This window comes from Candidatus Avelusimicrobium sp. (assembly GCF_056976295.1).
The window spans coordinates 43,210-158,552 of the sequence record NZ_DBMCTG010000002.1; the positions used below are offsets into that span (position 1 = coordinate 43,210).

The 115,343-nt window shown below is 45.9% G+C and carries 102 protein-coding genes and 1 tRNA gene (1 of these 103 running past the window's edge); 36 read left to right on the plus strand and 67 right to left on the minus strand.

Annotation, left to right across the window (positions count from 1 at the left end):
• The first annotated feature begins 661 nt into the window (after positions 1 to 661).
• From ACZOTW_RS01290 to ACZOTW_RS01310, 5 genes are all read left to right on the plus strand, one after another.
• Positions 662 to 1,576, plus strand: coding sequence for a hypothetical protein (locus ACZOTW_RS01290; protein WP_428063939.1), 915 nt, complete (start codon positions 662 to 664; stop codon positions 1,574 to 1,576).
• A 145-nt stretch (positions 1,577 to 1,721) separates the two neighbouring features.
• Positions 1,722 to 2,921, plus strand: coding sequence for a RecB family exonuclease (locus ACZOTW_RS01295; protein WP_440254894.1), 1,200 nt, complete (start codon positions 1,722 to 1,724; stop codon positions 2,919 to 2,921).
• Positions 2,922 to 2,923: 2 nt separating this feature from the next.
• Positions 2,924 to 4,843, plus strand: a complete 1,920-nt coding sequence (locus ACZOTW_RS01300; RefSeq protein WP_483997276.1) for an LTA synthase family protein — start codon at positions 2,924 to 2,926, stop codon at positions 4,841 to 4,843.
• Entirely contained in the window at positions 4,840 to 6,288 is a 1,449-nt protein-coding gene (locus tag ACZOTW_RS01305) for an FGGY family carbohydrate kinase (RefSeq protein WP_483997277.1), read from the plus strand. Before ACZOTW_RS01300 ends, ACZOTW_RS01305 begins: the two co-directional genes overlap by 4 nt.
• A gap of 213 nt (positions 6,289 to 6,501) precedes the next feature.
• The gene (locus ACZOTW_RS01310) at positions 6,502 to 6,987 is read left to right on the plus strand and encodes a type IV pilin protein (RefSeq protein ID WP_483997278.1); all 486 of its coding nucleotides are present in this window, start codon (positions 6,502 to 6,504) and stop codon (positions 6,985 to 6,987) included.
• 65 nt (positions 6,988 to 7,052) lie between these two features.
• On the opposite strand, the gene ACZOTW_RS01315 is transcribed toward ACZOTW_RS01310, so the two are convergent.
• Positions 7,053 to 9,014 (minus strand): ankyrin repeat domain-containing protein, encoded by a 1,962-nt coding sequence (locus ACZOTW_RS01315; RefSeq protein ID WP_483997279.1) that lies wholly within the window; start codon positions 9,012 to 9,014, stop codon positions 7,053 to 7,055.
• A gap of 613 nt (positions 9,015 to 9,627) precedes the next feature.
• Positions 9,628 to 9,798, minus strand: coding sequence for a ferredoxin family protein (locus ACZOTW_RS01320; RefSeq protein WP_177746833.1), 171 nt, complete (start codon positions 9,796 to 9,798; stop codon positions 9,628 to 9,630).
• A gap of 152 nt (positions 9,799 to 9,950) precedes the next feature.
• On the opposite strand from ACZOTW_RS01320, the gene ACZOTW_RS01325 reads away from it, so the two are divergent.
• Positions 9,951 to 11,894, plus strand: coding sequence for a FeoB small GTPase domain-containing protein (locus ACZOTW_RS01325; RefSeq protein WP_428046631.1), 1,944 nt, complete (start codon positions 9,951 to 9,953; stop codon positions 11,892 to 11,894).
• 159 nt (positions 11,895 to 12,053) lie between these two features.
• Here ACZOTW_RS01325 and ACZOTW_RS01330 read toward each other — a convergent pair whose 3' ends face one another.
• Both ACZOTW_RS01330 and ACZOTW_RS01335 read right to left on the minus strand, forming a co-directional pair.
• Complete coding sequence (locus tag ACZOTW_RS01330; RefSeq protein ID WP_483997280.1) at positions 12,054 to 12,569, minus strand: pilin; 516 nt, start codon at positions 12,567 to 12,569, stop codon at positions 12,054 to 12,056.
• Between the two features lie 12 nt (positions 12,570 to 12,581).
• Entirely contained in the window at positions 12,582 to 13,055 is a 474-nt protein-coding gene (locus ACZOTW_RS01335) for an LEA type 2 family protein (protein ID WP_428040845.1), read from the minus strand.
• Between the two features lie 64 nt (positions 13,056 to 13,119).
• Between ACZOTW_RS01335 and pepT the strand changes: the two genes are divergently transcribed.
• On the plus strand, positions 13,120 to 14,355 hold the full coding sequence (pepT, locus tag ACZOTW_RS01340; RefSeq protein WP_483997281.1) for a peptidase T: 1,236 nt from the start codon (positions 13,120 to 13,122) through the stop codon (positions 14,353 to 14,355).
• A gap of 154 nt (positions 14,356 to 14,509) precedes the next feature.
• On the opposite strand, the gene ACZOTW_RS01345 is transcribed toward pepT, so the two are convergent.
• The 6 genes from ACZOTW_RS01345 to ACZOTW_RS01370 form a co-directional block, all read right to left on the minus strand.
• Positions 14,510 to 17,089 (minus strand): hypothetical protein, encoded by a 2,580-nt coding sequence (locus ACZOTW_RS01345; RefSeq protein ID WP_483997282.1) that lies wholly within the window; start codon positions 17,087 to 17,089, stop codon positions 14,510 to 14,512.
• A 90-nt stretch (positions 17,090 to 17,179) separates the two neighbouring features.
• Positions 17,180 to 18,736: a hypothetical protein gene (locus tag ACZOTW_RS01350; protein WP_483997283.1), complete on the minus strand. Its 1,557-nt coding sequence runs from the start codon at positions 18,734 to 18,736 to the stop codon at positions 17,180 to 17,182.
• 11 nt (positions 18,737 to 18,747) lie between these two features.
• The gene (locus tag ACZOTW_RS01355) at positions 18,748 to 19,317 is read right to left on the minus strand and encodes a cyclodeaminase/cyclohydrolase family protein (protein ID WP_177746845.1); all 570 of its coding nucleotides are present in this window, start codon (positions 19,315 to 19,317) and stop codon (positions 18,748 to 18,750) included.
• A 9-nt stretch (positions 19,318 to 19,326) separates the two neighbouring features.
• Positions 19,327 to 20,178 carry an HAD family hydrolase gene (locus tag ACZOTW_RS01360; RefSeq protein WP_483997284.1) on the minus strand — a complete coding sequence of 284 codons (852 nt, stop codon included), beginning with the start codon at positions 20,176 to 20,178 and terminating at the stop codon, positions 19,327 to 19,329.
• Positions 20,175 to 21,065 carry a DMT family transporter gene (locus ACZOTW_RS01365; protein ID WP_483997285.1) on the minus strand — a complete coding sequence of 297 codons (891 nt, stop codon included), beginning with the start codon at positions 21,063 to 21,065 and terminating at the stop codon, positions 20,175 to 20,177. The genes ACZOTW_RS01360 and ACZOTW_RS01365 overlap by 4 nt, the downstream gene beginning before the upstream one ends.
• A gap of 27 nt (positions 21,066 to 21,092) precedes the next feature.
• Positions 21,093 to 21,971: a DMT family transporter gene (locus ACZOTW_RS01370; RefSeq protein WP_483997286.1), complete on the minus strand. Its 879-nt coding sequence runs from the start codon at positions 21,969 to 21,971 to the stop codon at positions 21,093 to 21,095.
• 157 nt (positions 21,972 to 22,128) lie between these two features.
• On the opposite strand from ACZOTW_RS01370, the gene ACZOTW_RS01375 reads away from it, so the two are divergent.
• Positions 22,129 to 22,695 (plus strand): type IV pilin protein, encoded by a 567-nt coding sequence (locus ACZOTW_RS01375; protein WP_483997287.1) that lies wholly within the window; start codon positions 22,129 to 22,131, stop codon positions 22,693 to 22,695.
• 59 nt (positions 22,696 to 22,754) lie between these two features.
• On the opposite strand, the gene ACZOTW_RS01380 is transcribed toward ACZOTW_RS01375, so the two are convergent.
• A complete protein-coding gene (locus tag ACZOTW_RS01380) occupies positions 22,755 to 23,231 on the minus strand; it encodes a pilin (RefSeq protein WP_428038361.1) in 477 nt (158 codons plus the stop codon).
• 130 nt (positions 23,232 to 23,361) lie between these two features.
• Here ACZOTW_RS01380 and secG point away from each other — a divergent pair, with 130 nt between their 5' ends.
• Positions 23,362 to 23,658, plus strand: a complete 297-nt coding sequence (secG, locus tag ACZOTW_RS01385; protein WP_428037813.1) for a preprotein translocase subunit SecG — start codon at positions 23,362 to 23,364, stop codon at positions 23,656 to 23,658.
• 114 nt (positions 23,659 to 23,772) lie between these two features.
• A tRNA-Leu gene (locus tag ACZOTW_RS01390) sits at positions 23,773 to 23,854 on the plus strand.
• A 402-nt stretch (positions 23,855 to 24,256) separates the two neighbouring features.
• Here ACZOTW_RS01390 and ACZOTW_RS01395 read toward each other — a convergent pair.
• From ACZOTW_RS01395 to ACZOTW_RS01430, 8 genes are all read right to left on the minus strand, one after another.
• Entirely contained in the window at positions 24,257 to 25,456 is a 1,200-nt protein-coding gene (locus ACZOTW_RS01395; RefSeq protein WP_428040853.1) for a phosphoglycerate kinase, read from the minus strand.
• A gap of 94 nt (positions 25,457 to 25,550) precedes the next feature.
• Positions 25,551 to 26,276 (minus strand): Bax inhibitor-1/YccA family protein, encoded by a 726-nt coding sequence (locus ACZOTW_RS01400; RefSeq protein ID WP_428055932.1) that lies wholly within the window; start codon positions 26,274 to 26,276, stop codon positions 25,551 to 25,553.
• 118 nt (positions 26,277 to 26,394) lie between these two features.
• Complete coding sequence (locus ACZOTW_RS01405) at positions 26,395 to 27,273, minus strand: hypothetical protein (protein ID WP_483997288.1); 879 nt, start codon at positions 27,271 to 27,273, stop codon at positions 26,395 to 26,397.
• A 163-nt stretch (positions 27,274 to 27,436) separates the two neighbouring features.
• Entirely contained in the window at positions 27,437 to 28,150 is a 714-nt protein-coding gene (locus tag ACZOTW_RS01410; RefSeq protein WP_428040855.1) for a hypothetical protein, read from the minus strand.
• 187 nt (positions 28,151 to 28,337) lie between these two features.
• Positions 28,338 to 29,972 carry a chaperonin GroEL gene (gene groL, locus ACZOTW_RS01415; protein WP_177746862.1) on the minus strand — a complete coding sequence of 545 codons (1,635 nt, stop codon included), beginning with the start codon at positions 29,970 to 29,972 and terminating at the stop codon, positions 28,338 to 28,340.
• Positions 29,973 to 29,990: 18 nt separating this feature from the next.
• A complete protein-coding gene (locus tag ACZOTW_RS01420; protein WP_177746865.1) occupies positions 29,991 to 30,284 on the minus strand; it encodes a co-chaperone GroES in 294 nt (97 codons plus the stop codon).
• 162 nt (positions 30,285 to 30,446) lie between these two features.
• Positions 30,447 to 31,271 (minus strand): PP2C family protein-serine/threonine phosphatase, encoded by an 825-nt coding sequence (locus tag ACZOTW_RS01425; protein ID WP_483997289.1) that lies wholly within the window; start codon positions 31,269 to 31,271, stop codon positions 30,447 to 30,449.
• Positions 31,268 to 33,583: a serine/threonine protein kinase gene (locus ACZOTW_RS01430; RefSeq protein WP_483997290.1), complete on the minus strand. Its 2,316-nt coding sequence runs from the start codon at positions 33,581 to 33,583 to the stop codon at positions 31,268 to 31,270. The genes ACZOTW_RS01425 and ACZOTW_RS01430 overlap by 4 nt, the downstream gene beginning before the upstream one ends.
• Positions 33,584 to 33,725: 142 nt before the next feature.
• Here ACZOTW_RS01430 and ACZOTW_RS01435 point away from each other — a divergent pair, with 142 nt between their 5' ends.
• Positions 33,726 to 34,187: a transcriptional coactivator p15/PC4 family protein gene (locus ACZOTW_RS01435; RefSeq protein ID WP_483997291.1), complete on the plus strand. Its 462-nt coding sequence runs from the start codon at positions 33,726 to 33,728 to the stop codon at positions 34,185 to 34,187.
• Positions 34,188 to 34,240: 53 nt separating this feature from the next.
• Here the strand turns inward: ACZOTW_RS01435 and waaF are convergent, their stop codons facing one another.
• The 6 genes from waaF to ACZOTW_RS01465 all read right to left on the minus strand — a co-directional run bounded on the left by waaF (position 34,241) and on the right by ACZOTW_RS01465 (position 42,206).
• Positions 34,241 to 35,800, minus strand: a complete 1,560-nt coding sequence (gene waaF / locus ACZOTW_RS01440) for a lipopolysaccharide heptosyltransferase II (RefSeq protein WP_483997292.1) — start codon at positions 35,798 to 35,800, stop codon at positions 34,241 to 34,243.
• The gene (locus tag ACZOTW_RS01445; protein WP_428050414.1) at positions 35,787 to 37,061 is read right to left on the minus strand and encodes a 3-deoxy-D-manno-octulosonic acid transferase; all 1,275 of its coding nucleotides are present in this window, start codon (positions 37,059 to 37,061) and stop codon (positions 35,787 to 35,789) included. The genes waaF and ACZOTW_RS01445 overlap by 14 nt, the downstream gene beginning before the upstream one ends.
• A 93-nt stretch (positions 37,062 to 37,154) precedes the next feature.
• Complete coding sequence (locus tag ACZOTW_RS01450; protein ID WP_483997293.1) at positions 37,155 to 39,332, minus strand: AsmA family protein; 2,178 nt, start codon at positions 39,330 to 39,332, stop codon at positions 37,155 to 37,157.
• Positions 39,333 to 39,381: 49 nt separating this feature from the next.
• Positions 39,382 to 39,699, minus strand: coding sequence for a YkvA family protein (locus tag ACZOTW_RS01455; RefSeq protein ID WP_428039860.1), 318 nt, complete (start codon positions 39,697 to 39,699; stop codon positions 39,382 to 39,384).
• An 11-nt stretch (positions 39,700 to 39,710) separates the two neighbouring features.
• Entirely contained in the window at positions 39,711 to 41,480 is a 1,770-nt protein-coding gene (locus ACZOTW_RS01460; protein WP_483997294.1) for a Na/Pi cotransporter family protein, read from the minus strand.
• A 117-nt stretch (positions 41,481 to 41,597) separates the two neighbouring features.
• Entirely contained in the window at positions 41,598 to 42,206 is a 609-nt protein-coding gene (locus ACZOTW_RS01465; protein WP_483997295.1) for a hypothetical protein, read from the minus strand.
• A gap of 46 nt (positions 42,207 to 42,252) precedes the next feature.
• Between ACZOTW_RS01465 and ACZOTW_RS01470 the strand changes: the two genes are divergently transcribed.
• Both ACZOTW_RS01470 and ACZOTW_RS01475 read left to right on the plus strand, forming a co-directional pair.
• The gene (locus ACZOTW_RS01470) at positions 42,253 to 42,438 is read left to right on the plus strand and encodes a hypothetical protein (RefSeq protein ID WP_428037569.1); all 186 of its coding nucleotides are present in this window, start codon (positions 42,253 to 42,255) and stop codon (positions 42,436 to 42,438) included.
• On the plus strand, positions 42,439 to 42,765 hold the full coding sequence (locus ACZOTW_RS01475; RefSeq protein WP_177746886.1) for a hypothetical protein: 327 nt from the start codon (positions 42,439 to 42,441) through the stop codon (positions 42,763 to 42,765).
• 28 nt (positions 42,766 to 42,793) lie between these two features.
• On the opposite strand, the gene ACZOTW_RS01480 is transcribed toward ACZOTW_RS01475, so the two are convergent.
• Positions 42,794 to 43,981: a BaiN/RdsA family NAD(P)/FAD-dependent oxidoreductase gene (locus ACZOTW_RS01480; protein WP_483997296.1), complete on the minus strand. Its 1,188-nt coding sequence runs from the start codon at positions 43,979 to 43,981 to the stop codon at positions 42,794 to 42,796.
• A 98-nt stretch (positions 43,982 to 44,079) separates the two neighbouring features.
• On the opposite strand from ACZOTW_RS01480, the gene ACZOTW_RS01485 reads away from it, so the two are divergent.
• Positions 44,080 to 44,532 (plus strand): Fur family transcriptional regulator, encoded by a 453-nt coding sequence (locus ACZOTW_RS01485; protein ID WP_483997297.1) that lies wholly within the window; start codon positions 44,080 to 44,082, stop codon positions 44,530 to 44,532.
• 18 nt (positions 44,533 to 44,550) lie between these two features.
• Positions 44,551 to 45,090: a rubrerythrin gene (rbr, locus tag ACZOTW_RS01490; protein ID WP_177746892.1), complete on the plus strand. Its 540-nt coding sequence runs from the start codon at positions 44,551 to 44,553 to the stop codon at positions 45,088 to 45,090.
• Between the two features lie 70 nt (positions 45,091 to 45,160).
• Here the strand turns inward: rbr and ACZOTW_RS01495 are convergent, their stop codons facing one another.
• Both ACZOTW_RS01495 and ACZOTW_RS01500 read right to left on the minus strand, forming a co-directional pair.
• Complete coding sequence (locus ACZOTW_RS01495; protein WP_483997298.1) at positions 45,161 to 46,546, minus strand: MFS transporter; 1,386 nt, start codon at positions 46,544 to 46,546, stop codon at positions 45,161 to 45,163.
• A complete protein-coding gene (locus ACZOTW_RS01500) occupies positions 46,527 to 47,969 on the minus strand; it encodes an MFS transporter (RefSeq protein ID WP_483997299.1) in 1,443 nt (480 codons plus the stop codon). The genes ACZOTW_RS01495 and ACZOTW_RS01500 overlap by 20 nt, the downstream gene beginning before the upstream one ends.
• Positions 47,970 to 48,273: 304 nt before the next feature.
• Here ACZOTW_RS01500 and ACZOTW_RS01505 point away from each other — a divergent pair, with 304 nt between their 5' ends.
• The 5 genes from ACZOTW_RS01505 to ACZOTW_RS01525 all read left to right on the plus strand — a co-directional run bounded on the left by ACZOTW_RS01505 (position 48,274) and on the right by ACZOTW_RS01525 (position 57,401).
• A complete protein-coding gene (locus tag ACZOTW_RS01505) occupies positions 48,274 to 48,528 on the plus strand; it encodes a phosphopantetheine-binding protein (RefSeq protein WP_428039868.1) in 255 nt (84 codons plus the stop codon).
• A 53-nt stretch (positions 48,529 to 48,581) separates the two neighbouring features.
• A complete protein-coding gene (locus ACZOTW_RS01510; RefSeq protein WP_483997300.1) occupies positions 48,582 to 49,718 on the plus strand; it encodes an AMP-binding protein in 1,137 nt (378 codons plus the stop codon).
• 86 nt (positions 49,719 to 49,804) lie between these two features.
• Complete coding sequence (locus ACZOTW_RS01515) at positions 49,805 to 50,941, plus strand: hypothetical protein (protein ID WP_483997301.1); 1,137 nt, start codon at positions 49,805 to 49,807, stop codon at positions 50,939 to 50,941.
• 218 nt (positions 50,942 to 51,159) lie between these two features.
• Positions 51,160 to 55,749, plus strand: coding sequence for a hypothetical protein (locus ACZOTW_RS01520; protein WP_483997302.1), 4,590 nt, complete (start codon positions 51,160 to 51,162; stop codon positions 55,747 to 55,749).
• Between the two features lie 269 nt (positions 55,750 to 56,018).
• Positions 56,019 to 57,401, plus strand: coding sequence for an MFS transporter (locus ACZOTW_RS01525; protein ID WP_177746908.1), 1,383 nt, complete (start codon positions 56,019 to 56,021; stop codon positions 57,399 to 57,401).
• A gap of 297 nt (positions 57,402 to 57,698) precedes the next feature.
• On the opposite strand, the gene ACZOTW_RS01530 is transcribed toward ACZOTW_RS01525, so the two are convergent.
• Both ACZOTW_RS01530 and pyk read right to left on the minus strand, forming a co-directional pair.
• Complete coding sequence (locus ACZOTW_RS01530; RefSeq protein WP_483997303.1) at positions 57,699 to 58,655, minus strand: ChaN family lipoprotein; 957 nt, start codon at positions 58,653 to 58,655, stop codon at positions 57,699 to 57,701.
• A 90-nt stretch (positions 58,656 to 58,745) separates the two neighbouring features.
• Entirely contained in the window at positions 58,746 to 60,167 is a 1,422-nt protein-coding gene (pyk, locus tag ACZOTW_RS01535) for a pyruvate kinase (RefSeq protein WP_177746913.1), read from the minus strand.
• Positions 60,168 to 60,311: 144 nt separating this feature from the next.
• On the opposite strand from pyk, the gene ACZOTW_RS01540 reads away from it, so the two are divergent.
• Both ACZOTW_RS01540 and ACZOTW_RS01545 read left to right on the plus strand, forming a co-directional pair.
• Positions 60,312 to 60,767: an alanyl-tRNA editing protein gene (locus tag ACZOTW_RS01540; RefSeq protein ID WP_177746915.1), complete on the plus strand. Its 456-nt coding sequence runs from the start codon at positions 60,312 to 60,314 to the stop codon at positions 60,765 to 60,767.
• Positions 60,768 to 60,781: 14 nt separating this feature from the next.
• Complete coding sequence (locus ACZOTW_RS01545; protein ID WP_428039873.1) at positions 60,782 to 61,654, plus strand: hypothetical protein; 873 nt, start codon at positions 60,782 to 60,784, stop codon at positions 61,652 to 61,654.
• A 58-nt stretch (positions 61,655 to 61,712) separates the two neighbouring features.
• Here ACZOTW_RS01545 and ACZOTW_RS01550 read toward each other — a convergent pair whose 3' ends face one another.
• The 19 genes from ACZOTW_RS01550 to rfbF all read right to left on the minus strand — a co-directional run bounded on the left by ACZOTW_RS01550 (position 61,713) and on the right by rfbF (position 80,962).
• Positions 61,713 to 62,591, minus strand: a complete 879-nt coding sequence (locus tag ACZOTW_RS01550) for a hypothetical protein (RefSeq protein ID WP_428043002.1) — start codon at positions 62,589 to 62,591, stop codon at positions 61,713 to 61,715.
• A 928-nt stretch (positions 62,592 to 63,519) separates the two neighbouring features.
• On the minus strand, positions 63,520 to 64,530 hold the full coding sequence (gene gap, locus ACZOTW_RS01555) for a type I glyceraldehyde-3-phosphate dehydrogenase (RefSeq protein WP_440254945.1): 1,011 nt from the start codon (positions 64,528 to 64,530) through the stop codon (positions 63,520 to 63,522).
• Positions 64,531 to 64,612: 82 nt separating this feature from the next.
• Positions 64,613 to 65,962, minus strand: coding sequence for a S1 family serine peptidase (locus ACZOTW_RS01560; RefSeq protein WP_483997304.1), 1,350 nt, complete (start codon positions 65,960 to 65,962; stop codon positions 64,613 to 64,615).
• 47 nt (positions 65,963 to 66,009) lie between these two features.
• Complete coding sequence (locus tag ACZOTW_RS01565) at positions 66,010 to 67,257, minus strand: glycosyltransferase family 87 protein (RefSeq protein ID WP_483997305.1); 1,248 nt, start codon at positions 67,255 to 67,257, stop codon at positions 66,010 to 66,012.
• 16 nt (positions 67,258 to 67,273) lie between these two features.
• Positions 67,274 to 68,209, minus strand: a complete 936-nt coding sequence (locus ACZOTW_RS01570) for a glycosyltransferase family 2 protein (protein ID WP_483997306.1) — start codon at positions 68,207 to 68,209, stop codon at positions 67,274 to 67,276.
• The gene (locus ACZOTW_RS01575) at positions 68,188 to 69,147 is read right to left on the minus strand and encodes a glycosyltransferase family 2 protein (RefSeq protein ID WP_483997307.1); all 960 of its coding nucleotides are present in this window, start codon (positions 69,145 to 69,147) and stop codon (positions 68,188 to 68,190) included. The genes ACZOTW_RS01570 and ACZOTW_RS01575 overlap by 22 nt, the downstream gene beginning before the upstream one ends.
• Entirely contained in the window at positions 69,144 to 70,115 is a 972-nt protein-coding gene (locus tag ACZOTW_RS01580; protein WP_483997308.1) for a glycosyltransferase family 2 protein, read from the minus strand. Before ACZOTW_RS01580 ends, ACZOTW_RS01575 begins: the two co-directional genes overlap by 4 nt.
• A gap of 6 nt (positions 70,116 to 70,121) precedes the next feature.
• The gene (locus tag ACZOTW_RS01585; protein ID WP_177746933.1) at positions 70,122 to 71,021 is read right to left on the minus strand and encodes an NAD-dependent epimerase/dehydratase family protein; all 900 of its coding nucleotides are present in this window, start codon (positions 71,019 to 71,021) and stop codon (positions 70,122 to 70,124) included.
• On the minus strand, positions 70,990 to 71,514 hold the full coding sequence (gene rfbC, locus ACZOTW_RS01590) for a dTDP-4-dehydrorhamnose 3,5-epimerase (protein ID WP_428037257.1): 525 nt from the start codon (positions 71,512 to 71,514) through the stop codon (positions 70,990 to 70,992). The genes ACZOTW_RS01585 and rfbC overlap by 32 nt, the downstream gene beginning before the upstream one ends.
• 3 nt (positions 71,515 to 71,517) lie before the next feature.
• Positions 71,518 to 72,666 carry a glycosyltransferase family A protein gene (locus tag ACZOTW_RS01595; RefSeq protein ID WP_483997309.1) on the minus strand — a complete coding sequence of 383 codons (1,149 nt, stop codon included), beginning with the start codon at positions 72,664 to 72,666 and terminating at the stop codon, positions 71,518 to 71,520.
• 14 nt (positions 72,667 to 72,680) lie between these two features.
• A complete protein-coding gene (locus ACZOTW_RS01600; RefSeq protein ID WP_483997310.1) occupies positions 72,681 to 72,965 on the minus strand; it encodes an LbetaH domain-containing protein in 285 nt (94 codons plus the stop codon).
• Positions 72,956 to 73,312, minus strand: a complete 357-nt coding sequence (locus tag ACZOTW_RS01605) for an LbetaH domain-containing protein (protein ID WP_483997311.1) — start codon at positions 73,310 to 73,312, stop codon at positions 72,956 to 72,958. The genes ACZOTW_RS01600 and ACZOTW_RS01605 overlap by 10 nt, the downstream gene beginning before the upstream one ends.
• A 1-nt stretch (position 73,313) precedes the next feature.
• Entirely contained in the window at positions 73,314 to 74,261 is a 948-nt protein-coding gene (locus ACZOTW_RS01610; protein ID WP_483997312.1) for a glycosyltransferase family 2 protein, read from the minus strand.
• 12 nt (positions 74,262 to 74,273) lie between these two features.
• A complete protein-coding gene (locus ACZOTW_RS01615) occupies positions 74,274 to 76,046 on the minus strand; it encodes a thiamine pyrophosphate-binding protein (RefSeq protein ID WP_483997313.1) in 1,773 nt (590 codons plus the stop codon).
• Positions 76,047 to 76,059: 13 nt separating this feature from the next.
• On the minus strand, positions 76,060 to 76,875 hold the full coding sequence (locus ACZOTW_RS01620; protein ID WP_483997314.1) for an aldolase/citrate lyase family protein: 816 nt from the start codon (positions 76,873 to 76,875) through the stop codon (positions 76,060 to 76,062).
• 9 nt (positions 76,876 to 76,884) lie between these two features.
• Positions 76,885 to 77,772, minus strand: a complete 888-nt coding sequence (locus ACZOTW_RS01625) for an NAD-dependent epimerase/dehydratase family protein (protein WP_483997315.1) — start codon at positions 77,770 to 77,772, stop codon at positions 76,885 to 76,887.
• Between the two features lie 3 nt (positions 77,773 to 77,775).
• Entirely contained in the window at positions 77,776 to 79,128 is a 1,353-nt protein-coding gene (rfbH, locus tag ACZOTW_RS01630) for a lipopolysaccharide biosynthesis protein RfbH (RefSeq protein WP_483997316.1), read from the minus strand.
• A complete protein-coding gene (gene rfbG, locus ACZOTW_RS01635) occupies positions 79,113 to 80,180 on the minus strand; it encodes a CDP-glucose 4,6-dehydratase (RefSeq protein WP_483997317.1) in 1,068 nt (355 codons plus the stop codon). Before rfbG ends, rfbH begins: the two co-directional genes overlap by 16 nt.
• Before the next feature lie 2 nt (positions 80,181 to 80,182).
• Positions 80,183 to 80,962 (minus strand): glucose-1-phosphate cytidylyltransferase, encoded by a 780-nt coding sequence (gene rfbF / locus ACZOTW_RS01640; RefSeq protein ID WP_428044746.1) that lies wholly within the window; start codon positions 80,960 to 80,962, stop codon positions 80,183 to 80,185.
• Positions 80,963 to 81,353: 391 nt separating this feature from the next.
• Between rfbF and ACZOTW_RS01645 the strand changes: the two genes are divergently transcribed.
• On the plus strand, positions 81,354 to 85,376 hold the full coding sequence (locus ACZOTW_RS01645) for a hypothetical protein (protein ID WP_483997318.1): 4,023 nt from the start codon (positions 81,354 to 81,356) through the stop codon (positions 85,374 to 85,376).
• A gap of 84 nt (positions 85,377 to 85,460) precedes the next feature.
• On the opposite strand, the gene ACZOTW_RS01650 is transcribed toward ACZOTW_RS01645, so the two are convergent.
• From ACZOTW_RS01650 to ACZOTW_RS01665, 4 genes are all read right to left on the minus strand, one after another.
• Positions 85,461 to 86,405 (minus strand): glycosyltransferase, encoded by a 945-nt coding sequence (locus ACZOTW_RS01650; RefSeq protein ID WP_483997319.1) that lies wholly within the window; start codon positions 86,403 to 86,405, stop codon positions 85,461 to 85,463.
• Positions 86,402 to 86,833 (minus strand): GtrA family protein, encoded by a 432-nt coding sequence (locus ACZOTW_RS01655; protein ID WP_428049504.1) that lies wholly within the window; start codon positions 86,831 to 86,833, stop codon positions 86,402 to 86,404. The genes ACZOTW_RS01650 and ACZOTW_RS01655 overlap by 4 nt, the downstream gene beginning before the upstream one ends.
• Positions 86,830 to 87,258, minus strand: a complete 429-nt coding sequence (locus tag ACZOTW_RS01660) for a VanZ family protein (protein ID WP_428046589.1) — start codon at positions 87,256 to 87,258, stop codon at positions 86,830 to 86,832. Before ACZOTW_RS01660 ends, ACZOTW_RS01655 begins: the two co-directional genes overlap by 4 nt.
• Positions 87,259 to 87,467: 209 nt before the next feature.
• Entirely contained in the window at positions 87,468 to 88,388 is a 921-nt protein-coding gene (locus tag ACZOTW_RS01665) for a helix-turn-helix transcriptional regulator (RefSeq protein ID WP_428042004.1), read from the minus strand.
• A gap of 345 nt (positions 88,389 to 88,733) precedes the next feature.
• Between ACZOTW_RS01665 and ACZOTW_RS01670 the strand changes: the two genes are divergently transcribed.
• From ACZOTW_RS01670 to ACZOTW_RS01690, 5 genes are all read left to right on the plus strand, one after another.
• A complete protein-coding gene (locus tag ACZOTW_RS01670) occupies positions 88,734 to 88,967 on the plus strand; it encodes a beta propeller repeat protein (RefSeq protein WP_428038169.1) in 234 nt (77 codons plus the stop codon).
• A 41-nt stretch (positions 88,968 to 89,008) separates the two neighbouring features.
• The gene (locus ACZOTW_RS01675; protein WP_483997320.1) at positions 89,009 to 89,560 is read left to right on the plus strand and encodes a hypothetical protein; all 552 of its coding nucleotides are present in this window, start codon (positions 89,009 to 89,011) and stop codon (positions 89,558 to 89,560) included.
• Between the two features lie 14 nt (positions 89,561 to 89,574).
• On the plus strand, positions 89,575 to 90,186 hold the full coding sequence (locus tag ACZOTW_RS01680) for a hypothetical protein (protein ID WP_483997321.1): 612 nt from the start codon (positions 89,575 to 89,577) through the stop codon (positions 90,184 to 90,186).
• Positions 90,187 to 90,249: 63 nt separating this feature from the next.
• On the plus strand, positions 90,250 to 90,753 hold the full coding sequence (locus ACZOTW_RS01685) for a hypothetical protein (protein ID WP_483997322.1): 504 nt from the start codon (positions 90,250 to 90,252) through the stop codon (positions 90,751 to 90,753).
• Positions 90,750 to 91,469, plus strand: a complete 720-nt coding sequence (locus tag ACZOTW_RS01690; RefSeq protein ID WP_483997323.1) for a hypothetical protein — start codon at positions 90,750 to 90,752, stop codon at positions 91,467 to 91,469. The genes ACZOTW_RS01685 and ACZOTW_RS01690 overlap by 4 nt, the downstream gene beginning before the upstream one ends.
• A 208-nt stretch (positions 91,470 to 91,677) precedes the next feature.
• Here ACZOTW_RS01690 and ACZOTW_RS01695 read toward each other — a convergent pair whose 3' ends face one another.
• Positions 91,678 to 92,910: a DUF2130 domain-containing protein gene (locus ACZOTW_RS01695; protein WP_483997324.1), complete on the minus strand. Its 1,233-nt coding sequence runs from the start codon at positions 92,908 to 92,910 to the stop codon at positions 91,678 to 91,680.
• 121 nt (positions 92,911 to 93,031) lie between these two features.
• Between ACZOTW_RS01695 and ACZOTW_RS01700 the strand changes: the two genes are divergently transcribed.
• Both ACZOTW_RS01700 and ACZOTW_RS01705 read left to right on the plus strand, forming a co-directional pair.
• Entirely contained in the window at positions 93,032 to 93,613 is a 582-nt protein-coding gene (locus ACZOTW_RS01700) for an inorganic diphosphatase (protein ID WP_428038164.1), read from the plus strand.
• 60 nt (positions 93,614 to 93,673) lie between these two features.
• A complete protein-coding gene (locus tag ACZOTW_RS01705; protein ID WP_428049518.1) occupies positions 93,674 to 94,432 on the plus strand; it encodes a hypothetical protein in 759 nt (252 codons plus the stop codon).
• A 73-nt stretch (positions 94,433 to 94,505) separates the two neighbouring features.
• Here the strand turns inward: ACZOTW_RS01705 and jag are convergent, their stop codons facing one another.
• The 5 genes from jag to rpmH all read right to left on the minus strand — a co-directional run bounded on the left by jag (position 94,506) and on the right by rpmH (position 98,288).
• Positions 94,506 to 95,813 carry an RNA-binding cell elongation regulator Jag/EloR gene (gene jag / locus ACZOTW_RS01710; protein ID WP_483997325.1) on the minus strand — a complete coding sequence of 436 codons (1,308 nt, stop codon included), beginning with the start codon at positions 95,811 to 95,813 and terminating at the stop codon, positions 94,506 to 94,508.
• 11 nt (positions 95,814 to 95,824) lie between these two features.
• The gene (gene yidC / locus ACZOTW_RS01715; protein ID WP_428038162.1) at positions 95,825 to 97,432 is read right to left on the minus strand and encodes a membrane protein insertase YidC; all 1,608 of its coding nucleotides are present in this window, start codon (positions 97,430 to 97,432) and stop codon (positions 95,825 to 95,827) included.
• 79 nt (positions 97,433 to 97,511) lie between these two features.
• Positions 97,512 to 97,748, minus strand: a complete 237-nt coding sequence (gene yidD, locus ACZOTW_RS01720; protein WP_177747005.1) for a membrane protein insertion efficiency factor YidD — start codon at positions 97,746 to 97,748, stop codon at positions 97,512 to 97,514.
• Positions 97,749 to 97,764: 16 nt separating this feature from the next.
• Positions 97,765 to 98,142, minus strand: coding sequence for a ribonuclease P protein component (rnpA, locus tag ACZOTW_RS01725; RefSeq protein WP_177747008.1), 378 nt, complete (start codon positions 98,140 to 98,142; stop codon positions 97,765 to 97,767).
• Between the two features lie 5 nt (positions 98,143 to 98,147).
• Entirely contained in the window at positions 98,148 to 98,288 is a 141-nt protein-coding gene (gene rpmH / locus ACZOTW_RS01730; RefSeq protein ID WP_177747011.1) for a 50S ribosomal protein L34, read from the minus strand.
• A gap of 218 nt (positions 98,289 to 98,506) precedes the next feature.
• Here rpmH and recO point away from each other — a divergent pair, with 218 nt between their 5' ends.
• From recO to ACZOTW_RS01745, 3 genes are all read left to right on the plus strand, one after another.
• On the plus strand, positions 98,507 to 99,208 hold the full coding sequence (gene recO, locus ACZOTW_RS01735; RefSeq protein ID WP_483997326.1) for a DNA repair protein RecO: 702 nt from the start codon (positions 98,507 to 98,509) through the stop codon (positions 99,206 to 99,208).
• 54 nt (positions 99,209 to 99,262) lie between these two features.
• A complete protein-coding gene (locus tag ACZOTW_RS01740) occupies positions 99,263 to 99,985 on the plus strand; it encodes a hypothetical protein (protein WP_440254992.1) in 723 nt (240 codons plus the stop codon).
• A 161-nt stretch (positions 99,986 to 100,146) separates the two neighbouring features.
• Positions 100,147 to 100,740: a hypothetical protein gene (locus tag ACZOTW_RS01745; protein WP_483997327.1), complete on the plus strand. Its 594-nt coding sequence runs from the start codon at positions 100,147 to 100,149 to the stop codon at positions 100,738 to 100,740.
• 66 nt (positions 100,741 to 100,806) lie between these two features.
• Here ACZOTW_RS01745 and ACZOTW_RS01750 read toward each other — a convergent pair whose 3' ends face one another.
• Positions 100,807 to 101,466, minus strand: coding sequence for an HAD family hydrolase (locus ACZOTW_RS01750; RefSeq protein ID WP_483997328.1), 660 nt, complete (start codon positions 101,464 to 101,466; stop codon positions 100,807 to 100,809).
• Positions 101,467 to 101,543: 77 nt separating this feature from the next.
• Between ACZOTW_RS01750 and ACZOTW_RS01755 the strand changes: the two genes are divergently transcribed.
• Both ACZOTW_RS01755 and glyS read left to right on the plus strand, forming a co-directional pair.
• The gene (locus tag ACZOTW_RS01755; RefSeq protein ID WP_177747280.1) at positions 101,544 to 102,410 is read left to right on the plus strand and encodes a glycine--tRNA ligase subunit alpha; all 867 of its coding nucleotides are present in this window, start codon (positions 101,544 to 101,546) and stop codon (positions 102,408 to 102,410) included.
• Positions 102,407 to 104,485: a glycine--tRNA ligase subunit beta gene (glyS, locus tag ACZOTW_RS01760; RefSeq protein WP_483997329.1), complete on the plus strand. Its 2,079-nt coding sequence runs from the start codon at positions 102,407 to 102,409 to the stop codon at positions 104,483 to 104,485. The genes ACZOTW_RS01755 and glyS overlap by 4 nt, the downstream gene beginning before the upstream one ends.
• 68 nt (positions 104,486 to 104,553) lie before the next feature.
• Here the strand turns inward: glyS and ACZOTW_RS01765 are convergent, their stop codons facing one another.
• From ACZOTW_RS01765 to lipA, 3 genes are all read right to left on the minus strand, one after another.
• Positions 104,554 to 104,784: a hypothetical protein gene (locus tag ACZOTW_RS01765; RefSeq protein WP_428040938.1), complete on the minus strand. Its 231-nt coding sequence runs from the start codon at positions 104,782 to 104,784 to the stop codon at positions 104,554 to 104,556.
• Positions 104,785 to 105,061: 277 nt separating this feature from the next.
• The gene (locus tag ACZOTW_RS01770; RefSeq protein WP_428043023.1) at positions 105,062 to 105,418 is read right to left on the minus strand and encodes a hypothetical protein; all 357 of its coding nucleotides are present in this window, start codon (positions 105,416 to 105,418) and stop codon (positions 105,062 to 105,064) included.
• Positions 105,419 to 105,430: 12 nt separating this feature from the next.
• Positions 105,431 to 106,318: a lipoyl synthase gene (lipA, locus tag ACZOTW_RS01775; protein WP_428044977.1), complete on the minus strand. Its 888-nt coding sequence runs from the start codon at positions 106,316 to 106,318 to the stop codon at positions 105,431 to 105,433.
• Positions 106,319 to 106,402: 84 nt separating this feature from the next.
• Between lipA and ACZOTW_RS01780 the strand changes: the two genes are divergently transcribed.
• Complete coding sequence (locus ACZOTW_RS01780) at positions 106,403 to 108,493, plus strand: SpoIID/LytB domain-containing protein (RefSeq protein WP_483997330.1); 2,091 nt, start codon at positions 106,403 to 106,405, stop codon at positions 108,491 to 108,493.
• A gap of 62 nt (positions 108,494 to 108,555) precedes the next feature.
• On the opposite strand, the gene ACZOTW_RS01785 is transcribed toward ACZOTW_RS01780, so the two are convergent.
• From ACZOTW_RS01785 to ACZOTW_RS01800, 4 genes are all read right to left on the minus strand, one after another.
• Complete coding sequence (locus ACZOTW_RS01785; RefSeq protein ID WP_483997331.1) at positions 108,556 to 110,325, minus strand: hypothetical protein; 1,770 nt, start codon at positions 110,323 to 110,325, stop codon at positions 108,556 to 108,558.
• Between the two features lie 87 nt (positions 110,326 to 110,412).
• The gene (gene aspS, locus ACZOTW_RS01790) at positions 110,413 to 112,161 is read right to left on the minus strand and encodes an aspartate--tRNA ligase (RefSeq protein ID WP_483997332.1); all 1,749 of its coding nucleotides are present in this window, start codon (positions 112,159 to 112,161) and stop codon (positions 110,413 to 110,415) included.
• Positions 112,158 to 113,387, minus strand: a complete 1,230-nt coding sequence (gene hisS, locus ACZOTW_RS01795) for a histidine--tRNA ligase (protein ID WP_428038152.1) — start codon at positions 113,385 to 113,387, stop codon at positions 112,158 to 112,160. Before hisS ends, aspS begins: the two co-directional genes overlap by 4 nt.
• Positions 113,388 to 113,463: 76 nt before the next feature.
• A protein-coding gene (locus ACZOTW_RS01800) for a hypothetical protein (RefSeq protein ID WP_483997333.1) crosses the window boundary here: on the minus strand, positions 113,464 to 115,343 show its 3' portion. 76 nt of this gene lie beyond the right edge of the window; 1,880 of the gene's 1,956 nt are visible here — the last part of the coding sequence; the start codon falls outside the window, past its right edge — the gene reads right to left on this strand; its stop codon occupies positions 113,464 to 113,466.

Consider the following 115,343-nt stretch of genomic DNA (forward strand, 5'->3'; position numbering starts at 1 on the left):
GCCGCATAAACTGCTTTATGCGGCGGTAGGAATCGAAAGCCGGAGCCTTATACGAGTTTGAGGCCATAGGCCGAAAGGCGAGTATGGCGAGGCGGGGCCGCAAGCGCCGAGGGTCAACGAGGCGACTAGTGGCCGATGACCTTAAAGGTAAATATAGAACCCGCGGAAGCGGGTTTTTTATTTGCGCCCAAAGCCGCATAAACTGCTTTATGCGGCGGTAGGAATCGAAAGCCGGAGCCTTATACGAGTTTGAGGCCATAGGCCGAAAGGCGAGTATGGCGAGGCGGGGCCGCGAGCGCCGAGGGTCAACGAGGCGACTGGTGGCCGATGACAATAAAGGAAAATATAGAACCCGCGGAAGCGGGTTTTTTATTTGCCCCCAAAGCCGCATAAACTGCTTTATGCGGCGGTAGGAATCGTTTTATTAAAAAAATTCTCTATTGTCTCCTTCGGAAATGATACTATCTCTCTTTCAATATAGGCCCAAAGCCCTATAAGCGGTTAGGTCTTTTGGCCCTGTTTATTTTTGTATAAGAAGACTACATTATTAAAAATGATTTAGAATTTTGTTATAAAAAATAGTGGATTTTTTGGGTATAACTTTGTATATTGAAAGGGTACCCGAATTAAACTGATGACAACAAGAGAAGGAGTACTTAAAATGAAACAAGTCATATTAGCCCTGCTGTTACTGGGTTTGGCGGTCCCTGGTTCTGCCCAAGCCGGTAACGCTCCTGTCGTTGCAGCAAAACAAGTAAAAACTGTTACAAACGCGTTTAAAATCCGTGTTCCTACGGCGCCAAATGTGTCTAGCAAAGTGCTTAAACAGCAATATGCTTTGGTCAGCCGTTCTTTGGCGATTGCCCAACAAGTGCATAGCCAACAGGTGGCCCAAGTGCTGACGGATGCCTCTCTCGGCGCAAAAGATCGCTTGGCTGTTTTGGAAAAATTGGATGCCGAAACGGCTGAGTTGACGGCTAGCCTGAACGAACGCGCTATGAAGGCGCAAGCCCAATGGGGAGAACGCTTGCTGCAAGAACGCAATCCGAATTTCTTTCCTAAAAAAGATTCCGACATTCCGGGTATGCTCTCCGAATCGGCCAAGCCGACGGAATATCCCGACATGTCTCCGGCTTTCTTCCGCGAAGTGGTCGCCTTGGTGCCTGAATATGAAGAACTTCCCGAAGAGGTAAATATGCTTGCTGTGGCCTTGGGTAAAAAATTGGGCTTTATGGAGCAAACCATTACCCAGTTGAAAGAGGTCAAACTGGCTGCCAACAAAAAGATTGTAATGAGCGAAACCGAAATGGAAAAACGCTTCTACCGCAACCAAGTAAAAAAGGCTGACCGGGAACTGGCGAAACTTTCCAAACAGGCAGCCCAAGCCGCGGCGGATTTGGTGGATTTAATGAATCTTTATCCGTCTTTGTACAAAGATGCTTTGGCTTTGGTGGCTATCAAATTGGATACCTACCCGGTTAAAACGGACTTTGTAAAATACTTGCGTGGCAAAGTGCGCTTGCCTTCTACTATTAAGAAAGAAGACGCCCCTCGCCGCAAAATTGGTTTTAACTAACCAAACAGTTTTAAAAAGCCCCGCTTACGGCGGGGCTTTTTTGTGGGCTAGGTTTTCCCCTCTCTTTTTTTAACGATGCTTGTTTTTATCGGCGAGTTGCTCTGTAAAATGGTACAATAAACTAACTGTATTTTGGGAGTATTTTATGGCCAGAAATTTATCGTTTTCCTATTCTAAAATGGGTATGTATAAGGAATGCCCGCAGAAGTACAAATTCCGCTATGTCCATATGTTGCCCGAGCAACCCAAGTATTACTTTGCGTTTGGCTCTGCGTTGCACGAGGTAATGGAATACATTTACAACCCGGCAAACCCGGTTTTCCCCACTTTGGCGGAAGCATTGGTGTTTTTTGAGAACCATTGGAACAAAACAACCTATGAACAAAAAGGCTATGCGTCGCTTGAAAAGGAACTGGCCGGATATGCAGAGGGGAGGCGGATTATTGAGTCCTATTATGCCAAAAACGCGGCTACTTTTGCGCACCCGCTGTCCGTGGAAATGAAGAGTACACTGGATATTGACGGATTGAGCCTTATCAGTATTTTGGACCGTATGGACTATTTGGGCGACGGAAAAATCAAAATTTTGGACTATAAAACGGGCAAAACTGTCCAGCGTGAGCCGGACCAACTGTATATGTATCAAAAGGTTGCCGAAAACTCCCCCGCCATCCGCGCACTTGTTGAGCAAAAGGACCCGGGCGTAAAAGAAATCCGCGTGGCGCAACTGAGTTTTTACCATTTGCCCACCTTGCACGAAATGACGTTTGAACGGGCAGAGGATAAGGAAATTTTTGAATTTTGGCAGGGCGTTTTAAAGGTAGCAGACAACATCCGCGCGGGCAATTTTACCCCCACCCCCGGCGAAAACCAATGCCGCTGGTGCGATTACCGCAACATCTGCCCTGTTTTTACGGGTAAGGAATACACCGGCCCGACGGGGTTTGCAGTGCGCAAGGCGGCTCCCGCTATTGCCGAACAACCCAAAAGTGAGCAAGAAATTTTAAGCGAAAAAATTGACCGTTGCGGGGCGCTTTTGGACGAAGCGAAATCTTTGCAAAAAGAAATTATTTCGCTAATGCGCAAAAACAATTTTGAGCGCCATTTCGGCAAGCAGTACAAGGCTGAACTTTCCCGCGTGGAAAAGTTGGAGTTTACCGATAAAGAAAAAGTGGTGGAACTCTTGCGCACGCTAAAACTGTTAGCCAAGGTGCTGGTACCTACGCAAAGTACGGTGGCCGGGCTGTTAACGGACGCAGCCGTTCCGGCGGAAGCCAAAGCAAAGTTGCAGGCCTTTGCCAAAAAAGAAGAGGACATACAAATTAATTTAACCAAGGCGGAGTAGTTATGATACGGAAAACCGATTTTCGCTTAAAACTGTCTTTTTTAGCCGTGTTGGCGGCAGGGGTGCTGTTTACGGTGGCGCGCTTGGCCTTGTTGGTGCTCAATTGGGATTTTTTTAGCGTTTTGTCCGGGGCAGAAATTTTTTCCGCCTTTTTAAACGGCCTTCGCTTTGATTTCTCCGTGATAGCCCTGTTTATGGGGCCGGTACTGTTTTTGTTAAATTTACCTGTGCGCGGGCGCGGTTGGGTAAAATTTTGGACGGTCGTACTGTTTGCTGAACTTATTTTTGCGGCGGGTTTTTTGATTGGCGATTTAATTTATTTTCCCAAAGTAAACCGCCATATTGCCGAGGAAATTGTGCAAGTGGCTAACGATTGGGGCTATGTGTTAAAGTATATGCTTACGCAGGTTTGGCTGCCGCTTATTATCCTTTTGGGCGGCTTTGCGTGGGCGGTGCGCGCGTTTTGCTGTTATACGGATAAACACTTTCAGGCCAACCGCTATGGTAAAATCCGTACGGGAGAAATCCTTTTTTTGATTGTTTTATTCACTTTTTTAGGTATCCGCGGACATATCGGGCGCGGCAAATCTATTGGCGTGGCGGACGTATATAATTACGCATCTTCCCCCGCCGGAGCGGCGCTTACGCTAAACGGCGCATTTACGGCTTATCAGGTGGGCAGAAAGGGCGCAATGGAAATTTCCAACACGTTCCCGGCGGAAAAAGCGCTGGAACTAACGCAAAAACGCTTTGTAGCCGCAGACGAAACGGTGCCGGACGAAAATTATCCGCTTATGCGCCAAGCCCAGCCGGAAAAAAATCCCCTAGCCAAAGGTTACAACGTAATGATTGTTCTTTTGGAAGGCTGGCACCCGTATTATGTGGACGGTTTATCCGGACAAGACTTTGGCGCAACCCCGGTATTTGACGATATTTTAAAGAACGGCGTGAATTTTACCAATGCCTATGCGGCGGGGCTGCGCAGTATTTTTGGCTTTGCGGCAGTTTTTGCGGGTGTGCCTCTTGTACCGGGGCTGCCTATGTTTGGCTATGGGCTTGAACTGACGGCTTTTTCCCCTATGCCTAAGCACTTTGCCCGGGCAGGTTATTACACTTTTTTTGCGCAGACCTCGCACCGCGATTCTTACCGCCTGTGTGCATTGGCTTCCTACTTGGGAGTAAAAGACAGTTACGGGTGGGAAGATATCCCCGAACGGTTAAAATACAAGGACCGCGCTCCCTTTGGCTATGATTATGATGCCTTAATGTTTGCGGCTGATAAAATTAAAAACCGCCAAGAAAAAAATTTTATGGGTATGGTGTTTACGGGTATTACGCACGAGCCGTTTGCCTCCACCTTGCCGCAGTTTGACAAATATCCATACGATTCCTGGGAGCACGGCTTTTTAAATACGCTGTCGTTTGCCGATTGGTCTATTGGCGAGTTTTTAAAGCGCGCCAAGGAGGACGGTTGGTTTGATAATACCATTTTTGTATTCGTGGCAGACCATACCTCCGGCGGTCCGGCAGATGATTCGTTAAAAAACCGCTTCCGTATTCCGCTGGTTATTTATGCGCCGAAACTTTTTAAGGGGCAGGAAGCCAATCAAATCGTTTCGCAATTAGATTTAATTCCCACGCTCTACCATTTGACGGGCCTTACGCCCGCCTATACGGCCTTTGGGCGGGATATGTTTGATACTTCTTTTAAACGCGTGGCGCTGGTATCGGAGGGTGTAAATCTCGGGCTTATTACGCAAGACGGAGAAATGCGCCATAGCGGCGGGAAAATTTTATCCGCTACTCCCGGTATGGATACCGAAAAAGCGGAGGAAGTCCTGCTCTCCTTGGACAAGGCAGCCTATACGCTTTTGAAAGAAAACCGTTGGTATAAGCCGCAAGAAACAGGGGACGGAAGATGAGCGGGAAACTTTTTGTTGCGCTGGATTTGGGCACATCTTCTTGCCGGGCTTTGGCCTTTAACCAAAGAGGAGAAGTTATTGCGCGCAAAAGCCTGATTCTTGCGCCAAAACGCCCCCAAAACGGTCTTTCTTTTTATGACGGAAACGAACTTCTGCGCGCACAAAAAAATGTTTTAAATTCTCTTTTAACGCAAGTCGGCGCGCAAAATGTCCGCAGTATATCCGTATCCTGCCAACGCTCTACTGTTGTGTTGTGGCATAGGCAAACGGGCGAGCCGTTGGCCCCGGTGCTTACTTGGGAGGACGGCCGCGCGGCGGCGGAAGCGGAAAACGCACCCGTCAGCCAGGCGGAAGTTCACGTGATAACGGGTTTATATAAAACGCCGTATTTTTCCGCACCTAAAATTGCCTGGTGTCTTAAAAATTGCCCGCCGGTGAAACATGCGTTGGGCGAAAAAAATTTGCTTATCGGGCCAGTGGCCTCTTACTTTATTTGGCATTTAACGGGCGGTAAAACCTTTGCCGCAGACCCTACACTTGCCCAACGTATGCTGTTATGGGATATCCGCACGCAAACTTGGAGCGCGGACTTGTGCAAGGCTTTTGGGATTGAGCCTGAAACTTTGCCGGAAATCCGCCCGAGTGCGGCAGATTATGGAACGTATGAATTTGAACAGGTAAAAATTCCTCTTTGCGTGTGTGTCGGCGACCAACAGGCCGCCGCTTGGAACCGTTTAAAGGACGGGCAAACGCTTATCAATTATGGTACGGGCGCGTTCTTGCTGCATAATTCGGGATGCAAAAATATTTGCCTGCCGGGGTTATTAACTTCCCTTTCTGCTTCCTGCGAAATTCCAAAAAGCGATTATTTGTTGGAAGCCCCCGTCAATGCGGCGGGAAGCGCGTTCCAATGGTTGGGCGCGCAGGGGATTTCTTTTGACGCTAAAAAAATAGATAGTTTGTGCGCCCTTTCGCAAAATCCTGTATGGTTTTTGCCGGCCTTGGGCGGCTTGGGTGCGCCGTATTGGGATTTTTCTTTGTCGCCTGTGGTGGCGGGGTTATCCCCCCTTACGCAAAAGGCCGATTGGGTGGCCGGAACGGTGCGCGGTATAGCCTTTTTACTGGCGGATATTGTAGCCTACTTGCGGGCCAATAAGGTGCCTGTTAGCGGGCCGGTGGCGGTATCTGGCGGACTTACTCATTTAAATTATTTAATGCAGTTTCAGGCCGGTTTATTGCAGTTGCCGTTGGTGTTGCGTGGCGAAAGCGAAAGCACAGCCTTGGGTGCGGCGCATTTGGCGGCTGATTATTTACAGGAGTCCTTACAAGTCAGCACAAACGGGGAAACTGGTTCCTTTTTGCCGAACCTGTCTGTGGAAGATGCAAAAAACTTGCACCAAAAGTGGCAGGCCTTTTTAACTTGGTGCAAAGCGCAACCCAAATAATAGCCTTTACCTGCCGATTTTCCCCCCGCTTTTTAGCGGGGTTTTTGTTTTTATACTCTTTGTTGGCTGGGTATTTTAGAAGGGGCTTGACCCGTTTTTTTTTTTGATAAATTAGAGAGAGAACGCTTAATGTGTATCCGGATGTATCCGCCGTATAAAAATGCGTATAAAAGGCTATTTTGGCTAAATATAAAGGCCTTAAAAGGAGAAAAAATGAAAGGATTTACCCTTATAGAACTATTAGTGGTGGTGCTGATTATCGGTATTTTGGCGGCGGTGGCGCTGCCGCAGTACGAAAAGGCGGTATTAAAGAGCCGCTTAACGCAAAATATCATACGGGTAAAAGCCTTACATCAGGCCGCCCAAACCTACTATATGGCGAACGGTACCTACCCGCTAGACGTGCGTGATTTGGATATAGATATAACGGCGGGTGCCACCGCATTTAAAAAAACGAGTATTTCGGTTGACCCCAGTCATATAGGTGTATATTTTAAAGACGGCTCCACTTGTGCGGTTACCTCATCCGGAGCGGCGTGCAGCGATAAAGGAAATTTTTATTTAGTGCAATCGTATAAGGAACAAACTTTATGGGCCCGGTGCGATACTCCAACGGCCGTTGCGGTTTGCAAGTCTATGTCAAATGGAAAATCCCACCAAGGAACAACTGATAACCACACCTATTACGATATTTTGTAATTTGCCAAAGCAAAAAAAAGCCCCGGGTAAAAAAAACGGGGCTTTTTCTATATGTCTAAAACTTTTTACAGCACATCCGCCATATTTACTTCTTGCGGTTTGACCGTGGCGGCCTCCACCGTTGCCTTGGCAGCAGCCTTGGTTTTGGCGGCGGAATTTTTTACAGCCGTTTTTCGGGCGGCTGCTTTTCTGCGGCCTTGCGTAGCGCGGCGTTTGGCCGAGTTTCTGTTGGCGGTTGTTTTTGCCTTGGCCTGATTAACTGTTGCGCGTGCCTTGGCAGCATCGGCTTTGGCCTTGGCCTCGGCGGCGGAAGCGGTGTCTTGTGCTTTTTGCACAGCACTATCACCCTGCGCCTTTACCTCGTTGGCGGCCTCGGTTACTTGCGTGTCAGCAGCGGATAAGCGGCGGTTAATTTCTTCTTCCATAGCCGCTTCTTTTTGCGCTCTGGCTTCTTCTAACTGTTTTTGCAAGCGTTCTAATTCCGGGTCGTTTTGGTATTCTTGCTCTACTTGCGCGCGGACCTCAGCGGCTTTGGCTTCTTGGGCGGCCTTGGCTTGGGCCAATTCTTCCTCTTTTATCTGTTGAACGCGGGCTTCATCTTGCGCAAGTTGGTTTTCCAGTTCTTGTACTTCGGCTTGTTTCTGCGCCTGAATTTGCAGGGCTTGCTGAACCACCTCAGCCTTTTTAACCCCCAGTACATTGGACGTTAAAGAGTTCGGTAGATATTGCTCGGTAAGCGTGAAGGCATTGTCGCCGTTGTTATTGGCGGCGCTGACTTCGGCCCCTTGTTGGATAAGGAGCAGGGCCGCTTTGTCGTTTTTGGCCTTGATAGCCGCTAAAAGCGGGGTGTTGTTGTCTCGGTCGCGCGAATTGATGTCCGCACCCGCCTTTAACAGCGCCTGCGCGGGGGCCACGTCCGTAGCGTAAACGCTATAAACGATAGCGGTGCGGTCTTGAAAATCCTTTTCGTTGACGTTAATATTCTTTTGTTTGAGGAGTACGTTCAAGCACTCTTGCTGTTTTTTAGAAGAGGCACGCATTAATGCGGTTACACCGTTATTGTCCTTGGCGTTTACATCCGCGCCTAAGGAAAGTAAATTGCGCAAGGTGTCGGTTTGCCCTTGTTCTACGGCGTAAAAAATCGGCGTGCGACCGGAAAGGTCTGCAATATTTACATCAGCCTTACCCGAGCGAATGAGCAGGCGGACGGCATCGCTGTGGCCTTCGGCCGCGGCGGCGGACAGGGCGGAAAGGCCTGTGGCCGGGTTGCGGTAGTTTACCATAGCACCGTGCGCCAAGAGGACTTTAATATTATTAACAAGTCCCTTTTGCGCCGCGTAAATAAGTGGCGTATTGCCCGAGTTATCCGGCAGATTGACGGCCGTGTTATCAAGCGCGATTAAGTTGGAAATTAATTTGGAGTTATCTGTGCCCGAGGCATAAATGAGGGCGGTTTTGCCCAAATCGTCCTTGGCGGTTACGTCGGCACCGTGTTTAACCAAGTAGGCTACCACATCCGTATTGCCGGCGGCCGCGGCGGAAATAATCGGTGTTACCCCGTAACTGGACGCATCATTGACGACGGCTTTTCCGTCCTCTACCAGCATTTTGATAATTTCCATATTGCCTTTTTCGGCGGCAATCGTGAGCGGAGTGATACCCGCGTAGTTTTTTTCATTTACGTTTACGTTAGCATACATTAATGTACGCACGCGGTCCACATCACTGATTTTTACGGCACGCACCAAAGATGTATCATACACATATTTGGTCTTGGCGCGCGGGCGATTGCCTAACGTGTCGCCCTCGTATTTCTTTTGTTCGGCGCCAAACAAGGTTCCGCGGTAAATATCGCCGGGGATTTGCGTGGCTTGTTGGGCAATGGCATCTGTGGCAGAACGCGGAGCGCGTTCGCCCAACACTACGCCTTCATACCCTGTGTAGTAGTCGTCTTGGCTGTCGGCGTTTTGCGCCACAAGCGGACTGACGGCTAGTGTGAAGACAAAAATGAGTCCTAGTTTTTTCATATAAGTATTCTCCCTCCAATTATATTATAACCAATGCGGCGGGAAAAGTTTTAAATTTTTTGTGGTGGGGCTTTTTTGTAATCTGAAAGAATTATGTTTAAATAATTCTAAATTTTTGATATAGGGCTTGCATTTTTTTTAACTAGGTTGTATTATAGTTAGTATAAAGGCCGGTAAAGGCCGACGGATTTATCCCCCAGAACCCTTCGATTTACCCCCCGAACGGTTCTGAACAAAAGGGCCGGGCACATCCCCCGGCTCTTTATTTTTGGTTTTCTAAACAGAAAAACCAAGCAAAAATATCTTGTTCTTTTTCTTGCACAAGAAAAAGAGTGGCGGGGCAGTACCCATAAAAGGCCGTAACGGCGGGTATTTTTACAACTCGCCTTACAGGCTCAAACAAATAAAAATACTCCTCCGCCTTATACGCACTCCCCAACGGGCAAGACCCGCAGAACAACTACAAGCGAAAATTTCTTAATATAAAAACCCGCACTCGTAAAAGTGCGGGCTTTTAAAACACAAGTGGTCTATGCAACTAAATTACAGAGCGATTACGCTCACCGGGGTCCTGCGGACGGCGGGAGCAATGCTGCCCTGTTCGCGGTCGCTCTTACAGAGCGATTGCGCTCACCGGGCAGGTGCCGGCGCAAGAACCGCATTCAATGCATTTAGAAGCATCAATGCTTCTTTTGCCGTCCACTTCGCTAATAGCGGCTACGGGGCAAGAAGATTCGCAAGCACCGCAGTTAATGCAAACATCCGGGTTTACTTTATAAGCCATAAAATAAGTCTCCTATTAGGTTAAGTTTGTATATAAATTATACCAAAATTGTTTGGCGGCGGGTATGGGCTGCCCCCAGTCCGTCGGCGCGGTCCTCTTGTATTAATAGAATGGTTTTGGTAAAATATAAAAGTAAGGAAAAACTAACTTTTATGGAAAAAGAAACTTCCCGCACTTTACACTCTTTAAAACCGGGCAACACCGCGAAAATTAAAGATATTCAAACGGATGCTAAAATGGCCGAAAAATTGGCGGCTATGGGGCTTGTCCGTGGACAATTTATTACCCGCAAACCCGGGTCCAGCCCGGTGGTTGTCAGCGTTTCCGGTACCGAGGTGGCTCTCGGCCGCGAAACTGCTAAAAAAATTATCGTTACTGCCAAAAAGAATACTTTTCTTTTAGCCGGAAACCCCAACGTGGGCAAGAGTCTTATCTTCTCGCGTTTGACAGGCATTGGTATTATTTCCTCCAATTTCCCCGGTACGACGGTTGGCCTGAACTACGGGCAAACCGTATTTGACGGCGATTCTTATGATATTATTGATATCCCCGGTCTTTACCGTTTGGAAGAAGAATGGACTTTGGAAGGGAAAAAGCATAATTTGTTTAAGGAATTGGAGTACGACTTTATTGTATGCGTGGCGGATGCTTCGCACTTGGAGCGCAACCTGTATTTTCTGTTGGAAATTATGCAACTTAAAAAGCCCGTCATTTTGCTTTTAAATAAATACGACGAGGCGGTGCGCAAAGGGATTCAAATTAATGTAAAGGAATTGGAAAAGCAACTGGGTATCCCGGTTATTCCGACTGTCGCTACGACGGGTGAGGGCTTAAAAGAACTTTCCTATCAGGCGGCAAAAATTGCCTCGCACGAATCTGTTTTAAGCACTTTGAATATTCCCGCCGACCCGGAAGAAAAATGGCACGTTATCGGCCGTATCATACAAAAAGTGCAAACGGTTAAACACAAGCACGCTTCTTTTTGGGAGCATTTGCAGGGTTGGGCGACCACACCCGTAACGGGGCTGCCGATAGCCTTGTGTGTGTTGGTTGTATCGTTCTTTTTGGTCCGCTTTGTGGGAGAGCACCTCATCAATCTTCTAGACCCGCTGTATGAAAATTATTATGTTCCGTTCTTGGAGCATATTTTCGGCGGGATAAAAGACAATGCTTTGGGGATGCTGTTGCTTGGCGACGGCGGCGAAAACTATTTCGGCGTGCTGACCGACGGCTTGCATATTGCGCTGATAGACGTAATGTCCTATGTGTTGGCGTTTTATGCACTGTTGGGCTTTTTGGGCGATTTGGGCTATCTGCCGCGCCTGGCCGTACTTTTGGACTCCCTGCTCCACAAGGTAGGCTTGCACGGATACGGTTCGTTGCCTATTATGTTGGGCTTTGGGTGCAAGGTTCCTGCGGTAATGGGTATCCGCGTGTTGGAAACCCGCCGTGAGCGCATTATTGCCTTGGCGCTTATTTTGGTGCTGGCGCCGTGCATTTCCCAAACCGCGATGATTATTTCCATTTTGTCCCCCTACGGCTTAAAATATATGCTGATTGTATTTTTCGCCCTGTTTGTAAACGGTATTTTGGCGGGTACGATTTTAAACAAACTGATGAAAGGCGAAACGCCCGAATTGTTTATGGAAATTCCCTCTTGGCAGATTCCCCAATGGCGGCCTTTACTGCGCAAGTTGTGGATTCGTATGAAGGAATATTTGGGGGATGCCCTGCCGCTTATTTTGGTGGGCGTGCTGTTTGTAGATTTAATGCAACTTTCCGGGCTGACGAATTGGATAGCCCAGATTGCGCGTTACCCGGTGGAGCATATTTTGGGTCTGCCTGCGGACACGACGCCTTTGCTGATTTTGGGCTGCCTGCGTAAAGACGTGTCTATCGCTCTGTTACAGCCGTTTAACCTACCACCGGCTGAGTTGGTGGTGGCGTGCGTGTTTATGGCGATGTACTTGCCGTGCGTGGCGACATTCTTTGTAATGTTGCGCGAAAGCGGCTGGAAGGACACATTTAGAGTGATTACGCTGACGCTTTGTATGGCATTTTTATCGGCGTGGGTGTTACGGCTGATTTTGATGTAATAAAAATTGTCAGATAAGATATATGAGAAACCCCCGGCAAACATTTTTACCGGGGGTTAGCGTTTATAAGAAAGTTGTTTTTGATATAGTAGTCTTTTTTTGTCATCCCCGACTACGACATGCGGGAATGACGACAAAATAGTAGAGATAATGCCGTTTTTAATTAATAGGTTTACCTTCTCCTCCAAACATTTTGCACCATTTTTCACTTTCGTAACAAGCAATTCTTTTAGAGCCACCTGCGCAGTCTTCCATTTCAAGCAAATATTTTCTATCTACATTATTAAAATTAGCAGGTATCCCATCTACACGCGCCGCAATAGGTGTAAGCCCCGAACCACTGATGCATTTATCCCCCCAATTTAGGCTATTATTGTCATAACACCAATGTTTATTACAGCAAACTTCACTATCACTGTTTTGGTGGCAGGTAAAACCGTTTCCTAATTCTATTCCAAGTTCTTCATTTGTGTTACTGTTACAGTTTTCTCCATTTGCAAGAGCACAGAGTTGGGCTTGTTTGTGCATATAGTTTAATATTGTTATTGCTTCGGTGGCGCGCGATTTTTCTACTGCCTTTTCATATTGCGGTAGAGCGACGGCGGCTAAAATTCCGATAATCAGTACCACCACTAATAATTCTATCAACGTGAAGCCGGAATTTTTGTTTTGCATAAGGTTATTATCCTAGTCCGTAATATTGTAACTGCCGTAACGGCCGATATCCACAGGCACCGGAATTTCCGTTCCCAGCGGGCCGTCAAAATACATCGTGCCCGTTAAATGATAGTCCAGCGTACCGCTGCCCATGCTGATAAGCCCCAGTAACTTGCTGTTAAAGGCTGACATCGGCACTGTGATTTTGGCCTTGGCGTTCTTGGTGGCGCGCGGTTCAATACGCACGTCTTTTAGCGTAACATCGGCCATTTTATCGTCGTTGGCAGTTAATACGCCTTCAAAGCGTTTCACCGTGGCGGCTTCGGTTTTATTGGGGTTGGTAATGGCTACCACCACATCAAAGCCGAACGAAGTTAAATTGTAATCCGTCAGTTCCACACTTTTTAAGGCGAACTGGCAGTTGGCTACATTTTGCGCTTCCTTTACCGAGGCGCACGCGGCGAGCATACCCGCGCAAAAAATAAATAAAAAGAGTTTCTTCACTTAATCCTCCCAAATTACAAGATAATAAATTGTATAATAAATTAACCCTTTTATGGAGAATTTTATGAATCCTTTGCAACAAACTATTTATAACCGCTTTGCCCGTTATATTGCAGTGGAGACCACTAGCGACCCCACTAGCAACGTAACCCCAACCACATCTAGCCAGATTTCCTTTGCCCATAAATTGGCTGACGAAATGCGTAAAATCGGGTTTTCCGAGGTAGAGGTGGACGAATACGGCTTTGTAACCGGGCTTATCCCGGCTAATACCGATAAAAAGGCCCCCACGATTGGCCTTTTTGCCCATATGGATACGGTGTGCGATTATAACGGCGCCAACATCCGCCCCGTTATCCACGAAAATTATGACGGCGGTACACTGACCATCAATGCAGATAAAAAGATGTTTTTATCGCCCGAAACAGCCCCTAATTTGAAACTTTGCAAGGGTGATACTATCATTACCGCAGATGGCAATTCTTTGCTTGGCGGAGATGATAAAATGGGAATTGCTGTCATTATGTCCTTGGGTGAATATCTGTTGCAACATCCCGAAATTAAGCACGGCCCGGTAAAGGCCGCCTTTACCATTGATGAAGAAACCGGTACGGGCATTGCGTATTTTGATGTAAAGAAATTTGCGGCCGACTTTGCCTATACCATTGACGGGGCGACCTTGGGCGACATTGACTGCGGCAATTTTAATGCCGATACCGTAACCATTAACATTACAGGTAAGTCCTGCCACCCCGGTTCCGCCAAGGGCTTTATGGCAAACCCGGTGCGCATTGCGGCGGATATTATTTCTTCCTGGCCGGAAGATAAATTGCCCGAAACCACGGACGGTGAGGACGGATTTGTGCTGTTTAAAGACATTACCGGGGCCTTGGATACCGCTTGCGTGCAAGGTATCGTCCGCGAACACGATTTGGCTAAATTTGAGCAGTTTAAAAAAGACTTGTGCGCTCTTGTGGAAGAAAAAAGAAAAAAATATCCCGCGGCCAAAATTGAGATTGAATTTAAAGAACAATACCGCAATATGCGTGAAATTTTAAAGAAAAATCCGCAATCTATGGAGTTGTTGGAAAAAGCCTTAAAGGAAAATCAGGTTCCCTACCGCTTGACGCAGGCGCGCGGCGGGACTGACGGCTCCCAACTTTCCTTGCGCGGCTTGCCTACGCCTAATATTTTTGCGGGTTACGAAAATCCGCACGGTCCGTATGAGTGGGTGAGTATGAATTGGGCGGAAAAAGCCTTTCACATATTAGAAAGCGTGATTAAGGATGCGGCCAGATAACTTGTAGTGCTTTTGATTGTACAGCCCCGGGGATATTTTCCCGGGGTTTTTTTGGATGGAGAAAATCCCCCTTTTTAGTCTGCCGAAAACTATAAAAAGTACATAAAAAATACCCCCGCCTTAACAGCAGGGGTACTTTTCTTTTAAATGTTACTTATTTTGTGCCTTGGTACGGCTGGGTCGCCTGTTGTTGGGCGGGCATAGTACCTTGGTTGGCGGAATCTAACAGGTTTTTAGCGTCGGAAATTGTCGGGTCCAATGCTTGGCTTACCGCATTGTAATTAAAGCGGTAAGAGATTTTGAAACTCTGCGGATTCTCCGGCGGAACTTTTACCAAAATGGAATAATTGTCCGGGTCCACGGCCGTGGAAATATCCCAGGTAATTAAGTTTTTGGCAGCCGGGTGCTTGGCTTCAATAAACTGTTGTAACGTATAGCCGTTCATCAAGCGGTAGTTTTTTACCTCGTTTAATACCGTATCAAGCGGATTCGGGGCAGGTTGGGCAGCCGTTACAGGGGCGGGTTGTTGGGGCTGATTGCCCAACATTTCGTCCATTTCGGCGCTTTGCGTTACCGTTTGTTCCGGCTGGTGTTTATCAGCCAACAGGTTAAACTGCGCCGGGATTAAGTTCATAAACGCGAGCATTACATAAATAAGCGCAGCCAACAACAGAGTAACCAGGATACCCACGACGGCCTTTGTCATATTGCCGGAAGACTTTACATCAGCATTTTTTATGTCGTGCTGGGTGTTGATGTCGTCATCTAATCCTTCAAAATGCAATCGTTCCGTTTGGGCCGGTTCCGGTACCATCGGCACCGTTTTGATGTCCAGTTTCGCACCGCGTTTGGTTTTAATGGTGTTTTCCAAAATCACTTGGGAAACTGTAACGTCTTTCGGCGCGTCGGCGGCAGGTTCGGCTTCTTTTTCGGTCTGTTTGAGCGGGGCCACCATTTCCTGCAATTCGGTTTTGCCTTCACTGGTATCTTGTTCCTGTTTTTTGGGGTTTAAATTCGTCAGTTCCTTAGGCAGTTCGTTAGAAGCCTGGGCCGGAGGAACAAAGTCCGAAATCAAATAGGTAGAACCTTCTTTAAGTTCAATTTCGGTCAAATCATTGGGGTTGCCCACCGGGAGAGGCTTATCCGCTGTCTGGTCGCTAAATTGCGGTACTTCCTGCGACGCGGAATTATCTTGGACCGGTTCTTCTTGTGCCGCAGGGGTTTCTGTTTGGGCTTGTTGGTTATCCAAGCCAAACATCTGTTCTACCGATTGCTCGGGTTGGTTATCTCTCTCGGCAAAGGCTTCGTTCAAATCGTCGTCGGTAATCAGTACACCTTCGGGTTTTTCGGCCTTGGCACCGGGCACAAGTTCCTGCATCGTTTCTTCTTTTTCGTCGGTATCTTCCGTTTGTGTAGCAGGTTTTACTCCCGCTTCATTTAAGGAAGGCAAATCGCCGTTAAACGCAGGGGCCGTGGCGGGCTGTTCTTGCGGTTGTTGCGCCGGAGTATCAGCAGGCATATCCGCTGGCAACTGGTTGGCCGGAAGCACAGGCTCTTCCTTGGCAGGTTCTTCTTTATCTGCCGCGATAGAGAGCGCGGGCTCTTCGTTGGTAAAATCTAATGTTTTATTTTCCGGCAAAGGTTCCGCGGCGGCTTGTTCTACCGTTTCAAAGCCTTGGGCGGGCTGTTCCTCTTTTTGTTTAAGCCCTTCGGCGGCGGCCAAGCCGGCTACCGCACCAGCAGCAGCCGCAGCGGCCATTTTAAAGGTGTTTTCTTTCTTTTCTTCTTCTTTTTCTTTAATAACCTGGTCTAAAACGTCTTCTTTGGGGGCGGCGCCGATTTCAGACAGGAACGCCTCTTTGGCGGCTTCGTCCGCTTTGGGGGCTGTTTCTACGGTCCCAGCGGTAAGGCCGGAAACTTCTTTGGTGGTTTCCTCTTGGACTTTTTTGTGAGCATCGGCTTGGTCAGCTAACATTTTGGCTTGCTGCGGAGTCAGCAAATCTTGGAAAGTGCTTTCTTTTTCTTCCTGGGTCTGAACCGGTTTTTGACCGTATAAGGAATCCAAGGCGGAGCGGAGCACCACGGCTTCTTCGGCTTTTGAACCCAAGGATACTTCGGTCGGGGTGTCGTGCTTGGTTTCGCCCAAGTCCACGGGGCCCAACATATCAAGCGGTTTTTCCTCTTTGTTGGCCGCCGCGACAATATTTTCCGCTTGGGAAACTAAGTTTTCCGTGTTTTCAATGGAATCCGATTCTAAATGTTCTTCTTCAATCGGTTTGCGCGTAAGGGTGATGGTGTTTGCGCGCCCGTCGTCTTGCGGCGGAATATAGGCCGGGTGGTCGCTGGTTTCAAAATTGCGGGCGTTTTGCGTGGCGATCGCTTCGTCCAATTTGGATTGTACATTATCCAGTTTGGATTGCAACCCTGTAATTTGGGTGGTTAATTGTTCCAACTTTTCCAGTAAGATGGCAATTTGTCCGTCCGCAGGTGCGGCGGTGGCAGTAGCCGTGGCGGTTGGAGCCGTTTCGGTAGCCGCAGGCGTTTGAGCCGGCTGTGGCTCGGTAACGGCGTCAAATTCAAACACGCTGGAAGCCTTTACCCACTCTTGGCTTCCGCCGGAAGCGGCATTTTCTGCGCAAATCAGCGTATCAGGGGTAAAGCCGTTAAGCGTTACCAGTTTATTCTCGTCGTAAGGACCTTCTACTTTATCATTGATATAGACCCAATATCTCATTGTGTATTCACCCTATATAAAATAAATATAACACGGTACGATAAAAGCATAGCAAATTATCGCACAATTTAACAGTATTTTTTTATCTTTTTATTTTGACGCGGCGCGTGCCTGTTTGTAACTTTCCAACAGTTCCTCTAATTCCGCACGGCTAGTTTTGCGCTGTTGGATGTTACTTAACATATCCGTTAAGAGTTCCACCGACGAGCCGTTTTCCAACATTTCCAATATAAATTGCGAAATACGGCGGTTGTAAGTGCCGTTTAATTCCCCCACCAAGGTACGCAGGGCAAACATATGTTTTTCCCGGTCAGACTTCCAAAAAGTAAACGGCGCGAGCGACTTGTCAAAAAATTGGAGCAATTCTTCGGCGGGTTTTGTGCCGAGGTAACTTTTCATCAGTTCCGGTGCAAGACCTTGCGTGATGGTTTTGGCTTTGATATCGCGCAGGTACTGTGCCTGCTTGGCGGCTTCTTCTTGGCTCATAGTGCCCAAAAGCACTTTGCAGGCAAGTTCCTTGTTGTCTTTTTCGTCGGAACAATGGGGCAAGGCTTTTAGCAAATCAGCCATTTCGCGTTCCAACTGGACGAAGGTTTTTTTCCCGGCGAAGCGGTCTGCCAGGTCGTATTCGTAGCCGCTGTATAAATCTTTTTTGGCCAAATTTTGGCGCAAAATTTCCTTTTCCCGCACCAAAGAGGCTTGGCGGCAGGCCTTGTCAAAACTGTCGGCGGTACCGTCCAAAAGTACGCGCACGGCAAGTCCCAGATTTTCTTCGGGGCTGGAAACGTGCGGCAATTTTTTAAGTACGGCCTCAAATGTGGCCGCAATATCGCGCGGGGATTTTACCTTTAAATAGCGGCAGGCGATAATCAGCAAATCTTCTTCTAATAATTGTCCGTTTAACCGTTTGGATAACTCGGCGACATCTTGCGCATCTTTGGGTGTAATTTTGCAAAGCATTGCGTGGGCCGCCAGAGAAGCGCAGAGCGGAGCGTCCGGATTGAGGGCGAGCAACTGTTTGTGCAGGCGGTCAAATTCTGTTTTGAACAAGATGCTGGCCGGCTGCGTGTATAGGAGTTGCAACTCCGCTGTTAATTTAACGGTTAAATGGTATTTGTCTGCCGTTTTAAAAATATCTTTTTTATTCTGGCGGATGATTTTGGGCGAATTTTGCAAAACCGCGTTGGCCTGTTCCAAGAGTTTATTTACGGCGTGCTGGGCTTTTTCCTCGTCTTTTAAATCGGAGTCTTGCACATCTTTCAAGGCGGCGGCAAATTCCTCGTCAAAATACTTACGTGAGGAAAAAGAGGAATACACTTCCAACAGTTTAGCCGTATCTTTGGCGGGTGTTTCCAACGCGGCGCAAAGTTCGGTCATAGAAGTTGCGTTGTTGTAAATACGCAGTTGGCGTAAGGCCGCCGGAATAGTGATTTCATCCAACAAAATTTTGGCAATTGTCGTATCCGTCATTGGCGAATCGGAACTTAACTGGGCGGCAATATCGGCAATATCCTGCTGCAAGCGGGGCAGTGATTTTTTGTTTTCCAGCGTATAGACGAGTTTGGCGGCATAGTCGTCATCAATACCGGGTAGCATATTGTAAATAGTACCCAGCATACCGCTTCTTTTGTTGGCTTTTTCGCTCATAACGTATCCTTTCAGCAGGCTTTCAACAAGGTGGTTATCTGCTTATTTAATTCGTTTACCCGGTCTTCATTTTTGATAAATGCCAGGTTGGCCTGTATGCTCTCTACCGAGCATTTAATGCAGGCTTGCAATAAATGGCGCGCACAGGCAATGTCCGACAAAATAATTTCGGCAATATTGCCTTTAATGGTTTCCACTTCTTTTAAACAATGCAAGGCCGCACTCGCCGCCGAGGCCGGAACGCGCGCCGCAAACAAGAGGGCATCTTGTACGGCTTGCTCTCTTTCGGGTGCTTCTTTGGGCAGTTTTTTAGCGGTTAAATAGGCGGCGTATGCTTCTCCGTCTTTTTGAACATAAGATTTCAGTTCCGTTTTAAAGGCGGCCAAGCGTTTTAAACTTTGGGTAAGTTTCGGGCGGATATCTTCGGGCGTGGCTTTGCGTTTAAGCGTAGTGCCTACCGCCATTATCGCAAGCGCACAACCCATCGCGCCCGCCATAGCGGCGGCAGCCCCCCCACCCGGGGTCGGGTCCGGGGAGGCTAATGCTTCTGTAAATCTGTCAGCGGCGGTGTACCATTCCATAGGTCGCCCTTACATAATGGTTCCGGATTCAAGGTCGGAATATTTTTTAATGCGCAGCATTTTCAGGCGGTCTTCGTCAATGCCTGTGCGGCTGAAAAAAACGTGTTCAATCGCGCTGGCGGGCATAATGTAACTGCCGCGTTTTACTCCCTTCGGGTCGGTTTTTAAACCGAGCCACACGCAGAACGTGGTAAGGTCGTTAAAATCTTTGGTTTCCAATTCGGCGGCGGCGCGTTGGATTTTTTGCGCATCTCCAAATCCGTTGGTCAGTACCGCACTATGGAAACCGCAGTTTTTTGCGGCGCAAATATCGCGGTGCGTATCGCCGATGACGTACACTTGGTCGGGTTCCAATTTAGTTTTGAATTTCTTTTCAGCGCGTTTAACGGCCGCTTGGAGCATTTCTTCGCGGGTTTTTCCGTCTTCGCCGTATCCGCCCACGGTAAAATAAGAGGCTAATTTGCTGGGTTCCAATTTAATTTTGGCACCTTCTTCCAGGTTGCCGGTTCCCAACCCCAAGATAACATCTTTATCCTTGGCGAGCATCTTTAAAAATTTTTCAACCCCGGGTACTAAATCGTATTTTTTGCAACGGACGACGGCGTGTACTTCGGTAGGCAAAATTTCCAAATATTTGGCTTTCATTTTTTTCATTTCGGCGGCAGTAGGTTTTTTGCCTTTTTTGATAAGGGAATAGACAATGGAGAAATTATCTAAATCCGTCCGGCCCGAAATTAAACTGTGGTCAAACTCCGGCTCCACTCCGTAGAGTTCCTTAATGGCTTTGCGCAAAGAGGTGCGTCCCGCGCCGCCCGCGTTTACGAGCGTGCCGTCCAAGTCAAATAAAACGAGTTTTTTCATTTCTTTTCTCCTTTGATAATGCCGGTAACGATATAGGCACCCGTCATAGCAAGTACCATACCCAGCACTTTGTAAATCGTAATTGTGTCCTGTTTAAGCAGAACGGACAAAACAAACGTCAACACCGGGTAAGACAAAATAATTGCCGTTGCCTTGCCCAAGTGCATATTACGGATAGCCGTGTACCAAAACGTATTGCCGATAAAATAATTGCACACTGCGCTAAATGCCAATGTTCCCCACAAAATACCCGAGGACGTAACAAACAACTGCGGCCCCTGTATGGCCCATAGCACACCCGTCAGCAGCGCGAGCGCCGGAATAGCAAAAATAGCGCGCGCCGCCGCAATTAACGCAGGCGGCATATCTGCGGGCAATTTTTTGGCGAAAATATGGCTTAATTGGAACATCCACAAACTGCCCAAAATCAGCAAATCGCCCTTTAATTGGACTGACATCCCGGTATGCCACAGCAAAATGCCGACACCGAAAATGATGAGCGCAGAGCCGAAAAACTGCTTGCCGGTCGGTTTTTCCCCCAGTAAAAAGTACGCCATAATGAGGGAATAGACCATTTCAAACTGGTTTAAAACGGCGGCATTTGTCGGCGTGGTGTAATTAAGGGCCAACATAAAAATCGTCATTGGCAAGGCTGTGCCGAACGTAGCCATTAGCAAACATTGTTGCCAAACACCCTTTTTAAATAATACCTTATGCCCGCCTGTTTTGAGCAGGTACGGCATAAAAAGTACCGTTGCCGCCACACAACTGACCAGCATATACAAGGCCGAAGCCGCATAGGGCGTGGCAAATTTGGTTACCACGACATTAGATGCAACAAAAAGCCAAGCCAACCAAATGGCGGCTACCGGGGATACCTTAAACATATATTATATTTTACCTAATTTATAGGGTTAATGGCCCTCTTTTTTAACAGTAAGGCTGACCCAATATGCCCCCGCACACGTTACGGTAAGGCCGAGTACTTGGTGGAGGGTAATATTTTCAAACCCGACCAAGGCGGAAATCAGCAGTGCCAGTACGGGGTAAGAAAGATAAATTGCGGTTACTTTGCTTAAATCAAGTGCGCGGATAGCCTTGTACCATACCACCATCGCAAGGCCGTATTTTAAAATACCCGTATAGGCTAAAACGGAAAACATTTGCACATTGGGTTTTAATACAAAGGATTCCTTCATCATCCACATAACTGCCAAAATGACCACAAGCGCAGGCAGGGCAAACAGATTGCGCGCCATACCAATTACGCGGTGGTCCAACGTTTTAGGAAGTTTTTTGGCTAAGGTGGAGCCGGCCTGCAACATCCAGGTACTGCCGACAATAAGCAAATCGCCCGTCCAGCGCGGGGTGTATTGCTCTTTCATAAGGATAATCAGCACACCCAGTACAATTAATGCGCTTCCGGCCAGTTGCTGGCGGCTGGGAAATTCGCGCAGAAAAATACAGGCAAATAAAAGGGAATAAAAGAGTTCGCTCTGCTGTAAAATAGCCGCGTTGCCCGGCGTAGTGTAGTGGAGGGCGATAAGCGAAATGGTAAACGGCAGGGCAGTGCCAAAGGTGCCGATAAACAGGAATTTCCATAAAGTTTCTTTGGCTAAGAGTTCCCCCCATTTGTGGTTTTTTGTAATCCACGGGGTGAAATAAAGTACACCGATAAGCGTGCCTAAAAACACGAGCAAGGCGGGGCTGATTACCCCTACGGCAAATTTTCCCGCTACGGGAGAAAGGCCCACAATGGCCCAGCAGACCCAGGCGGCCAGTAAAGGTTTCATTTTTGTAAGACTCCGACGTAAACTAAGATACTATATTATACCATTTTAGATATTGAATTTTGGTTTTGTTGGCTGCCGGGTTTTAAAAGAGTTGTTATTGTTTTTTTTTTTGATAAATTTTAAGTTGTAGTAAAATTTATCAAAAATGAGGTGTCGTGTGAAAAACTTGTTTACGGGCCGATTAGGCGGCTTTACGCTTATTGAGTTATTAGTGGTGGTTTTAATTATCAGTATTTTGGCGGCGGTGGCTGTACCGCAATACGAAAAGGCGGTTTGGAAGAGCCGGGCGGCGGAACTGCGGACGAGTACACGCACATTGGCGACGGCGCAAGAAGCCTTTTATTTGGCCGCTAACGATTATCCGCATCAGTTTGACGAAGTGGATTTGGACATTAACTTACCCAATCACGGGCGGGGTTCGCAATGCGGTTTAGCCACACAGGACAGCCGCGGAAATGATACTTATGAACTGATTGTAAATAATAATTGGGGCAGCAGACACTTTTTATCTTCTTCTATGTTTTTAAAAGGGCCCTATAAATGCGGCGGGTTTACTTATGTGCACCCGAATACGGTGGCAAATGGGGTGAGTGCGGACAAAATGTATTGCTGGGAATGGACGGGCAGCAATTATACGGCCAAACCGGGCGATTTTTGCGAGCACGTTATGCAGGGGCGTTATGTGGCGGCAAATTGGGGTTACCGTATGTATGAACTGCCGTAAGAATATGCTAAAAACCCCGGGATATTGAATATCCCGGGGTGTCTAAAACAACTTAAATATTAGTGGCAATATACCCAACCGCCATCTTGCTGACAATCGCTCCACATACTTCTAACTAGTTTATATCCCTTAGGGTGGTTGGAATTGGCGCGAACTCTAAACTCCCCGTTTGCTCTTGCCAGTAACTGAATCATATACTCCCCCGCATAGGGATAAGTGCCTACCGCATACCAGGCATCGCCTTCGCGCTTGAAATAAAAGAACTCATCTAACATTGTATTATCTCCACCTGTGGTAATGATATTACCGTTTTTATCCTTTATTTCAATACCCATTTCATCCAATGTGCACAGTTTATTGCCCGTTGCCAGTTTGCACACCGCCACATTATCGGCAATGTTGCGCACCACAGGAATCCATTTCATCAAGCGCGCTTTCATTACCGCTTTTTGGTATTGCGGCAACGCAACCGATGCCAAAATACCGATAATTAAAACGACAACCAACAGTTCAATTAATGTAAACCCTTTGTTCATAAGGTCCTCCTTTAAATATGGCTATTTATATTCTAATAGAAATATTCTATTTTTACAACTCCAAGAACTTCTGCTAAAAATAAAAAAAAATTGTATAATAAAAGTGTTATTTTTTATAGGAGATTTACAAATGTACACCTTAACCTTGATTTTGCACTTTATTGTTTGTATTCTTTTGATTTTACTCGTCCTCTTGCAGAGTGGCAAAGGTTCCGCCGCGGGTATTTTTGGCGCGTCGGGGGCGGATAACTTATTTGCCAGCCCTACTGCCTTTAATGCTATTAACAAATTTACTGCTATTTTGGCCCTTATTTTGATGTGTACCTCCGTCGTGCTGACGATTGCTTCCAACAAAAAATCGTCCGTCTCGGTATTGGACTCGGTAAAAGTTCCGGCGGCTACAGCCCCGGCGGTACCCGGCAAATAATTAGGTTGTCGCCTTTTTTTGGCGGTGATTTTAGTTGCGCGGTGCATATTTTTTTAGTAAAATATATATGTAGTCGCAAAGATGTTCTTTAAAACCCTCATTAGTAAGATTTTCGCGCAGGTGGCGGAATTGGTATACGCGTGCGTTTGAGGGGCGCATGCCGCAAGGCTTGAGGGTTCGAGTCCCTCTCTGCGCATATTTCAATAAAAAACCCAGACTTAATGTCTGGGTTTTTTATTGAAATATTGAGCAAGAGCGCGCACCAACTGCTTGGTGCGCGTAGGGACGAGAAAGCACAGGAGCCTTATACAGTTTAGGCTGAAAGGCCGAAAGGCGGGTATGGCGATGCGGAATTGCGAGTGGCAGAGGTATTAACGCGGCGACTTGTGTCCGCGTTCCTTATAATTTTTTGCTAAAACCTGGCTTAAACAACAGTCCCTCTTTTGTGTAGATTTTTTATAGTTGGCAAAAAGTCTTGCCGGCTTATTTGGCTAACGCCACCAATCCGGGTAGTTCTTTTTTGGCAAAAATAGACCGGGCCTAAATAACAGGCCCGGTTTGTGTAGATAGTTTTTTCAGTTGGCAAAGTCTTGCCGGATTATTTGGCTAACGCCACCAATCCGGGCAGTTCCTTACCTTCCACAAATTCCATACTGGCACCGCCGCCGGTGGAAACGTGGGAAAGTTCTTTTTGGTTAAATTTGCCTTTTTTGAGGACGTTGACACTGTCGCCGCCGCCGATAATGGTGGTCGCACCGGCTTTGGTGGCATCAATCATCGCCTGGGCCACGGCAAAACTGCCTTTGGCGAAATTCGGGAATTCAAAAACGCCCATCGGGCCGTTCCAGAAAATCGTTTTGCATTTGAGCAGTTCTTCGCGGAACAAGGCAATCGTTTTCGGCCCAATATCCAAGCCCATTAAATCAGCCGGAATATTGATATCTTCCACGGATACGGGTTCGGTGGTTTCGGCAAATTCTTTACCGCAAACATGGTCCACGGGCAGCAAGATTTTAACGCCTTTTTCTTGGGCTTTGGCCAAAACGGCTTTGGCTTCGTTTTCTTTTTCGGCATCAAACAAAGATTTGCCGATTTCGTGCCCTTGCACTTTGAGGAAAGTATAAGCCATACCGCCGCCGATAACAAGGACGTTTACTTTGTCCATCAAATTGTTGAGCAACATAATTTTATCGGATACTTTGGCACCGCCGACCACCGCCGCAAACGGGCGGGCAGGGTTTTCAAGGGCTTTACCTAAAAATTCCACTTCTTTCTGCACGAGGAAACCCGCGCAGCCGGGCAAATAGTCCGCAATGGCGCTGGTGGAAGCGTGGGCGCGGTGAACCGTACCAAAGGCTTCCTGTACAAAGATTTCACCGTGTTTAGCCAACTGTTTGGCAAATTCGGCATCGTTCTTTTCTTCTTCGGGGTGGTAGCGGAGGTTTTCCAAAAGGGCGATTTCGCCGTTTTTGGTTTCGGCTACGACTTTATCGGCTTCCGGGCCTACGCAATCTTTGGCGAAATGCACCGGTACACCGAACAATTTTTCCACTTCGGCGGCCACGGGAGCCAAACTAAATTCCGGTACTACCTTGCCTTTCGGGCGGCCCAAGTGGGCAATTAACACGATGCGGCAGTTGTTTTCAAGCAAATATTTAATGGTTTTTTCGGTAGCGACGATACGTTTGTTGTTATCTACTTTACCGTCTTTCAAAGGTACGTTGTAATCCACGCGCACCAATACTTTTTTATTTTTCAGGTCCATATCCTGAATTTTTTTGATGCTGTCAAAATTCATAGTTTCTTTTGGCTCCTTTAATAATTCCCCCCCGCCCTGACAGCGGGGTTTCTTTACTCTTTAATTTTACAAAATTTGGACGGTTCCGGCACGATTAGCGTTTTTGCGATTTGGCCAGTAACTGTAAAATTTCAATATACAGCCAAACGAGCGTAACCATTAAACTAAACGCGGCGTACCACTCCATATATTTAGGCGCGGCAAAGCGGGAGGTCATTTCGTCAATAAAATTAAAGTCCAACAAAAAGTTTAAGGCCGCCACAATGCACACCACTACACTAATGCCGATAGATAACGGCGAGTTAGACGTTAAATAAGCCGTGCTTACGCCAAAAAGCGATAAAATAAACGAACCGATATATAACACACAAATAGCAAGCGTAGCCGAAAAAATGCCAATCATCAGCCCGCGCGATACTTTAATAATTTTTGTGCGGTAGATAAAAAGCATCGCAAAAAACACGAGAAATGTAATCGCCACGGCATTAAACACAATGCCTTTAAATTGGGCATTGTATTGGGCGGAAATTGCTCCCAGCAAGACACCCTCCAACAATGCGTAAATTGGCGCGGTAAAGGCCGATATGGACGGTTTAAAGGATGTTACCATCGCAAGTGCAAACGCGCCGATAGCGGATAGGCCCATTGCCAAACCGGAAATTTGCGGGTTTGTCCAAGTAAACATTGCTCCCACCACACATAAAAACAGCAGGCAGAAGGTTTTGTTAATAGTGCCTTGCAGCGTCATTGGCTGCACGGCACGGGCAGATTCTTGCGCGCGTTCAAAAGCGGCTTCGTTAAACATAGGATTATTAGCCATATTTTCCCCCTTTTTTAAGTTACTTTTATTCTATAAAATATCGGGCAAAAATGGGTAATATAAATGAAAAACACCCGCTCAATTAGCGGGTGTTTAAAGTTTTTGATTAAAAACAATTTTATTTGTAGATTCTTTCGTCTTTAACGTGAGAAGCAACGTAATTCCATTCCGTAGAGGGCAAACTAGTTTTTAAGAAATTCAATGAACCTTGTGTCAAGAAATGATACCAACGTCCGGATTTGCGTTTGTCTTTTTTGGAGTTCGTTGCGTTAAAACCTAACAAAAAGTCCAAATTGCTTTTGTCGGGGTTTCTGCCAAAGACCGGATCCCCGGTATCACCGTCAATAACTTTCCAGCAGACTTGAAAGCATTGCGTGCCCGTGCAGACATTTACAATGTCCACTTCTGCGCACTCACGGCTGCTGAAAACCATATCGTCGCGGTTAAGAATCATTTCCGGAAACGTATCTTGCAATCTTTTTGCATTTTTCGCAACAAACAGGTCAGAAATCGGCAATTTTTCAACGGCGGCTTTTAACTTGGCGTTGGTGCCGTCAATGGCAATAAGCAGTAATTTGTCATTTTGGCGGAAATCTTTGGGGTGGATTGTTACCCCTGCCACGCGTACATTAGAAATCCAGCGTTGTACGTTTTGGATGGTAACTTCGGGGGCTTCGCCCGCACCCATATATTTAATGTGTTCGCCTTTTCCGCTTAAATCAATGCACGCACGGGAAGCCAACAGTGTATTGGGGGCAATGCGGACGGCTGGACATTCTTTAACAATGGGATCATTGTTTGCGTACACGTCGGTAAAGCGCGCTTCTACCGTCATTTTAATCATAATAACACCCTTTTCGTGGGCATTGGTAGAAGAAGATGCCGCTAATTTCTTTTTCAGTGCGGTGTTAAGTTTTTGGGAGACATTTGGGGTTTGTGCATTTAAAACAGCCGCACAACCGCAAAAAGCCAACAGTAAAACTAATAATTTTTTCATAGGTTTTCCTCGTGTTGAAAATATCCTTCTTTATTAATCATATGATTTTTAGTATCAAATTTCCAGGGTCAAAGGGCCTAGACGCATATAGGACCCAAAAAATATCCCCGGCATCAGCCAGGGATATTTTTAAATTATTTTTTCTATACCAAAGATAAGGATGTTATCTTTGTTCATACGTTGAGATGGCGGAGTGTTTCGGCAGTAATTTTAATGCCAGTGCGGCTTTCTCCGCGGTGATAAAACTTTTGTGCGTTGGGAAGAGTGCTTTGAAGCCGTTTTTTAAGGCAGGAGTGCGCACCGGCATAGCAAACTGGTAATAATCGGTATTGGCGATTTTAATGTGTTTGAACGCCTTTAAATTTTTGCTTACGGCACCGTCGCCATTGTTGTTGTATTCATATTCAAAACTTTCTTCTTGGTTGGGCGCATCAAATTTATATAAGTTAATGCGGAAGGTAAACCAGTCTTGCAAGGCGTTTTTTTGCATATCTTTAAAGCAGTCGTTTTTAAACGCCACATTGACCGTACCCAAGCCGTTTTTTTCATTGTAATCCATTAAAATTACGCTGCAAGTATAACTTTCGGTCCAAACTTCCGTATTATTGGTGCGAAGATTTTGATAATAGTTAGTCCAAGAAATTTTAGCCTGCGCTCTGGCTTTGGCCGGGATAGAGTTGTAAGCCTTTTTAGCGGCGGCCTGATTGCGGGCGGCTTGTTTGTCGGTTGCTTTTTTCCAATCCAAATACGACAAAATCTTTTGATTGCGTTGAACCCATTGGGGAAAAGTGGAATTTACGGCAGGTTTATACGGTTGTGCCGAAACCACCGCGGTTAATACGCCGAGCATTAAAGCAACTGCTAAAAGTTTCTTCATACATCCTCCTAAATGATTCTTTATATATATTTTATACAACTATTTAAATTTTTTCTAGTTCCCAAAAGACCTACTTTCTCCAGGGCCAAAGGACCTAAAAAACAGCGTAACCCGCTCTCATTTTCGCCCGCTAACATAAAAAAACCGGGGCACTTAAAGTACCCCGGTCAGTGTACAGGCTGTTAAATTACATCATACCGCCCATTCCGCCCATACCGGGCATCGCGGGGGCGTGAGCGCCTTCTTTTTCGGGAGCATCCGCCACCAGGGCTTCGGTCAAAAGTACCGTGCCGGTGATAGAGGCCGCATTTTCAAGCGCGGTGCGGACCACTTTTGCCGGGTCCACTACGCCCGCTTTCAAGAGGTCGCAGTATGTGTTGTTTTCGGCATCGTAGCCGTCAGCGGCGCCTTTCATACTAAGCACCTTATCCACCACTACGGCACCGTCTAAACCTGCGTTGGCGGCAATTTGTTTCAAGGGAGCCGTCAAGGCTTTTTTTACAATATTGATACCCGTGCGGATATCGTCATTGTCGGCTTTCAAAGATTCCAAAGCGCTTTGGCTGCGGGCCAACGCCACACCGCCGCCGGGCACAAGGCCTTCTTCCACGCCGGCTTTGGTCGCGTTTTTGGCATCTTCCACTTTGGCTTTTTTGGCTTTCAATTCGGTTTCCGTTGCAGCCCCTACGCTGATAACGGCTACACCGCCGGAAAGTTTAGCCAAGCGTTCTTGGAGTTTTTCTTTGTCGTATTCGCTCTTGGAGTTTTCAATCTGTTTGCGGATTTGTTCGGCGCGTGCCGCGATGGCTTCTTTGCTGCCTTTACCGCTGACGATAGTGGTGTTTTCTTTATCCACTACTACGCGGGCGCATTGGCCGAGCATAGCGAGTTCGGCTTTGTCCAACTTAATGCCGCGTTCTTCGCTCAATACTTCGCCGCCCGTCAAAATGGCGATATCTTCCAGCATTTCTTTGCGTCTGTCGCCAAAGCCGGGGGCTTTGACCGCGCAGCCTTTCAAGGTGCCGCGGAGTTTGTTCACTACCAAGGTGGCCAACGCTTCGCCGTCCACATCTTCGGCAATGATGAGGAACTGTTTGCCGCTTTGTACGATTTTTTCCAAAACCGGCAAAAGTTCGTTCATAGAGGAAATCTTTTTATCCGTAATAATGATATACGGGTTTTCCAATACGCATTCCATACGTTCGGAATCGGTTACAAAGTAAGGAGAAATGTAGCCGCGGTCAAACTGCATACCTTCCACAATATCCAGTTGGGTGGTGGCGGTTTTGCCTTCTTCTACGGTAATTACGCCTTCCGCGCCGACTTTTTCAATCGCTTCGGCAATCATATTACCGATTTCGCGGTCGTTGGAAGAAATGGTAGCGATTTGGGCTTTTTCTTCTTTGGTCTTTACGGGTTTGTGCATTTTGGACAGTTCCGCTTTGGTGGCTTCTACGGCCATTTCAATACCCTTTTTGACGAGGGTCGGGTTGGCCCCGGCGGTAATGTTTTTAATCCCTTCGGTCAGCATCGCGTTGGCGAGTACGGTGGCGGTAGTGGTACCGTCGCCGGCGACGTCGTTGGTTTTAGAGGCAACTTCGCGGATTAACTGCGCGCCCATATTTTCAAATTTATCTTCCAATTCAATATCTTTGGCGATGGTTACACCGTCATCAATAATAAGAGGAGAGCCGAATTTCTTTTCCAATACAACGCTTCTGCCCTTGGGGCCGAGCGTAACTTTTACAGCGTTTGCAACTTTTTCAATACCCGATTTCATTTTGGCGCGGGCGTCGTCGCCATACATAATTTGTTTAGCCATACTATTTATTTCCCCCTATTACCCTAAAATACCCAAGATTTCGTCTTGGTGGATGATTAAATACGTTTCATCTTCCAGTTTGACTTCGGTGCCGGAATATTTGCCATACAGCACGCGGTCGCCTTTTTTAACATCCATCGGCGCGCGTTCGCCTTTTTCATTTAATTTACCGGCGCCGACGGCCAAAACTTCGCCTTCCATCGGTTTTTCCTTGGCGGTGTCAGGAATGATGATTCCCCCTTTCATCGTTTCTCTTTCAATGGGCTTTACGATAACACGGTCGCCCAACGGTTTAATTTTTACTTCTGCCATTTTCACTCACTCCTTATGAAGATATTGTAAATATAACGCCCGTGAGGTTGTTAGCACTCACTTTGGCTTAATGCTAATTTAGCATTTCTGTTTAAAATTGTCAACCCCCTTATTAGAGTGCTAATAAAGGGGTTGCTAAAATAAGGCTTTTTCAGGCGGAAATTACTTTCTGGAAAAGAAAGTTTTGAGCCTTTGTTTAAAGGTCGGTTTGTGAGCCGGAAGAATTTTGATAAGTACCGCAGAAATATTATCCTGCCCGTCTTTATCGTTGGATACCCGTACTAATTGCTTGCATAATTTAACAATTGGTAACTGGTTACCCTTGCGCAGAATATCGCCCATATCGTTTTCGGAAAGCCCCTTATACAGACCGTCCGAACAGAGCAAAAGCATATCACCGATTTTAACAGGGAATTTTAACAGGTCAAATTCAATGTTCTTTTTAATGCCCATAGCGCGGGTGAGCACATTTTGGATTTTAGAGTGGTCGGCTTCTGCACGGGTTAAAAGACCGCGGCGGACGTGTTCCATTGCCAAAGAGTGGTCCGTGGTGATTTGGACAATCTTTTTATCTCTGAACAAGTAAAGGCGTGAATCGCCCACGTGTACAGCGGTGGCAAAATCTCCGTCAAAGAGTATGCCTGTTAAGGTGGTGCCCATCATACGGTAAATATCGGAAGATTGCGCCGTAGAATAAATAGCGGCATTAGCCAAATTGGCGGCCATTAACAGTTTGCGTTCGGTCAGGTCTAATTTAGGAAGAAAGTTCTCTGGAATTTTGAGTTGGTTCGTATTTATCTTGCGGATAGTTTCCGCCAGTACAGAAACGGCAATGTTGCTGGCAATTTCACCCGCGCTGTGCCCCCCCATACCGTCGGCTACAACACCAAGCCCCAAGTCGGAAGAGATGAGTACATTGTCTTCGTTTTTTTCACGAATTTTACCAATGTCGGTTACGGCAGCAAATTCTATGTCAAAACTGCTCATAACTCCTCCTTAAATAAAAGGGTTCCCACACACGAAAGCGTAGCGAATATATATAACAGCAAAATCAGGAAGCCGTAAGCGTTGTTATCTTGCGCGTTACGGTTGAAGTTGTAGAGCGGCAAACTGATGGCATAATCCCATACAGACAGGTCCATTTTGTTTTCTCCGCCGTGGTAATATTGCTGCAAGAAATGGATAAACAGCGGCATTGATTGCTCGTCAAACACGCCGGGTACAACGCGATTAATACGGGTTTCCAGGAACGTATAGGTTTCCTCTGCGTTCTTTCCGGAAAGTTCGTTAGTGTGATCAAGTTCGGCAAAGGTCTGGCGTTGCGTTTTAATACCTACCAGTTTTTCCATACGGGCATTGGATTCGGTGTTGCCATTTCCCGCCACCTTGATATGATCGGTTAACGCGGTTAAGGTATTATTGGTTGTTACCGTCAGACCGGACACCGCATATACCCACATTCCGCCAATGCCGAGCACCATTAGCACAAACGGAAAGATAATGCTGTTTTCCCGCCTGGCAAGGAGGTAATAGGCCGATAAGAAACCACAGAATAGAGCCGCATAAAAAATAACCTGTACAGTAATATTTTGGCTGGCTGGCGGAATAGACAAATGCGCCGCCAAAAATGCGGTGCTCATAGAAAAAATGAGCAGGGCCGTACCCAGAACGCCTTGGCCTATGGTTCGGTTGATGCGCCAGCAGAGCGAAAGCCCCCACGCGGCCGCCAGTACCAAGTAGCACAGGTAATATTCCGGCGTAAAGAGATATTGCCCGACTTGGGATAAGTCCATAAAGGCCGCTTCGGGCGTGAATAAGCCCGTCATATACGACACTGCCGCCAACGCTATTAACAGCGTGGTAGAGCGCGAAAAAGCCTTTAACGCAGACGAGGCAAAGATGAGCAGTAGGGTAATGACCGCTACCCCCGTCATCATGGCTTGGTTGGGCTCGTACTGGGCGGTAAAGAAGGGGTGTATCAGGTTGGATAAAAATCCTGCTGTTAAGTCCGTATGTACGGAGCAGATTTTACCCAAAGAATAAAAGACGTAAATAATCCCCGCCGCAAATGCCATAAAGAGCGGCACAAAGAGGATAAATTTAACCACATCCGTTGCGGTTCCTTTTATATCTAACCCTTGGTCTGCGGCACGTGGCTTGCGCACCTGTTTGGCAGGCACAAATACATTGACGGGTTTTACGTCCTGTGCCGCCAACATTTGCGGGGCGGGTTCTCTTTGGGGAACCTTAGGAGTATTCGGAATATCCGCCGCGGCGTTTATACTGGGCATAAGCGACGGCAGGCGGGCCGAAGAGGTTGTTTTGGGCCGTGCGGCGACTTCCTGTGCGCGGGCCTTGGTAATGCTTTGCGTAGTAGGCAGTTCCTCTTTGGCTATTTTTAACGGGCCTTCTTCGCCTAAATCAATCGCGCGGCCGGAGTTGCCCATCTTTACACGCAGTTGGTCTTCGGCACGCATTTTTTGGAAATACAAATAGGTTTCTTTGGCAGTTTGAAAGCGGTCGTCCGGGTTTTTGCTCATCAGTTTTTGCACCGCAAGCGCCAGCCAGCCCGGCATATCCTTGCGGATTTTGGCAGGATTGGGAACCGGGTCGTTGATGTGTTTTTGGATGATGTCAATGGTGTTTTTCCCATTGTACGGAAATTGCCCCGTCAACACATAATACATACTGGCCCCAATGGAATAGAGGTCTGCACGGGTATCTAAATCTTTGCCTAAGGCCTGTTCGGGCGCGATAAAATACGCTGTTCCGGCCAGTTCGGTTGTTTTAGTGGAGCCTTTGCTTTTATCCACCTTTTTGGCGATACCGAAGTCCACCACCTTGGGCTGCATTTGCGGGTTAATTAAAATGTTGGAAGGCTTGATATCCCGGTGAATAATTCCCTTTTCGTGTGCGGCGGATAAGCCTTGCAAGACGCCTTCAAATAAATCCAAGATAATCCCGATAGGCAGTACCTTATTGCGTTTTAGCATCATAGAAAGGGTTTGACCTTCAATATAAGACATCACAATAAAGTAATACCCTTTTTCCTTGCCTACGTTATATACGTTTACAATGTTTGGGTGGTCCAGTTCCGCAATAGCGCGCGCCTCGGTTAAAAAGAGTTCCACCGCCTTTTTATCATTAGCCAAGGCCGGGCTTAAAATTTTTACGCAAACAATGCGATTTAAGGCTTTGTGGCGTGCTTTATAAACGGCACCCATACCGCCTTCGGCGACTTTGTTTAAAATTTCGCAACCGGAAATTTCTTGTCCAACCAACGAGGGAGTATTATTCATAAGTTCCTTTACAACCCAAAAATCTTTAAATGATGATACAAAAACTGCTTGATTTTATGATAACCAAGCAATAGAATATAGTTATAAGTAATCTTATCATATTTTACGGGAATAGTTACAGGCTTTTTACAGGGAGCATTTTATGAGCGAAAGCAGTTTTACTTTACTTAGGGATATTGGCACGTTGCCGCTGGAAAATAACGAGGAGGTCCGTTTTAGTATTGATGCCTACCGGGGGTATCGCTATGTGTCTGTGCGGCGGTATCTGCTGACAGATTCTTTCAGCGGGGCCACTCGCGACGGCGTAACTATGACGCCGGAAATCCTGCGCGCCTTGGACCCTCTGATAGAGGCGTTGCCTGATGATATTAAAGCGGTAAAAGACAGCACGATTGGGAAGTTTGCCAAACGCCCGGGCATTTGCATTGTGGCTTCTGTCGGCACCTTTAAGGGGCGCCGCGGGCTGGATTTGCGCCAATGGCAGGAGGATGTAGGTTTTACCAAAAAGGGCATTTGGCTGCCGCTGGAAAAACTGCCGGAGATTAAAAAATTGTTTGCGGCCACCCGTGAGGCCTTGGACGAAAAACCCGAGGATGATTTTTAACTTTTTCCCGTGCAAGAAAAACCCCGCTTTTTAAGCGGGGTTTTTTCACAGGCCTATTTGTGTAATTCTTTGTGTGGAACAGGAATATTGTGATGTTCCGCCAGCATTTCCTTGGCGTTTTCAAATACGCGGTCCGGCAAAATATCCCGCATACATTTAAAATGACCCAAAGGACATTTTTTCCCCCCGTGCAACGCACACGGGCGGCACGGCAAATCTTTTACCTCTACTACGCGGTGTCCTTCCCCATATGGGAAGAAGCCCAGTTCGCGTGTGGTCGGCCCAAAGATTGCCAAGGTCGGCACGTCAAAGGCGGTGGCAATGTGCATCGGGCCGGAGTCATTGGTAATAAAGAGTTTAAAGTGCTTCATTAAAGCCATTAAATCAGCCAAACTGGTTTTGCCGCATAAGTTGGCGGCGTGCCCTTTGGAAAGTTGGCAGATTTTTTCGCCGAGGTCTGCATCTTTATTCCCCCCTCCTACGAGTACGGCCTGTACACCCAGTTCTGTTTGCAGGCGGCTGATAAGTTGCACAAAATATTCCATCGGCCAGCATTTTGTCGGCCAGGCACTCCCTGCGTGGATACCGACAAGCGTTTTGCCTTCTAAATTAAAATCTTTCATCAGGCGGGCGACATTTTCCTCGGCAGACGGCGCATAGCGCATATTGAGTTTTTCGGCCTTGAATTTTTCCTTTACAATGCCTTGCAAGAGCGACAGGTTGCGCTCCGCATCGTGAATCATCCAAGAGAACGGTACCGTTTTAGTGTATAAAAACCAACCCTCGCTGGACGTAAATCCAATGCGCACGGGCACACGGGAAAGCCAAGCGATGAGCGCGCTTCTAAAACTGCGGTGCGGCACGAGCAAGATATCAATGCCGGAGGCTTTAATAGCCTTAGCCGTTTTCCATACACCGACGATTTTATTCCAGCCGCGTTTATCGTTTAAAATAATCTCGGAAACCTCTTTCATTGGTCTAAAAATATCTTCCGTCTGCGGGCGGGTAATCACCACGATTTTAGCCTCGGGAAAGAGTTTAGCCGTCTTTTGGATAAGCGGAGTCGTCAGTACGCTGTCACCAATGAACGAGGTTTGGAAAATACCGATTTTATTTACCTTTTTACCGGCCAAATTGGCATCTTCATACGCCCAATCGCCCAGTTTAGGTTCTTTATATTTGATTTCAATGCCCCACGGTTTAAGTGCTTCCAAATATTTTTCCAAGGTGTGTTTTTCAAGTACCGGGGAAGTTTTGTGGAATTTTACAAACATACGGCGCGCTACGGAGTTCTTGTCATAGCGGACGCGGTGCGGAATACGGCTGAAAAAGCCCATTAAAATACTTTTTAAGGTAGCGTGAAGGTCCAAATAGTGCGTAAAATGCCCCGCGCGGATTTGGCGGATATTGGCCCATAACCCCTTTTTGGCGACCATAATTTCGTCAATATCCGGGTGTCCGGCGAGCACTTGTGCAAACTGCGGCTTTACCATTAGTGTAATGCGCGCGTTGGGCCATTGGGCCTTGATATTCTTATATACCGGAGAGGACAAAACAATATCCCCCAGCGAAGAAAGACGCACAACTAAAATATTCGGGTTATTTTCGTTCATAATTATTTACCACTTCCATTATACGGTTGGTTGCTCCTTTAAAACTAAGCGCCGTTTTCCGCGCTTTTTCGGACATATTTTCCAGTTGTGCCGGGTCAGCCAGCAACCGCAGCACCGTTTCTTTAAAATTGGTCTCGTTTACCAACACTCCCCCGCCGCTTTCCAATAAAGACTGGGCGGTTAAGGGGGCATTGTAAAAATAGCGGCCGAACAAAACGGTTTTAGATAAAATCGCCGGTTCTAACAGGTTATGCGCGCCCCTCGGCACGACCGAGCCGCCCACAAAAGTAAGCGAAGCGCAGGCATAGAGAGATTGCAGCAGACCCATTACATCAGCGCAAAGAATATCGGTGTTTTTATCAAATTTCCCAGTGCTGATAAATCCGTAATGCAGGCCGCTTTGGCGCAGAGCGGTTTCTATTTCCGGTTTACGTTCCAAGTGGCGCGGTGCAAAAATAATTTTGGCCCCTGTTTTAATAATATCCGGCGCCGCGCGGAAGAGCATTGTTTCTTCTGCCGGGTGTGTGCTGCCTAATACCAAAATTTTACGTCCGTTCCAACCGAGCGAAGTCAGCATTTTTTCAACTTCGCCCACTTTTGCAGGATTATCATTTAAGGTGTCGTATTTTACGTTGCCACAAACAAAAATTTTATTTTTTTCCATACCCAATTTCTCGTAATGACAAGCGGCCTCTTGCGTTTGTAAGGCGGCAAATGAAAGCGTGGAAAAAATTTCTTTAAAAAGCGGTTTGATAAAAGAATACGCGCGTGCTGATTTGGCAGAAATGCGCCCGTTAATAATAGCCGCAGGCACACCCGCTTGGTGGGCGGCCGCCAGCATATTGGGCCAAATTTCCCGCTCTACCACAAACAGACGGTGCGGTTTTGCCAAGCGGATAAAGCGCTTACAGGACGGATAAAAATCCAGCGGGGCCAAAAAGGCTTGGGTAATGTCGGGGTTTTTTAAGGCCGTTTCTTTTCCCGCTTCGGTGGTGGTGGTTACGATAACCTCTTTTTTATAAAACTTTTTTAGGCGGGAGATAACCTCTTTCATAGACATTACTTCCCCCACACTTGCACAATGGAGCCATAAAGCCCCTTGGGGTATTTCCCCCTCTTTTTCAAGGCCAAAGCGTTCTTTTAATTCTTGGTATAAGTGTTTTAAAAGGCCGCGCCGCGGTGAGCACAAAAAGCCCAGTGCCACACCCAATGCGGCCAAAGGAAAAATGAGGTTAGTCAAAAATAAGAGGAGTTTTCCCATATATATCTTATTATATGATATTTGTCTGGCCGTCGGCTACTGGGGCATAAAAAAGCCCCGGTGTGCGCCGGGGCCGGTAAAGAAGTTGTTGGCTTATTTGGCGGAGTCAGCGTCTGCGGTGTTTTTCTTTTTAAACAGGCCGCCGATACCTTTGATAACATTTTTGGCGGTATCCACTCCGGTTTGCGCTACTTGTCCCGTGGTTTTAACGGCTCCGGTGGCCACGTTTCCGGCGGTACTTGCCGTGCTGGCGGCAACCTTGCCGGGCGTTTTGTAATTTAAAATACCGCCCAGTACGGAGCCTACGGTGTTTAATACATCTAATTTGCCGGAGGGGTTATCCATTGTTCCGCCGATTTTGATGACGACAGGAGTTTGCGATGTAAGTACGGTGGCGGATACTTTCATATCCAATGCCTGCGTATGGAAGTTGATATTGCCGCTTCCGTTGATGTTTGTCAGTTTGGACGCAAAGGTCGTCTTATCCACCTTCATTACACCGCTTGTAAAGGTATAAATCCCCTCGCCGTTGGTAAAGGTAATTTCGCCTTTTTGCGCGTTAGCCTCCGCCGGGAAAATATCCACATTTAACTTGCCTGCCACATTTCTTACCAATGTAATAGGCAGGAGCAAAATTTTAACGTATTTATTTCCTTTTACAAACGAATCAATATCCGTAATGGCACCGGGTTGCAGTACAAAGGAAACCTGTCCGTTGGCCTTTTTCATTGTTTCGCTTACACCTGTTAAATTTGCGTTTAAGGTAAAACCGTCCGAGCGGAAATACGGCACGCTGATAGGGCCGACTTTAATGTTGCTTTTAATGTTCATTAACAGTTCAGGCCCGGCTGTTTTGTTTCCGGAAGCGGTGTCCGTGTCATTTTCTGTTTCGGCAGCGGCATAGGAAGGAAATTCCTTTAAGGTAAATTTATCCAGTTCCGCATTAAAAACAATGTTCAGTACATCTTTAATGTTTTTATATGAGAACGAGGAGGTAAATTTTTCCCCGTTTAAAAATCCGGTAAGCGACGGGCAGGCAATATCATTAATGGAAGTGATTTTGACGGTGCCGTTCAAGTCTTTTACTGTAAACGGTGCATACATTGCACTTACATTTTTTAATAGAATTTGTCCGCTGATATCTTGACCGTCATTTTTATCAGTGGCTTTAAACGCACCCGTAATAAGTCCTCCGGGTTGGAAATCCGCCACCGTATCGGTCATTTGAACGATTTGACCTAAGTCGGTAGAAAGGTCCGCCTTAACGGAATAAGTGGGGGCCGCCCCCGCCCAACCGGCAGTGCCGGCTAACGAAAACGCGCTGTCCATTACCGAAAGTTTGGCTTGCGAAATAACCGCAGTAGATTTTTCCAAATCTGCCACAGCCTTTACTGCCATATGGATAACCGGGAGCGAGAAGTGCGGTAAATCCGGCAGAATTTCGGCAACCGTCGTGTTGCTAATACCACTTAACGTACCTGACAGGTCTGCCTGCGGAGCTTCAAAGTTTTTGATACCGCCCTTTAATTGCAATTTTACCGTTTTGTAAGTGGCGGAAATATCATTGACGGTAACATACGCTTCGGGCAGATTTAAATTGGCCAGAAAGGTGCGCAAGGAAATGCTGACAGGCACCGTCATATTCAGCCCGGCGGCAGAATATTCAGTTGTAAATTTGATTTTTATGTCAAAGGGACTATCCAAATCAAACTTGCGGATTTCCACCTGTAATTTGTTGACAGAAGCGTCCATACCCGTTTGCAAATCTTTATAAGTAAAGTTGCAATTATTGAGTACGATTCTGTCCGCCAACAGAACAAAAGACAGGCCGGAACTGTCATTTTTATTGTTATCGGCGGACGCAGCGGCGGAGTCCGAAGCCGGGATGAGGGTGTCAAAGTTAAAGGAGCCGTTTTTGTTTTTAATGACGTTTACGTCCAGGCCGTCCACCAATACGGTAGCAATTTCCACCCGCTTTTTAAGTAGCGGCATTAAGGCCAATTTGACTACCAACTTATCGGCTTTAACAAAAGTGCCGTTTTGAAAGGAGGTGTTTTCGGACAAGGCAAAGTTATCCAGCGTTACCCCGATGACGTTAAAGGAAATTTTGTCAAAGGAAATTTCCCGTTGCAAATTGTTTTTTGCATAATTCACGGCCATTGTTTTTAATTTTTCTGGCGGGAACATTATGCGCAGGGTCACTAACCCCGCCGCCAGCAAAATTACGCATACGACCGCAATTTTTACAAGTAATTTGAATAATTTTTTCATATCTATATTGTATTTCTTTTATTTTTTGTCCGGCAAGTGCGCAAAAGGGTTATTTCTGCGGGTGCGTATCGTCGGAGACGATTTCGGCTTCTATCACATTTTCCTGTTTGGAGCGGGAACGGCGGAAGCCTTCTAAATCTTTATGAAGCATAGCCAGTACCAAAAGGACAAAGGCTCCGTCATCCGTAATGCCTAAAACGGGAAGTACGTCGGGCAACAGGTCAATGGGCGAAATCATATATACCAAACATAACAGCGCCCAGAAAAGCGTGGCCCAAGGCATTTTGTATTTACCGCGTAAAACAGCCCATAGCATAGGAAAGAAACTGGCAAAATCTTTAAATACCGCTAATGGGCTGAATTTCATTTTTTCCTCTGTCATTTTTGCACAGCGGCCGGAGTGTCGTTCATTGCCCGCTCCTCGGCGCGCATACCCAAAATATTTTCGTTTACGCGCAGCGCATAGTCGCCGATTCTTTCAAAATTATTTAAAATATCGGCATAGGCGGTAATGGCGTCCGGGGTGGAACTTTGGCCCGCGTTGATGCGTTCGCGCAAATCGTGCAGAAAGCGTTTGCGCAAGGAGTTTAATTTTTCCTCATCTTGGAGGGCTTCGTCAAAAGTTTTTTCCGCTTGCAGGTGCCATTGGCGGGTGGGCTGCTGGATATCCACCAAAATCCGGCGGGTCCGTTTGGTGATGTTCTTTGTCAGTTTGGCGATTTCTTCCAAATCATCAATATCGGCTTCGGTAAACGGTTGTTTATCGTGGAATTTTTCCAAAATGCGGGCAATCTTTTCGCCGCAATCGCCCATATGTTCAATGCTGTTTAACACATCAAAGAGCGAGAACGATTGCGCTACCGCCTGGCGGGATAAGTTCCCGTGCGTCAGCGCGGTTAAGTAAATATTGATTTTATGCTCCAATACGTCAGTTGTTTTTTCGGCCGCTTTTACGTCATCAATCAGGCGGGTGAACATTTTGTCGTCATCAATTTTTACGGCGTGAATCAGTTTATCCGTCATCTTGGTTACAAAACTCATCATACGTTCCACTTCTTTGCGCACGGCGATTAAGGCCAGTTCCGGCGTGTTGGTAAAGCGGGTGGATAAGAAGATTAATTCGTGTTCCTTTTTATCCTCGCGTTTAGATTTTGGGATAATAAGATAGGTTAATTGCGCCAGTTGTTTAAGCAACGGCAACATTACAATTGTATTGATTACATTGAACACGGTGTGGAACGCGGAAATGTGGTAAGGCAACACCGCGGTTAATTGTTCAGGATCTTGGGTATAAGGGGAGCCGGGTACAAGCCAATCTATCAAGTTTACAAAGTGTTTAAAAATGCACACGACCCAGAATACCCCGATAATGTTAAATAAAAAGTGTCCGAGGGCGGCGCGTTTGGCGGTTTTGCTGGCACCGATAGCGGCCAAATTGGCGGTAATAGTGGTGCCGATATTTTCCCCCAATACTAACGCGCACGAGGTTTGAAAGTCAATAATTCCGGCGGCGGCGCAGGTGAGTGTCATTGCCATAACGGCACTGGACGATTGGAGAATAACAGTTAAAATGGTACCGCTGAAAATAAGGGTAAGTAAATTAAATAAATTATCCGGGCGGAAGCGGGAAATCCAAGCCACCACCTGCGGATTTTGTGCAAAATCGGCCGGGATAGCGTTCTTCATCAGGTCCAAGCCCAAAAAGAGAAGCCCAAACCCGACTAATGTTTCCCCAATGCGGCGGACAATGGCAAATTTAGGAATAAACTGGGCAAAAAAGCCAATAGCAATAACGGGCAAGGCAAAGAGCGAAATTTGCATTTTAAAGCCGAACAAACTGACAATCCACGCCGTCATTGTGGTACCGATATTGGCCCCAAAGATAACGCCTAAGGATTGGTACAGGTTTAATAAACCAGCGCTGGCAAAGCCGACAACCATTACCGTAGTGGCGCTGGACGATTGAATAATACTGGTTACCAAGGCCCCGCAGGCAGTGGCCGCAAAGCGGTTTGTGGTGGCGATACCCAATAGTTGGCGCATTTTATCGCCAGATACCTTTTGCAGGCCGTCGCTCATTATCTTCATACCGAATAAGAATACGGCCAGGCCGCCGAGTAAGTTTAAAATTTCAAGCAGGGTTGACATTTGTGGGAGTTCTCCTTATTTATATAAAAAGAAAGAGCCGTTTATTCGGCTCCTTCCGTAACAAAAACATACAAACCCGCCGCAAGTACAGCGGGGATAGATAAAGAAACGCAAGCGTTACTTGGACATTTTGATAGAAGTTTGGTTGTCATCCGGGTTGTCCGTTTTTTCGTGCTTGGTCTGTTTGGACCACATTTGCTGGTTGGCTTCAATTTGCTTGGCCATTTCGTCGTCAAACAAAATGGTGGGCATACGGTCTTCATCCGCGTATTGAACGATATCCTCGCTCTTGGGCGGTTGGTAAACTTTATCTAAATGTTGGTTAATTGTTTCCGGTTCGGCTGATTGAAAGGCGGCGTGGGTTACTTGCACCTGGTTTTGCAGGTCCTGCTCGGTAACCGGCTTGCCGATTCCGGGCGGCAAAACATTGTTATCCGCTCCAAAAATTTGGGTCGGTTCTTCGGTAAGGTGCACTTCGGGGGTCGGCGTATAGGAGCCACGATTTTCACCAAAGTCCACATTTAAAAATACTAACACATAAAAGCAAGCAAGCAATATCCAAAATAAGAAAATTAACACCAATAATACCGCTCCCGCAATATACCAAGGGACAGATAAGGCGGTTATATTGAAACTGTCTGCAAAAAAGAGCGGAATCCCCACATAAAGGGCGCGGATTATGGCGGAAATAAGTAAAGACGGGCCAAAGCATAAAATTAAAAACATCCCCAAAGTGATGCCCCAACGGTGGCCGGTTAACTGCCAACTGTAAATGATGGAAGCAATGGGGCCTTGCTCTCTTAAAACAATGGCCGCGGGAACAAAACACAAGCGGAAATACAAAAAAAGAATCAATAAAAATGCGATTGTTATGAGAATTGCCGAGCGCGATGCGGCCATTAAAACTGATAAGGCAACGAGTGCCACGCTCAGTAACAATATTAAAATAATGCTATAAATGGTAGGAAAAACAGACGCCGAGCAGGAGGCAGCAATAGACTCCCCTTCATTTTGCGCTTTGCAACCTAACTGCCGTAAAAAAACAGCCGAGAAAAAAATGGTAAGCGGCCATATCATTATTTTAACCAAAAAAAGCGGCACATCCATCTTTGCCAACCCCGCTATCATTGCGTATAGCAAAATTGCCGAAAATATGAGTACAAAGATAGCAGTTCCCGCCCGGTTCAGTAAGCGAAAACTATTAAAAAAGAGAGAAAATATATTTTGTTGTTCGCGGATATCCATTATTACCGCTCCTTATTCAAAGTGTACACCCACATTATAGCAAAACGCGCGCGCGTTGCGGGAAGAAATTAAAACATTTTTTCTAATGCTTTGGCGGCTGAAAAGCCACTGCTCCAAGCCCATTGTAAGTTAAAGCCTCCCAGTCGGCCCGTTACGTCCAGTAATTCGCCTATGGCATACAAACCTGGCACGCGGCTCACCCCGAAAGTGGACGGATTGATTTCGCGCACGTCAATTCCTCCGGCCGTTACTTCGGCTTTGGAAAACCCGCCTGTTCCCGCAGGCAGGCAAACAAAGCGGTTTATGGACTGGGCGGCCTTTTCTATGTCCGCGCGGGAGGCGTTGGGCAATTTGTCATCTAATTCCCCCAATAAGGCTTTTACAATTTTAGTGCTTATTTTACCGTGTAAAGCGGCGGCAAAGGTGTGCGCGGAATTTTTTTGCGCGCTAAACAGGGCGTGTGCATCTTCACCGGGCAGAAAATCTACGGTTACTTTTTCCCCTTCCTTCCAAAAGAGCGAGGCCGACAATACAGCCGGGCCGCTAATTCCCTCGTGCGTAAAGAGCAGGAAGCCTTCAAAATCGTGTTTCCCGCACGTTATATGGGCGTTTAAGGTGTTTCCGGCCAGTTTAACAAATTGCTCGCGCAGGGCTTTATCAAAGGTCAGGCCTACAAGCGCGGGGCGTTGGGGTATAATATTTAGGCCGAATTGGCGCGCGATTTTAATTCCAAAGTTGCTTGCGCCCAAGGCCGGGAAAGATAATCCCCCCGTCGCCAATATCACGCGCTGTGCGCGGACGGGGCCTGCCGAAGTATTTACGGTAAACAGGCCGTTTTCCTGACGGACGTCCAATGCTTGCGTGTCCGTTAAAATTTGGGTGTTGGCCTCGCGTGCGCGGCGGATGAGAAAGCGCACGATATCGCGTGCGTCCATAGCAAAAAGTTGTCCGTCTTGTCGTTCTTCCCATTTTAAGCCTGCTTCATCAAGCAAGGAAACAAAATCTTGCGGCTTAAAAGCGGCCAAGGCATTTTTTACAAAATGTTTATTGGCGCAATCATAATCTGTTGACTTGGCAAAACGGTTTGAAAAATTACATTTTCCGCCTCCCGAGATACTTATTTTTTTACCCGGGTGCGTATTGTGTTCTATTAAAACTTTAGGGCTGTTGAAACTGCCCGCACAGAAAAGTCCGCCGGCTCCTGCGCCGATAATGGCGGTATGAAAAACAGTATTTTTCAGTTCATTATAATTCATAGGATAGGTTTCTTATATTATACAAAAAGAAAAAATTTGATTTTATTTTCAAATATGCTATACTCTTAATAAGAATTATTATTAATAAATACGAGCATATGCAGACCAATACACACAACGACGAATTGCAGAAACGCTTGGCCTTTTTTGAAGACCAATGCCGCGCCAGAGGGTTAAGAGTAACCAACCAACGGCGGGAAATCTTCCGCGCGGTGGCGGCCTCGTGTGAGCATCCAAGCGCGGAGAAAGTATTTTTTGCGGTACGGAAAAATATGCCTAACGTGTCTTTGGATACGGTGTACCGCACGTTGGCATCGTTGGAAGAAATGGATTTGCTTATGCGTGTGGGGCTGTCGTCCAAGGCCCGCTTTGACGGGGATTTGCGTCCCCATTGTCATTTTGTGTGCACTAACTGCGGGGAAGTGTATGATGTCTTTTTAAAGGACGGTGAGTCCTTGCCTTTGCCTGCCGGTATGGCACATTGGGGCGATGTAAAACAGATTAATTTGCAAGTGCGCGGCCTTTGCAACAAGTGCCGTGGCAATAAATAGGTAAAAATAGGAGACTTTATGGAACTGAAAGGAACAAAAACGGAAAAGAACTTAATGGCGGCTTTTGCGGGCGAATCGCAAGCCAGAAACAAATATACTTATTATGCTTCCAAAGCCAAAAAAGAAGGCTTTGTGCAGATTTCTAAAATTTTTGAAGAAACCGCCAATAACGAAAAAGAACACGCTAAACTTTGGTTTAAAGCCTTGCACGATAACAATATTCCTGCCACGGCTGAAAACCTGGTAGATGCCGCCAATGGCGAACACTACGAGTGGACAGATATGTATGCCACTTTTGCTAAGGAAGCCAAAGAAGAAGGTTTTGACAAACTCGCCTTTTTGTTTGAAGCCGTCGGCAAAATTGAAAAAATGCACGAGGAACGCTACCGCAAACTCCTGCACAATGTGGAAACCAATGAAGTATTTAAAAAAGCGGGTATCGTAATGTGGGAATGCGCCAACTGCGGTCATATTCACATCGGCGAAAAAGCCCCCGAGGTGTGCCCCGTGTGCGCCCACCCGCAGGCTTACTTTATGATTCATCCGGAAAACTTCTAAGTTCTCCGTGGATTTACTAAAAAACCCGCTCTTTTGGGCGGGTTTTTTTGTCTGTAAATATAAGGGCGCGTCAGGCTCGTTTGGCTGATATGATTCCCCCCACCGCAGCCAAAGCCGCACCCAAAAACATAGCAGCCTGATACCCGCGTAAAAAAGCGTTTTTACTGTCCAAGCCCGCTTGTTCAAAATGCCCTTGTACCGCCGCATACACAGCCACGGAGCAGGCAATCCCCATAATCATCCCGGCATTACGCGCCAGGGCATTTACGCTAGACACAATGCCTAATTTATTTTTGGGTGCCGCGCTGATAACGGTATTATTATTGGGGATTTGGAACGTCCCCGAACCGCAGCCGAAAATCACTTGTGCAAGCACAATATAGGCAAAGGACGGGTTTTCGCCCACAAAGGCAAACATCACCGCTCCCATAAAGGCAAACCCCAAGCCGGCGGTAGTGATAATCCGGGCCGGGTACCGCTCGGAAAGTACCCCGCTAACGGTGGAAGAAACGGCCAATGCTACCGGGAACGGCAATACCAAAAGACCGGTTTGTACCGGGTCAATATGCAAAATGTAAGCCGCATAGAAAGGGAATAAAACGGCATTTGTAAAAATAGACATAAAACCCAGTACCGCTACTACATAACCGTAGGAAATGGCCGGAATTTTAAAAATGTCTAATCCAATAAAAGGCGTTTGGGCTACCCGTTCCCGGTAATAAAACAGCAAAAAGAATAGGCCCGCCGCCGCAAATGCCCCTAAAATGACGGGTGAGGTCCAGGCTTTATTTGAGCCTTCATTCATAGCATATAAGAAACTTAAACTGGATAAGATAAAAAAGGCCGCACCGCTGATGTCCATACGGATTTTTGTCTTGGGGTTAAAACGCGGAATAATTTGTATGCCGCGCCAAATACCAATTAAACTAACAGGAATATTTACCCAAAAGACCGATTGCCAACCCCAATGCTGAATTAAAAAACCCCCGACTGCCGGTCCGGCCAAAGAGCCTAATGCCACCACGGCGCCAACTCCGCCCAAAGCGCGGCCCCGGTCCTTGCCCACAAAGGCTTTGGCGATAATTGCCTGTGCGTTTGCCATCATTGCGCTTGCGCCTAATCCCTGTACCGCGCGGGATACAATCATCATAGGCAAACTGCCCGCCAAAGAGCATAACAGCGAGCCGATACCAAATAGCAAAAAGCCGCTTAAATACATTTTTTTGCGGCTGAACATATCGGATAACTTCCCGAATACGGGCAAAAAGCACGTTACCGCGAGCAAATACACGCTGACAACCGATTGTATGCTTTCAATACCGGCGTTAAATTCCCCCGCCATAGAGGGCAACGCAATATTTACCACTCCGCCGTCCAGCGTACCCATAAAGGTTCCCGTGGCGGTTACTGTAAAAATAAGCCATTTGCGCGAGAGGTTAAGCCGTCGTTGTTTCATAGAACCCCCTCGGCTGTGCCCGGCGTTTCTTGCGCTTTTCGCGCGCGGCAGAAAAGTATGCCGCCGCCAACGAAACCACTATGCAGAAAATCATTGAATATTGGTATGCGTTCATAAAAGCGGTTGCATAGTCCGCGCCAAGATTGACATAATGGCGGCGCGCGGCGGAAAAGATAAGCACAGAGAGCGCAATTCCCATTACGGCCCCCATATTGCGCGCCAAGGCACTTAAACTAACCACCATACCCAGGCGGTTTGCGGGGGCGGCGCTGACAATTGTGTTATTATTAGGGGCCTGAAATGTACCCGAACCGCACCCCATAATCATTTGGGCAATTACAATATAGGTATAAGAGGGATTTTTGCCAATTCCCACAAACATAGCGGCGCCGATAATGATAAACCCAAATCCTACGGTAGTGATAAGCCTTGCAGAGTATTTTTCCGACAGCCACCCCGAAAACGGCGACGATATGGCCAACGCTACCGGAAACGGCATCAACAGCAAACTCATATGTACCGGAGATAAATGCAAAATGTTTGCCATATAGAACGGAAATAAAATACTGTTGCAACTTAATGCAATAAATCCCAGCAAAGATACTATGCACCCGTACGAAATAGCCTGTATTTTGAAAAGGGACAGGCCGATAAACGGTGTTTTGCTGGTTCTCTCGCGCCAATAAAACCCGGCAAAAAAGATAAAGGCGGCTGTAAACGAGCCTAAAATGAGAAAGGACGTCCAGTGTTGGTTTTCCCCCTCGTCCAACGCATAGAGAAAGGAAAAACAAAACAGGATAAAGCAAACCGCGCCCTTCCAGTCCAGTTTTACTTGGGTTACGGGCTTAAAATGCGGAATAATTTGTATGCCGCGCCAAATGCCCAGCATACTGATAGGTACATTTATCCAAAAGACCGACTGCCAACCCCAATGTTGGATTAAAAATCCTCCCACCGCCGGGCCTGCCAAAAAACCAGCCGCCACCATTGCCCCGATACCGCCCAAGGCGCGGCCCCGGTCTTTGCCTTTAAAGGCTTTGGCAATAATGGCCTGGCAGTTGGAAATCATCGCGCTGGCCCCTAATCCTTGCAGGGCGCGCGAAAAAATCATCCAACTTAAATTTTGTGAAAATGTAGCCGCAAAAGAACCGATACCAAAGAGCAAAAAACCTGTCAAATACAGGTATTTCCGGCTATACATATCGGACAATTTGCCAAATACAGGTAAAAAGCAGGTAGTGGTTAGCAGATAAATACTGACAACCCATTGGATACGCTCCAAACTGGCATTTAAGTCCTTTGCCATAACAGGCAGGGCCACATTAATAATGCCCCCGTCCAGCGTGGACATAAAGACTCCAATAGCCGTTACGGAAAAAATCAGCCATTTGTATGCAATGTGGGGTGTTTTTAATTTCATCATATTATTAGGATAGTTTTAACTGTTGGAAAACAGTTTATTGTCCGGGGTATATGATAAAGTGCCCAGATACCTATATTCTTATTTTAGTTAATTTGACGTGAGTTTACAACGAGCCTACCCTCCGGAAATTGCATTAGTTATTGGCTCCGTTTCCTCTATTTTGCCAGACGGAGCGTTGAAAAAATACGTTTTATCCTTAGGGTTAATTGTTGTTTATAGTTATAAGAAATGGGTGCTAAAAGAAAAAAATTTGTATAAAATATCCATAATCCATTTTTAAATTATTTTAATTCGTGGAGTTGCTATGCGGAAAATGATTGATGAAATTAAAGAGATGATTGCTTCGGGGCTTGATTTAGGCGGGGCCGATTTGTCAAACTTTGGCGAAAGCGACCCGATTTTCGGCGAACAGGGGTTAGATAGCATAGAGGCGATGGAACTTATTATGCTGTTGAAAAAGAAATATGGAATTACGGTTGAAAATATGCAGCAAGGCCGCACTATTTTTAAAGATTTTGGTACTTTGGCTGAATATGTGGAAAAGAACCGGCAGAAATAAGGGCTTATTAGGAGCGCTATGACAGCCGGGAACGGCCGGGGAGACGGGAATTTATGTTATTGTTAAAGGATATAAAACGCATATTGACGGATATGTTTCGCACGGAATTGGCCCGTAAAAAGGTGGATTCTTTGGCTCTGTTGGACGAAAAAGGCGGAGAGGATTTTTTTGAACGGTTGCCGCAGCAAATTTTAAAGGCAGTGTCCGACAAGGCGGCACTCTTTTTCGGGTACGAGCCGCGCGTTTTTTCGTCTTTAAATTTAATGACAGATTATTCTTATGCCGCGTTTTTGCACGGGCGGAAGTTGACTTTTTTAACCTCGGGCAGTACAGGTACGCCTAAGCCCTGTATTCATACACTTAATATGATTGAAGAAGAAGCCAACGGCTTGGCTTCCGATTTTAAAGGCGTTAAGCGCGTCGTGTCGCTCGTACCCGCTAACCATATGTACGGTTTTTCCTTTACGGTAACGCTTCCGCACGCGCTAAATGTGCCTGTGCTTGCTCTCCCGGCCTTACCCACCCAACCGTGGAGAGATATTTTACAAGAGGGCGATTTAATAGTCGGGTTTCCGCTATTTTGGAACTATTGGGTCCGCTTGGAAACCCCCTTTCCAAAAGGAGTGCACGCAATGTCTTCCACCGCACCCTGCAAAAAAGAAATTATAGACGCGCTCTACAAATTGGGGGTTTCACAGTTCACCGAAATTTATGGCGCCAGTGAGACGGGTGCAATTGCCCGCCGCCACCAGAGCACAGAGGTCTTTGAATTATTCCCGTTTTGGGATCTTTCTTTCACTGACGAACAGCCGCAAATTAAGCGCAAAAGTCAAAATGCCTGGCTTACCCTGCCCGACGAGGTAGAGGCTACGCAGGGACGATTGTTAATTCCGTTAAAACGCAGCGATGCCTGCGTACAAGTGGCAGGTGTCAATGTGTTTCCTAAACGGGTGGAAACTGTTTTGTCCGCACATCCGGCGGTAAAGGCTTGCCGTGTGCGCTTAATGCGCCCCGAGGAGGGCGAACGCTTAAAGGCGTTTATCGTGTTAAACGACGGCTACTCTCCGGAGCATTTGGGTATTATCCGCACTTATTTGGGCCAACGGCTGACCGTACACGAACTACCCCGCTCTTTTACCTTTGGGAACGAATTACCTGTTTCCTCAATGGAAAAAGATGCCGATTGGTAGCAAAAAACTGAATTATGCCTTGACACAAACGGTTTTTTGGCCTATTATTAAAATATAGGAGTTATTGAATTATTCCGGGAGGAAATATGAAACGCGTTTGGTTGGTTTCTTTTAGTGTTGTTGCTCTGCTTGGCGTAAATGCTGTAACGGCTTTTGCGCAAAATTTGATTAAGTCCGGCACTGGTGCGGTGCAGGCGGCGGGAAAAGTTGCTGCGGCCGTTAAGCCTATTGCCGTGCCCAAAGTGAAAGTTCCCGCGGCTAAATTGCCCAAGGCATCTGTCCCGGTTGCGCCTAAACTTCCTACGACTGTGCCGCATGTGGCTGCCCCGTCCGCGCCTAGAACAAATACAACGGCTTTTGCTCCGGCGGTACCGGCGGTGAATGCCCCCACGCTTTCTAAGGCCCGTTTACAGGAAATAGAGACAAGCGTAATGCGCCCGATGGAGAAACTTAAAGATATTCGGGCTACTGTGGCAGAAAAGGGCACTTCGGAACAGTATTACTTGTTTAACGAAGAACTCCCGCTGTCCGAGGCGGACCTGTTTAAGTATTACGAAAACAGAATGGCCCATATGGACAAAGACCTTTCGTTTGACAAAGAATATGAATTTGCTTTTAATAATTTTCCGTTGCTTGTGGCCAGCCATAAACCCTATTTGGCTAAGGATGCAGAAGCCATTGTAAAAAAGGCGGAAGAGATACTGACGCGTTATTATTCTTACGAATCTTCCACCAGCATAAAGATTGGCGAAGAAACCTTACCGTCCACGCAGGTTTATGTTTGGGCCAATAAAATGGCCGCCGCCACGACTATGGGTATGTTTGGCAGTGCCACCAGAGACAACGTAAATGCTTTGTCTTCTGCTTATTATGAGGCCCCAGCCGTTCTCAAACCCGTTAGCCAAGTAATCATAGGCCGGGCATTACTCAGTATGGGGGCTGTGGACAAATTAGGTGGTTTCTTTTTTACGGTGGCTTTAAATGATACTTTGTATAAAGATTTTTGGCAGGGAATCCAAGAATATGCGACGGCACATAATATCCCATTTGAGCGTTCCTATATTATAAATAATTCTAAGGGGCTGGATGTAGTGGCGCTGCCTGATGCGGTGCGCAAAATCTTGCTTTCCCGCGGAGCCTTAAACGAGTTGCATTTGGACCCGTCGGTTACGGCTACTGAGGACTGGATGTTTATCATCCACAACAAAGGTAAAGCCAAATAGCATTGCCTTTTATCAAAACCCCGCCCACAAGGCGGGGTTTTTGCGTTACAGGGGGCTGACACGGCGGAGAATTTGTGTTACAATAATAAATGAAAGACCTTATCCGACGAAGATAGGCCAAAGGACCCATATAAAAAATGGGTCCTTTGGCCCTTGTTATCCGTCGGGTTTTGTGATAGTATGAAGGTATAGAAGTGTACTTCGTGGGAGACAAGTATATGAATAAATTAATATCGTTAGTTTTAAGTTTCACTCTTATTTTCGGGAGTTTTACCCCCTCTTTTGCCCAGTTTCTTAAATTACCCAAAAATAGTGGCAAAGTGGTGGATTCTGCAGAAAAAGCTGCCGAAGCCGCCGGAAAACAAGCCGGCAAAGTGATGGGGCCTGCCCGTGGGGCTGTGGGCGCAAAAGTCAAAGGACCGAATATCCCGCGGCTTAATGTAAAAGGAAATGTTCCTCCTGTTTCTGTTCCTAATGTGCCGGGTTCTGTTTCTCCCAACGGAATTGTTACCCCTGCGGTGGGCGTAAACCCGCAGTTGTCGGTCGCTTTGGACCAAAGCATTGATGCTGCCCACGCCGCTTCCCTTTCTTCTAAAACTATAACGGAAGTAGATACGCTTTTAGCCGCCAAGGAATTTTCCTCTAAAGACGCGGGCGAAGTAATGAGGCAAATTTTTGATGTTCAGCGCACCCCCTCTGCACACGACCAACTGATTTTAGACGCCTATACGCGCGTAACCGTGGAAAAAGGCTTTGCTACGACCTCTAAACAAGCGTCTCTTGCCAAAGATACTTATGTGCGTCTTTTGCGCAATTACCGTTCTTCCTCTGCTTTAAATAGGGACGTAACGATGGCCGATATCAGCCGCTTGTCTGCTGATTCCGAGGGCCTTAAAGATTTGTCCGCTTGGGGGCAGACTATGGCCGCTGCGGCAGATTTGGGTTTCTACGGCACGGCCAAGGATGCTTCCCTGTTATTAGATACTTATAATAAAACTCCCCAAGCATTAAAAACGTTCAGCGAAGTGGTTATCGGACGCTCTCTCTTGACGTTGCAGGCTTACGAAGGGCTTGAAAAATTGGCCCAACTCTCCACGATTAATGGCAAACTGTATGGCGATTTCTGGGCTGGTGTTAGCCAATATGTAAAAGCGAATAATTTGCCCGTAACGCTTCCTACCGTAACGGCCGCACAAATGAGTTCCGCCAAAATTGCTCCCAACGTCAGCAAGGCGCTTACTTATTGGAACCGTTTGAACGCGCGCCACTTGGATGCATCCGCCAAAGGTACGGCGGATTGGGTGGCGTTAAATGCCAAAAAAGGCCAAGTCGTTGCGAGCCCGGTGTCTGAACCTGCCGCTAAACCTGCGGGCAATACGCCTGCACCGAAAGTGGATGTAAACTTGGGCGATATTACCTTGCCGGATGGTTTACACGTTGCTTACACGCCTGCCGCCGCAGACGGAGAAGTTGCGGCGTCCGAAACTCCTGCCGCTTCCAATTCCGGCACGGTATATAGCAGTGTTATTCCCGTCAGCCCCAAATGGCTGAGCAAGACCGCTAGCCGTGTGCGCGGATGGTTTACGCACGATGCCGAAAGCGTAGCCAACAGTACGGCTTTAAACATTTTATCCAAAGAATACCCCTTGGCTACACAGTTGCGCACGATTTTGGAAAGTGCCGCCTCTCAAAAATACAAAGAGCAGGCGTTGGTTTCTCTGTATAACCAGGGTAAATTTAACGAATCCATTAGCAAAATGTCTGCGGAAACGCAACGCTGGATTGAGTCTAAAAAAGAAAATCCCGAAGAATTGGGTAAGGCGTTGTATCACTTGTACGCTTCCCAATCGTTAAATACGGCGATTGCTGCGGTGTCTGATGCTACGGCCCAGTCCTCCTTTGAAAAAGAACTGGAAATGATTACCTCTGACCCGAACTGGGAAAAGAAGGTCCGCAGTGCCTGGGATAACGTAAATGTTTTGCCCTTGGAGACAGAAAGTTTTGCGGGTATTGTCCCGTCAATGCCGGATATTAATGAACAATTAATCGTTTCCTCTTGCCGTCCAACGGGCTTTGCCTCCAAGAACAGAATTACGGGTAAAGAAACCAAAAAAGGCGTATTCTACTCTAACAATATCCCGTTCTACTACCGCTCTGCCTCCGGCAAACTCAGCAGTGCTCCGGTGGGTATTTTGTCCCAGCCGCACGCTTCGTGGTACAGCCGCTTTTTGTCCAAATTCGGCTTGTCTGAAAAGCCGGGCTTGGTCATCCCCAAAGGGTTCGTACTCGCGCTGGACGAATCGGGCCAGTGGAAATATGTAATGCCGTCCGGTAACTTGGCCGCAGTCCGCGCGAACAAACGCTCTGCTAAACTTTTGGAAGAAATTCAGGCCAATGGTTCTGTGCAGGTCCCGTTAGATACGCCGTATAACTCTACTGATATGTTGGCTATGGCCAATATGTTGGAAAAGAATCCGGGCCTTAACTTGGAACTTAAACTCAATGAACCGCACTCTTTAAAGCAGTTCTTGACTCTGCACGCCTTATTTGTGGGTAACGATGCGGGTGCCTCTTTGACCGGTCCTTTTAAATCGGCCCTGAAATCCTTGCCGGGTTTCTCCGGTTTGATGTCCAACCTGGTCAGCGGTATTGGGTATTTTACCCCGTTAGTGGCCGCTAAATTGATGCCTCTTATGACGAAAATCGGTCATAAAAACACGATTCAGGCCATTTATGGCGGTGCCGCTGCGGCCTTAACCTTCGCTTTGGTGGGGTTGGGAATGTACGGTACGATTGATGTAAAAACGTTATCTTTATTGTCTCTGTCGTTGCCGACGGTAGCCTTGGTGTTGGGTGCAAGTATGGCTAATACGTCCATTCAGACCTTGCTTAACTACTATAAGAACCCGGTGGCCCGCACGGCGGCTCACTTGGACTTCTCGGAAAATAAACAGTGGTCCCGCTTGGCCTTAACGGCGGCTACGGGCTTGTTGGCCACGGCTGGTTTGAACTTTACGATTGTGGTTCCTGTCGGCCTTGCGCTGTTGGCGGCTTCGGAAATGCTCTTCCTTAATACGCCTATTTACAAAATGGGTAAAGGTGTAAAGGCCGCAGGTGCCGCAGCGGAAAAAGCCGCTGTAAAAGTGCCGGAAGTTTCCAAGGAACAACTGGCGAAAGAAGAAGCCGAAGATAAAGCCTTATATAAACAGAATTTTAGAAATACGCGCGACGTGAAAGACATCGCCAGCCGTGTGAAATTGGTGTACGCCAGTTATGCGGCCAGTTTGATGATGCTTTCCCAGGACGCAAACGCCGTGTTGGGTAACGATGTGGGCCAATGGTTGGTAGCCGGCTTTATGTTTGCCACGGCTATGACTCGTAAGTTTGCCTCTAAACAGGTATCCAGCAAAAAAATGACGGACGACCAGTTGACTGGTGCTTCCTTGCCTCTGTTGGCCGCTACGGCGGGCGCGATTGCCCTTATGCCGTACTCGGGCCCGTTGGCGTTGGCTACGGCTGGATTCGGTGTGTTGCACTATATGGCTACGGCTGTGCCCGGCCAGTTGGACTCCGTCCGCTTGCAGAATATGGTTTCTGCGGCTATGCAGAAAGAAAAAGTGGCTATCCGCGAAAATACCTCGTTGACGGAAGCCGAAAAAGAAGCCCAATTAAAACGCATTGAACGCCGTGAAAAAACTTGGGGTAGTTTGGCGGGTAAAGATTACTCCGTCTTTAACTCCCACGGTTTGATTGGTATTTTGACGGCCTCTGCGATTGCTTTCGGCTTGGCCGATCTCGGCCCGCAATGGGCGCTTGACCTGGTAAACCAAGTTTCCGCCTTGACGGGCAATGCAGGCGAAGCGTTTACCTTAGGTATGAACCGTATTATCTTAGGTTACTCTGCGGTAGTGGCGAGCATTTTGGCGGCGCGCAACTGGGGCTTAACCAAGGATTTCTTGGGCCTGTTCCGCAAACCCAAGATTACTATGGACACGATTGAATCGGGCAAAGTAAATGCGGAATCGTTTGGCATCAGCAAAAAGAACGCTTACAGACGCTTGTCCGAAGTGAACGGTACGCTTTCCAAATTGGAAAAACAAATGGTGGACTACGGCGTGAGTTCCGAACACAAAATGACGGATATGCTCAAACAAATGACGCAATCCTATAACCGTTTGGTTGCTATCAGCGAAGTGGAAGGTTCTTCTACGGTAATGGGTTCGTTGGAAAAATTGCAAGGCATTGTAAAGTCTTACGGGGTGATATTGGAGAAAAACCACCTGTCTGTAATGCTTAACCGCGAATACGAACAACTTTCCAAATCGCTGGCTGCTATTGATATGACCGCCAAAGATGTAAAATTCTCGTATGTGCCGGAAGGTCTGTACAACGGGCCGGTAATGTCCGAGGCGGCTAAACCGTGGTATTCCAGATTGATGCCCAAAAAGAAAGTAAAATCTATGGACAAGGGCAGATTTGAAGACGTGTTCGTCCTCATTAACGAACTGGACCAATTGGCTGCCAATATTAAACACGGCACCACCACCGCTGGTACATACAGATTGTTCATCCAGTACCAGAACGAAGCCAAACGCGCGTTGCAGGAATATGCTGAACTCAACCCGGCCGATTCCCCCCGCGTGTTGGAACAAACCCAACGTTTGAACCGCATTTGCAGTGCGCTTAAAACATTGGATAAGAACCACAACCTGTTGCAGGAAAATGCCGGACCGACCTCCGCTTCTGATATTTTACAGTTGCGCGATGTATTGAAAGGGTATCCGGATATGCCGGTTGCGGAACATTAAGTAAGTATTTTTGGACGAAACCCTGGGCCTCAAAAGCCCGGGGTTTTTCATCTCTGCAAAATTGTGCTAAAAAAATACTTTTACCGACGAAAAAACACTTGATTTTACCCACCCCATATATGTTATAATTACTAAGTAAGCAAATGATTTGCTTCTTGCAATTTACTGCACATCCACTTTCTAATCGAGGGAGCGCCCCGGCGGGAAGCCAGCGCCGGAGAGTGTTGATGCGTGGCTTTTGCACGTTAAATTATAAATAGGAGACAAGAATGTTCGCAAAATTAGTTGGTTGGCTTAAACCTTTGCCGGACGGAACACCTATTTCCGACGAGGCACAGATTAAGCGTTTGTACCGTAACTGGCGTATTAAGATGTTCTTCGGCATGTACTTTGGTTATGCCTTGTTTTATTTCACCCGCAAAAATTTGGATTATGTAAAACCTGCGCTGAGCCAGAACTTTGGCTTGGACGTAATTCAGTTGGGGTATATCGGCACGACGATTTATCTTACCTACGGTATCGGTAAGTTTTTAAGCGGCGTGTTGGCGGACCGCTGTAACATCCGTGGCGTAATGGCGCTCGGCTTGTTCATTTCTTCCCTTATCAACTTGGCGTTCCCTTTCCTGCCGCAATTCCAGGCCTTCTTGGGCAATATGGGTATTACCTTGCCGCTCGTGGCGTTGGCCTCGTTTGCCTGGGGCTTGAACGGTGTGGCGCAGTCTATGGGATTTCCTCCGGTAGCCAAAGGTTTGGTATACTGGTTCTCCCCCTCTGAAAGAGCGACCAAATGGACCTTGTGGTCTTCTTCCCACACATTCGGTGCGTTCTTTGTGGGCGTGTTGATTTCTTATCTGCTCAAATTGGATATGTGGAAAATGGCTTTTATCGTACCTGCTTTTATGGGTATTTGTTATAGTATTTTCCTGATGTTCTTCTTGACCGATAAACCTACCACCGTGGGTTTGCCTCCTATTGAAGTTTACAGAAACGACGTAATGCCTGTAAAAGAAAAGAGCACCCTTTCCCACTGGGAAATTCTTAAAAAACACGTGCTCAAAAACCCGTTCCTTTGGGCCTTGGCTATTTCGTACATCTTCATTTACTATGTGCGCTTTGCTACGTTGGACTGGGGTACGATGTTCCTGACCCAGGAACGCGGCTTTACGCCCGATGGTGCCGTGTCCGCTATGAAATGGATGCCTTTCTTGGGTATGCCCGGCGGTATCGTTGCCGGTTACTTGGCTGATAAATTCTTTCAAGGCCGCTGCACTCAAATGAATATTATTTACTTGGTCATTTTGGCCGCCAGTTGCTGGGGCTTTTATTGCGTGGCCGGTACAGACCAGTTCTTCTGGACGTCCTTGCTCGCTTCGTTTATCGGCTTCTTTGTGGACGGCCCCCAGAACCTGGCTGGCGGTGTGCAAGCATCCCGCGTAACCGTGCAGGAATCCGTTTCCGCCGCGTGCGGCTTTACGGGTATGTTCGGTTACTTTGGTGCTATGTTGTCCAGCACCGGGGCCGCGTACATCAGCAAGAGTTTCGGCTGGAAAGGTGTGTACTTCTCCTGCATTATTGCGTGTATTATCGCAATGGGCTGTATTGCCACCACTTGGAAGAAGGAAGCCGCTTCTATTTCTGCTGAAAACAAATAACATTTACGGTTATTTAGAAAAACCCCTGGGATTAATTCCCGGGGGTTTTTCGTCTAATGGCCATTATTGGGGACTGGCTAAAAGAAATAAAATTCTAGCCTAAATCAAGGATAATGTTTATAAAGAAAGTTTGTTTGCTCCCAAACCGTGGAATTTAATGCTTGGGTCATAATAACATATCCTTCCATTACGACGCTTGCAAAAGGATAGATTTTAAAGCATTTTTCCCTCTATTTGTGTAGATTTTTAGACAGAAAAATGCCCGTTTGTTTTTTTCCCCAGGCATAGATAAAAAAATTAACGGTGTTCTTGGGTAATAAAAACCTTACATAACGGGTGATCTGGGTCGTCTGTACAATGGGAGATTTTGAAGTTTTTATCGTCCATAATTTTTTTTATTTCCTGTTGTTCTGCCTCGCTAGGGGTAACCTTTGGCAGAAAAATAAAGAAATCTGTATTTGCATCTTTGCGGTAGTTAGCCGGCACTCTAAATAAAAGAGTTTTTCCGCTCAATTTGGCTTCTTCCGCTAACTTTTCCCACGCGGGTGCAGATACATATTCTACTGTTTTGGTTTTAAGACCATCCTTGTTTAGCAACTGAGGCATCGTGGGATAATCGTTAGATGATAATTGCGTATGCCACGCTCCGCCGTAAACAATAAAACGGGACTGTGGGTCCGCCTTGGCAACGGACAAAATGATTTTTGCCCAATGTTCATTGCGCGCACGCATCCCCGCGGCCGATTTGCTCCAAGCGTAATTATTTTGTGCCTGGGGTAAATCCAACCCAAGTACCGTCAACCCATAGCGTTTTGCTACCGCCGCCGAAGCCGAATAGGCTTTTCCTAATGCTAATTTACTTTCCAGTTCAGTCAGCGTAATTTGGTTGTCCGCGTATTGGTCCAAAAGAGGTTGCTCGGAAGATAGGTAAAATTCTGTGCCAAAATGTGTAAAACCTTCCTTATTCTGTCCAAAATATTTAATCATAAGGTTGGTTTCTCTCTTGGCGCGTTCATTTCCGTGTTCTTCGCCCAAAAGTAATATATCGGTATCTCTGTCCAACAGCGTGGCATAATTGAAATTACCCGTTATTGGGCGAACCTGTTTTAAGAGTGCTTTCTTTAAAACAGTATCACTTGCTAAGCGGGCTTCAAAATTGTGGCGTGCGCGGTCAAAATCGGGTGCAAAGGCCAGGGCCTTTTCTGCGCATAAAAAGAGGCAAATTAACAATAAAAATAGAGTAATCTTCTTCATATTTATACTATAAGTGTTCTTGTTGAAATAGTCAAGGCAAAAAAATACGCCGCCCGAAATCGGACGGCGTATTAAGCAACTAATGGTTAATTAGATGTTCATAACGTAGAGCATATTGGTCGTACCGGCTTTACCAAACGGAATACCGGCAGTTACTACTACGTTGTCGCCTTCTTTGGCTAAACCTTGGGCGAGGACGGCTTTTTTGGCTTCGCGCGTCATATCGTCAAAGTTTTTCAAATTGTCAATGACAATCGGCGTTACACCCCATACCACAGCCAACTGGCGGGCGGTGGTTATGTTTGGCGTAAGGGCCAAAATAGGCAAGCCGCCGGCGCGCTGTTGGGAGGCACGCAAGGTGGTGGAACCGGAATCGGTAAACGTAACGATTACGTTGGCCGTATCCAAGTTGGTGGCCACAATGCCGGCACCCGTAGTAATGGCGCCTTCTTTGGTGGAATCGTTTTTGCGTTCCAACAAGGAAAGACCTTTGCGGTAGCGGTGGTCTTTTTCTACGGTTTCAATGATGCGGCGCATCGTTGTAACGGCTTCCACCGGGTGATCGCCTTGGGCGGTTTCGGCAGAGAGCATTACCGCGTCCACACCGTCGTAAACGGCGGTAGCCACGTCAGAGGCTTCGGCGCGGGTAGGCATAATGTTGTGAATCATAGATTCCAACATTTGCGTAGCAATGATGACCGGTTTACCCGCTTTGCGGCAGCCGGAAACAATCTTTTTCTGCAAGACCGGCACGAGTTCGGGGCTGGTTTCTACGCCCAGGTCGCCGCGGGCTACCATTACTACGTCGGTCAAGTCAATAATTTCGCGCAAGTGTTCAATGGCGGACGGCTTTTCAATTTTGGAGATGATGTGCGCTTTGGATTTCATCAAACCGCGCAATTCAATTAAGTCTTCCGGTTCCTGAACGAAGGACAAGCCGATGAAATCGGCTCCCAACATTTCGGCAATTTTCAAATCTTCTTTATCTTTGGCGGTTAACGCGGAAAGCGGCAGTTTTACGCCGGGTACGTTTACGCCTTTTTTGTTGGAAAGTTCGCCACCTGCGATAACGGTGCAGTCTGCGGTGTCAGCGGTGTGGGCATCCACACGCAAGCGGACTACGCCGTCATTAAGCAAAAGTTCCAGGCCGTCTTTCATAGCGGCAAAAATTTCTTTGTGGGGCAGGCAAACGCGGGTCTGGTCGCCGGGTTCCGGATTCATATCCAAGCGGAATTTATCCCCTTCTTTCAAGTGGATGCGGTAATCTTTAAACGTGCCAACGCGGAGTTTCGGGCCTTGCAAGTCAAACAAGATACCCAAAGTGCAGTTGTATTTTTTTTCCATCTTGCGGATGTTGGTTACTCTTTCCTGGTATTCGGGCAAGGAACCGTGGCTGCAGTTGCAGCGGAACACGGAAACGCCGGCTTTTACCAAGGATTCAATAGATTTTTCATCGCTGGTGTCGGGACCGATGGTCGCGACGATTTTGCAAAAGTCAGTATTTTTCGGCATAATCTTAATTTTATTTCCTCTATCTAACTATATGAGAGGGGTTTCCCCCCTTCTTTATTATTTTATTATTTTTGGAGCGCGTTGTCATTGGTTTATTGTATTAGAAAATTGAAAAGCCCCTTTAAATTCGCTAAAATATACCGTATGGATACGTCTTTAACCCCTAAAAAAGATTATTTTCCCCCGATGCATACGGCCGAACACATTTTGAACCAAACAATGGTTCGTATGTTTGGCTGTGAGCGCAGTTTAACTAACCATATTGAAAAAAATAAATCCAAGTGTGATTATTTCCTGCCGATTGAACCGACAGCGGAACAGTTGCGCGAAGTGGAAGATATGGTAAATGACGTGATTGCCGGGCAACTGCCCGTAACGGCGGAGGAACTTCCGCGCGAGGAGGCGGAAAAGAGTGTGGATTTATCCCGTTTGCCGCCAGAAGCCGGAAATACCGTGAGGTTGGTGCGCGTGGGCGGGTATGATGTCTGCCCCTGTATTGGCAAACACGTGGAAAATACCCGCGAAATCGGGCATTTTAAAATAATCAGTTGGTCATACCAAAACGGCAAATTGCGTATCCGTTACAAACTTGAAGATTAAACCCCAGGAGAATTATGAAACTTTTGCAAAAAGCATTTTTGCTGATTGCCTTGGTGTTGCTTTGTGGCGTTTCGTACGCGCAGGACGGCAAACAGGGCTGGCAAATTGAACTGAAAAAAATTGCTCTTGACGTAACTTCCACCGAAGTAAAACACGCCAAAGAATACCAAGACTTTTCTGATGCCCGCTTAAACGGCGATTCCCAAACTGCCGTGCGCGGTAATTTGGATGCGATATCGGATTATCACGCCGAACACTATTTGTGGACCAATGAACTGTTAATGGACTATGGCCGTACTAAAATCCGCCCTGTGGAAGGCGAGACCTTAACCAATGAAAATGCCGACAAAATTTTGTTTACCACCGGCTACACCCAACGCTTATGGAAGGTTGAAAACTTTTTAGGCGGCTTTGAAGCCGGCCCATTTGCCAATTTGGGTTACGAGACCGAATTTACCAAGCCTGATAATTCCCCCCGCACCCGCATTTTGCGCGGAACGGCCGGGGTAAAAATGTTTGAAGGAAAATATTTAAAAAGTTTGTTTGCTGCCGTAGTGGGTGAGCGTGATTTTACATACAGCCCCAACTCAACCAAACTGGCGTGGGAAGCGGGATTGAAAATTGAGCAGCCCGTGCGCGAAGGTGTAACGGCCAAATATTCTGCCCTGTTCCGTGATTATTTAAGCGCATCTGAGAAGCGCCCGACCGATTTAGATTATGAATTTGCCGCCGATGCGCGCTTGGAAGTGGAATTATATAAAAATTTGCACCTTGCCCCGTTTATCAGTTATTATACGGCGCAGGCCAAAGATTTCGGTACGCGCGGTGAAAATATTTATGTGGGTGTATCGTTATCATTTAGCCATATTTTTAAAGAAGCCAAATAATCAATATTAGTGTGTATCATAAAAAATCCCCCAGTTTTGTCTGGGGGATTTTTTATGGTTAACGGAGAAAGCCTCCTCCGCTAAATTGATTGGTCCAGGTGTTATGCGGACGGTTCGTTCCTTGCTGAATTTTTTCCATAACGTTTTGCAAGGATTCGGGCCCGTATTCTCCGTGAAAATATACATCCACAATATCCGAAGCAGGGATATCTTCATAAGAGTAATAAATAGTTTTGGTGGAGTTAAGTTTTGGATCTTTACCAAGTTCCATTGCAGGCGTCCTGCGCACCACAAACACAACTCCAAGGCCATCTTTCTTATACCCGTTTTGGAAAATATAATGGCTTGCTTCCGTGTAAGAAGAAGACAAACTGACGGCCGATCCTCTGGAATCCGTACCCACGTTCCAAGTAGAGTTTTTAGGCGAAAAGCCGTTCTTTAAAATGGCCACCAACTCTTCCGGCGTGATAATCATTCCGCGGTACAGAATCTTATCGGATTTTTCGTCCGGATGATACATAGACTGGGGTCTGCTCTGGTACGGCTCAATACGGCGGACATAAAAACCCGAAATATAATCCTCGGGCAAATGATATGAACTCAAAAGCGCAGCACGGTTTTGCTCAATATCTTTAATCCAATCTTGTTGTTTAAGCAGTTGTTGTTTTCTCTGCTCGTTGAGTTTGAGTTGGATTTCCTTGGCTTTTTTATTAACCGCTAATCTTAAAGTGGTTACCGGCAGTTGGACGACCGGGGTTTTAAACTTAGGATTTTTTACTTTAATACCAGTTACAGTCCCTTTTGGAAAAAGGGTTTTGCTAGACGGCAAATGGTAAACTTTTATTTTAACACGTTTTACAGGCAGCCTCTGCGCCTGAGCGACGGGAGTAACAGCAACACAGACAAGTACAGCGAGAAGTAATTTTATGTATTTCATTTTGTTTTTCCTTTTATCTATTAGTTAAATTCTGTAAAATAAAACCCCGAACCTTTTATAAAAGTCCGGGGTGTAAAACTAAAACGACTTAAATTAAAACATATATCCCGGGCTAAATTTTATTTTTTTAGTAATATTGGAAATAAAATTAAATAGAACCACCATAATTCCTGCCATTTTGCAATCAACGGTAATTAACGGATGTTTCCAAGAAATTAGAATAATCTTTTGCATATATGTACCTTTTTATAAATTTAAAAAAGAAAAACCCCGGTTTTTTAATAGCCCGGGGTTTTTAAATAAAATCTAAAACAAAAATTATATAACCATTGGTTCCGGACTAAAATATCTATTTTTAATACTAGTATATAGATTGCACATAGAAAATAGATTAAACAAATCGGATGCAAAAACGACCGACTTCTTTGCAGAAGCGGAAATGGAGTGCGAAATAATGGTCCAAATGTTTTTGTTTTTCATAGATACAAATAGTGTATATTTTTTTTTAAAAAAATGCAACAATTTTTTAAAAATATTTTTTTCGTAAAAATTTAGTTCTATTCTCCGTCGGAGAACAGTGGCCGTACATTATCCGTCAAATCTCTAATATTATATTATAAATTGACGTAAATTATTTGGCTGTTATTCAAATTTTAGCCCGCAAGTAGAAGCGTATTTCTGGTTTGCTTCTATGTTTTATGTCTTTAAGTAGCCCGATTACGGAGGTTGTTTTTCCCCTTCTTTGCCTTTGCTTTTTCCCAGTGGAGCGGCTTGGAATAGTTTAGGGGCAGGGACAGTAGATATTGCCACAGGCAGAGGTTGTTACGGCCCGCCGGCATACATTACATATTTTTATTAATCTTACAAATTGGGTGTTAGACAAAAAAGAGGGCTCCCTTGCGGAAGCCCTCTCTTGCAACAAATAAGATTATTTGTTTACGGAAGCCATATGGGCGATCAAATCCAGCACTTTGTTAGAGTAGCCGATTTCGTTATCGTACCAAGATACGACTTTCACAAACGTATCCGTCAAGGCGATACCGGCTTTGGCGTCAAAGATAGACGTAAGCGGGCAGCCCAAGAAGTCGGAAGACACAACGGCTTCATCGGTGTAACCCAAGATGCCTTTGAGTTCTCCTTCGGAGGCTTCTTTCATCGCTTGGCAGATTTCCGCATAGGTGGCCGGTTTGGCCAAGTTGACGGTAAGGTCAACCACGGAAACGTCCAAGGTCGGCACGCGCATAGACATACCGGTCAATTTGCCGTTGAGTTCAGGAATTACTTTACCTACGGCTTTGGCAGCACCGGTAGAAGACGGGATGATGTTGCCGGAAGCGGCACGGCCGCCTCTCCAATCCTTCATAGAAGGACCGTCAACCGTTTTTTGGGTGGCGGTGGTGGAGTGCACGGTGGTCATCAAACCATCTTTAATACCGAACTTGTCGTTCAAAACTTTGGCAATAGGAGCCAAGCAGTTCGTGGTGCAGGAAGCGTTGGAAACGAATTGGGTACCTTTTACATAGGTTTTTTCGTTTACGCCGACTACGAACATCGGGGTAGCGTCTTTGGACGGAGCAGACATTACCACATATTTGGCGCCGGCTTTAATGTGGGCCTGCGCTTTTTCCTGGGTAAGGAACAAACCGGTGGATTCTACTACATATTCGGCACCTACTTTATCCCAAGCCAATTCTTCGGGGTTCTTGCAAGCGGTTACGCGGATTTTTTTGCCATTGACGATCAACTGGCTGTTTTCAACGTCCGCTTCCACGGTGCCGTTAAATTTGCCGTGCATCGTATCGTATTTGAGCATATAAGCCAAATAGTCAACCGGGCACAAGTCGTTGATGCCTACGATTTCAATATCATTGCGTTCTTGCGCCGCGCGGAATACAAAGCGACCGATGCGGCCAAAACCGTTAATACCAACTTTAATCATACAGTTTACACCCTCCATAGATTTTTTACTTCTGCAAATATTTTACTATTTTTTGAGCCGTTCGTGTACCCTGTAAATAGGGTTAATTAAGCGGCACATCAATTTTGGTGTCCCGTCTGGTGGCAGGATTATACACCGTTTGACGTTTTTTAATTAATTTTTGTTCCTTTAAATCGTACACGTATGTTGTTTTAATGCTGTGGTCGGAACTGGTGCGCCCTTCAATAAGGGCTAACCCGTCTTTATCCCACTGCGCGCGGCGCGTGGTTAATTGCAAATAGCGGCCTTCGAGCTTGTCTGCAATCGCGTTTTTAATTTTGCTATACGAAAATTTGCTTTCAAACGTAAGGTTTTTAATTGCCTTTTGGTTTTCGTCCAATAAGGAGCCTGCCGTTAGATATTCGTCAATATCCATATCAAAAATAGGCTTATCGTCAAAATAAAAGGGCACTTTGGCTACACCGCCGTTGTGATAGGCTTCCACCAATTTGTAAAGGTAATGCGCATGCGTGGCGTAGGCAACGTCCTTACCGGGGTCCTCTGTGTGGTGAATACTGCCTGTGTGGATGCCCACCAGTTCCCCCTTGTCGTTTAACACCGCACTGCCGCACAGACCGGGACGTTTTTCGGCCGGCATAGAAATCGTTGTGCGAATAGAAATTGGCGTTACACCTACTACCTTGCGTTCCGGAATAGCGGCTGCGGAAGAGTGCGTAAAACCTTTGGAAAGTAAATTATTATCCAGATAAGGGGTAGCCTCGCTAATGGAATAAGGAGCCAAAAGGGACTCAATATCCTTTGGAAATTTGACAAGAGCCATATCCAACATACTCTTGGGCGAATAGGCCACTACCTCTACGGTTGCTTCGTGCGGCAAACCGTTTTTATAGACAATAGCGGTGAATGTTTTGTGCAAAGCGTCTTTTTCGTTGGATGACACAGCGATTGCATGTGTGGCTATAACGCCATATATCTCGTTTTTTCCATTGTATGGAATAGAAACGACCGTTCCCGAAAAAATGTTTGTACCGCTGATATTTGCGGCTGCTTTGGGTGATTCCACCGCTTGAAAGATATACGCATCTTTCGGGATAACTTCGGTCGCCAAGATATTTTTAAGGCGCAAGTTTTCCTGTTGCAACTGTTGGAGTTGGGACAGGGCTTCTTGCAATTGGACCTTGCTGGAAAGAGTGGAAATGTTAGATGATAATTTGGAAACAGACGAACCAGCCGGGAAAGTAACGGCAGAGGGAATTTTGACCTTGGTGGGTAAGGCCACGGAAGGCAAGCGGCTAATTCCTTTTGAGGTTGCTTTTGAAACCTGCTCTGCGGCGCGTGCGCCGCGGCTGATAGAAGGTACCTGAGCCCCCGCCGTAGCGGGCACTAAAACAGAAAATAGAAAGGCAAAAGTTAAAAGAATATATTTTTTCATACTTATATTTTAACACTTGCGTCGGTGGCTAACAAGGGTCAAAGGACCTAATTCCCCTTGGGTCCATAATACTTTTTTATGCCTTGTAATAGGCGAGAAAAGGAAAAATCTTTCATTAAATGTACTATTAGCACGACTCCTATTAAGGGACGCAAAAAAGAGCCCAAATTGAGTACTAAATCAAAATAAGATGCGAAAAAACAATGAGAGGGTAAATTCATTGGCATAAACAAAAGGGCTAGTAAGAAAACGGTTAAATTATCCGTTTTTTCACGAGGGCCTTTTAATAGTAAGAGTACGGGCAGGGCCAGTTGGATTAGTGTATAATCGTGCGAGACAAAGGGCAGAAACACTTCGGATAGGGCTAACAAAAGTGCGGCCCGTACGAAACTACGGTTAATAAATATAATATAGGCGCAGATAAAGGAAAAAATACCCAATGCAAAAAACATATAAAAGGGCATTGTGTTACGGGAGAAAATCATTAATGCTTCCCAACTTTCAGGCGCGCCTTGTATTTGCGTTAGCAGAAAGACGGGCACCCGGATTAAGTTAAAAAATGAGTGTGAAAATTCCAGCCCCAGCGGCAGTAACTGGTGGCGTATATTAAACCCTTCAAAACCTGCAAATCCTTGAAACCCGCTCCCCCACCAGCCAAGTACCAACAGGGTCCCGGTAAACAGCACCGTTCCGGCTAGTTCTTTATAGTGTTTATCCGCCATAAAAAGTACGAGGAATACGGCGGGATAAAGTTTCATATTGATTCCTACGGCTAGTAAGAGGGCGGCTAACCAAAAGCGTTTGGCCTTGTAGCACAGTAGAAACGCGGCGCAGACAGCAAACAACAAAAGTTCCGTATTGGCTCGGTCCAACGCCAAAAGGAACGGAAAGGAACACAGCGTAAAAATTAGGGGCGCAGTCCATTTTTGTTTGAGGAACGAAAAAGCACAACGGGCCAAGGCAAAATACAGGGCCGTTCCTCCCGCAAGCATTGCGTAGAGAGAGACTTTTTCCGGCAGGTATTTTAACCCTTGTAAGGCCCACACAAAGAACGGAAAATAATTGCCGCTTTGCTCGCCGCGGGCTATTTTTATAGTTTCGTAAAAATCGTTAAAGCGGTAGCGCGGGTCAAAAAGAAAGGTAACATACGGATAATACTCGCGGTGCAAAAACAGGTTTACCGTACAAACAGCAAGAGCAACAACTAACCCAACTAGGAGTGCCCCACAAAAGAATTTTACCCGTTTTTCCGGGGTAATATCTTTCAGCCAAAAATCCCTAATACTGGCAAACATATTAAATATTATATCTTTATTTTTTCTTTTTTTTGATAAACAGGGTGATTAATTTCAATAAATGGCGCGCAAAAAAGAATTTGATTCGTTGGGTAAAATTCAAATCATTTTTTACAAAGGCTTCATTTAGTTTGTTTCCGTTGTAAAAAGTATAATTCTTGCGGAAAGAACCGAAAATATAGCCAAAGAAACCGTGTTTTCCCACATTTTCTAATACATAGGCGCGCAGTTTGGGATCTTCTATCATTTGCAACGAATTTAAGAAGCCGACCGTCCAAAACATATTGCGGGTGCTTGCCGGAATATAACTTTTTTCGGCGCCGCGGGTGTTCCAGTCATCCCCGGAAAAAACAATGTCTAACGTGCATTTATCCATTATTTCCCCTTGGGGTAAGAAAATAAGGCCTTTTTTGTTTAAAATATCGCAAACCAAGGCCAAATGCGGGAACATATTGGGGATGTTGTTGTACATATTCATCAGTACCCCGTTTGTAATAATACGGGTGTGATAAATAGCGGCCGGGACAAAGGTGCATTGGCGGACAATTTTGGCAATATTGTTAGACCCTTTCAGGTCGTCTTTGCGGGTTAAAATTAGGTCGTATTCTTCTGTTTCCAATGCTTTTTCAATTTCGGCCCAGGCGTCCCACTTAAAAGAATCATCATCACACACCACCCACACATAAGGGGCCGTAGCCATTTCGTAGGAGCGGGTGATATTGGCATTACCGCCGATATTTTTAGGGTGGCGGATATGGGTAACATTTGCAAATTTCTTGGCAAAAGATTCTATTACCTCACTTGAACCGTCCGTAGAGGCGTTGTCTAAAACCGTAATGGAGCAATTTTTAACCGGGCTGTCCGCCGCTGTTAATTGTTCCAGCGTGTGTGTGATATGCACTTTCCGATTATATGTCGGAATAATGATTTCTAGTTGTTTTTGAATTTCCATATTCTTGTTTTTATATGACCAAATAAGCGAATATTTAGTCCTTTTTCGTCCTTAAAAAATGAACAGCAATATGCAACCGGCGCCAATAAAGCAAAGGCTAATTTAGCCCAACCACAACTTAAATGGATTCCTGTTGCGTAGATATAAAATAAACCTTTTCCGTTTGCCAAATAACGGCCGCAAAAATTGTAAAAATTTTCATTTTCGGCATTGGCAAAAAAAGAACATTTTTGACGGTAAGCCGGGCTTTGTAACATTGGGATAGAACTTAAATAGCCTTTCGCCCAAAACATATTTTTGAGTAAAGGATGCACTTGATTAACTTTTTTGGCTCCTCGGACATAGGAATCATTACCGGGATTCAATTTCATAGTTACCAAAGGTTTTTGTAAAATTGGCAATTTTTCTCCTGTGTTGATAGCGGCTGCCGCAACTGCCAATTGCGGGAACATATTGGAAATGTTAAAGTACATATTCATCAATATATCGGCTGTTAATAAGTCCGTACGATATATGCCCGCAGGCACAAATGAAAGTTGCTTAAATAGATATTGAATCCCCTTTTCCGGCGCGTTGTAGTTTGCTACCACAACGGCCGGAGGATTGTTTTTAAGCGCAAACTCTAACTCTTGCCAATTTGTCCAATCATATTCGTCATCATCACACACAACCCACACATAAGGGGCGGTAGCCATTTCGTAGGCGCGGGTGATGTTGGCATTACCGCCGATATTTTTCGGGTGGCGGATATGGGTAACATTTGCAAATTTCTTGGCAAAAGTTTCTATTACCTCACTTGAACCGTCCGTAGAGGCATTATCTAAAACCGTAAGAGGCAAACCTTTTAGCGGAGAATTATCTGCCAAAATAGTTTCCAGGGTTTTTTTACATTTATCCTTGCGGTTAAAGGTGATTAAAAATAATTCTAATTTATTCATTTTATTGGCCAAGTATTTGTTATTTGGGATAAAAAAGAGCGCTCCAAATGTTTCAAAAATGGCAGAAAAAGCCATTTGAAAGGTTTGGTATTAAAATTCCAAGTAGGTAGATTTTCTTTTTTACAGCACTCTGTTAAAGCCGCAAGGGTATAGTGCTTGTCATCTAACTTCTTTCCAACATTTAATTTACCGAACAAAAAATGTTTGTTGTGCCAGGCGTACAGATAGTGAAGAAGTAAATGTTTGTTATTTGCGCCCATTAATTCATAGAATAGTTTATCCCAATTAACTATTTGTTGAATAGTTGGAAAATTTAAGGAGTTGCTATCTTGGCCTTGATGTTGGCGCATATACATAAAATGTTTATCTGTAAAGTAAACGACATTTCCGTGCAGTGCCATTTTGGCTAAAAGAGGCCAATCATTAAATTTGTTAAATTTTTCATATTCCAACGAAGATTCTTTTAATGCCTTGCTTTTGTATATTGCCGGGGCATACGAAACTCCTTCGTAGAAATATATATATTGTGCCCATTTTTGGGGCGAAGTAAAGAAAATATGACTAGGAGAAACCTGCTTCGGCATTTGCGGAACAGAATTGTTTGCAAATGCGGAGTGGGTGGTTGTGATGAGGGCTATATTGGGGTAAGAATTAAGTGCTTTTAATGCGTTTTCCAAATAGGCAGGGTGCAATAAATCGTCATCGTGAAATAGCATACAATATGGACGAGAAACCAATTCTTGTGCTTTTTTAAAATTACCCAAAAAACCAGTTGTGTGAACATAATGTACCCCCCTGTCTTTTAGTTGAAACACTATTTCTGCGGTATTGTCTGTGCTTTCATTATCTAATACTGTGATGTTTTTTATGGGTACAGTTTGCGCAAGAATACTCTGCAGAGTTTCTTTTAATAAAGAAGCCCTGTTATGGGTGGTTACAAAAATCTGGATATCGTCTATTGTGTACATATTTTATTAGTTAATAATTTCTTTTAATGCTTCCTGTAAAGTGTATTGAGGTACAAACCCAACCTCATTTGTTAGCCGGCTATTATCTCCTATGATAATCGCAGGTTGGGTTGTTGGTAAATTTTTTAAATCTAACAGGTTTTCTTTACCTAAAAGGCGGGCCACTGTTTGGGCGTATTCAGCCAAAGAAACAGAAACCCCGGTGCAAATATTTACGGCACCTTCGGTTTTAGCATCCAAAAACTTAACAAAAGCCGCTGCAATATCTTTGGCATACATATAATCTTTTACTAATTGTGCGTGATTAACAGAAACGGTTTTTCCGGCTTTTAACGCATTAATAATAGAGGCTGTAAGGCGTGTTGGGTGTTCGTTTCGTCCATAAACATAAAAAATGCGTCCGTAGCCAAAACTAATATTATTGGCTTTGCAAAATTGCGAGGCTATTTCGTGTAAATTATTTTTGCAAAAAGCATAAATATTGTGAGGTTCAATTTTATCTGTTTCTTTAATTGGAGTATCTTTGAAAGCGTATTCAAAACAGGTTCCGGCAAATACCGCGCGTATTCCTCCGTTTTGGGCAAAGTATTTTAGTAAGGTAAGACCTGCGCGCACAAAATCAAAATTAAGATTGCTGTTTTGGTAATTTCCCGTAGTACACCACGCCATATTGAGCAAATATTGCGGTTGTATTTGGGAAAAAATTTTTGCAATAAAATTCTCATCAAATAAATTGCCTTTTAACCAATTAACTCCGGCAATAGCGGGAGAGTTTTGGTCTATGGTTATGGCAAAAACATCAAAACCGGCTTGGCGTAAAGGTTCCAAGAGTTCCTTGCCAATAAGGCCGGTAGCACCAGTAACTAATACTTTTTTAGAGGAGGGCATAGTTGTTATCTCTTTCATTAATAATAGGATTTTTTATAGGCCAGTTAATGCCTAGTTTCGGGTCGTTCCACCGTACTCCGGCGTATGCTTCCGGGTGGAAAAATTCCCCCAGTTGATAATATACAGTAGAGTCATTTTCTAATGTTTGAAAACCGTGGGCGCACATAGGCGGAATATAGAGAAGTTTATTATTACCTTCCGTTAGTTCTGTTGTGATATGTTTTAGATAAGTTGGCGAGTTCGGCCGTAAATCTACCACAACATCAAAAATACGCCCGCGCAAACAAGAAACAATTTTGATTTCCGGAAAAGGGTCTTTTTGATAGTGCAGCCCCCGTAGCGTTCCCTTGTGCGTGTTACCCGATAAATTGCACTGGCACATAGAAAATTCCAAACCGTTGTGTTGCAACTCTTTTAAGCAAAACTGACGTGCAAAGGAACCTCTTTCATCTTTAAATGGTTCCATTTCAATTAAATAAACCCCTGGAATATTTTGTTCTATAAATTTCATAAATTATCTCTTTATATATAATTTAAACCCTAAACACCGAATAATTTTTTTGCCGTTTTCTTTTTTAACAGAAAAAATTTTTTCTAGTAAAGGCGAAAATTTGTTATGCGAACGTTCTTTTTTTACTGGGAGTCTGAAATCTTGTATGGTATAGTGGTTCGCATAATAGCGAAAACAATTATTAATTTCTGGATGAAATTGTAGGTTGTTTTCTTCTATATAATTATGTAATTTTAAGAAATCGTTTGGATTTGAAACCTGGTATAAGCGTTGAAATTGAATCAAAGAAATGTAAAGCCCAATGATATAGTTTACCTTGTTCATTTGGTTTTTATCACAGGGATAATTGCATAGTTTGGCGGTTGCAAAAAGGTCGTTATACATCCCGTTCCAATTATTAGCAATATTAACAGGAGCATAAGGATAGAGGTTATCATAATCTAAATGATGGTCTTGCAAATATCTTTTATAAATATTTCCTCCATATTCCCCACTTCTCCCGACGCTGCCCACCATATTGTTACGTTGCTGGATAATATTGTAATTGATAGAGGCATAGGTAGCGGAGTTCATTAAGGCCAAATACACTTCATCTACATCGCCTCCCACAAAGTGAATAATTTTTCCATATTGTTGGATTAATTTATTTTTAAAATCACGTTTGAGAAAGGCTTTTAATTCACTGCCCCAACAAGCATTAAAGAAGTTCGCCATATCTTCTAATGTTAAAGAAATTAGTTTTTTTGATTCTTCTTTATGCCAATGGGTGTCCCCGGAAATAGAAAATAAAAACAGATTAGTATCAGGATAATCTTTTGTTCCTTGTTCAAAAATTTCAACGGCTCGCGAATCTAATACAATTTTATCTGTTACCAAATAACAATAGTCGGCATCGGATAATTGGTAGCCCTTGTTCCAATTATCCAACATATTCAGTCCGCCTGTTTTGTAATATTTAATGGATAGTGTATTTTTATATTTTTCCAATAATTTTTGCGCCAGTAATTCTTGCCTTTGTTCATCACTGTTATCTACAATCAACAAGTTAAAATTCTTGTTGGTTTGGGCTAAAAAAGACAATAATGTTGTCTCTAACAGATGCCAACGGTTTTTAGTGGGTACAATAAAATCTAAAAATTTTTTTTCTGCCATAGAGGACCTTTTTATTATGAGATTTTTTGAGGCAAATATTTTAAAATTTCATCAATATTTTGATCGTTACATTTTTGGTTAAACAAATCTTTATGTTGCATAAACAGCTGTTTATCTAGTTTGGAAAAATTTATTTTAAGCAACTTCTTAATTATATTTGCCGGGAACCTATATTTGATAACACGGGCAGGTACACCCCCTACGACCGCGTAGGGCGGTACATTTTTAGTAACCACACTTCCTAGCGCAATAACGCATCCCTGGCCCAAGGTAACACCCGGTAAAATGGTTAAATCCATACATCATCTTGTACGATAATTTCTCCTTTGGATGGGGTTTCATATGCGCAATTGCAATAAAATACATTAAACGGGAATGTTGTAAATTTGTTAAAGTCGTGCCCGCTAGATAAGAAAAAAGTAGTATTAAGTGCCATTGAAACATAATTTCCTATAGTTAGTTTTTCTCCCGCGGAGCCATATGAAATCACTCTCATACTGCCGTAAGTTCCTTTTCCGACAGAAACAATGGAAAAATTAAATTCATTTTCAATAGACAAAAAATTGTGCCTATTTATTTGGCGCCATTTTTCCTTAAAGTCTATTTTTTTATGTCTTAATTTATTTATCAATGTTTTTAAATTCATTTTATTTTTCTTTATGAAAGATTTTGCGAATATAAAAATACATTACATAAAAGAGTAACCATAATTTATTTTTGATATTAAATGCAAAAAAAGCATCAACAATATTCGCATAATAATTGTTGAATAATAAAGAGTTGGTTTTGCAAAATTCTTTTATGCACTTGCGTGAGGTTGTATCCGTGGGTGGATCGCTGTACTTATATCCTTCATTAATTAATTTTGATTTCAGTTTAGAATCTTTTAGCATTTGCAGGATATTATACCAGGCAGGGCTTAACCACATATATTTTAAGCGGGGACAAATTTTGCTCTCATTATTACATCCGCGAATATAGGCTTTTCCTTGTGGATCAGGATTATTGGTGCCCCAAATGGTTATGGCATTAGGCATAACTATAAATTTTTTATGCTCATTAATAAGATGCGTTATTAATGCAAAATGCGGAAACATATTAACAATATTTGCATAGGCATTTTGAATAATTTCGGGTGTAATATTGGCGGTTTTATAAATCCCCGCAGAAAGCAGCCCTAAATGATTTATTAGAGCCGGGGCAGAGTAATCTTTGACTATAAAATTAGTAACAATTAAACAATCTGGGTCTTGTTGTAGGTATTTTTCTACCAAATTCCAATGAGTAAAATCATAAGAATCGTCATCGCCTACTAACCAATAATATGGTTTGCTTGCCAAAGCCATTGCAGCGCAAATATTTGCGCCCATACCAATATTTATTTTATGTCTTTTATATTGAATATTAGGATGTGTGGAAATTAATTGGGTTACAAAAGTTTCAGTATCATCATTTGAGGCATTATCCAAAATAGTAATCAAACAACTTCGCACAGGGCTGTCAGGTGATAAAAATTGTTTTAAGGCATTTTCTAAATCTTTTTTGCGATTATATGTTGGAATAATAATTTCCAAGTAGTCTTTAATGTTAAACATTGGATTTATATCCTAAAATTTATTTTCTTCCATTTCTTTGCGGTCCAGGAACGGATACATATCTTCCAGGGACGGGCTAATCATTGTGCCGTCAGGCAGTTTGCGCGCGGAAAGTTTCGGCGCAAAGGTGTAATTTTCGGTACAAGTAACCTCACACACTACGGGGCCGGGCATTGTTAGCACCCGCTGTAATTTGTCGGACAGTTCGCTGTTGGTGCTGATGCGCACGGAGGGTAAGCCAAAGGCTTCGGCCACTTTTACAAAGTCCGGCACTTCCACCCCGCTTTGCACGTTGCATCCCGTCAGCCGTCCGTCAAAAAAGTTGCGCTGGGTTTGGATAATAGAAATATATTCTCCGTTTTTCAGTACAAAAATTTTAAGCGGAAGATTATTGGTTTTTACGGTTTGCAATTCTTGCAAATTCATCATAATACTGCCGTCGCCTTCCAGGCAGATCACGTCCCGGCGGTTATTCGCCGCGCACACACCGATAGCCGCGGGCAGGCCATACCCCATAGAAGCATCACCGGAGTTTAATAAAAGCCGTTCCCCCTCTTTGCTTTCAAATGCCTGAAAAAATGCCACGCAAGCCGTACCGTTAGAGGCCACCACGCGGCTTTCGGGCGGAAGAATTTGGCTCAATTTTTCCATAAACAAATATGGGTGAACCTTATCTGCCGGATTAATAGAAAACTCCCGCAAGGGCGGATATTTGGCCCGCATTTTGCGGCAGTATTCGCGCCAGGGCGCAATATCAAGCAGACCGACTTGTGCGGTCAATCCGCGGAGAAAATATCCCGCATCCGCGCAAATGGGCAAATCGGGGCGGACCGTTGGCTTTTCAAGTTCGGCAGGGTCAATATCCACCACGATTTTTTTGGCATTTTTGGCAAAATTTTCCCAGTTATAACTCACTTGGCGGATATTATTGCGTGTGCCCACGCACAGCACTACATCAGCGTTTTGCAGGGCAAAGTTCCCAGCACGCTGGCCTACGGTGCCGATACGCCCCGCAAACAGCGGGTCATCAGACGGAATTAAATCAAATCCGTTAAACGTAGCCAATACCGGGATTTGAGTTTTATCCAAAAACGCGCGCAAATCATTTTGCGCTCCCGCACAATGAATCCCGTTCCCCGCGATAAGTACCGGACGCTTGGCCTTTTTTAACAGGTCCGCGGCTTGGCGGAGTTTGTCTGCCATATCGGCAGTTTTTTCTGCCGGACAAACAAATTTTTTGAGTTTGGTTTCATCAATCGGCGCGGCTTGCACATTTAGCGGAATATCCAACCATACCGGTCCGGGGCGGCCGGTAGTGGCTCTGAAAACGGCTTCTTCCACAGCGGCATCAATATCATAAGGGTCCGTAACCATTTTTGCAAATTTGGTTAGCGGTGTAACTACGCGGATAATGTTTGCTTCCTGGTCGCCCAGTTGGCGCAACGGAATATCTGGGCAAGAAGATAAAGTGGTGGTATATTTTACTTGTCCGGAAATAAACAACACGGGTGCGCTGTCCGTCCAAGAACCGAAAACCCCGTTTAAGCAGTTTAATCCGCCCGGCCCCGTGGTTACGCACGCCACGGCTAACTTTTGGTTTGCGCGTGCGTAGCCTTCGGCACACATAGCGGAGGCTTGTTCGTTATGATTACAAATTAAGCGGATTTTTTTGCTTTTACCAAAACTGTCGTCTAAGTGCATTGCTCCGCCGCCAGACACCATAAAAGCAGTATCCACGCCCAACGCTTCCAACTTTTTAACCAAATAATCCGAGGTTTTAATCATAATTAAAAAATACCTAAAATTGTCCGCCCGCTTCTTCAATTAATTTTTTGTAACGGGCTTCCAGCATTGTCAGACGTTGTTCGTCCTCACGGTAAATCATCCCGTAAAAATCGCGCTTGTTTTTAAGCCACATCAGTTCAAAGCCTACGGCCTTTAAAATGCCTTTATCGGCGTTGGGGTCTTTGATTGCGGCTTGGGCATCAAAAATAATTTTGCGCGTTTCAAACTTGGTTAAAGACCCTTGCGGCAGGCGGGAAAAGAACGGTAACGAGTGGGCAGATACCCCTCCGCCGATAACCATTTTCTTGCCTGCTTTATGTACTTTGGCACTCATTGTTTCGGCCATTTTAAAAATAGTTTCTGAATTAATATCTTCGCGCGATAACCCCATAGAACCTGTCATATCTACACGTCCCAACACAATGCCCGCCAATTCGTTAAATTCCGGGAGGGCCATCATATCATCTAAATTTTCTGCTCCGGTATAGGTTTCCACGTTAATAAAAAATTCCATTTCTTGGCGTTCCTCTTCCGGAAAGACAAAGTGCGTTGCCTTTACATATTTGCTCATTGAGTAGGGGGTTTCTATCATCGGGCCGACAATACCCTTCACGCCAATGGTACGCGCATCAAACATATCTTTAATGGCTTCACAACCGCCTACTTTAATAACTAAATCCAACCCGGCCTTGGTTACCACTTCTTTTAACCGTAAGGCTTCTTCCATACGTGTACCCTCGGCCTCAAACTCAGCCTTAATGCCGATCACGTGGTGATTGGCTTTTAAATCTTGCAAGGTTTCCAACATTTTTCTTTCTAAATTGTTCATTGGGTACTCCTATTTATTTGTTTGTAATAAATCTGGATTGAGTTCAGCCTTTTGGGTTTGGTAATATCCGTACAGGGCTGATACTGCTTCTTTTATCGGGGTAAACGTAAGCCCCGGGATTTGGACCTTTAATCTGGCATTGGAGCCGGAATAATTAAGGCCGTAACCTTCGTGCGCAACTTGTATGGGCAATTTTTTTCCGCTGACATCCAAAACCGTTTGCGCGGCTTGCAAAAGTTCGGTTTCTTCATCAGGTACGACGTTATAACATTTGAACTTCGGTTCGTGCTCTATAAAGTAATCCAACACGGGCATTAAATCCGGCGCGTACAAATAACTGAACCGGCGGTTTTGGCGCAACGTAATAGGCATATCAAAAAGGGCTTTGCAACAAGCATTGGAAATAAAGCGGATTTCCCAGTCTTCGTACTTGCCGAAAATGCCGAAAATATTTAAGTCCACTGCGTTTTTTATATTTTCAATTCGTTTATGCACTATATATTTACAAAAACTGTGGTCATCTTTTCCCATCCGCAGCCCGATTTGTTCCTCGGTTACTTGGCGGTTGTCGGCGGCTGAATCATACACTGCGCCACTGCCCAAATTAATCAGGCGGCCAAACCGGTCCGTATGGCGGGCCAGATTTTCAAACATCCGCAAGTTGGTGTAGAGCAGGTTCGTCGGGTCTTTGGCGTTGCGGTGTCCGGGCTTTACCGCTGCGTGGATAACCGCATCAAATTGGTGCGTTTTAAAATAGTTATCCACGGCCTCTGTATCAGCCAAGTTAAGTTCGTTGCTGCGCGGAGCGGTAATATCATACTTTTGGGCCAAAAAACTCTCCCGTATGTTCTTACCTATAAACCCGTTCCCCCCAGTCAGCAAAAGTTGTTTTTTCATATGTTATTTATGCTGGGCGGCAAATTCGTGAATAAGGCGCGAGGTCTTATCCAATTCTTTTTCCCCTAACCGCGGGAAAACCCCTACCCAGAAGGTATTGTTCATAATAAAATCTGTATTGGGCAATTTTTGATAATCAGCCTCGGTCAAATCGCGCGAATTTTGCACCGCACCTGCACCAATACGCAGGGTTACGTCGTTTTCTACCATTAGCGGTTGGCGCAAAAGGTTGCCCGCAAATAATTGGCGGGTTCCCACCCCGTTTTTTTCCAAGTATTCCACTAATTGTTGCTTGGTGAATTTGGCTTCGGGCTTGACGGAAATTAAAAAGCCGAACCAGGAGGGTTTTACCTTGCTGTCCACCTTGGGTAAAATAAGCACATCTGTCAGGTCCGCCAGTTTGTTCATTAAATAAGCGGCATTTTCGGTGCGTTTTTGCAGGTAGCCCGGCAATTTTTTCAGTTGGCTTACCCCCACAGCGGCCTGCCAATCGGTAATTTTTAAGTTGAACCCGATATGGGAATAGGTGTATTTGTGGTCGTAGCCAAAAGGCAGGTGCCCCAGTTGCATATTAAAACGGTTTTTACAGGTGTTATCCACCCCGGGCTTGCACCAGCAATCGCGGCCCCAATCGCGGAACGATAAAATAATGCGGTAAAGTTGCGGGTCGTTGGTTACCACGGCGCCGCCCTCGCCCATTGTCATATGGTGGGCCGGATAAAAACTGTATGTGCCGATATGCCCAATCGTGCCCGCCTTTTTGCCGTCCCATTCGGCCCCCAAAGCATCACAGGAGTCTTCAATCAGCCACAGATTGTGTTTTTGGCAGATGTCCATAATGGCATCCATATCAAACATATTTCCCAATGTATGTGCCAGGAAAATAGCCTTGGTTTTGGGCGAAACGGCCGCTTCAATTTGTTTGACGTCAATATTATAGGTGCCGATTTCGCAATCCACAAATACGGGAATTAAACCCTGCTGGATAATCGGGTTAACGGTGGTGGGAAAGCCGGCAGCAACGGAAATGACTTCGTCGCCTTTTTTAAGCCGTCTGTCGCCCAATTTATAAGAGGTAAGAGCGGATAAGGCTAACAAATTGGCCGAGGAACCGGAGTTGGTAGATAGGGCGAATTTGACGCCCAAAAAATCGGCAAAGTCCTTTTCAAACTGGTCATTAAACCGTCCTGCCGTCAGCCACATATCCAAGGTAGCATCAATCATATTGGACAGGTCTGCCTTGTCTAACAGTTTGCCCGAAGCAGGAATATAAGATAACTCTTTTTTAGTGCCACAAACTTCGTCAAAATACTTTGCCGCCGCCGCTTGGACAGCCGCTCTTAATTCTTTTTCCATTGCATCTTCTCCATATATTCACTAATCTGTTGTAAGGTAAAATCGTACATTGGTTTTCCTTCGTAAAATTGTTTATACCAACTAATGCTTTTTTCCACAGCCTGCTCGGCCGTATAGGTTGGCGTCCAGCCCAAGCGTTCCTTGGCTTTGGTAATATCCAGCATTAGCAGGTTGGCTTCGTGCAAGTTATCTTTTTTATGCACCACCACTTCCCCTTTCCCGTAATACTTTACCGCTAGTTTGGCTACTTCGGCCACGGTTAAAACACTGTCTGCTTTCGGGCCAAAGTTAAAGCCTTCGGCGTATTTGTGCCCTTGGGTATAGAGCAAATGCCCCAAAAGTAAATAGCCGGAAAGCGGCTCCAAAACGTGTTGCCAGGGGCGCGTAGCGTGCGGGTTGCGGATTTCTATGGTTTTTCCTTCCTCTATGGAACGCACACAATCGGGCAATAAACGGTCTGCCGCCCAGTCGCCCCCGCCGATCACGTTCCCGGCGCGGGCCGTAGCCAACGCATAGCCGTCCTGCAAGAAACTGCGGCGGTAAGACGAGGATAAAATTTCCACACACCCCTTGGAGGACGAATACATATCATACCCCCCCATCGGATCATCTTCCGTATAGCCCCGGGCGATTTCTTTATTTTCGTAACATTTATCCGTAGTAATATTTACAAAAGCCTTTACAGAGTGTGTTTTGCGGGCGGCTTCCAATACATTTAGGGAGCCCATTACGTTGGTTTCATAGGTAAGGACCGGCTCCGCATAGGATAAACGGACTAACGGCTGGGCCGCCAAGTGAAATACTATTTCCGGCTGAAATTCGGCAAAGGTTTTATTTAAAAGATTTTTATCCAAAATATTGCCAAAGACATTTTTGGCAATTTTATGTTCAATATCCAGCGCCGTAAACATAGAAGGCACCGTATTGGGTTTTAAGGAGTACCCGCAAACTTCGGCCCCTAATTGGGTAAGCCATAACGCAAGCCACGACCCTTTAAATCCCGTATGCCCGGTAAGTAAAACGCGTCTGCCTTTATAGGTATCGCTCCACATATTTATTCCTCCCACACTTTCCACGGGGCTTTTCCGGCGGTCCATTGTTCGTTGAGTTCAATTTTGTCGCGCAACGTGTCCATCGGGTGCCAAAAGCCATAGTGCTTATATGCGTTTAATTGGCCTTCCTTGGCCAGTTGGGTAAGCGGTTCGCGTTCCCACATAATATTATCCCCATCCGGGATATAGTCAAATGCTTTGGGCTCGCAAACGAAAAAGCCGCCGTTTACCCACGCGCCGTCCCCTACCGGCTTTTCCTGGAAGCGGGAAATGGTGCCGCTCGGCTCAATATTAAGCGCGCCAAAGCGGCCTGTGGGCTGGACCGCCGTTAAAGTAACCAGTTTGCCCGATTTTTTGTGGCAGTCTAACAACTTATTAATATCCACGTCGGACACTCCGTCCCCGTACGTCAGCATAAAGGGCTCGTCTCCTACAAACTTGCAAGCCTGCTTAATGCGCGAGCCAGTCATTGCGTTACGCCCTGTATATAAAAGGGTAACTTTCCACGGTTCGCAGCGGTTCATATGGACATCAATTTGATTGGTTTGGAAATCTATCGTAACATCAGAGTTGTTGGTGTAGTAATTGACAAAGTATTCTTTGATTACTTCGCTCTTGTACCCGCACAGAATAACAAAGTCCGTCAGTCCGTAGTGGGTGTAAAGTTTCATAATGTGCCAAATAATCGGGTAGCCGCCGATTTCCACCATCGGTTTGGGGCGGATAGAGGTTTCTTCCCCTAATCTGGTACCAAGTCCACCTGCCAGCAAAAGTACTTTCATAACAAACTCCTGTTGTAAAATGTAAACGGGTGCACCCGTAACTTTTATTGTACGAAATTAACACTTTATAGCAATCCTGATATCAGGCTTGCCCAGTAAACAGTTGGAAGAGAATTTTTGTAAGCAGCAAGGGCGGGATTTCCCGCTGTAAGACTATTCTCCGCCAAGAGTTTATAGTTCCTTTCTATTATAACACATAAAAGACTTCTTTTGCATTGCTTAAAAAAAGCAACAAAAACATATAATTGTAATATAATATAAAAGATAAAAAAGACGGGGCCTATAAATGATATAGGACTTTTGGTCCCGTGTGAAATAGGTCTTTTGCCCCCTGGAAAAAATGTATAAAAGCGGTACAATATAACTAGGCCTATTATACAAGGAGCGTTCTATGCAATCTTTTTTCTGCCGTGTACTTGCCGTTGTATTTGCTTTAAATTGTGTTCTCCCCACCCCCTCGGCGTGGGCACAGGCGCGCCGTCCGTCAGGACAAAAAAACACTACGGGTACGACTGCCAAACCTAATGTAGGTGCGGCTGTTTCCCAGGCGGCTAATAAACAACTGCCTACGCAAATTAATCAGACAAGGAAACGTTTTGAAGATAGAAGCCGTACGTATTACCAACGTTTCCAAGATTTGGATAAATTACACCAATTAAAGAAAAAAGAGGCAGACAACCAAGCCGCTGAGGAAAAACGCGCCCAAGAACAGGCTTTTGCAGATTATCAACGGGATGTCCGCTCTGGGGCAGTTATGGAGCGAGACGCTACTTATGTGGCTCCTGCCGCACCTGTTCTGCCGCTTCAACGCCCCACTAATGATGTGTTGGACCTGCTGGCCAAAGACGAATTGACTTTGCAAAATATGGGTGACTTTATTGACCCGATGGGCAATACCAACGACTCCTTTTTAATGAACACCGTCTATGCGGCCGAAGCCTTGGGCAACACGGTGGATTATATGTTGCAGGCTGTAAAAAGCGGCAACGCGGATAAAGCCGCGTTAGAAGAGTTTAATAATGATTTGGAAAGTGTTTATCTGCGTATGGCATATCGGGAAGGGATGCTTTCCTCTCTGCCACATGAATCTATGATTCGTACGATGGCTGTGGGGTCTTTGCGTATTGCGATGTTAAAAGTGCATAATTATCTGTTGGCTACGCAGAAATCGGACCCGTTGGTCACTTCGCAAACGCTCCCCGGTCGCGGAAAGCCCTACACCAGAACCGAATATGTAGAAGTGATGGAACGGAAACCGGGGTTGGACGGGCAGTTTTTTATTGTAACCAAAAGAGTTCCCAAAAAAGTTACCGACTATGTCAAGCAATCGGTCTCTGTGTTTCCGCCCACTCATTTTAAGGAAACGCAAAACAAGTATTTTAAAGAAATGGCGGCTGCTGCCCAAAAAGGGCTTGAACCCAGCGACGAGAAATACCAGGATGTAGTGGCGCTGGCGGACTATGCCACCAAATATACACTGCTTTCCGATCCGGCTTCCGTGGGCATTTTGGTAAAAAGTTTTGACAAAGGCGTCAAAGATACGGATTTTAAAGCGGATAATGCACCGGTAGTAAACCAAATTATTGCGGGCATAGTAGATGAGGTCCGCCAAGAAGCCCGCGGGTCGCAAAAGTGGAATAATGCTATGCAATTCTTCAAAAATTTTTCCGACCCCAAGGTTTATTCCCTTTCCACGCGCGTAATTGCGTTGGAAGCGGCATCCGTATTAATGGGTAACCAGGCCGGTAAAGAAATGAGTAAGGGTGAATTTGCTTTCCGCAAGACTTTTGCCCGCCGCGCGGCTGATTTGTATGAACCTTTGCAAGGTTCTTATTATAAGGACTATGGTTTGGATTCCAAACAAATGCAGGCATTATCGGATAAGTTGGCGGATATCTATAACCAATTTGCTACGGAACCTTTAAAATTGGAAGAATATACCAATAACGGTTCCAAGCCCGTTGCCGGAATTAAAGGGCTTATTTCCCCCGGCGAAAAAGGCTTAATTATTGCCAACGACCCGAACACCTCTATCCCTGCTATTGCGCCTTCTAACCAAGGCAATATGGTGCAAAACCCGGACGGATCAATCCGTATGATTTACGGGTATATATATACTTCTAAGGGCCGCTGGGTGGAAATTGCCCAACATAACGGCTTAAATAAAGCCAAAGTGGATAAAGAAAACGCAGTGGCGTTCTTCTGGTTTGTCGGGGAAGCGGTTTTGTGGGTATATGGCGGCACTCTGATTGAAGCGGCCAGCCAAGCGTTCCGTTTTGCGCGTGGGGCCATGCTTGCTTTGCCGAAAGCCCTTAACGCAGCGGCCAAATCTAATAAAGGACGTGCGCTCTTGACTTTCCGCGTGGAATTGACCAAGGCTGGCAGGTTGGCTTCTTATACGTCCAAGGCTGTTAATAACAATGTAACAATGGCAGTTCGTTATATTGAGACAGGCAAAGCACCGGCTACAACGCTTCCGTCCAAGGTGGGCGAAGGGTTGGCTCCCGTTGTCAAAACAAAGACAATTGCCCAGCCTGGTAAATCTTCTATGCGTTTTTTGCAGAATGAATATTCCCGCTGGAACCCGAGACGCTGGGTAGGGATGACCCCCAACCGCCAAATTGTGGGTGTGGATTTCTACCAAATATTACCGGGTGGAGCACAAAATGTTGGCTCGGTTAATTTCGCGGGCCGATTAGCCTCCTTGCAAAACGGTGTGAAAGATTATGATATGCTGCGCTTAATGAACCACGGCGTGCAAGGAATGCAAAAAACCGAAGGGATGATGTATCCTTGGCTGAAATTATCGGTGCCGGAACTGCGTGCTGCACAGGCATATTCCCGTATGCAAGGTATCAGTTTTGATGCGGCCAAATCTGGCGGGTTTGACGGCTGGGTAAATATTAGAATGCCGGTTTACGGTTCGGACAAAATGCCGGTACTGGCCAGTCAGCCGGGCGCTACGGGGGTTGCGATGGAGTCCTCTTGGTGGAACATAACCAAGTTGGGTAAACCGGGCAACGACCTGTTTAGCACGGATGTGGTAGTGGCCCCCGCTATGAGCCGCACGGCAGCACGGACGGCCTTTGACCCGCTTTCTATCCCCGGGGCAGTTAAATTCCCGGCGCAGATGTTGGCAAACGGCCAGTGGGCGGAACAAGTAGGCCAGCAGTATTTTAGAATTGCCAACTATAATAATAAGTTCTTGGATTCGTTTATGCCGCGCCTGGTGCCGACAAAAGCCTTTACTAAGGAATTTTTGACCAACCCGCGCTTTGCGTGGAGTATGGGCAAGGCTTGGCTGAAAACCAGTTACTTTACGCAAAGTTTAACCGGAAACTTAGTATTCTTCGGCGGATTAGCAGGAGCGGACTATGCTGTCTATCCGTTTGTGATGGGGCATATTACAAATAACGGACAAAAGGAAGTACAGGCCGAAATGGCTAGCCCCAAATACGGCGGAGCCTATGACCCGGACAAACTCAAACAGGACGAACAAAACCAAGAAGCCGCTTTAGCCCAACTCAAAGCCGAAGGCCAGGATTACAACCCGAAGCAAATGGATGCCTATGAAACGGTAAGCGGAGCGGAAAAGGAATCGTCGGAAGGTATGTTTATGGGCTCTCCGATTATCTTTGGGCGCGAAGCTTTGGGCAAATTGGGCGTAATGGACAATATGTATGTTACTATGCCCTTAGTAAAACGCTTGCAATATCAGGCGGCTAGCGTGAACTTTAACCGTGCTTTAGGAGAGGGAAACAAGATAAAGAACCAAAAGGCTCTTGATAACATTATAAAGGCGCAAACCGAAGCAATTGCCGTACAAAAACGCGTTACTTTGGATAGTTATAAACCATATGTTTCCGCAGACGAACTGAAACAAATGGGTGCTTGGTATGATGAATATTTAGCCTCGGTTGTTGCTGCCTTGCGTAGCAATGAATCGTCTGACAACAAACAGAAACAGCAGGAAAAGGCTACTAAGTTGCTCAATTCCCGCTTGTTGAACAAGAAGGAAAAAGTGGAGCGCCGACTGGAACTTTTGGGCCAAGAAGCCGCCAACCAAGAGAAAGCCCTATCGGAAATGGCCCTGGCTAATGTGAAATCGTACTGGATTATGGCATTTGAACAGTATGGTTTGGAGGGCAAATCAGCCGAAGTAACAGCATTCTTTGATTCCTTTACCCCGCGCTTTTTGAATGCGTATGATATTAAGGATGCCACCGCCAGAAATGCGACTCTTGCGAAACTGGCTAGCGAGTTGACGAATAAGGAAGAAGTGTGGAAGGAGTCGGTTGAAGCAAAAATCTTTAAACACAACGAGAAAGTAAGCACCGAGGAGGCGAATCCATTTGCCGAGGATGATGACCAACTCCAAAACTTTCAAATAGAGGAACCTGAACCGGTGCAATAAAAAGTCTGCAAAATGTAAAACACCCCGAGATATTGATTAACCCCGGGGTGTTTTTTATGATAATGTAAGATGTATTTTTAGACTTTACTTAAAATTAATACGCTCCTTTTCTATTACCAGCGGGCGCTTTAACACTTGGGTTAAAATAGCCCCGATGTACTCGCCAATGATTCCAATAAAAAACAGTTGCACAGAGGAAAAGAAGAGTACCCCTAACAAAATAGGAGCTGTGCCCATTGGAAAATTATTCCAAAACAATAATTTTAAAATCAAATAAACAAAGGCCAGGGCTAAACTTATCCCCCCTAGTATAAAGCCGCCCATTGCCGCCAACCGCAAAGGCACCTTGGAGTGATTGGTAAAACCAATCATCGCGTTGTCATACAGCGTGTAAAAATTATTTTTGGTAAATCCGCGTTTGCGGGTGGGCTGAACAAACGGCACGAGAGCGCGGGAATACCCCAGTTCGCACACGAGCCCGCGCAAATATGGGTAAGGGTCATTTAAGCGGCGCAGTTCCTCCACCACGCATTTGTCGTACAGGCCAAAACCGGTACAGTTATCCGGCAGTTGCGCGCCGGAATCATTAAGCAGGTTAAGCAACCAATAATAAAAGCGCCGTACGGCAAAAAACAAAACAGATTCCTTACTTTGCGTTTTCTGCGCGAGCACTACCTTGAAGCCTTCTTCCCACTTGGCTAAAAACTGTCCAATAAGTGCGGGCGGGTCCTGCAAGTCAGAGGCCATATAAATAACGGCATCCCCGCTGCACTGTAAAATGCCATAATAGGGCGAGCGGATATGCCCAAAGTTTCGGGCATTGGCAATTACTTTAAAATGCGTATCCTGCGCAGCAATTTTGCGCAGTTCTTCAAGTGTGCCATCGGTGGAAGCGTTATCCAGCAGCACCTGTTCATAATCGTATTTATCTGCGTATTTGGCCATTTCGGCCTTTACTTGCTTGTAGAGTTCCCACACATTTTCCTGTTCGTTAAATGCGCTGGAAATAATTGAAATTTTCTTTTTCATTTGTGAAATACCAACTTTTTATTAAGTATAAAACCGAGCATTGCAAGAGGTAAAACTAAAATTGCCCCCGCTATGTATAAGTTAAACCCGACGGAAGATAATATTTTCAACCCTGCCACGTTACACAGGTAAACCACACCATACACGCCGAAGAACTTTCCTAAAAGTGCGTTGTTATGGCTCTGGAACACAATTCCGCCAATGGTCTTAAAATTGAACAGAACCCCCAAAACCGTGGAGCAAAGCGGTGCGAAAATATAATTAAATCCTATCCATACAAAGAACACATACAGACAGTATGCAAAGGCGGTATTCAAAGTGCCTATATATAAAAAGCAGACAAATTGCTCCGGCAAATGTAAAATGCGTGCCGTAATTTGCACCACTTTTTTAAAAAGAGCCGCTATCCATAGGCGAAAATTCATCATTTTATCTCCTGCGGGTAGAGCCGTGCGGCTAATTTAGCCAAAAAGTACCCCAAAACAGCCCCCAACACGTTATTTAACACATCATCTATATCGCATACCCCCAAATGGGTATAAGCCTGCAAACCCTCAATTATGCAAGAAATAAACACACCGACAAGAAGCGTTTTCCACCAAGTGCATTTTTTCCACAAAAAAGGCAGTAAAAAACCCAGCGGCAGGAAAAAGACGATATTTAAAACCATATCTTGCAGGGGTGCCTTTTGGGATATTTTAAATACATTGTTTCTTGTTTGCAAAATATTGTTGCAGACATAGGCAGAAACGGTGCCGTCTTTTAACAGACAATGCGCCGCCAAACGGTAAATTTTCAGCACTTCCATACGCAATACAAGCCCCGGCTTGGGGGTGCGGCACAAAAAGGCCAAATATATAACACTCCCCGCATATAAAAACGTCCAAACGGGATAGTAATATTTCCGGCAGGTTTCCCCAAAAAATTTCCGCCCCCAAGGCAGGAGCAGGAGAGAAAAAACAATAAATAAAATAAAAATAATGGTGGCTGTCATTGTTTGGCAAATAGGTGCGTCGTCGCAAAATACCGTATAAAACATTGTAAGTAAACGGGAGTTACTTGTCAATGTAAATAAGCCTTTAAATCGGCCCGGAGTTGCGCTTCCAGGCTCTCCGGGGCCAGCACCTTTACATAGGGCAGCCATTGCTTTATTTGGGGCAAAAGTTGCATAAAATTAGCCGTTTTACAGGTTAAAATAAGCGCCCCGTCCGCCAGCGTTTCTTTTATTTTCTGGTGCGAAAACACTACCGTTTCTTTAAAATACCGGGCCGCTTCCGGCGCTACTCGCAACGTAACCTCTATATTTTGCTCCTGGTCAAACCAAATATTGGGCTCCGTGCGCAGTTTATCCTCTATATTTATGGGCGTAAAATGCTCCTTTAACAGGCGGATATCCATTATTTGCGAAAGCGTAAATTTCATAAAGGTATTTTCGCTGTTTAGCGTGATAAGATACCACGTGCCGAACAAGGCGATCTTTACAGGGCGCAAGTGGTTGTACCAAACCCGCTGGTTGCGCTTATTAATATAGCAAAGATTAATGTAGGTATATTGGTAGAGGGCTTGTTCCAGCCGGGTCATTACCTGCGGGTTGGATTTACCCTTTATCTCCGGGGTTTTAATAAAATAAATATTTTTGCCTTCCGGACGGGCCGCAGCCTTTTGCAGGCGCGTAAAACTCTCTTGCCACTCCGGCCCAAGGTCTTGCGCTACCTCCCCCATAATAGCCAACAGCGCGCTGTCCCGCGCGGAAAGCGGCAGTTTAGCCAACGAAAACCCCTCCGCCAGCCGGTATAATCCCGGCCCCGTTTCCGCTATTGGGAAACAAGCCTCTTCAATAAAAAGGATATCCCGCTGCAAGGTGCGTACGGAAAACCCCAATTCACGCGCTTCCACGGACAAATTAACACTTCCGCGCTGTAATTTGGCGAGTAAATACAAAATGCGGTTCATTTTGCTTAAAGAGGCTTTTTTAATAGACATATTCATATAATAGCATACTTCCAAACATTGTGATATAATAAAAAAGGCGGCTTGTCCGCCCTACAATTTGAGTTGGCGAATTAATTATTTTCAGGAAGCCCGGTTTGGGACTGGGCAGAGCTGACGGAATAATTCCGTCGGCACTTTGGAATCCTAAAATAATCGTTCCTGCTTATTCTTTTGGAATAAGCAAGCGGCGATTACTTGGGTTATTCCAAAGGCTCCGGTAATTCGCCGCTTTTTTATTCCGACACCTCGCTTCCCAATTAATTTTATTATAGAACGACTGTGCGACAATAGTATTGTCGCGCCCTCGTGTTACACTTTTGTAAAAGGAGAATAATTATGAGCCAAATAGTTCAAGTCGGTAATGAAATCTTACGCATCAGCCCCAAAAATCCCTGCCATATAGAATATTCCTATAACGGCGGTCGCACTTGGTTAAGCCGGTACATCGGCACCGTGGCGGGTCCGTTTAAGGACTTGCAAACCGTCGGTACGCAGTTGGTAGCCCTGTCCGCCAAGGGAACCTTTTATTCCAAGGACCAAGGCCGTACCTGGCTACTAAAAAGCAGATAAAACAACATTTAAAGAAGTTAAAAAGATATGAGGATAAAAAAATGAAAAAAGAAAATATAGAAGAACCCGCCGCTACGGCGGTAGGTTGTTTAAGAGGTACTATTTCCGCCAGTATCGGTATGGTGTTGGCTTGTTTGGCGGGCATTTGGGCCGGAACCTACTGGCACAGTATTCTTTTAGGAATAACTACCGGGATTGGTATCTTCCTCTTCTGTTTGTGCGTTTCCGTACTGATTATGAACAGCGCCAAACGCTTAACCACACTGGATTGTATCCTGCCTGTGTTTATTTCGGCCATATCCGGCGTGCTGTTTGCTCCGCTTAGTTTTGTTGGAAATGGTTCCTTCTTTTCCAGCATTACTTGTATGGGGGCCGGGCTCTTTTTGTGCATTGTACTTTTTATGTATAAGCAAAAAAGAATTCCTGCTGGGTATTTAGTTTTGCCCTTTTTAACTTTTGCCTATGAACTCTTACCCATAGAATTACCTACGGACATTGATAATATTTTGGCTTTGGGCGGAAGCGGAGTAAATACTTGGCTCGCCTATGTAAACCGCAACCCGGTACAAGCCTTGGAAAACTTTATGGATTAAGGAGAAAATAAAAAATGAATATTGATAAAATCTTACTTAAGAGTTCTGAATATTTGTTACACGCTTGTGATAAGCAAACAGAAGAAATGTTCCCACAGAAAATAGCAGATATTGTTAAATTTCACGCAAAAGGTGCCGCATTATCGGCTTTGGGAACTGCGTGGGTTCCTGGTGCTGGGGCATTTATAGCAAATGCCGCCGGAATAGGGTTTATTTGGGGAATGTATGCAAGGATTAATAATGCGATAGATTTAAAAACATCTGAAAATATTACAAAAACCTTAGCATCCGGCATCGTTACGAATTTGGGCGCATATTTTATAGGAAATACATTGCTTTCGGCAGCATTTTCCTTCATCCCTGGTTTGGGGAGTGTTGGTGCATCCGTTCTTACTGGTGGTATGGTATATGCATTAACCATTGTTTCGGGACTAATATATTTAAAAATATTAACAAATATTTTTACTGCTGGAAAAGATCCAAGTACTTTTTCTGCAAGCCAATTAAAAAAATTTGCAGAAAGTGCTAAAAATGAAATGGATATTGAAGGTATAATTGATTCAGCAAAAAATTATTTTAAAGATAATTATTCTGACGAAGCAGAAAAGGCCGCACGAAAAAAATAGAATCTGCATTTACCCCCTTGGATATCCATAGGGGGTAAGTTTATTGATGAAAGAGGTAAAAAAATGAACAAAGATTTTGCATTTAATATCAACAGACTTGATTATATTTCTCCCAAGATAAAAGAGGAGACTCCCATTTTATCTTGGGAGTCTCCTCATAAACATCAGGATAACGCTCCACTAGAAGGATTGCAACCCTTTAAAATACTAAAAAAAGATAAGAAGCGCGAGATACGCGAAACGTATCAAATTCCCCAAAATGAAAAAATCCTGTTTTTTTCTACCGAAGAAAATGAAAGAGTTGTTATTACAGAAAACGAACTCATATGGGACGACCCAGAATTAGACACCATTTATCGGATTCCCTGGTCCAAGATTCAAAAAGTGTACTATAAAGACGAGCAATATATAGTGCAAACATTGGACAACGCAGAAAGCGCTATCCCAACTAGTTATTTCTGGGGAAATTCGCTAGATATGGAAAAAATACCTGCTTCCTGTAACCGCATTGCTTCCATTTTGACCGATGTCGCCAACTGTGTAAACAAAATAGGAGACACATTATGATAACTTTAAAGGAAATTAAGCAATATCAAACGCAGTCGTTTGACCCAGCCTTTGAGGCTCTCTGCCAGGCGGGAAAACTCGCCTGGTACCCGTGGGTGGGCAAAAATTATCCTTCGGCGTCCAGTAAAATATTGGTAATCTTGGAATCGCATTATATTGATAAAGCAAAATCCAATGTAGAAGACGTCCAAAATCCGCTCTACACGCGCCGCTTGGTGGCGGAGCGGTGTTATTCCCAACATTGGTGGAACAGCCCGACCTGGAACAATTTAAACGCGTTTTTGGCGGGCAGAAAACTGGCGGCGGAAACCGCACCCAAATTATGGGAAAATATCGCGTTCTATAATTTTGTACAACGCCCAATGCCCTCGCCGTCGGACCGCCCTAGCGAACGGGATTTTGCGCAAGGCTGGCAGGCATTTAAAGATGTTTTAAACACCTTAAAACCCGGAATTTGCATTTTTGCCGGGATGTCCGCCCTCTCGCATACGGAACAGTTTTCCCCCTCTTTAACACTTGGCAAATTAACCCCGTGGGGCGAAAAGATAAACAATACCTTTACGCGCCCGGTGTTTTCTATCCACGCGGGTAACGTAACCGCCAGCGGGGCCGCCATCCAGCACCCCGGGTCTTTTTTCACCTGCGAAGCGTGGCACAATTGGCTAAGAGCCGTCCTCCCCGCCGCGGCACAACAGCTGGAAGACTGGGCAAAATAAAGCCTTTTAGCCTCCTACAAAAATCCCCGGGCTACATTACAACCCGGGGTATTTTTATCTCTGTACGTTGATTATGCAGAAAAGGCGAGATGCGCGCCTTTATAACTATTCTACCAGCAGATAGCGACAGCGTCTTGTCGCCCAACTAAAAAAACTACCCCGCGCCGGGAAGTAGCAAACGCGGGGCAATGGCAGGAAAGCGGCTAGTTTACGGTCGAGCGACTGTATCTGCTGATTTTTCAGCGGCTAACTCTGCGAATTTTTGCGCCATTGTCGGGTTCTTTTTTACCAGTTTTTTAACGGTTAAATCTTGCGCCTTATCATTGGCTAACCGCAGGTTATTTTCCGAGGACAACAGCGCATCTTTGGTTTTTTGCAGGTGGTCAATCGTTTTATCAATTTCCTCTATGGCTTTTTTGAATTTATCGCTGGCTAATTGGTAGTTGCGCCCGAACTTGGCTTTGAAATCGTTAATGTCGTCCTCAAAGTGCGAAATGTCCAAATTTTGGCTTTTTACTTCTGCCAGTTGCCGGCGGTAATCGGCCGCGTTTAACGCGGCATTTCGCAGTAGCGTAATCATCGGGATAAAAAACTGCGGGCGGATAACGTACATTTTGGGATATTTGTAAGACACGTCCACAATGCCCGTGTTGTACAGTTCGTTGTCGGCCTCCAACAGCGACACGAGCACCGCATATTCGCACCCTTTTTCCTTGCGGTCCTTGTCCAGTTCCTTGAAAAAATCCTCGTTTTTATGTTTGGTGGCGGTGGTATCCATTTCGTTTTTCATTTCAAACATAATGGATATAAATTCCACCCCGTCGGCGGTTTGCTCGCGAAAAATATAGTCGCCTTTGCTTCCGGTGCGAGCATCATTATCCTTTTCAAAATACGCATTTTGAAAGCCCGTGGCCCGCAAGCGGTTAAACTCAATTTCACAATGCTTTTCCAAGGTTTCGCCTAGCATTTTGGTTGACATTTTGGCCTTTAAATCCTTATAGAACGCAATTTCCTGGTCTTTGGCTTTTAGTTGGATTTCGTAATTGTCCTTTAAAGATTGCGCCTGTAACTGCGTTTGATTTTTGACATCGGCCAGTTGCGCCCGGAGCGACAAAAGTTCTTTTTCTTTATCGTTTAAGCGTTCCTTTTCCCCCGCCACCGCACGGCTGACGGCTAGTTCCTGTGCGGTTTGCGCGGAGGAAATCTGCGCCTTTAAAGATATTATTTCCTGCTCGTAGGCTGCTGCGGCCTGTTGCTTGTCGGCTTGCGCCTGGGTTTTTAATACAGCAATTTTGCCCGCCTGTTCCTGGGCCAGTTGCTTGGCACGGGCTTCCAACTCCTGATGAAATTCAGCGGTCCGCACCTGGCTTAATAAATCGGCATAGCCGGACTGGTCCACTTGAAAAATTTGTCCGCAATGCGGGCATTTAATTTCTGGCATAATATAAAACTCCTTGGGAAAATCTTTATTCTATTATACCAAGTCAGTGTTATATAGTGTTTAATCTATGCGTGAAAATTGCTACAATAGATAAGTAAATTACTGAATAAAAGAGGAAAAAATGTTTGCAAATTTTAACCCGTGGCACCACGTTTCGCCCGGAGATAAAGATTCTTTACCTTATGTTGTAAACGGGATTATTGAAATTCCGAAAGGCACCCGCGCCAAATACGAACTGGATAAAGCCAGCGGCCTTTTGCGCTTGGACCGTGTACTCTATTCTTCCGTGTATTATCCGGCCAACTACGGTTTTATTCCGCGTACTTATGGTGCCGACAAAGACCCGTTGGATATCCTTATTTTATCCCAAGCCGAAGTGGTACCGATGTGTATTGTTCCGGCGCGTATTATCGGGGTAATGCGGATGCTTGATAACGGCGAAGCCGACGATAAAATCATTGGCGTAGCACAAGGCGATCCGAACGTAAGCCACTATACAGATGTATCCCAACTGCCTGAGCACTTAATTTCGGAAACAATGAGTTTCTTTGAAGATTATAAGAAGTTGGAAAATAAAACGGTTGTAGTGGAAAAGATTTTTGATAAGCAAACGGCTATCAAAATTTTGAAGGAAGCCTTTATTGCGTACGAAGAAAAATTTGTAACATATAGCAACTTTACCCGTACATTAGACAATAAATAAAGGTAAGGATACTCCCGCTTTAACGCCCGGCAATAACCGGGCGTTTTTGGTAATATAACTATGCTAAAACCCGCTATTCTTATAAAAGCCAGCCTGCAAATTTTCTTTTCTGGACTAATGGTTTTAATCTGCCTGCTTATGCCGATGCTTGCGGATATTGAGTTTGGAAATTTACGCTCGGTATTGGCGGGTGTTTTATTTTGGAGTAATCTTTTTCTGCTTGGCATTTTTGGAATATACCAGGCTATTACCAATTTAAAAACTCTTTTCCCCAATAAAAAGTTACTGGTAACACCGCTTACCATTTTGCACAGTTCCACCCGCTTTTTGGAAGTTTCCCGCTCTCGCTTTTTATGGGCGGCTTGCTTAAACCCGTTGGATATGAACATTTCTACGGCTTACACTCTTTGGGCTTTGGTGCTGACGGTGGGGTTCTTATGCTTGTTGCCAGCGGCGGGCCCTTGGCGGGCTAAGTTACTGTTTATCATCTTTTTTCTTGTGCTTCGTTTAGGAGTAAAATTCACCGTGCTAATGCAATATAGCCGTTTGTACACCCAACTGGCAGAGGTGCAAACCACTATTGACGAGCGCGGCATTTGGTGGACTTTGCTTGATGAAAACGAGGACGAAATGAGCGAGGAGTTGCACACAGAGGATGAATATATAGCCTTTACTCCTTGGGAAAAAGTAAAAGCCGTACGTTACCACAAAAATTATGTAATCTTATATACCGCCGACAGGGATTACATTTATTTTGTAAACTCTCCCCTGGATAAAGCCATCCTAAACACCTATTTTGCCTTGTCCAAACAAAAGTAAAACTGCACTATTTGCAAAACTCCCCATTAGCATATTCACACTAACGGGGAGTTTTAAATTACCCAATGATTAGTTATTTGGTTTCGGCGGATTGGTTGGCCGGGGTTTCAAACAGCGGGCCACAGTTGCAAGAACCACAGCATCCCCCGCAAGAGTCTTTTTTCTCTGCGGTGGCGGGCTTTTCCGTTTGGGCAACAGGAGCCGCTTCGGGCGCTGTTTCAGCCGCAGGGGCTGTTTGGGCGGGTTCTTCGGCCTTGACAGGCGTTTCACACGCACAAGAATCGTGTTCGTCCTCACAGCAGGAGCAATCATCGTGTGCTTCTTCCTCGTGATGGCAGCAGGGGCATTCTTCCACTACTTCTACCGCGCAGGTTTTCTTTTCGGCACCGTTTTCCACGGTTACAACCACTTCTTCCTGCACCGTTTCGGTTTTGGTTTCTTCGGGGATGTCCTCGCCGATTACGCCGGGTACAAAGTCCGCAGGCGCGGTGTTGGCGCGTGCGGCTTCCAACGCTTTCTCGGTCGGGCGCAGGGTTACTTTGCGCCATTTGCCTTCGCCCTCGCTGGCGGTGGTTACAAATTCGTTACCTTCTACCGCGCGGTGGATATAGCGGCGCAGTTGCGCACTCATCGGGCGGAAGCGGAAAACGCTGTTGCCGCGCTTAATCATATCAATACCTTTTTCAATTTCGGCATTAATTTTGTCTTCGGCCTTTCTCCAATAATTTTGCGTATCGGTAATAACGGAAATAGGCTTGTCAAAATGGCGGCTTAATGCCAACGTGCATAAATACTGGATGGCTTCCAAGGTTTTTCCCTCTTTACCAATCACAATAGCCGGGTGGTCGCAGTCAAACGTCAGCAAAATGCGTTGCTGCTTGTCATCCCACCATACGTTCAAATTTTCCGCCTTTACGCCCATATGAGTAAGTACCTTCTCCAAATATTCCTTGGCTTCGGCCATAGGGGCTTTCAAATTTTCCGGGATGACGGCATTGCGGATAGCCTCGCAGGGCAGCATTTGGGGTTCGTTGGCCTTAGGAGCCTTTTCGCGCGGTTCACGCACGTCTAACACCCGTTCGCTTCTGCGGTTATTGCGGCGGTTGCCGTGGGCTTCCTTGCGGTTGTTGCGTCCGTTGCGGGATTTGGCGGGGCGTTTTTTCGGAACGTCCATATAAATTTGCGCATCTAAATTGGCAGTGGACCAGCGTTTTTGGCGCAATTCTACAACCGCCGGGCGGGAACCGATACCCAAGAAACCCTTTTTAGGCGTTTCTAATACGGTTACTTCCACTTGGTCTCGTCTTAAACCTAATTCTTTTAATCCCTTGGCAATAGCCTCGGATACGTCTTTTGCTTGTACTTTAATTTTATTCGGCATAAAATGACTCCTTAATTTGCTTTCGCAATTTTGCGGTTAATAAGCGTTTGAATCCCGTAAGTGAGCAGGCTGTTTGTCAGCCAGTAAAGCACCAATCCGGACGGGAAATTCATAAACAACAAGGTAAAAATAAGCGGCATATACTTAAACATAGCCGCTTGGGACGGATCCGTCCCTGCGGGGATATTGCCCTTTTGCTGGAAGAACATCACAGCACCCATCAAAATAGGCAACAAATAGTACGGGTCTTTTGAAGACAAGTCCGTAATCCAAAATACAAATTTAGCCCCGTGCAAAGACCAAGAAGTGCGCAACGCATTAAACAGAGCCAGGAAAATAGGCAACTGGATAAGAAGCGGCAAGCACCCGGCGAGCGGATTGACGTTGTACTTTTTGTACAAGTTCAAGGTTTCGCGGTTTAAGGCTTCGGGATTACCTTTGTATTTTTCTTGAATACGTTTCATTTCGGGCTGGACCTTTTTCATTTGGGCGGCCGATTTTAACTGCATAATCGTAAACTTGAACAAAATAGCCTGCAACAGTACGGTCAGCATAATAATAGCCACGCCGTAGTTGCCCGTCCAACCGTAAAAAGTTTCCAACACGTTGCGCGCGATTTTGCCTAACGCGCCAAAGAAACCGAACGCAATGGAACGGTCCAAATGATAGGGCAAAGTCAAAAACGCTTTGTAATCTTTGGGCCCAAAATAGAAATCGGAATTATATTCTACTTTGGATTTGGCTTCCACCGTAGTTCCCGCTACGGCAATGGAAAATTGCGGGCCTTTTAAATCGCCTTCTCCGGCCAAACCCCACATACGCTTTTGGGTGCCGATTTTTTCGGAAGAAGCGGCCAAATCTCCCCCTTTCCAATTCTGAGGAATTAAAACAGAAAGGAAGTAGCGGTTTTGGATACCGGCCCAAGTCCAAGGCAAGGAAGGTTGTTTGTCCCCTTTGGCAAAAGTTTCCAAGGTCGGCTTTTTCTTGCCTTCTTCCTGCACCAAATAAACGGCTTTGGATTCGCGTTCGTTATCGTTCATCTCGCTTTTGACCGTAGCCAAACCGGGGCCAAAATTCCAACTCCACGGAGCAACAGCCAAGTTTTGCGAGGTTTTGTTTTCAAATGTAACATTTACGTTATTAATTCCGTTTTCGTTAAAACGGAACGTTTTATAGACGCTAAACCCGGGAACAATGTCGCCCACAAAAGTAATGGAATCTTTTGTGCGGGCAAATTCGGCAAAGTCCACCTGCGGCATAGTGGAAAAATATCCTTCTCCTTTATAGGGAGTCAGGTCCACATCGCCGACAACATCTTTAAACAAATAGGTTTTAATACCCGCCCCTTTGGACGAAAAAGTAACATCCGCCTGAGGTAAATTAAGCGTAATTAATTCCTCGGGCTTGGCCGCGGATTTTTTTTCTTTGGATACGGAAATAGGGGCTGCCAGAACGGTTTGGGAACCGCTTGCTTGCTGGGCCTCCTGTACGGATTTTTTCAGTTGGGCCTCGGCGGCTTCCTTGGCCGCACGGGCTTTGGGGAGGGCGACAAACTGGTTGTAGCCGGTAATTACCAGTAAAAACAGCATTACGGTAATTAAGAACTGTCTGTTATTCATAAAACTCCTCTTGTGGCAAAACCGCCCGGCGCGCCGGACGGCCGGATAAGAGGAAGCGCAAACTGTAGAAAAACTGCGTTTAAGGAACCGGGTCGTATCCGCCCGGATGCAACGGATGACATTTCAGCACCCGTTTGAGTGCCAAATATCCCCCTTTAAACGCGCCATATTTCACAATCGCCTGCTTTGCGTATTGGCTGCAAGTGGGTGTAAAACGGCACACCCCGCGTGGACCTAAAAAAGGCCGCACCAGCAACATAAACAAATTGAGCAGTAAAAGTAAAAAATTTTTACACACGAGCGAAATTTGGTTCATATGTCCCTCAATAGGATTACGGCAAATTATCTGAAGAGGACAAAAGTAAAGCGGCCTTGCCGCATAGTAACGTGAGCGCTGATTGCGCTGCTTGTACAGTTGGTAATTTTTCGCTGTTGCGGGGGCTGACAATAATATCCGTCCCCGGCTTGATGTCTTTTCTACTCAGTCTGAACGCTTCTCTTAACAGTCTTTTGGTACGGTTGCGCACAACCGCAGGCCCCAATTTACGGGATACCACTACCGCAAAACGGGCCGGCCGGGTATTCTCCGGGCCGGACCGCCACCACAGTACTAATCCTGGGTACTGCAATTTTACGCCGCCTTGGATAACAGCCTTAAAATCTCTTTTAAGGTGCAGGCGGCTACTTCGCGGCAGACCGTAAGGCGTCATAGCGCTTAGGCGGCTCTGATTAATTCGTGGCGGCCTTTGGCTCTGCGGGCACTTAATACTTTTCTACCACCGGCGGTAGCCATTCTGGCGCGGAATCCGATGTGTTTGGCACGTCTTCTTTTGTTAGGTCTGTATGTCGGTAACATTTTTATCTTATACGTTAATTCTGGCCCGGAAACCGAACTGGAAAAAACGTATCTCCTGTTATTAATTTAAAATCGTTTCTGTATGAAACTTACAAATATTATATCTTTTATTGCAAAATTTTGCCAACCGTTTCATAAAATTATCCGGCTGAACTTTTATATTATCCCATATCCCAAGGTTGTATGCAAGCCCTCAAAAAATGCTATGCTGTACATAGATGATATTTACCGACTCGGGCATTATCCTTTTCCGCCAAGAATTTAGGGAAGCGGACCGTATGGTGTCGCTCTACACCCGCGAACACGGGCGACTCAACGCGCGCCTGCCTGGGGTATTGCGCGCCGCCGGCAAATTAAAAGCCGTCAGCGAGCCATTTGCCTGTGCCGATTACCGCTTTTATGTGCGCAGGGGCGGCACGGTAGCAACGATTACAGGCGGTAAAATCAACAGCATCTTTCCCCATATCCGCCAGGATTTAAAGTGCACCACACTCGCTATGCACTTCTGCGAATTAATACAGCGTTTAACCCCCCTGCACCAACCGAGTGAGGCCAAGTATGAACTCTTGCTTGCTGCCCTGACCGAATTGGAATTGGGCGAAATCAATTCTGCCTTTGCTGCGGCATTTACACTGCGGTTAATGACGCTGGCAGGCTTTGGGTTAGAAAGGCCTGTGCTTAAAATTTCGGCTGAATTTTGGCGGCGTATGCACGAGGACGAACTTTCCTCTCTCGTATTTTCGGAGCCGGAAGATTTGCTTGCCCTTTCCAAGTGCAACAGCGTTTGCCGACGTTTCTTAAACCAATATTTAACCTTCCCGCTAAATACCCTAAAAAACTTCGGCCTAAACGAGCCGGCCCCGCTCCCCGAGGGAAACCAAACCGAACCGGAAGAATTGGTTTTGCATCCGGCACATTAAAACACCTTGCCGTAAAGCATTTCAATTAGTACAATAATTTTTAAGGAGAAAAAAATGAATTATAAGAAAGTATCTGTTTTGTGGCTGTTTGTTTTATTACTTTGCGTATCCGGGCTTGCCAATGCCCAAACTAAAAAAGATAACCGTTTTGTAGGCGGAGTTTTTGGCGTGAGAGTAGGAGAAGAAGTCCAAAAAATTTATGCCCGCGTAAAAACCCCGGTAAAACCAGCGGCTAAAAAACGCCCCTATTATACTTCTTGGCAAAAGGCCATTTTAAAGGCTCACCAAGATATGAATAGAGCCAACGGCCCGTTGGGGGCTTCCGTTTCCAACGCTGTAACAAAAGCCCGCGCCAATTCGTATGAAGAGAACCGTTTGGCAGATTTCTTTGCCAAATTGGCGGCTACGCGCCCGTCGGTATTTACGCAATCCTGCCGAACCTCTTATACAATGCTTACCCGCGCCGCCAAAGAGAACAAACTCTTTCATCACTACAAATTAACCGCGATTGACGTGCGGGATTTTTGCTATATGCCCAAAGATGCGGTGGCGTATTTTATTGAATTTTTTAAAGGCAAGGCCTATCCGTATCAGGCGGCACAATACAAAAGAGCCATTTTGCTTACCTTAAAAAACCCTAAGGATGAACGCAACCGCACCTTGTCTATTGTGGTGGATACGGAAAGCCAAGTCCTGTTCCTCAACTATAATAAGCCGGCTAACTTGCAATACAATCCTTTGTTGCAAGGTTCATATATTCCGCTGGCAGTACGGTAAATTTAAATTGGTATTTATAAACCCCCTCCTAGGCTATACGGCCCGGGAGGGGGTTTGGTATATAAGACCCATAGCGTTTATAGGTCCAAAGACCCTTGTTCGGAGGGGTCGTAATTTTGGAAAATAATATGAAGGATGATTTAAATGATTAAGGAGAAAAAATGAATTTTAAGACTTTTTTTACTGCTGCTGTATTGTGTATTATGCTCTTTTCTGCAACGATGGAGTCTAAGGCTCAGACATTTCTGATTAATAAGCCTGTTACTTGGCAAAACACGCTCCGCCGAATAAATATGCAAGACGGTTATTCCGTATTGGGCGTAAAGGTTGGCAAAGCCATAGGCCGTATTAGAATACATCACCAGGAACAAAAGGAATTGGACCGTTTTTTTGCGTCGTTACCCGTTCAAAAGGCTTCTGCCTGCAAAATGCAGTACACGCGGCTTAAAAGAGCCGTTGCGCAGAACCCGGTGTTAGGCGGGTATCTACTGACGGCCCGCCCATTAAGGGATTTTTGTACTCTTTCCGCACAAAACCGTAATCAGATTATCAAAATGTTTCAAAATAAAATTACCGCCTCGTCCGCTACCCAATACCAAAATGCAATCTTGCTGAGGCTGGATGTTCCCGGGGCGAATTTGTGGTTTGTGATTCTGCCTAACAAAAAATTAATCAGTTACACTTTTAATGATCCGGCTGATTTTGACTTTTTGCCAGAATTGGATGGACCTTCGCGCAACTTACCCTTACGATAAGAAAACTATTTGATAAAAAATACCCCCTCGGACAAACCGAAGGGGTATTTTTTAAGGAATTTTTTATTACCCCAGCAATTCTTCCATATCCGGATAAATATCCGCCAAAGATTTATAAATCTTAAAGGCATTTTCGCGCACGAAAGTATTGGGCTGTTTAATTTGCGGCACCACACAGGTACGCATACCCGCGGAAATAGCCGCAGTTGCCCCGGCCACAGAATCTTCAAACACCAGGCATTGGGATACGTCCGCCTGCAATTTTTGGGCCGTTTTTAAATAGACTTCCGGGTCCGGCTTGGGGTGTTCCACATCGTCGGTAGTTGTAATGGCAGAGAAGTATTTGATAATATCTTTTTTAGTTAAAAAATGGCACGCCCATTTGCTAATGTTGGAGGAGGCCAGCCCTATTTTAAGCCCGCGGTTGTAAAAATATTCCACTGCTTGTTTTGCACCGGGACGGAAGTTAATTTCCCCGTCAGCCGCCAGATATTCTTCTACTATTTCCATCGTGCGGGAATTTATCCGCGCGATATCTGCCTGCGGGCCGAAATGTTGGCGCATAAAACGGGAGGCTTCCTCCCGGCTGATGCCAACGCACGATTCAAACAGTTCAAACGGGAAAGTTTTTCCGTCCTCTTGGGCGGCTTTTTTATAGCACTCAAAATAGATAAGTTCGGTATCAAACAAAAGGCCGTCCATATCAAAAATAACAGTGGTAATCATATTTTTATTATACCAGTTTTTTCTTTTTCCCCCGTACAGTTATATTTTATATAATGTATTTACATATGAAATACGGTATGAATTTTCAGGATATGATATCCGCTTTGAACCATTACTGGACTAAACAAGGCTGCGTTCTTGTTCAGCCCTACGACGTGGAAAAAGGGGCCGGAACCTATAACCCGGAAACCTTTTTCGGCTCGCTTACCAAAAAACCCGTCAACCGTGCCTATGTGGAACCGTGCCGCCGTCCCGCAGACGGCCGCTACGGCGAAAACCCTAACCGCTTGGGCAAATATTACCAATACCAGGTAATTATGAAGCCCGCTCCGGCCAATATTCAGGAAATCTATTTAAACTCTTTAAAAGCCATTGGCCTGGACCCCAAACAGCACGACGTACGCTGGATTGAGGACGACTGGCAATCGCCCACCTTGGGGGCTTCCGGAGTCGGTTGGGAAATTTGGCTGGACGGTATGGAAATTACACAATTTACCTATTTTCAAAATATGGCCGGATATGCTTTAAACCCCATTACGGTAGAAATTACCTACGGTTTGGAACGTATTGCTATGTACTGCCAAAAAGTGGATAATGTGTTTGATTTGCGCTGGAACGAGCAGGTAACCTACCGAGATGTACATCACGAAAACGAACGCCAGTTTTCCCATTATTATTTTGAAGAATCCAATGTGGAACATTTGCGCCGTTATATCCACGAGTGCGAAGAGGAGTGTCTGGCCTTGTGCAAAAAAGGTCTTTATCTGCCGGCTTACGACGACGCAATGAAACTTTCGCATTATTTTAATATGTTGGAAGCGCGCGGGGCTATTTCCGTATCCGACCGCACCAACAATATTACCAAAATCCGCAATTTAGCCAAGGCCTGTGCCAAAGCCTATGTGGAAAGTGTAGAAAAACAGGAAGAGGAGGCCGCTAAATGAACGCGTTTTTGGAAATCGGTGTAGAACATTTGCCCGCCCGCTTTATGGCCCCGGCCTTAAAGCAGTTAAAAACTTTAACCGCCCAAATTTTGGAAGAAAAAAGACTGACCTATAAGTCCGTGGACTCTTTTGGCACCTACCGCCGGTTAGTAGTATTGGTAGAAGATTTGGCCGAAAAATCGCTAGACGTGCAAAAAGAGGTAAAAGGACCGCCTGCCAAACTGTTAAAAGATGCAAACGGCAACTTTACCCCCCAAAGCGCAGGTTTTGCGCAGAAAAACGGTCTAAACCCCGAAAAATTAACCGTAAAAGAAACCGAAAAGGGACCGTTTATTTATGCCGTAGTTAAAATAAAAGGCGAAAAAACGGTCAAACTGTTGCCTGAAATTTTTACCCGCATTGTAACGGGCCTTGAATTTGCCAAAAATATGATTTGGGAAGAATCCGGCCTGCGCTACGGCCGTCCGATTCGCTCCCTTATTGGCCTGTATGGGCATAAGGTAATTAAATTTACCGTCGCTGGGGTTACTTCGGACCGCAACACCTATCCGCTGTCCTCCTTCGGACGCAAACCGATTAAGGTGGAACAAGCCGACAAAACTTATTACGCCGACCTTTTGCGCGCCCAACCGCAACCGATTTTGGTTATGCCGGAGGAGCGCAAGGAAGCCCTCATCAAAACCGTTACCAACGAGGCCGCCGTCCGCGGTTATCACGCGGATTTGGACCCGGAACTGATTGAAGAAACCGTCTGGTGTACCGAACACCCGGTGGCCGTCGGCGGGGATTTTGAACTTAAATTTTTAACACTGCCCAAAGAACTCATCACAACTGTTCTTAAAAAGCAGATTAAAATGTTCCCCGTAACCAACGATAAAGGCGAATTACAGCCGTATTTTATCGCTGTGCGCGACGGTATTTCCGTCAACCAAAACGAAGTGCGCGACGGGTTTAAAAAAGTAATGTCAGCCCGCTTGGCTGATGCCGTATTCTTCTTTGACAACGACAAAAAGGCCGGATTAAACGCATTTAAAGACAAACTTAAAAATGTCTTGTTCTTGGAAGGATTAGGCTCTATGTTTGAAAAGTCCGCCAGGACCCAACAACTGGCCGATTGGTTATGCGAAAAATTGGGCAAAAACCAATTAAAAAACACCGTGGATTATGCGGCTTCGCACGCCTATGCGGACTTGGCAAGCCACGTCGTGTATGAATTCCCGGAATTGCAGGGCTATATGGGTGGTCAGTATGCCGCTTTGGAAGGCCGCCAAGATGCCGCCAAAGCCTTGGAAGAATTTTATTTTCCGCTTACCTCCACCTCGCCCTTGCCATCTACCGAAGAAGGAAATATTGTTTCCCTTGCCGGAAAAATAGATACTTTGGTAGGTAACTTTTTAATCGGGCAAATTCCTACCGGAAGCGAAGACCCTTTCGCACTGCGCCGCCAAGCCTTTGGTGCGGTGCGTATGCTTTTGGAAAAGGGTATGCAAATTTCGCTTAAAGAATTGGTGGAAAAATCGGCCTCCTTATATCCCGCCGGAACGGTGGACAAAGGCTTAAAAGAATTGCCGAACTTTCTGTTTCAGCGTTTGGCCTTAGTGCTTGAACAGCGCGGGCATAATGCCGCTACGTTAAATGCCGTTTCCAACTGGTACGAACTCCCGTTCACGCAAGCGGAAGCGCTCGTCAGCGCGTTGGAAACCGTTAAAACGGGTGCAGAATTTGCCGCCGTACTTGAATCGGCAAAACGTGTATGCAACATCCTTAAAAAAGCCGGAAACGTAACCGAAGCCGTGGACGAAAAACTATTTGAACTCCCCGCCGAAAAAGCGTTATACGACAAAATTCACGAAGTAGATTCTTCTTTGGGTTGTGCGGTAAACACAGCCAAAACCAAGGAGGAATATTTAAACGTGCTGAAAACTTATGGTGCGTTTAAAGAACCGTTGGAAAATTTCTTTAAGGACGTAATGGTAAATGATGAAAATCCCGCCGTTCGGCAAAACCGATTGGCCCTGCTTGCACGAGTGCGCCGATACCTGACGCAAACAGTAGCCGACATTACTAACCTGTAAATTAGTTTTCCGTAAAAAATCCGCGCCGGAGTAAAATCGGGCGCGGATTTTTTTGTCCGCTCATACCTTTACGACGATAAAAAAGATAAAAAATTCCCCCTTGACAAAATCGCCAATCCGCTTATACTATCCTTACGGGAAGCAATTCCCACCAAGCCGGGAGCCGCAGAAGCGGAAAATGCGCCGGTGTAAGACGTGTATAAAAGCGATAGTGCCATAGGCTGGAAGAAGTTGGGCGTGTGCGCTTGGAAAGGCCAGGACGGTTGGGTTACATAACTGTCCGGGTGTCTGGTAGGCACAGTGCAGGACGTATCTGGCGGCCGGTCGGGCAGTCCGTTAAGGGCGGTTTGATTGGATAATGATGGTGCTGTTGTAGCGAAAGATGTGGGCGCAGAAGAAAGGTAGTGTTTCCGTTGGTTGATGTACTTGGTTCGGCCAGCGGGAAAAGCGGAGTGGCATAAGGCCCGGCAGTTGGCGTATAAAACGCGGAAAGCAGTGTAGTAAAGGAGTAGAAATGAACAGTAGTAATTAAACCCCTCGGTTTAACTCAACCGGGGGGCTTTTTATTGGTCTAAATCACTCCAACACGCTAGGCGGCGGAAGCATACTCCCCGTACTTGCCGACGGAGTAATATCCATTGTGTTTTGGGTATCCTGCGGTGTTTTGTTAGCGGGGTCCTCGGTTTCCTCGTCTTGCAAAGGTGTTAAAATCATTTCTTCGTAACTTTCATCAGGCAAGGGTGTTAAATTTTCTTCGGCAGGCGTAATCTCTTGCTCCCCGTTATTAGGAGCGACTTTAACCGTTTTGGGAGCAGAACCACGGACTTGACTCGGCCCATTATAAGAATTGGACGGGTTCCACCAAGCGGGCGGATTACCCGCGCAGGCGGCCATAAAGAAAGAAACTAAGAAACAAAATACAATCTTCTTCATAATCTTATTATACTATTTTACACTTTGCCCCGCCAATGCACGGCGGTATAATGCCCCTGCCCGGTAACTGCTGCGCACTAATGGGCCGCTGGCAACACCTTTAAAACCCAAAGAAAGTGCGTAATCCTCCCACGCCTTGTACTCCTGGGGTTCGGGATAGCGCGCCACCGGATAATGCGCGGCAGAAGGCGCCAAGTATTGCCCGATAGTTAATAAATCTACCCCGACGGAACGCAAATCTTTCATTAAGGTCTTTACCTGTTCTTCCGTTTCGCCAAGGCCCACCATAAAGCCTGTTTTGGTAAAAATTTCGGGAGCCAGTTTTTTGGAATTTTCCAATAGGGTCAGCGTGCGTTTGTAGTCAGCCCCAATACGCACCGCACTATACAGTTCCTGTACGGTTTCCACGTTGTGCGCCAATACCGCCGGGTGGGAATCCAACACCGTTTTAAGGGCCTGTTCGTCCCCCTTTAAATCGGAAATAAGAGGTTCTACCAACACTCCCGGGGTCAGGTGGCGGATAGCATTAATTACGCGCGCAAAATGTGCGGCGCCGCCGTCTTGTAAATCATCACGCGTGGGCATTGTAAGCACCGCATAGCGGATACCCCACTCTTTTACGGCTTCGGCTACGCGTTGCGGCTCATTTCCGTCAGGCGGCAAGGGGCGCGCTTTGGTTACAGCGCAAAAGCGGCATCCGCGCGTACAGATATCCCCCAGCACCATAAAAGTAGCATCTCCGCAGTTAAAACACTCGCCACGGTTAGGACAATGCGCCGCGTGGCACACAGTATGCAAAACGTGTTTATCAATAGAAGCCTGCGCCGATAGCGCGGCCGACGTACGCAGGGCGGCTTTATTGCGCCCGGCCAAATCTTTAAGCCATTGTGGTATTGGAATCGTCATAAAAATTATTATACAAAAACAGGCGCGTACCCCGCCTAAAACGATATAATATAAGAAATCTTTACTTTGGGGCTTTTTGTGAAATATTTTATTCTTTTATCCGGTTTTTTATTCCTTTTTACGGCGGGGCACGCAACAGAAGAACGCCCCAAAACACAAGACGAACGTTTGAAAGAGGCGGGAGCATTATACTTTGCCTACAAGCCCGATGAGGCCTTTGACGAATATATAAGCCTTTCCAAAGAAACCAACAACCGCCAAGCCTTTTTAAATGCTGCGTTTATCGCAATGGAAAAAAACGAACCTAAAAAAGCAGTGGATATTGCCCAAGCAGCCTATAAAATTTATCCCAAAGACCGCGAAGTTATAGAAATGTCCGCCGAAGCCTTTTTGGCTGACGGACAATATGCCGCCGCTGAAAAATTATTGGCCCAACTGCCGGAAGATAAAGCCCGTTCTGGTTTTTTATATATCAATTTAGCGCGCGCGCAAATCGGCCTGGGGGACAAAAAACTTGCCAGGTACAACCTGAAACTGGCCGCCCGCGCCGGCACGCATCCGGCATTAGCAAACTATTTATTGGGTATTCTTTATGAGGAGGACAAAGAATATAAAAAGGCTGCGGACGTATTTGAAAAAGCCGCCACTTATGACCACCAATTTATTGAAGCCAAAAAGCACTATGCCGCCGTACTTGAAAAACTGGGCAATTACAACGAAGCCTACCGCCAGTACCGTATGATTTATTCCTCCGATAAAAGCAGTACGGATGTCAACAAAGCCCTTGAACGCTTGCGCCCGCGCATTACCCGCACGGAAAAGCAACTAACAGGCGGCAAGGAAATTTTAAAACACACCTTTGTAAAACCCTTTGCCCTGCCGGACGGTGTAACAACACGCGAAATAAAAGTAGGTATCGGTATGCGCCAAAACGGCCGCCCCGCAGACAGACACACCCTGCACTTTATCCCTTCGCACGCTTTTACCATTAAAGATGCTAAAACGGGCAAACTGTTAGGAAAGGGCCGCGCGCGGGAAAGTTGGGTGGCTGTTTTGCAAAACGGAAAAGCACATTTATCATCTCCCTCGGGCCAAAAAATCTCTTTTTCCAATTCCGTTATTATTACTCCTCTATCCAAAACACAGGGAGAAGGAAGCACCATTATTGTTAAAAATGTAATGAGCGGTGCGGGGATGACCTGGGCCAGCGTGGACGATAAAGAATACCGCGGGAAATTGCAAATCACCCACAGTACCAAAAGCAATACACTTATTCCCATAAATATTGTAACCATAGAGGAATATTTACAGGGAGTTATTTCCTCCGAAATGCCGACAAAATTCCCGATGAACGCCTTGCGTGCGCAGGCTGTTTTGGCCCGCACCTATGCACTAAAACACTTGGGAAAACATAAAGCCTATGGGTATGACTTGTGCGACACGCAAAACTGCCAGGTTTATGGCGGGGTAAGTGCGGAGAGTGAACGCGGAAACGCTGCCGTAGAATCCACTGTGGGTGAAGTGCTGGAATACAAAAATAAACCGATTGAGAGTGTGTTTTCAGCCAACTGCGGGGGCATTACGCAAAGCGCAAAGGAAGCCGGGTGGAGCGAAACCCTCTATTTAAATCCGGTATCCGACTACAAAGATTTTAATTTTGACACGCTTCAACCCTACCAGTTTAAAGAACTTTTGCAATACCCGCACGATGCGTACAGCCGGTATAGCAAAAATGTCAGTTTGGCGGCCTATCGTTGGACGCGCGTGGTAGATGAAAACGATTTACGCCAAGTAATTAAACGCCAGAAAAAAGATATCGGCCGCATTACCGCTTTAATTCCCTTGCGGCGCGGGCGTTCGGGCTATGTCAGCCGGTTGCTTGTAAAGGGAACCAAAGGCAGTGTTACGCTAAATAAAGAAAATGTCATCCGCAACAATTTAAGTTTAGGGATGCTGCGCAGCAGTTACTTTATTGTAGAGCCAAATTACGAAAACCGCGAACTGAAATTTTTTGTGTTTTACGGCGGAGGCTGGGGACACGGTGTGGGTTTTTGCCAAACGGGTGCCGCCGGACGGGCCGACGCAGGGCAAGATTATAAAACCATTTTAAACCATTATTTTCCCTTAGCAGACTTCGTTTCCCCCCACGCCAATACTCCGGACAAATAAAAGCACATCAAAAAGCCCCGATGAAAATACACCGGGGCTTTTTTATATTACGTTCAAAACAACTATTGGCCGGAAAGTTGGCGTTGCGCTTCGGCTTGCGCTTGCTGTATTTGTTTTTGCTTTTCGGCATTGGAAAGATTGGAAGCGTTAATCTTATCAATCTTTTCAAACGTCGCGGCCAGTACATCGTGCGCGTGGGCGCGTAAAGCCTGCTTTTGTTCGGCCGGCAACTGCGACACCGAGGGGTCGCGCATAATAGCATCTACCTGTTTATTTACCCGCGCTTCCTTCATCTGCGGGGAATCTTGGCGGGATTGGATATCCTGGTTTACTTTCAAGCGCAGTTCCATTGCTTTTTTATCAAATTCCGCGGCGGAAATTTCCTGATTATTAGCCAATTCCATATAATCTTGCTGATATTTTTGCAAGAGCATATCAATTTCCCGCGCGCCGGCTTCGCCGTAAATTTGCTGGGCATTTCCAACCAAACTGTTGCGTTGTTGCTGTAAATCGCCGCGGACAGCATTTAACTGGGCATCCGTCATTTTGTGTTTACGCGGAAGGACTTTTCCCCCCTCTTCGTCAGCCAGTTGCTTTTGTACCTCTTCCATTTGCATACCGTCTTCAATTTTACGCAACCCGTCCAAAGGCATTTTATGTTGGTGGATGACCTTTTCAATCTCACCGCGGCGCACGCGCTGGTTTTCCAGTTGTTGTTTGTAATATTCCTCGGCAGGCAGACCTTGACGGGCCAGTTGCATATCCTTAGCGCGGGCCGCATCAATAGCCTGCGCGGCTTCCCCCGCAATTTGCGAGCCGTATTGCTTGGCAAGAGCCTCCTTTAACTGGTTATCCTTGGTTAAGCGCTCCTGTTCAAATTGTCTAAAACCGTTGTCTTGGCTCATTTTTTCCAACTTTTGTTGGTATTTATTGGCCACTTCGCGTACTTTATTCGCAATTTGCTGAGGAGTTTGCCCGGGCGCATTGACGGCAGAAGCCATTTCCTTTTGGAAAGAATCCATCATTCTGCCCGCTTGTGCGCCGGCTTGTTTGCCATAGGCTTGGGTCATACTCTGCACAACACTGTCCTTTTGCGCGGCCACTTGCTTTAACACCGGGGCAAAGGGGCCGGCGGAAACTCCGCGCGAGGAGTTGCGTTGGAGGTATTTTTCAATATTGGCATCTTTTTTGCTCTTGGGCAAAAGAGCCTTGGCTATTGCTCTGTCCAAGCCGGAGGAAAGCGTTTCCAACTGTTTGCTTAACTGTTTTTGCTTGTCTTTATTGGCTCCGGCCAAATAGGGAGCAAAAGCATTAGCGCGTTCGCGGCGCATAGCCTCTTCCCGCGTGGGCTGATAAACACCGGGAGCGGCGGAAGTATTAGCGTTCCCTGCTTTATTAGCCGGCATACCCGCGCGGTACGAGCCGTAATCGTTACGCATCGTACCTGTCTGGCCTGCATAAGAGCCGTTATAGCCGCCGTAAGAGCCCCGATAAGGCTTATTCGTGTTGGGGGCGCGCAAAGTATAGTCCGCCTGATTTAAACCCGTTTGAGCATAGTTTTCAGCGGGATAATAGCCACTATCCTGATGGCGGTTAGATGGGTGTGGGGCGTTCTGATACGGCTCAGCCACTTGCCCGGACGAAGGCACCCCCAAAAATTCCTCGTTTTTTAGTTCGGTTATCGTCGGTTGGCGGGGAAAGGAAGATTGTTCCGCAACAGCCGCGCGGCGGGCAGCAGAACCGGCCCCGGTTGTTTTCATAAATGCCAAGCCCAACGCTAACAGCACAACAATAATAAAACCCAGTTGGATTAATTTTTTATTTTTTTCCATAACTCCCCGCCGATATATGATACTCTTATTATAATGCAAAAACGGCAAAAAATAAAGAAGCCCCGCTTTTGGGCGGGGCCATTTAAATTACTCTTTGGTAATGCTGATGCCCAATTCTTTGAGTTGGATATCATCTACCGTATTGGGAGAATCTGTCAGCGGGCAGACAGCCTGCGCCGTTTTCGGGAAGGCAATTACCTCGCGGATAGATTCTTCTCCCGCCAAAAGTGCGGTAATGCGGTCCAATCCCAAGCCGATACCTCCGTGGGGAGGCGCACCCGCTTCCAACGCGTTTAACAACATACCGAAGCGGCGGGCGGCTTCTTCCTTGGAGTGTTTCATCAAGGCTAAAATGCGTTCCTGCACCTCGCGGCGGCAGTTGCGCACGGAGCCGGAGGCCAATTCGTTACCGTTTAACACCAGGTCAAACTGGTAGGAACGGATAGAGGCCGGGTCCTTTTCCAAATTGGGCAAGTCTTCTTCCACCGGAGCGGTAAAGGGGTTATGCGCAGCATCCCAACGGTCCTCTTCGGGGATATATTCCAAGAGCGGGAAATTAGTAATCCACACAAACGCCCAATCGCTCACCTGCGGCAACTCTTTTACGAGTTCCTTGCGTAAAGCTCCCATAAAAATTTGGCAAGTGTGGAGTTTGACGTCGCTGCCGATAAAGATAATATCGCCGTCCTGCGCGCATACGGCGGACTGCACGGCTTTTAATTCTTCTTCGGTAAAGAACTTGGCGGACGGGCCTTCAAACTTACCGTCTTTTACTTTAATCCACACCAGGCCCTTGGCACCGTTCTTTTTGACGAGTTCGGTTAATTTATCCAAATGCCCGCGGGAATAGGCTGCGCCTTTTTCACCGCGAAGGGCGCGGATAGCACCGTTAGCGGTTAATATATCTTTAAATACTTTAAAGCCTGTATTTTTGAAGATTTCGTTTACGTTCTTCATTTCCAGCGTATAGCGCAAATCTGGCTTATCGGAGCCGTATTTTTCCATAGCGTCGTGGAAAGAAAGTTTGGGGAACGGGGTTTTTAATTCTTTGCCTGCCGTTTTAAAGATTTCTTTCATCAACCCTTCTACAATTTCGTGGATATCGTCAATCGTTACGAAAGACATTTCCATATCAATCTGCGTATGTTCGGGCTGGCGGTCGGCGCGGAGGTCTTCGTCGCGGAAGCAGCGGGCCAACTGGAAATAGCGGTCAATGCCGCTGGCCATTAAGGTTTGCTTAAACATTTGGGGGCTTTGCGGCAGAGCGTAAAATTCACCGTGGTGCACGCGGGACGGAACCAAATAGTCGCGCGCGCCTTCGGGCGTGGAGCGCGTTAAAATAGGAGTTTCCACTTCCAAGAATCCGTTAGCATCCAAATAACGGCGCGCGGCTTGCGCAATGCGGTGGCGCAAAAGCAAATTGGCAAACATTTTGGGATTGCGCAAGTCCAAATAGCGGTATTTCAAGCGGATTTCCTCGGCTACCGCGCGGGATTTATCCACATCAAACGGCAACGGGATAGAGGTGTTTAATACCTTAAATTCATCCGCCACCACTTCAATTTCCCCGGTCTTCATATTTTTGTTGACAGCCCCTTCAATGCGGCGCTGTACGGTGCCGGTTACCTGCAAAACATATTCGTTGCGCACGGCGGAAGCCTCGTTAAAAAAGGGTTTAGAGGGTTCCACCACCACTTGGCAAATGCCGCTGCGGTCGCGCAAGTCAATAAACAACACGCCCCCGTGGTTGCGGTAACTGTTTACCCAACCGCACAAGGTTTGTTTGGTGCCTAACAGGGATGCGGTTACATCCCCGCAGTAATTGGTTCTTTTCATATCCGTTTTTTTACCTCGTCAGTTAAAACGTCAAAAGCAATTTGGGTTTGTTCTCCCGTTTGCAAATCTTTTAAAGTGGCTACTTTTTTGGCCAGTTCGTCGCCGCCTAAAATAAGCGCATACGCCGCGCCGCAGCGGTCAGCCTGTTTCATTTGGCCTTTTACGTTCTTCTCAAAAAGGCCCCCTTCCGTACGTACACCCGCTTCGCGCAGGGCTTGCATTAAATTGAAGGCCGTTTCGTTGCAGTCTTTTTCCAGAGACACCACGCAGACGCTTTTTTCTTTGGGGCGGGCAACCTCTCCGCGCGACAAAATCACGCGTTCAGCACCCATAGCCCAGCCGATAGCCGGGGTAGCCGGACCGCCCATATTTTTAATAAGGGTATCGTAGCGGCCGCCGGCGGCGATGGCATTTTGGGAAGCATCACCCGCCTGAAATTCAAACACAGTGCGGGAATAATAGTCCAACCCGCGCACGAGCATCGGGTCCACTTCAAAATCAATTTTACCCTTTAACAAGCGTTGTACTTCGTCAAAGTGCGCTTGACACTCGGGGCACAGGTGCATTGTCGGTACGCGGCCCGCAAAGCGTGCGCCGTCCAATTTGCAATCTAACACGCGCAAGGGATTTTTTTCCAAGCGGGTTTGGCAGTTTTCGCACAGGGTTTCTTTCTCTTTGGATAAGAAATCAATCAGCGCCTGCCGGTAGAGCGGGCGGCATTTGTCGCACCCTAAACTGTTGATTTTTACTTTATAGTTTTTTGCGCCAAATTTAGCCACAATATCTTTCAACATCAAAATAACTTCGGCATCAGCGGCCGGGGCAGCGTTGCCGATATATTCTGCGCCAATTTGTTCAAACTCGCGGTAGCGGCCCGCCTGGGGGCGTTCCGCGCGGAACATATTACCAATGTAATAAAATTTTTGCACAGGCGCATTTTGCGTAAAATTATTTTCCAAATATGCACGCACCACACCGGGGGTGCCTTCGGGGCGGATAGCCAACTGGCGGTGCCCGGCATCTTCAAACGCGTACATTTCCTTTTGGACAATGTCGGTCGTTTCGCCGGTGGATTTAATAAAAAGTTCTTTTAATTCCACGGTGGGCAGGCGCAGTTCGCCGAACCCATAAAGGGAAAACACGCCACGGGCGCAATTTTCCAGTTCTGTAAAATTTTTAGATTGGGGTTCAAAGATGTCTCTAAACCCGCGTACAAGTTTAGCCATATAAGTAATTTTAGCATTTTAGAGGGAAATAAGAATAGACAAATGCTAAAAAACCCCGGTTTCCCGGGGTTTTTAATTAAAGGGCTTTGATTTGGGCAGATAATTCTTTGCACCTAGGTCTATTTTGCACCTGTTCTAAACGCTGGCTGTATGCGTTCCATAAGGAAGATTGCCGCGCGTTCAACTTTTTCCCCTTTTCCAAGCGTTTGCGGATGGGAGTAAGTTCCTTTTCGTATTTCTGCTCAAAACTAGACAAAGTACATTGTGCCTTATATTTGGCTTCCAATTCCTTTCGTTTATTCGCATTGTTTACATTGATTTTATTATCAGCCTTGGGGGCTTTGTTATCAGCCGCCGGGGCGGAAGCAGGCATCTGCGCGGATGCTGTCAGCATCTTGGGTTCTTCCCCTTTTTTGTATGCTTCAAACAATGTCTGAAATTCCATCACCTCACGCGCCTGCGAAGGCAGAGCCATACCCGTGCGAACAGCCAATAAAGACTCTCTTAACTCGGGGTGCGCCGCAATATAGCGGTCCAACGCAGCCTTGGGATTGTTGCTTACCCGTACAGGTTGGGGCTGAACAGGCGTTGCCATCGGCTGAGCCTGAGGCTGTTGCGCCGCTGCCTTTGGGGCCGTGTTGGCTACTTTGGGAGTTTCCCTTTGGGCGGGTTTAGTGGTTTTAGGTGTGCCCGCCACTACTTGTGCGCCTTGCGGGCCCACATAGTTGCCACTAATCACGGGGGTGGATTTAGAGGATAAACTTGCTTCCTCTTTCTTACCCGTAGTGGGCGCGGCCAGCGCCGGTGTGTCCTTTTGGGATAATTCGGGGAATTTTCCCAACGCCATATTGCCTTCCAGTTGTGCGATTTCCTGCTCAACTGTATTGAACTCCTCTTCTAATTTTTTCAATATGGCCTGTTCTTCCTTTAATCGGCGGGGAGTCCATTTGTAAAAGTCGGCATGTTTAATTTCGTATTTTTTAGAAGTAATCCGTCCCTCTAATTCGGCCTTTTTATCTGTCAAGGCAGATAATTTTTTGGTAGTTCCTGCAAGGCGGGCCGCCAAATCGCGCTGCACTTCAAGGGCTTTTGAAGCAAACGCAGGCTTATCGGCGTCCTTATACCCACTAGCCGCCCACTTTGCAAAAGCATCGTGCTCTTGCTTGGCCTGTGCCAGATTCTTGTTGCGTTGGGGAATACCGTCCATATAAATATAATTGCGCCCGCAGAAATCCGCCCAACCGTGCTTCAAGCGGTTGGATATTTTGCCTTTCTGGCGCATAATAAAGTCCATTGCGTTAATAAATCCTTCCGCATCGTCGCAAGTCAATTTTTTTCTTTTGTCCATAGATGAGCCCTGCATAATGGAATCTATTTTCGTTAAGTCTTCAAAAGCCTGCAAAGAATAGGTTTTGTCGGCTGCAGAATTGGAATATTGGTCAGCCAACCCGAACAAATGGGAAACCTCGTGCAACGCAATTTCTTCCCGTTCTTCCTTGATAGGGGTGTCTGTGGATAACATGATAGACCACGAAAAAGTTTCAGAGTTCTGCACAGGCAACGCGTGGCCTTGTTGTCCATAAGAAAGCCTAAAACCCGTGTCAATTGGAATGCGGGTTTGCGCTCCCTTGATTTCAAGGTCAAACTGCCCGGATATTGCCTTGCAGTTTTTACCCTCAGGATAAGTTATACGTTGCAATTTAAAGGTTTTCGGCCAAACGGCTAAAAAGTCCGCAAATTCTGCCGTCCGTCCGCTTTGCTCAATTTGTTGCCGAACGAACGTAAATATGGACGAAAAAGCAGTCTGTATATTTTCAAACATTTCGTCTTCGGTTTTTTTATCATAGGGATTTACGCATACGCGCAATTCAGGGCGGCCCTCATAAATATCGTCCAATAAAAATTTGAGGTAGCCGTCATTTTTCTTATATTGTTCAGGCTGTAATTTAGTAAATT

Bases quoted from the DNA above. Each gene is read 5' to 3' on its own strand.
- jag (WP_483997325.1), bottom strand. From the start codon at position 95,813: ATGCCGAATAAAATTAAAGTACAAGCAAAAGACGTATCCGAGGCTATT.
- ACZOTW_RS01545 (WP_428039873.1), top strand. From the start codon at position 60,782: ATGAAACTTTTGCAAAAAGCATTTTTGCTGATTGCCTTGGTGTTGCTT.
- ACZOTW_RS01300 (WP_483997276.1), top strand. From the start codon at position 2,924: ATGATACGGAAAACCGATTTTCGCTTAAAACTGTCTTTTTTAGCCGTG.
- ACZOTW_RS01625 (WP_483997315.1), bottom strand. From the start codon at position 77,772: ATGAAAAAACAACTTTTGCTGACTGGGGGGAACGGGTTTATAGGTAAG.
- ACZOTW_RS01680 (WP_483997321.1), top strand. From the start codon at position 89,575: ATGAATATTGATAAAATCTTACTTAAGAGTTCTGAATATTTGTTACAC.
- ACZOTW_RS01470 (WP_428037569.1), top strand. From the start codon at position 42,253: ATGATGGAAGCAATGGGGCCTTGCTCTCTTAAAACAATGGCCGCGGGA.
- ACZOTW_RS01690 (WP_483997323.1), top strand. From the start codon at position 90,750: ATGATAACTTTAAAGGAAATTAAGCAATATCAAACGCAGTCGTTTGAC.
- ACZOTW_RS01750 (WP_483997328.1), bottom strand. From the start codon at position 101,466: ATGATTACCACTGTTATTTTTGATATGGACGGCCTTTTGTTTGATACC.
- ACZOTW_RS01305 (WP_483997277.1), top strand. From the start codon at position 4,840: ATGAGCGGGAAACTTTTTGTTGCGCTGGATTTGGGCACATCTTCTTGC.
- ACZOTW_RS01420 (WP_177746865.1), bottom strand. From the start codon at position 30,284: ATGGCAGAAGTAAAAATTAAACCGTTGGGCGACCGTGTTATCGTAAAG.
- ACZOTW_RS01310 (WP_483997278.1), top strand. From the start codon at position 6,502: ATGAAAGGATTTACCCTTATAGAACTATTAGTGGTGGTGCTGATTATC.
- gap (WP_440254945.1), bottom strand. From the start codon at position 64,530: ATGATTAAAGTTGGTATTAACGGTTTTGGCCGCATCGGTCGCTTTGTA.
- ACZOTW_RS01675 (WP_483997320.1), top strand. From the start codon at position 89,009: ATGAAAAAAGAAAATATAGAAGAACCCGCCGCTACGGCGGTAGGTTGT.
- ACZOTW_RS01450 (WP_483997293.1), bottom strand. From the start codon at position 39,332: ATGAAAAAATTATTCAAATTACTTGTAAAAATTGCGGTCGTATGCGTA.
- ACZOTW_RS01355 (WP_177746845.1), bottom strand. From the start codon at position 19,317: ATGGAATGGTACACCGCCGCTGACAGATTTACAGAAGCATTAGCCTCC.
- rfbG (WP_483997317.1), bottom strand. From the start codon at position 80,180: ATGTGGAGCGATACCTATAAAGGCAGACGCGTTTTACTTACCGGGCAT.
- ACZOTW_RS01460 (WP_483997294.1), bottom strand. From the start codon at position 41,480: ATGTCAACCCTGCTTGAAATTTTAAACTTACTCGGCGGCCTGGCCGTA.
- ACZOTW_RS01670 (WP_428038169.1), top strand. From the start codon at position 88,734: ATGAGCCAAATAGTTCAAGTCGGTAATGAAATCTTACGCATCAGCCCC.
- ACZOTW_RS01425 (WP_483997289.1), bottom strand. From the start codon at position 31,271: ATGAGCAGTTTTGACATAGAATTTGCTGCCGTAACCGACATTGGTAAA.
- ACZOTW_RS01580 (WP_483997308.1), bottom strand. From the start codon at position 70,115: ATGTACACAATAGACGATATCCAGATTTTTGTAACCACCCATAACAGG.
- yidD (WP_177747005.1), bottom strand. From the start codon at position 97,748: ATGAACCAAATTTCGCTCGTGTGTAAAAATTTTTTACTTTTACTGCTC.
- ACZOTW_RS01395 (WP_428040853.1), bottom strand. From the start codon at position 25,456: ATGAATTTTGACAGCATCAAAAAAATTCAGGATATGGACCTGAAAAAT.
- ACZOTW_RS01785 (WP_483997331.1), bottom strand. From the start codon at position 110,325: ATGGAAAAAAATAAAAAATTAATCCAACTGGGTTTTATTATTGTTGTG.
- ACZOTW_RS01620 (WP_483997314.1), bottom strand. From the start codon at position 76,875: ATGAACAATTTAGAAAGAAAAATGTTGGAAACCTTGCAAGATTTAAAA.
- ACZOTW_RS01315 (WP_483997279.1), bottom strand. From the start codon at position 9,014: ATGAAAAAACTAGGACTCATTTTTGTCTTCACACTAGCCGTCAGTCCG.
- ACZOTW_RS01445 (WP_428050414.1), bottom strand. From the start codon at position 37,061: ATGGGAAAACTCCTCTTATTTTTGACTAACCTCATTTTTCCTTTGGCC.
- pepT (WP_483997281.1), top strand. From the start codon at position 13,120: ATGAATCCTTTGCAACAAACTATTTATAACCGCTTTGCCCGTTATATT.
- rnpA (WP_177747008.1), bottom strand. From the start codon at position 98,142: ATGACGCCTTACGGTCTGCCGCGAAGTAGCCGCCTGCACCTTAAAAGA.
- ACZOTW_RS01410 (WP_428040855.1), bottom strand. From the start codon at position 28,150: ATGAAGAAACTTTTAGCAGTTGCTTTAATGCTCGGCGTATTAACCGCG.
- ACZOTW_RS01405 (WP_483997288.1), bottom strand. From the start codon at position 27,273: ATGAAAAAATTATTAGTTTTACTGTTGGCTTTTTGCGGTTGTGCGGCT.
- ACZOTW_RS01485 (WP_483997297.1), top strand. From the start codon at position 44,080: ATGCAGACCAATACACACAACGACGAATTGCAGAAACGCTTGGCCTTT.
- ACZOTW_RS01500 (WP_483997299.1), bottom strand. From the start codon at position 47,969: ATGATGAAATTAAAAACACCCCACATTGCATACAAATGGCTGATTTTT.
- ACZOTW_RS01695 (WP_483997324.1), bottom strand. From the start codon at position 92,910: ATGCCAGAAATTAAATGCCCGCATTGCGGACAAATTTTTCAAGTGGAC.
- ACZOTW_RS01495 (WP_483997298.1), bottom strand. From the start codon at position 46,546: ATGAAACAACGACGGCTTAACCTCTCGCGCAAATGGCTTATTTTTACA.
- ACZOTW_RS01475 (WP_177746886.1), top strand. From the start codon at position 42,439: ATGGTAGGAAAAACAGACGCCGAGCAGGAGGCAGCAATAGACTCCCCT.
- ACZOTW_RS01510 (WP_483997300.1), top strand. From the start codon at position 48,582: ATGTTATTGTTAAAGGATATAAAACGCATATTGACGGATATGTTTCGC.
- ACZOTW_RS01650 (WP_483997319.1), bottom strand. From the start codon at position 86,405: ATGAAAAAGAAAATTTCAATTATTTCCAGCGCATTTAACGAACAGGAA.
- recO (WP_483997326.1), top strand. From the start codon at position 98,507: ATGATATTTACCGACTCGGGCATTATCCTTTTCCGCCAAGAATTTAGG.
- rpmH (WP_177747011.1), bottom strand. From the start codon at position 98,288: ATGTTACCGACATACAGACCTAACAAAAGAAGACGTGCCAAACACATC.
- glyS (WP_483997329.1), top strand. From the start codon at position 102,407: ATGAACGCGTTTTTGGAAATCGGTGTAGAACATTTGCCCGCCCGCTTT.
- ACZOTW_RS01370 (WP_483997286.1), bottom strand. From the start codon at position 21,971: ATGAAACCTTTACTGGCCGCCTGGGTCTGCTGGGCCATTGTGGGCCTT.
- ACZOTW_RS01530 (WP_483997303.1), bottom strand. From the start codon at position 58,655: ATGAAGAAGATTACTCTATTTTTATTGTTAATTTGCCTCTTTTTATGC.
- ACZOTW_RS01605 (WP_483997311.1), bottom strand. From the start codon at position 73,312: ATGAATTTAAAAACATTGATAAATAAATTAAGACATAAAAAAATAGAC.
- ACZOTW_RS01560 (WP_483997304.1), bottom strand. From the start codon at position 65,962: ATGAAAAAATATATTCTTTTAACTTTTGCCTTTCTATTTTCTGTTTTA.
- ACZOTW_RS01700 (WP_428038164.1), top strand. From the start codon at position 93,032: ATGTTTGCAAATTTTAACCCGTGGCACCACGTTTCGCCCGGAGATAAA.
- ACZOTW_RS01570 (WP_483997306.1), bottom strand. From the start codon at position 68,209: ATGGAAATTCAAAAACAACTAGAAATCATTATTCCGACATATAATCGG.
- ACZOTW_RS01655 (WP_428049504.1), bottom strand. From the start codon at position 86,833: ATGATGAATTTTCGCCTATGGATAGCGGCTCTTTTTAAAAAAGTGGTG.
- ACZOTW_RS01550 (WP_428043002.1), bottom strand. From the start codon at position 62,591: ATGAAATACATAAAATTACTTCTCGCTGTACTTGTCTGTGTTGCTGTT.
- ACZOTW_RS01665 (WP_428042004.1), bottom strand. From the start codon at position 88,388: ATGTCTATTAAAAAAGCCTCTTTAAGCAAAATGAACCGCATTTTGTAT.
- ACZOTW_RS01360 (WP_483997284.1), bottom strand. From the start codon at position 20,178: ATGAAAAAACTCGTTTTATTTGACTTGGACGGCACGCTCGTAAACGCG.
- ACZOTW_RS01325 (WP_428046631.1), top strand. From the start codon at position 9,951: ATGGAAAAAGAAACTTCCCGCACTTTACACTCTTTAAAACCGGGCAAC.
- rfbC (WP_428037257.1), bottom strand. From the start codon at position 71,514: ATGAAATTTATAGAACAAAATATTCCAGGGGTTTATTTAATTGAAATG.
- ACZOTW_RS01745 (WP_483997327.1), top strand. From the start codon at position 100,147: ATGAATTTTAAGACTTTTTTTACTGCTGCTGTATTGTGTATTATGCTC.
- ACZOTW_RS01705 (WP_428049518.1), top strand. From the start codon at position 93,674: ATGCTAAAACCCGCTATTCTTATAAAAGCCAGCCTGCAAATTTTCTTT.
- pyk (WP_177746913.1), bottom strand. From the start codon at position 60,167: ATGCCGAAAAATACTGACTTTTGCAAAATCGTCGCGACCATCGGTCCC.
- ACZOTW_RS01525 (WP_177746908.1), top strand. From the start codon at position 56,019: ATGTTCGCAAAATTAGTTGGTTGGCTTAAACCTTTGCCGGACGGAACA.
- ACZOTW_RS01380 (WP_428038361.1), bottom strand. From the start codon at position 23,231: ATGAACAAAGGGTTTACATTAATTGAACTGTTGGTTGTCGTTTTAATT.
- ACZOTW_RS01585 (WP_177746933.1), bottom strand. From the start codon at position 71,021: ATGAAAGAGATAACAACTATGCCCTCCTCTAAAAAAGTATTAGTTACT.
- ACZOTW_RS01565 (WP_483997305.1), bottom strand. From the start codon at position 67,257: ATGTTTGCCAGTATTAGGGATTTTTGGCTGAAAGATATTACCCCGGAA.
- ACZOTW_RS01520 (WP_483997302.1), top strand. From the start codon at position 51,160: ATGAATAAATTAATATCGTTAGTTTTAAGTTTCACTCTTATTTTCGGG.
- ACZOTW_RS01770 (WP_428043023.1), bottom strand. From the start codon at position 105,418: ATGAAGAAGATTGTATTTTGTTTCTTAGTTTCTTTCTTTATGGCCGCC.
- ACZOTW_RS01435 (WP_483997291.1), top strand. From the start codon at position 33,726: ATGAGCGAAAGCAGTTTTACTTTACTTAGGGATATTGGCACGTTGCCG.
- ACZOTW_RS01515 (WP_483997301.1), top strand. From the start codon at position 49,805: ATGAAACGCGTTTGGTTGGTTTCTTTTAGTGTTGTTGCTCTGCTTGGC.
- ACZOTW_RS01320 (WP_177746833.1), bottom strand. From the start codon at position 9,798: ATGGCTTATAAAGTAAACCCGGATGTTTGCATTAACTGCGGTGCTTGC.
- ACZOTW_RS01540 (WP_177746915.1), top strand. From the start codon at position 60,312: ATGGATACGTCTTTAACCCCTAAAAAAGATTATTTTCCCCCGATGCAT.
- ACZOTW_RS01345 (WP_483997282.1), bottom strand. From the start codon at position 17,089: ATGAGATATTGGGTCTATATCAATGATAAAGTAGAAGGTCCTTACGAC.
- ACZOTW_RS01480 (WP_483997296.1), bottom strand. From the start codon at position 43,981: ATGAATTATAATGAACTGAAAAATACTGTTTTTCATACCGCCATTATC.
- rbr (WP_177746892.1), top strand. From the start codon at position 44,551: ATGGAACTGAAAGGAACAAAAACGGAAAAGAACTTAATGGCGGCTTTT.
- ACZOTW_RS01755 (WP_177747280.1), top strand. From the start codon at position 101,544: ATGAATTTTCAGGATATGATATCCGCTTTGAACCATTACTGGACTAAA.
- ACZOTW_RS01350 (WP_483997283.1), bottom strand. From the start codon at position 18,736: ATGAGCGAAAAAGCCAACAAAAGAAGCGGTATGCTGGGTACTATTTAC.
- ACZOTW_RS01430 (WP_483997290.1), bottom strand. From the start codon at position 33,583: ATGAATAATACTCCCTCGTTGGTTGGACAAGAAATTTCCGGTTGCGAA.
- groL (WP_177746862.1), bottom strand. From the start codon at position 29,972: ATGGCTAAACAAATTATGTATGGCGACGACGCCCGCGCCAAAATGAAA.
- yidC (WP_428038162.1), bottom strand. From the start codon at position 97,432: ATGAATAACAGACAGTTCTTAATTACCGTAATGCTGTTTTTACTGGTA.
- ACZOTW_RS01610 (WP_483997312.1), bottom strand. From the start codon at position 74,261: ATGTTTAACATTAAAGACTACTTGGAAATTATTATTCCAACATATAAT.
- ACZOTW_RS01575 (WP_483997307.1), bottom strand. From the start codon at position 69,147: ATGAATAAATTAGAATTATTTTTAATCACCTTTAACCGCAAGGATAAA.
- ACZOTW_RS01645 (WP_483997318.1), top strand. From the start codon at position 81,354: ATGCAATCTTTTTTCTGCCGTGTACTTGCCGTTGTATTTGCTTTAAAT.
- rfbH (WP_483997316.1), bottom strand. From the start codon at position 79,128: ATGGAAAAAGAATTAAGAGCGGCTGTCCAAGCGGCGGCGGCAAAGTAT.
- rfbF (WP_428044746.1), bottom strand. From the start codon at position 80,962: ATGAAAGTACTTTTGCTGGCAGGTGGACTTGGTACCAGATTAGGGGAA.
- ACZOTW_RS01455 (WP_428039860.1), bottom strand. From the start codon at position 39,699: ATGAAATTCAGCCCATTAGCGGTATTTAAAGATTTTGCCAGTTTCTTT.
- ACZOTW_RS01465 (WP_483997295.1), bottom strand. From the start codon at position 42,206: ATGTTTTTAATTTTATGCTTTGGCCCGTCTTTACTTATTTCCGCCATA.
- waaF (WP_483997292.1), bottom strand. From the start codon at position 35,800: ATGAACGAAAATAACCCGAATATTTTAGTTGTGCGTCTTTCTTCGCTG.
- secG (WP_428037813.1), top strand. From the start codon at position 23,362: ATGTACACCTTAACCTTGATTTTGCACTTTATTGTTTGTATTCTTTTG.
- ACZOTW_RS01290 (WP_428063939.1), top strand. From the start codon at position 662: ATGAAACAAGTCATATTAGCCCTGCTGTTACTGGGTTTGGCGGTCCCT.
- ACZOTW_RS01365 (WP_483997285.1), bottom strand. From the start codon at position 21,065: ATGTTTAAGGTATCCCCGGTAGCCGCCATTTGGTTGGCTTGGCTTTTT.
- ACZOTW_RS01615 (WP_483997313.1), bottom strand. From the start codon at position 76,046: ATGATTAAAACCTCGGATTATTTGGTTAAAAAGTTGGAAGCGTTGGGC.
- aspS (WP_483997332.1), bottom strand. From the start codon at position 112,161: ATGAAAAGAACCAATTACTGCGGGGATGTAACCGCATCCCTGTTAGGC.
- hisS (WP_428038152.1), bottom strand. From the start codon at position 113,387: ATGGCTAAACTTGTACGCGGGTTTAGAGACATCTTTGAACCCCAATCT.
- ACZOTW_RS01295 (WP_440254894.1), top strand. From the start codon at position 1,722: ATGGCCAGAAATTTATCGTTTTCCTATTCTAAAATGGGTATGTATAAG.
- ACZOTW_RS01740 (WP_440254992.1), top strand. From the start codon at position 99,263: ATGAATTATAAGAAAGTATCTGTTTTGTGGCTGTTTGTTTTATTACTT.
- ACZOTW_RS01505 (WP_428039868.1), top strand. From the start codon at position 48,274: ATGCGGAAAATGATTGATGAAATTAAAGAGATGATTGCTTCGGGGCTT.
- ACZOTW_RS01595 (WP_483997309.1), bottom strand. From the start codon at position 72,666: ATGGCAGAAAAAAAATTTTTAGATTTTATTGTACCCACTAAAAACCGT.
- ACZOTW_RS01330 (WP_483997280.1), bottom strand. From the start codon at position 12,569: ATGCAAAACAAAAATTCCGGCTTCACGTTGATAGAATTATTAGTGGTG.
- ACZOTW_RS01685 (WP_483997322.1), top strand. From the start codon at position 90,250: ATGAACAAAGATTTTGCATTTAATATCAACAGACTTGATTATATTTCT.
- ACZOTW_RS01400 (WP_428055932.1), bottom strand. From the start codon at position 26,276: ATGGCTAATAATCCTATGTTTAACGAAGCCGCTTTTGAACGCGCGCAA.
- ACZOTW_RS01600 (WP_483997310.1), bottom strand. From the start codon at position 72,965: ATGGATTTAACCATTTTACCGGGTGTTACCTTGGGCCAGGGATGCGTT.